This window comes from Kitasatospora sp. Root107, from assembly GCF_001424875.1.
Lineage (GTDB): Bacteria > Actinomycetota > Actinomycetes > Streptomycetales > Streptomycetaceae > Kitasatospora.
The window spans coordinates 115,344-227,928 of the sequence record NZ_LMCT01000011.1; the positions used below are offsets into that span (position 1 = coordinate 115,344).

At 71.8% G+C, this 112,585-nt stretch carries 99 protein-coding genes and 4 pseudogenes (1 of these 103 running past the window's edge); 54 read left to right on the forward strand and 49 right to left on the reverse strand.

The genetic code is table 11. The features are described from left to right. Nucleotides 1–273, forward strand: partial view of a transketolase family protein gene (locus tag ASC99_RS10600; RefSeq protein WP_057230585.1) — the 3' end only. Its footprint begins 624 nt before the window's first position; 273 of the gene's 897 nt are visible here — the last part of the coding sequence; its start codon lies beyond the left edge, outside the window; its stop codon occupies nucleotides 271–273. Between the two features lie 11 nt (nucleotides 274–284). Here ASC99_RS10600 and ASC99_RS10605 read toward each other — a convergent pair whose 3' ends face one another. The 5 genes and pseudogenes from ASC99_RS10605 to glgX form a co-directional block, all read right to left on the reverse strand. Next, nucleotides 285–653, reverse strand: a complete 369-nt coding sequence (locus ASC99_RS10605; RefSeq protein ID WP_157531471.1) for a hypothetical protein — start codon at nucleotides 651–653, stop codon at nucleotides 285–287. 187 nt (nucleotides 654–840) lie between these two features. After that, nucleotides 841–1,353: a WXG100 family type VII secretion target gene (locus ASC99_RS10610; protein WP_157531472.1), complete on the reverse strand. Its 513-nt coding sequence runs from the start codon at nucleotides 1,351–1,353 to the stop codon at nucleotides 841–843. A 111-nt stretch (nucleotides 1,354–1,464) separates the two neighbouring features. Further along, nucleotides 1,465–3,067, reverse strand: a pseudogene (gene treZ / locus ASC99_RS10615) (malto-oligosyltrehalose trehalohydrolase). Nucleotides 3,068–3,158: 91 nt separating this feature from the next. Next, nucleotides 3,159–5,579 (reverse strand): malto-oligosyltrehalose synthase, encoded by a 2,421-nt coding sequence (gene treY, locus ASC99_RS10620; RefSeq protein WP_057230589.1) that lies wholly within the window; start codon nucleotides 5,577–5,579, stop codon nucleotides 3,159–3,161. A 93-nt stretch (nucleotides 5,580–5,672) separates the two neighbouring features. Continuing rightward, nucleotides 5,673–7,790, reverse strand: a complete 2,118-nt coding sequence (gene glgX, locus ASC99_RS10625) for a glycogen debranching protein GlgX (protein ID WP_057230591.1) — start codon at nucleotides 7,788–7,790, stop codon at nucleotides 5,673–5,675. A gap of 388 nt (nucleotides 7,791–8,178) precedes the next feature. On the opposite strand from glgX, the gene ASC99_RS10630 reads away from it, so the two are divergent. The 3 genes from ASC99_RS10630 to ASC99_RS10640 all read left to right on the forward strand — a co-directional run bounded on the left by ASC99_RS10630 (nucleotide 8,179) and on the right by ASC99_RS10640 (nucleotide 11,729). Continuing rightward, nucleotides 8,179–9,426, forward strand: a complete 1,248-nt coding sequence (locus ASC99_RS10630) for an SAV2148 family HEPN domain-containing protein (protein ID WP_057230593.1) — start codon at nucleotides 8,179–8,181, stop codon at nucleotides 9,424–9,426. 204 nt (nucleotides 9,427–9,630) lie between these two features. Beyond that, complete coding sequence (locus tag ASC99_RS10635) at nucleotides 9,631–10,869, forward strand: Dyp-type peroxidase (protein WP_057230595.1); 1,239 nt, start codon at nucleotides 9,631–9,633, stop codon at nucleotides 10,867–10,869. Between the two features lie 158 nt (nucleotides 10,870–11,027). Beyond that, nucleotides 11,028–11,729 (forward strand): exonuclease domain-containing protein, encoded by a 702-nt coding sequence (locus ASC99_RS10640; protein WP_057230597.1) that lies wholly within the window; start codon nucleotides 11,028–11,030, stop codon nucleotides 11,727–11,729. A gap of 25 nt (nucleotides 11,730–11,754) precedes the next feature. Here the strand turns inward: ASC99_RS10640 and ASC99_RS40325 are convergent, their stop codons facing one another. Together ASC99_RS40325 and ASC99_RS10650 are read right to left on the reverse strand one after the other, a co-directional pair. Further along, nucleotides 11,755–12,678 carry a polysaccharide deacetylase family protein gene (locus ASC99_RS40325; RefSeq protein WP_235502454.1) on the reverse strand — a complete coding sequence of 308 codons (924 nt, stop codon included), beginning with the start codon at nucleotides 12,676–12,678 and terminating at the stop codon, nucleotides 11,755–11,757. A 105-nt stretch (nucleotides 12,679–12,783) separates the two neighbouring features. Next, nucleotides 12,784–13,668 (reverse strand): aminoglycoside phosphotransferase family protein, encoded by an 885-nt coding sequence (locus ASC99_RS10650; RefSeq protein ID WP_057230599.1) that lies wholly within the window; start codon nucleotides 13,666–13,668, stop codon nucleotides 12,784–12,786. Between the two features lie 330 nt (nucleotides 13,669–13,998). On the opposite strand from ASC99_RS10650, the gene ASC99_RS10655 reads away from it, so the two are divergent. The 6 genes from ASC99_RS10655 (at nucleotide 13,999) to ASC99_RS10680 (ending at nucleotide 20,546) form a co-directional block, all read left to right on the forward strand. After that, nucleotides 13,999–16,158 carry an MMPL family transporter gene (locus tag ASC99_RS10655; RefSeq protein ID WP_057230601.1) on the forward strand — a complete coding sequence of 720 codons (2,160 nt, stop codon included), beginning with the start codon at nucleotides 13,999–14,001 and terminating at the stop codon, nucleotides 16,156–16,158. Nucleotides 16,159–16,458: 300 nt separating this feature from the next. Next, entirely contained in the window at nucleotides 16,459–16,662 is a 204-nt protein-coding gene (locus ASC99_RS10660) for a cold-shock protein (protein WP_057230602.1), read from the forward strand. Between the two features lie 186 nt (nucleotides 16,663–16,848). Then, nucleotides 16,849–18,525 carry a DEAD/DEAH box helicase gene (locus ASC99_RS10665; RefSeq protein ID WP_057230603.1) on the forward strand — a complete coding sequence of 559 codons (1,677 nt, stop codon included), beginning with the start codon at nucleotides 16,849–16,851 and terminating at the stop codon, nucleotides 18,523–18,525. Nucleotides 18,526–18,703: 178 nt separating this feature from the next. After that, nucleotides 18,704–19,030 (forward strand): hypothetical protein, encoded by a 327-nt coding sequence (locus ASC99_RS10670; RefSeq protein ID WP_057230605.1) that lies wholly within the window; start codon nucleotides 18,704–18,706, stop codon nucleotides 19,028–19,030. Then, a complete protein-coding gene (locus ASC99_RS10675) occupies nucleotides 19,027–19,920 on the forward strand; it encodes a WXG100 family type VII secretion target (RefSeq protein WP_057230607.1) in 894 nt (297 codons plus the stop codon). The genes ASC99_RS10670 and ASC99_RS10675 overlap by 4 nt, the downstream gene beginning before the upstream one ends. Nucleotides 19,921–19,946: 26 nt before the next feature. After that, on the forward strand, nucleotides 19,947–20,546 hold the full coding sequence (locus ASC99_RS10680; protein WP_057230610.1) for a hypothetical protein: 600 nt from the start codon (nucleotides 19,947–19,949) through the stop codon (nucleotides 20,544–20,546). Here ASC99_RS10680 and ASC99_RS10685 read toward each other — a convergent pair. After that, nucleotides 20,536–21,339, reverse strand: coding sequence for a helix-turn-helix transcriptional regulator (locus ASC99_RS10685; RefSeq protein WP_057230612.1), 804 nt, complete (start codon nucleotides 21,337–21,339; stop codon nucleotides 20,536–20,538). The genes ASC99_RS10680 and ASC99_RS10685 overlap by 11 nt on opposite strands. Before the next feature lie 113 nt (nucleotides 21,340–21,452). On the opposite strand from ASC99_RS10685, the gene ASC99_RS10690 reads away from it, so the two are divergent. Both ASC99_RS10690 and ASC99_RS38420 read left to right on the forward strand, forming a co-directional pair. Continuing rightward, the gene (locus ASC99_RS10690) at nucleotides 21,453–22,445 is read left to right on the forward strand and encodes a hypothetical protein (protein ID WP_057230614.1); all 993 of its coding nucleotides are present in this window, start codon (nucleotides 21,453–21,455) and stop codon (nucleotides 22,443–22,445) included. Between the two features lie 3 nt (nucleotides 22,446–22,448). Beyond that, the gene (locus ASC99_RS38420) at nucleotides 22,449–22,823 is read left to right on the forward strand and encodes a hypothetical protein (RefSeq protein WP_057230616.1); all 375 of its coding nucleotides are present in this window, start codon (nucleotides 22,449–22,451) and stop codon (nucleotides 22,821–22,823) included. A gap of 1 nt (nucleotide 22,824) precedes the next feature. On the opposite strand, the gene ASC99_RS10700 is transcribed toward ASC99_RS38420, so the two are convergent. From ASC99_RS10700 to ASC99_RS42090, 11 genes are all read right to left on the reverse strand, one after another. Beyond that, nucleotides 22,825–23,586: a sirohydrochlorin chelatase gene (locus ASC99_RS10700; protein WP_057230618.1), complete on the reverse strand. Its 762-nt coding sequence runs from the start codon at nucleotides 23,584–23,586 to the stop codon at nucleotides 22,825–22,827. 9 nt (nucleotides 23,587–23,595) lie between these two features. Then, nucleotides 23,596–24,495, reverse strand: a complete 900-nt coding sequence (locus ASC99_RS10705) for an ABC transporter permease (protein WP_057230620.1) — start codon at nucleotides 24,493–24,495, stop codon at nucleotides 23,596–23,598. After that, nucleotides 24,482–25,285 (reverse strand): ABC transporter ATP-binding protein, encoded by an 804-nt coding sequence (locus ASC99_RS10710; RefSeq protein WP_057230621.1) that lies wholly within the window; start codon nucleotides 25,283–25,285, stop codon nucleotides 24,482–24,484. Before ASC99_RS10710 ends, ASC99_RS10705 begins: the two co-directional genes overlap by 14 nt. 127 nt (nucleotides 25,286–25,412) lie before the next feature. Further along, nucleotides 25,413–26,540, reverse strand: a complete 1,128-nt coding sequence (locus ASC99_RS10715; RefSeq protein WP_057230622.1) for an aliphatic sulfonate ABC transporter substrate-binding protein — start codon at nucleotides 26,538–26,540, stop codon at nucleotides 25,413–25,415. Nucleotides 26,541–26,768: 228 nt separating this feature from the next. Then, the gene (locus ASC99_RS10720) at nucleotides 26,769–28,082 is read right to left on the reverse strand and encodes a sulfate adenylyltransferase subunit 1 (RefSeq protein ID WP_057230624.1); all 1,314 of its coding nucleotides are present in this window, start codon (nucleotides 28,080–28,082) and stop codon (nucleotides 26,769–26,771) included. Nucleotides 28,083–28,084: 2 nt separating this feature from the next. Beyond that, nucleotides 28,085–29,020, reverse strand: a complete 936-nt coding sequence (gene cysD / locus ASC99_RS10725) for a sulfate adenylyltransferase subunit CysD (protein ID WP_057230626.1) — start codon at nucleotides 29,018–29,020, stop codon at nucleotides 28,085–28,087. Beyond that, nucleotides 29,017–29,616, reverse strand: a complete 600-nt coding sequence (gene cysC / locus ASC99_RS10730) for an adenylyl-sulfate kinase (protein ID WP_082598235.1) — start codon at nucleotides 29,614–29,616, stop codon at nucleotides 29,017–29,019. Before cysC ends, cysD begins: the two co-directional genes overlap by 4 nt. A 50-nt stretch (nucleotides 29,617–29,666) precedes the next feature. Further along, entirely contained in the window at nucleotides 29,667–30,365 is a 699-nt protein-coding gene (locus ASC99_RS10735; RefSeq protein ID WP_057230628.1) for a phosphoadenylyl-sulfate reductase, read from the reverse strand. Next, nucleotides 30,349–30,525 (reverse strand): IS1 family transposase, encoded by a 177-nt coding sequence (locus ASC99_RS39365; protein WP_162257867.1) that lies wholly within the window; start codon nucleotides 30,523–30,525, stop codon nucleotides 30,349–30,351. Before ASC99_RS39365 ends, ASC99_RS10735 begins: the two co-directional genes overlap by 17 nt. After that, nucleotides 30,522–32,246 carry a nitrite/sulfite reductase gene (locus ASC99_RS10740; RefSeq protein ID WP_057230630.1) on the reverse strand — a complete coding sequence of 575 codons (1,725 nt, stop codon included), beginning with the start codon at nucleotides 32,244–32,246 and terminating at the stop codon, nucleotides 30,522–30,524. The genes ASC99_RS39365 and ASC99_RS10740 overlap by 4 nt, the downstream gene beginning before the upstream one ends. Nucleotides 32,247–32,432: 186 nt before the next feature. Further along, entirely contained in the window at nucleotides 32,433–32,516 is an 84-nt protein-coding gene (locus ASC99_RS42090; RefSeq protein ID WP_310593185.1) for a putative leader peptide, read from the reverse strand. A gap of 168 nt (nucleotides 32,517–32,684) precedes the next feature. Between ASC99_RS42090 and ASC99_RS10745 the strand changes: the two genes are divergently transcribed. Next, nucleotides 32,685–33,932, forward strand: a complete 1,248-nt coding sequence (locus ASC99_RS10745; RefSeq protein ID WP_082598236.1) for a YihY/virulence factor BrkB family protein — start codon at nucleotides 32,685–32,687, stop codon at nucleotides 33,930–33,932. Between the two features lie 334 nt (nucleotides 33,933–34,266). After that, a complete protein-coding gene (gene rsgA, locus ASC99_RS10750; protein WP_235502453.1) occupies nucleotides 34,267–35,364 on the forward strand; it encodes a ribosome small subunit-dependent GTPase A in 1,098 nt (365 codons plus the stop codon). A 63-nt stretch (nucleotides 35,365–35,427) separates the two neighbouring features. Here the strand turns inward: rsgA and ASC99_RS10755 are convergent, their stop codons facing one another. The 4 genes from ASC99_RS10755 to ASC99_RS10770 form a co-directional block, all read right to left on the reverse strand. Then, nucleotides 35,428–36,852: a GH1 family beta-glucosidase gene (locus tag ASC99_RS10755; RefSeq protein ID WP_057230632.1), complete on the reverse strand. Its 1,425-nt coding sequence runs from the start codon at nucleotides 36,850–36,852 to the stop codon at nucleotides 35,428–35,430. Between the two features lie 30 nt (nucleotides 36,853–36,882). Next, nucleotides 36,883–37,713, reverse strand: coding sequence for a carbohydrate ABC transporter permease (locus tag ASC99_RS10760; protein WP_157531474.1), 831 nt, complete (start codon nucleotides 37,711–37,713; stop codon nucleotides 36,883–36,885). A gap of 20 nt (nucleotides 37,714–37,733) precedes the next feature. Beyond that, a complete protein-coding gene (locus ASC99_RS10765) occupies nucleotides 37,734–38,672 on the reverse strand; it encodes a carbohydrate ABC transporter permease (protein ID WP_057230635.1) in 939 nt (312 codons plus the stop codon). Between the two features lie 65 nt (nucleotides 38,673–38,737). Further along, entirely contained in the window at nucleotides 38,738–40,036 is a 1,299-nt protein-coding gene (locus tag ASC99_RS10770) for an extracellular solute-binding protein (RefSeq protein WP_057230638.1), read from the reverse strand. Nucleotides 40,037–40,293: 257 nt separating this feature from the next. Here ASC99_RS10770 and ASC99_RS10775 point away from each other — a divergent pair, with 257 nt between their 5' ends. The 3 genes from ASC99_RS10775 (at nucleotide 40,294) to ASC99_RS10785 (ending at nucleotide 44,634) form a co-directional block, all read left to right on the forward strand. Continuing rightward, nucleotides 40,294–43,173 carry a glycosyl hydrolase gene (locus tag ASC99_RS10775; RefSeq protein ID WP_057230640.1) on the forward strand — a complete coding sequence of 960 codons (2,880 nt, stop codon included), beginning with the start codon at nucleotides 40,294–40,296 and terminating at the stop codon, nucleotides 43,171–43,173. 167 nt (nucleotides 43,174–43,340) lie between these two features. Then, a complete protein-coding gene (locus ASC99_RS10780) occupies nucleotides 43,341–43,910 on the forward strand; it encodes an NADPH-dependent FMN reductase (protein ID WP_057230642.1) in 570 nt (189 codons plus the stop codon). 25 nt (nucleotides 43,911–43,935) lie between these two features. Then, nucleotides 43,936–44,634 (forward strand): RraA family protein, encoded by a 699-nt coding sequence (locus tag ASC99_RS10785; RefSeq protein WP_057230645.1) that lies wholly within the window; start codon nucleotides 43,936–43,938, stop codon nucleotides 44,632–44,634. Between the two features lie 36 nt (nucleotides 44,635–44,670). On the opposite strand, the gene ASC99_RS10790 is transcribed toward ASC99_RS10785, so the two are convergent. Continuing rightward, nucleotides 44,671–45,729, reverse strand: a complete 1,059-nt coding sequence (locus tag ASC99_RS10790) for a LacI family DNA-binding transcriptional regulator (protein WP_057230647.1) — start codon at nucleotides 45,727–45,729, stop codon at nucleotides 44,671–44,673. Between the two features lie 203 nt (nucleotides 45,730–45,932). Between ASC99_RS10790 and ASC99_RS10795 the strand changes: the two genes are divergently transcribed. Continuing rightward, nucleotides 45,933–47,477 carry a DNA-3-methyladenine glycosylase 2 family protein gene (locus ASC99_RS10795; protein WP_304440486.1) on the forward strand — a complete coding sequence of 515 codons (1,545 nt, stop codon included), beginning with the start codon at nucleotides 45,933–45,935 and terminating at the stop codon, nucleotides 47,475–47,477. After that, nucleotides 47,474–47,977: a methylated-DNA--[protein]-cysteine S-methyltransferase gene (locus ASC99_RS10800; RefSeq protein ID WP_057230649.1), complete on the forward strand. Its 504-nt coding sequence runs from the start codon at nucleotides 47,474–47,476 to the stop codon at nucleotides 47,975–47,977. The genes ASC99_RS10795 and ASC99_RS10800 overlap by 4 nt, the downstream gene beginning before the upstream one ends. 33 nt (nucleotides 47,978–48,010) lie before the next feature. Here the strand turns inward: ASC99_RS10800 and ASC99_RS10805 are convergent, their stop codons facing one another. Next, nucleotides 48,011–48,976 (reverse strand): YafY family protein, encoded by a 966-nt coding sequence (locus ASC99_RS10805; protein WP_057230651.1) that lies wholly within the window; start codon nucleotides 48,974–48,976, stop codon nucleotides 48,011–48,013. 134 nt (nucleotides 48,977–49,110) lie between these two features. Between ASC99_RS10805 and ASC99_RS10810 the strand changes: the two genes are divergently transcribed. Then, entirely contained in the window at nucleotides 49,111–49,947 is an 837-nt protein-coding gene (locus ASC99_RS10810) for an NAD(P)H-binding protein (protein WP_057230654.1), read from the forward strand. 7 nt (nucleotides 49,948–49,954) lie between these two features. Here ASC99_RS10810 and ASC99_RS10815 read toward each other — a convergent pair whose 3' ends face one another. Next, a complete protein-coding gene (locus ASC99_RS10815; protein WP_057230655.1) occupies nucleotides 49,955–50,536 on the reverse strand; it encodes a MarR family winged helix-turn-helix transcriptional regulator in 582 nt (193 codons plus the stop codon). Between the two features lie 138 nt (nucleotides 50,537–50,674). Here ASC99_RS10815 and ASC99_RS10820 point away from each other — a divergent pair, with 138 nt between their 5' ends. After that, nucleotides 50,675–52,108, forward strand: a complete 1,434-nt coding sequence (locus ASC99_RS10820; RefSeq protein ID WP_235502452.1) for an MFS transporter — start codon at nucleotides 50,675–50,677, stop codon at nucleotides 52,106–52,108. Nucleotides 52,109–52,166: 58 nt separating this feature from the next. Here ASC99_RS10820 and ASC99_RS10825 read toward each other — a convergent pair whose 3' ends face one another. Both ASC99_RS10825 and ASC99_RS10830 read right to left on the reverse strand, forming a co-directional pair. Further along, nucleotides 52,167–52,847 carry a DUF305 domain-containing protein gene (locus tag ASC99_RS10825; RefSeq protein WP_057230657.1) on the reverse strand — a complete coding sequence of 227 codons (681 nt, stop codon included), beginning with the start codon at nucleotides 52,845–52,847 and terminating at the stop codon, nucleotides 52,167–52,169. A 17-nt stretch (nucleotides 52,848–52,864) separates the two neighbouring features. Beyond that, the gene (locus ASC99_RS10830) at nucleotides 52,865–53,548 is read right to left on the reverse strand and encodes a DUF3105 domain-containing protein (protein ID WP_057230659.1); all 684 of its coding nucleotides are present in this window, start codon (nucleotides 53,546–53,548) and stop codon (nucleotides 52,865–52,867) included. Nucleotides 53,549–54,426: 878 nt separating this feature from the next. On the opposite strand from ASC99_RS10830, the gene ASC99_RS10840 reads away from it, so the two are divergent. Next, a complete protein-coding gene (locus ASC99_RS10840) occupies nucleotides 54,427–55,863 on the forward strand; it encodes a protein phosphatase 2C domain-containing protein (protein WP_057230664.1) in 1,437 nt (478 codons plus the stop codon). 74 nt (nucleotides 55,864–55,937) lie between these two features. Here ASC99_RS10840 and ASC99_RS10845 read toward each other — a convergent pair whose 3' ends face one another. After that, nucleotides 55,938–56,537, reverse strand: coding sequence for a TetR/AcrR family transcriptional regulator (locus tag ASC99_RS10845; protein WP_057230666.1), 600 nt, complete (start codon nucleotides 56,535–56,537; stop codon nucleotides 55,938–55,940). A 137-nt stretch (nucleotides 56,538–56,674) separates the two neighbouring features. Between ASC99_RS10845 and ASC99_RS10850 the strand changes: the two genes are divergently transcribed. Further along, on the forward strand, nucleotides 56,675–57,121 hold the full coding sequence (locus ASC99_RS10850) for a hypothetical protein (RefSeq protein WP_057230951.1): 447 nt from the start codon (nucleotides 56,675–56,677) through the stop codon (nucleotides 57,119–57,121). Here the strand turns inward: ASC99_RS10850 and ASC99_RS10855 are convergent. Then, nucleotides 57,106–57,459 carry an HGxxPAAW family protein gene (locus ASC99_RS10855; protein ID WP_235502450.1) on the reverse strand — a complete coding sequence of 118 codons (354 nt, stop codon included), beginning with the start codon at nucleotides 57,457–57,459 and terminating at the stop codon, nucleotides 57,106–57,108. The two genes, ASC99_RS10850 and ASC99_RS10855, sit on opposite strands and share 16 nt — an antisense overlap. A 90-nt stretch (nucleotides 57,460–57,549) precedes the next feature. Here ASC99_RS10855 and ASC99_RS10860 point away from each other — a divergent pair, with 90 nt between their 5' ends. From ASC99_RS10860 to ASC99_RS10880, 5 genes are all read left to right on the forward strand, one after another. Then, nucleotides 57,550–58,032 carry a MarR family transcriptional regulator gene (locus ASC99_RS10860; protein WP_057230668.1) on the forward strand — a complete coding sequence of 161 codons (483 nt, stop codon included), beginning with the start codon at nucleotides 57,550–57,552 and terminating at the stop codon, nucleotides 58,030–58,032. Between the two features lie 20 nt (nucleotides 58,033–58,052). Then, complete coding sequence (locus ASC99_RS10865; RefSeq protein ID WP_162257868.1) at nucleotides 58,053–58,388, forward strand: DUF11 domain-containing protein; 336 nt, start codon at nucleotides 58,053–58,055, stop codon at nucleotides 58,386–58,388. A gap of 182 nt (nucleotides 58,389–58,570) precedes the next feature. Beyond that, on the forward strand, nucleotides 58,571–59,620 hold the full coding sequence (locus ASC99_RS10870; protein ID WP_057230672.1) for a DUF11 domain-containing protein: 1,050 nt from the start codon (nucleotides 58,571–58,573) through the stop codon (nucleotides 59,618–59,620). A gap of 294 nt (nucleotides 59,621–59,914) precedes the next feature. Then, the gene (locus tag ASC99_RS10875; protein ID WP_057230675.1) at nucleotides 59,915–60,463 is read left to right on the forward strand and encodes a DUF11 domain-containing protein; all 549 of its coding nucleotides are present in this window, start codon (nucleotides 59,915–59,917) and stop codon (nucleotides 60,461–60,463) included. Between the two features lie 141 nt (nucleotides 60,464–60,604). Next, entirely contained in the window at nucleotides 60,605–61,489 is an 885-nt protein-coding gene (locus ASC99_RS10880; protein WP_057230955.1) for a spherulation-specific family 4 protein, read from the forward strand. Nucleotides 61,490–61,543: 54 nt separating this feature from the next. Here the strand turns inward: ASC99_RS10880 and ASC99_RS10885 are convergent, their stop codons facing one another. After that, nucleotides 61,544–61,717 carry a hypothetical protein gene (locus ASC99_RS10885; protein WP_157531476.1) on the reverse strand — a complete coding sequence of 58 codons (174 nt, stop codon included), beginning with the start codon at nucleotides 61,715–61,717 and terminating at the stop codon, nucleotides 61,544–61,546. Between the two features lie 10 nt (nucleotides 61,718–61,727). Here ASC99_RS10885 and ASC99_RS10890 point away from each other — a divergent pair, with 10 nt between their 5' ends. Beyond that, on the forward strand, nucleotides 61,728–62,114 hold the full coding sequence (locus ASC99_RS10890) for a hypothetical protein (protein ID WP_157531477.1): 387 nt from the start codon (nucleotides 61,728–61,730) through the stop codon (nucleotides 62,112–62,114). Between the two features lie 622 nt (nucleotides 62,115–62,736). Here ASC99_RS10890 and ASC99_RS10895 read toward each other — a convergent pair. From ASC99_RS10895 to ASC99_RS10920, 6 genes and pseudogenes are all read right to left on the reverse strand, one after another. Beyond that, the gene (locus ASC99_RS10895) at nucleotides 62,737–63,777 is read right to left on the reverse strand and encodes an agmatine/peptidylarginine deiminase (RefSeq protein WP_057230681.1); all 1,041 of its coding nucleotides are present in this window, start codon (nucleotides 63,775–63,777) and stop codon (nucleotides 62,737–62,739) included. Between the two features lie 20 nt (nucleotides 63,778–63,797). Further along, a pseudogene (locus tag ASC99_RS10900) lies at nucleotides 63,798–65,637 on the reverse strand (urease subunit alpha). Next, nucleotides 65,634–66,335, reverse strand: coding sequence for an urease subunit gamma (gene ureA, locus ASC99_RS10905; protein ID WP_057230683.1), 702 nt, complete (start codon nucleotides 66,333–66,335; stop codon nucleotides 65,634–65,636). The pseudogene ASC99_RS10900 and the gene ureA overlap by 4 nt, the downstream one beginning before the upstream one ends. Before the next feature lie 10 nt (nucleotides 66,336–66,345). After that, nucleotides 66,346–67,527 (reverse strand): agmatine/peptidylarginine deiminase, encoded by a 1,182-nt coding sequence (locus ASC99_RS10910; RefSeq protein ID WP_057230957.1) that lies wholly within the window; start codon nucleotides 67,525–67,527, stop codon nucleotides 66,346–66,348. Nucleotides 67,528–67,591: 64 nt separating this feature from the next. Continuing rightward, on the reverse strand, nucleotides 67,592–68,662 hold the full coding sequence (locus ASC99_RS10915) for an agmatine/peptidylarginine deiminase (RefSeq protein WP_057230958.1): 1,071 nt from the start codon (nucleotides 68,660–68,662) through the stop codon (nucleotides 67,592–67,594). A gap of 143 nt (nucleotides 68,663–68,805) precedes the next feature. After that, nucleotides 68,806–69,360, reverse strand: a complete 555-nt coding sequence (locus tag ASC99_RS10920) for a TetR/AcrR family transcriptional regulator (protein WP_057230684.1) — start codon at nucleotides 69,358–69,360, stop codon at nucleotides 68,806–68,808. A gap of 136 nt (nucleotides 69,361–69,496) precedes the next feature. Here ASC99_RS10920 and ASC99_RS10925 point away from each other — a divergent pair, with 136 nt between their 5' ends. Together ASC99_RS10925 and ASC99_RS10930 are read left to right on the forward strand one after the other, a co-directional pair. Further along, nucleotides 69,497–71,065: a serine/threonine-protein kinase gene (locus ASC99_RS10925; RefSeq protein ID WP_057230686.1), complete on the forward strand. Its 1,569-nt coding sequence runs from the start codon at nucleotides 69,497–69,499 to the stop codon at nucleotides 71,063–71,065. 157 nt (nucleotides 71,066–71,222) lie between these two features. Then, complete coding sequence (locus ASC99_RS10930) at nucleotides 71,223–72,638, forward strand: polysaccharide lyase 6 family protein (RefSeq protein WP_057230687.1); 1,416 nt, start codon at nucleotides 71,223–71,225, stop codon at nucleotides 72,636–72,638. A gap of 61 nt (nucleotides 72,639–72,699) precedes the next feature. Here the strand turns inward: ASC99_RS10930 and ASC99_RS10935 are convergent, their stop codons facing one another. Together ASC99_RS10935 and ASC99_RS10940 are read right to left on the reverse strand one after the other, a co-directional pair. Continuing rightward, entirely contained in the window at nucleotides 72,700–73,059 is a 360-nt protein-coding gene (locus tag ASC99_RS10935; protein ID WP_057230690.1) for a zinc ribbon domain-containing protein YjdM, read from the reverse strand. Nucleotides 73,060–73,081: 22 nt separating this feature from the next. Beyond that, a complete protein-coding gene (locus ASC99_RS10940) occupies nucleotides 73,082–75,301 on the reverse strand; it encodes an MMPL family transporter (RefSeq protein ID WP_063857055.1) in 2,220 nt (739 codons plus the stop codon). A 112-nt stretch (nucleotides 75,302–75,413) separates the two neighbouring features. On the opposite strand from ASC99_RS10940, the gene ASC99_RS10945 reads away from it, so the two are divergent. From ASC99_RS10945 to ASC99_RS10975, 6 genes and pseudogenes are all read left to right on the forward strand, one after another. Continuing rightward, nucleotides 75,414–75,977, forward strand: coding sequence for a TetR/AcrR family transcriptional regulator (locus ASC99_RS10945; protein ID WP_057230691.1), 564 nt, complete (start codon nucleotides 75,414–75,416; stop codon nucleotides 75,975–75,977). Nucleotides 75,978–76,217: 240 nt separating this feature from the next. After that, a complete protein-coding gene (locus ASC99_RS10950; RefSeq protein ID WP_235502398.1) occupies nucleotides 76,218–77,180 on the forward strand; it encodes a hypothetical protein in 963 nt (320 codons plus the stop codon). A 55-nt stretch (nucleotides 77,181–77,235) separates the two neighbouring features. Continuing rightward, nucleotides 77,236–79,095 carry an HSP90 family protein gene (locus ASC99_RS10955; protein ID WP_057230694.1) on the forward strand — a complete coding sequence of 620 codons (1,860 nt, stop codon included), beginning with the start codon at nucleotides 77,236–77,238 and terminating at the stop codon, nucleotides 79,093–79,095. Then, nucleotides 79,095–80,792, forward strand: a pseudogene (locus ASC99_RS10960) (hypothetical protein); the annotation flags it as partial. The gene ASC99_RS10955 and the pseudogene ASC99_RS10960, both read left to right, overlap by 1 nt. Nucleotides 80,793–82,232: 1,440 nt before the next feature. Continuing rightward, on the forward strand, nucleotides 82,233–82,817 hold the full coding sequence (locus tag ASC99_RS10970; protein ID WP_057230701.1) for a hypothetical protein: 585 nt from the start codon (nucleotides 82,233–82,235) through the stop codon (nucleotides 82,815–82,817). Then, nucleotides 82,814–83,389, forward strand: a complete 576-nt coding sequence (locus ASC99_RS10975) for a copper resistance protein CopC (protein WP_057230703.1) — start codon at nucleotides 82,814–82,816, stop codon at nucleotides 83,387–83,389. The genes ASC99_RS10970 and ASC99_RS10975 overlap by 4 nt, the downstream gene beginning before the upstream one ends. 8 nt (nucleotides 83,390–83,397) lie before the next feature. On the opposite strand, the gene ASC99_RS10980 is transcribed toward ASC99_RS10975, so the two are convergent. Together ASC99_RS10980 and ASC99_RS10985 are read right to left on the reverse strand one after the other, a co-directional pair. After that, the gene (locus tag ASC99_RS10980; protein ID WP_057230704.1) at nucleotides 83,398–85,704 is read right to left on the reverse strand and encodes an FtsX-like permease family protein; all 2,307 of its coding nucleotides are present in this window, start codon (nucleotides 85,702–85,704) and stop codon (nucleotides 83,398–83,400) included. Beyond that, the gene (locus ASC99_RS10985) at nucleotides 85,701–86,411 is read right to left on the reverse strand and encodes an ABC transporter ATP-binding protein (protein ID WP_057230706.1); all 711 of its coding nucleotides are present in this window, start codon (nucleotides 86,409–86,411) and stop codon (nucleotides 85,701–85,703) included. The genes ASC99_RS10980 and ASC99_RS10985 overlap by 4 nt, the downstream gene beginning before the upstream one ends. A 306-nt stretch (nucleotides 86,412–86,717) precedes the next feature. On the opposite strand from ASC99_RS10985, the pseudogene ASC99_RS42095 reads away from it, so the two are divergent. From ASC99_RS42095 to ASC99_RS10995, 3 genes and pseudogenes are all read left to right on the forward strand, one after another. Then, nucleotides 86,718–87,356: pseudogene (locus ASC99_RS42095) on the forward strand (sensor histidine kinase); the annotation flags it as partial. Then, nucleotides 87,357–88,052 (forward strand): response regulator transcription factor, encoded by a 696-nt coding sequence (locus ASC99_RS39690; RefSeq protein ID WP_200948316.1) that lies wholly within the window; start codon nucleotides 87,357–87,359, stop codon nucleotides 88,050–88,052. It begins immediately after the preceding pseudogene. A 374-nt stretch (nucleotides 88,053–88,426) separates the two neighbouring features. Further along, complete coding sequence (locus tag ASC99_RS10995) at nucleotides 88,427–89,965, forward strand: phosphatidylinositol-specific phospholipase C domain-containing protein (protein ID WP_057230708.1); 1,539 nt, start codon at nucleotides 88,427–88,429, stop codon at nucleotides 89,963–89,965. 141 nt (nucleotides 89,966–90,106) lie between these two features. Here the strand turns inward: ASC99_RS10995 and ASC99_RS11000 are convergent, their stop codons facing one another. Next, on the reverse strand, nucleotides 90,107–90,778 hold the full coding sequence (locus ASC99_RS11000) for a hypothetical protein (RefSeq protein WP_057230710.1): 672 nt from the start codon (nucleotides 90,776–90,778) through the stop codon (nucleotides 90,107–90,109). 323 nt (nucleotides 90,779–91,101) lie between these two features. Between ASC99_RS11000 and ASC99_RS11005 the strand changes: the two genes are divergently transcribed. Beyond that, nucleotides 91,102–91,986, forward strand: coding sequence for a S1 family peptidase (locus tag ASC99_RS11005; protein WP_057230712.1), 885 nt, complete (start codon nucleotides 91,102–91,104; stop codon nucleotides 91,984–91,986). A 189-nt stretch (nucleotides 91,987–92,175) separates the two neighbouring features. Continuing rightward, on the forward strand, nucleotides 92,176–92,916 hold the full coding sequence (locus ASC99_RS11010) for a trypsin-like serine protease (protein ID WP_235583026.1): 741 nt from the start codon (nucleotides 92,176–92,178) through the stop codon (nucleotides 92,914–92,916). A gap of 73 nt (nucleotides 92,917–92,989) precedes the next feature. Here ASC99_RS11010 and ASC99_RS11015 read toward each other — a convergent pair whose 3' ends face one another. Next, complete coding sequence (locus ASC99_RS11015) at nucleotides 92,990–93,442, reverse strand: hypothetical protein (protein ID WP_057230717.1); 453 nt, start codon at nucleotides 93,440–93,442, stop codon at nucleotides 92,990–92,992. A 384-nt stretch (nucleotides 93,443–93,826) separates the two neighbouring features. Continuing rightward, complete coding sequence (locus ASC99_RS11020) at nucleotides 93,827–94,207, reverse strand: helix-turn-helix domain-containing protein (RefSeq protein WP_200948310.1); 381 nt, start codon at nucleotides 94,205–94,207, stop codon at nucleotides 93,827–93,829. 131 nt (nucleotides 94,208–94,338) lie between these two features. Between ASC99_RS11020 and ASC99_RS11025 the strand changes: the two genes are divergently transcribed. Then, nucleotides 94,339–94,968 carry an NAD(P)-dependent oxidoreductase gene (locus tag ASC99_RS11025; RefSeq protein WP_057230721.1) on the forward strand — a complete coding sequence of 210 codons (630 nt, stop codon included), beginning with the start codon at nucleotides 94,339–94,341 and terminating at the stop codon, nucleotides 94,966–94,968. An 86-nt stretch (nucleotides 94,969–95,054) separates the two neighbouring features. Beyond that, nucleotides 95,055–95,888 (forward strand): sulfurtransferase, encoded by an 834-nt coding sequence (locus ASC99_RS11030; protein ID WP_057230723.1) that lies wholly within the window; start codon nucleotides 95,055–95,057, stop codon nucleotides 95,886–95,888. Here ASC99_RS11030 and ASC99_RS11035 read toward each other — a convergent pair. Beyond that, nucleotides 95,825–96,274, reverse strand: a complete 450-nt coding sequence (locus ASC99_RS11035) for a hypothetical protein (protein WP_057230725.1) — start codon at nucleotides 96,272–96,274, stop codon at nucleotides 95,825–95,827. The two genes, ASC99_RS11030 and ASC99_RS11035, sit on opposite strands and share 64 nt — an antisense overlap. Before the next feature lie 72 nt (nucleotides 96,275–96,346). After that, complete coding sequence (locus tag ASC99_RS11040) at nucleotides 96,347–97,513, reverse strand: DUF6183 family protein (protein ID WP_057230727.1); 1,167 nt, start codon at nucleotides 97,511–97,513, stop codon at nucleotides 96,347–96,349. 243 nt (nucleotides 97,514–97,756) lie between these two features. Between ASC99_RS11040 and ASC99_RS11045 the strand changes: the two genes are divergently transcribed. The 6 genes from ASC99_RS11045 (at nucleotide 97,757) to ASC99_RS11065 (ending at nucleotide 105,357) form a co-directional block, all read left to right on the forward strand. Beyond that, on the forward strand, nucleotides 97,757–99,775 hold the full coding sequence (locus tag ASC99_RS11045) for a glycosyl hydrolase family 28-related protein (RefSeq protein ID WP_057230729.1): 2,019 nt from the start codon (nucleotides 97,757–97,759) through the stop codon (nucleotides 99,773–99,775). A gap of 59 nt (nucleotides 99,776–99,834) precedes the next feature. Then, nucleotides 99,835–100,845 carry a LacI family DNA-binding transcriptional regulator gene (locus ASC99_RS11050; RefSeq protein WP_235502399.1) on the forward strand — a complete coding sequence of 337 codons (1,011 nt, stop codon included), beginning with the start codon at nucleotides 99,835–99,837 and terminating at the stop codon, nucleotides 100,843–100,845. Between the two features lie 164 nt (nucleotides 100,846–101,009). Next, complete coding sequence (locus tag ASC99_RS11055; protein ID WP_063857056.1) at nucleotides 101,010–103,928, forward strand: polysaccharide lyase family 8 super-sandwich domain-containing protein; 2,919 nt, start codon at nucleotides 101,010–101,012, stop codon at nucleotides 103,926–103,928. Nucleotides 103,929–104,012: 84 nt separating this feature from the next. Continuing rightward, the gene (locus tag ASC99_RS11060) at nucleotides 104,013–104,417 is read left to right on the forward strand and encodes a Uma2 family endonuclease (RefSeq protein WP_057230732.1); all 405 of its coding nucleotides are present in this window, start codon (nucleotides 104,013–104,015) and stop codon (nucleotides 104,415–104,417) included. Continuing rightward, the gene (locus tag ASC99_RS42100; RefSeq protein ID WP_157531478.1) at nucleotides 104,378–104,572 is read left to right on the forward strand and encodes a hypothetical protein; all 195 of its coding nucleotides are present in this window, start codon (nucleotides 104,378–104,380) and stop codon (nucleotides 104,570–104,572) included. The genes ASC99_RS11060 and ASC99_RS42100 overlap by 40 nt, the downstream gene beginning before the upstream one ends. A gap of 56 nt (nucleotides 104,573–104,628) precedes the next feature. Beyond that, nucleotides 104,629–105,357, forward strand: coding sequence for a leucine-rich repeat domain-containing protein (locus tag ASC99_RS11065; RefSeq protein WP_235502400.1), 729 nt, complete (start codon nucleotides 104,629–104,631; stop codon nucleotides 105,355–105,357). 114 nt (nucleotides 105,358–105,471) lie between these two features. Here ASC99_RS11065 and ASC99_RS11070 read toward each other — a convergent pair whose 3' ends face one another. Then, nucleotides 105,472–106,047 carry an isochorismatase family protein gene (locus ASC99_RS11070; protein ID WP_057230733.1) on the reverse strand — a complete coding sequence of 192 codons (576 nt, stop codon included), beginning with the start codon at nucleotides 106,045–106,047 and terminating at the stop codon, nucleotides 105,472–105,474. A gap of 70 nt (nucleotides 106,048–106,117) precedes the next feature. Between ASC99_RS11070 and ASC99_RS11075 the strand changes: the two genes are divergently transcribed. Continuing rightward, nucleotides 106,118–106,573 (forward strand): MarR family winged helix-turn-helix transcriptional regulator, encoded by a 456-nt coding sequence (locus ASC99_RS11075; protein ID WP_235502401.1) that lies wholly within the window; start codon nucleotides 106,118–106,120, stop codon nucleotides 106,571–106,573. A 192-nt stretch (nucleotides 106,574–106,765) separates the two neighbouring features. Continuing rightward, nucleotides 106,766–108,679, forward strand: a complete 1,914-nt coding sequence (locus tag ASC99_RS11080; protein WP_057230737.1) for a ricin-type beta-trefoil lectin domain protein — start codon at nucleotides 106,766–106,768, stop codon at nucleotides 108,677–108,679. A gap of 95 nt (nucleotides 108,680–108,774) precedes the next feature. Here ASC99_RS11080 and ASC99_RS11085 read toward each other — a convergent pair whose 3' ends face one another. Both ASC99_RS11085 and ASC99_RS11090 read right to left on the reverse strand, forming a co-directional pair. Next, nucleotides 108,775–109,836, reverse strand: coding sequence for an S-adenosylmethionine:tRNA ribosyltransferase-isomerase (locus ASC99_RS11085; protein ID WP_057230738.1), 1,062 nt, complete (start codon nucleotides 109,834–109,836; stop codon nucleotides 108,775–108,777). A gap of 1 nt (nucleotide 109,837) precedes the next feature. Beyond that, nucleotides 109,838–110,578 (reverse strand): SDR family oxidoreductase, encoded by a 741-nt coding sequence (locus tag ASC99_RS11090; RefSeq protein WP_057230741.1) that lies wholly within the window; start codon nucleotides 110,576–110,578, stop codon nucleotides 109,838–109,840. Nucleotides 110,579–110,754: 176 nt separating this feature from the next. On the opposite strand from ASC99_RS11090, the gene ASC99_RS11095 reads away from it, so the two are divergent. Both ASC99_RS11095 and ASC99_RS11100 read left to right on the forward strand, forming a co-directional pair. Beyond that, on the forward strand, nucleotides 110,755–111,486 hold the full coding sequence (locus ASC99_RS11095; RefSeq protein ID WP_057230743.1) for a hypothetical protein: 732 nt from the start codon (nucleotides 110,755–110,757) through the stop codon (nucleotides 111,484–111,486). Nucleotides 111,487–112,086: 600 nt separating this feature from the next. Beyond that, entirely contained in the window at nucleotides 112,087–112,530 is a 444-nt protein-coding gene (locus tag ASC99_RS11100; protein WP_057230745.1) for a DoxX family protein, read from the forward strand. Nucleotides 112,531–112,585: the final 55 nt, after the last annotated feature.

Below are 112,585 nucleotides of genomic sequence, written 5' to 3' on the forward strand. Positions count from 1 at the left end.
CAGTACGCGGCCACGGTGCGCCCGTTCGACCGGGACGGTCTCCGGGCCGCGATCGGGGACGGCCCGGCGAGCGTGGTGCTGGTCGAGCCCTACCTGGCGGGCACCTCGGTCGGCGAGGTCAACGAGGCACTGAACGACCTCCCGCACCGGGTGCTCGGCCTGGGCGTCCCGAAGGAGGAGCACCGTCAGTACGGCTCGATCCCCGAGCACCTGGCCGCCTACGGCCTGGACGCGGCCGGCCTGCGCGAGCGGATCGCCTCCTACCTCTGGTGAGGCTGGAGCCGTCAGGCGAGTTTCCGGAAGTCGGCGAGTGAGAGCAGGAGATCGGCTCGTGCGGGATCGGACTCCGGCAGCTTGTCGAGCTCCCGGTCGGCGAAGTCGTCTGTGGCGGCCAGCAGAGCCGTGATGAAGTCCTGGACCGGCAGCTTCTCGATCTCCCGACCGCTTTCGGCGGCCGTGATCTCACCCTTCCTCACCGTGAAGCGCACCTGGAACGACGAGTCGACACCGCAGTACGCCACGGAGCCGCGGCCGGCCGAGAGCAGTTGCCGGATCTGGTCGAGGAGGAGGGCAACCGAAAGGAAGATCATCATTCCCTGGTCGGGTTGCCGGCCGGCCGAGCTCGCGCTGCCGCCTGCGCCGGAGATCTCCATGTCCCCGAGGTCGAACCCGCTGGGCGTCCCCTGGTCGGCTCTCCTGGAGAAGCTGAATCCGATCGCCACCTATGTTGCTCAGATCTCGTTCTCCCGCCAGCGGTGGAACGGTGGCAACTCAGCCACCTGCGGAGCTGCCACCGTCAGGCCGGATGCGAAGGTGGTGCAGAAGTCCCTGATCATCGCCTCAAGGCTCGATCGCGGCCTCGATGACCTGGGCGATGATGTACTGCTCCAGCTGCTGCTCAAGGAAGTTGATCAGTCGCTTCGCGGTCTCCTCGATCAGGATCACCGCCGCCTCGGCGGCCCCGAGGGTCGCCACCGCCGCCGCCTGGTCCGCGATGAACGCGGCTGCCAGCACGACCAGTTCGGCGATCGTCTCGATCTTCATCGCCACGATCACTTCCGCCGCCACGTCCAACGCGGTCGCCACCACGTGACAGGCCTGCACCAGGTCGTTCAGGTGACTGTCCGACAGTGCGGCCCACTTGGCCAGCAGTGCCTCGTACGAGGCGCCCTGGTACGCCTCGCCGAGACCGTGGATCGTCGCGGTGGAGTCCCGGTGGGACGCCTCCACGTTCTCCGCGAACTCCCGCACATGTGACGCGAATTCGCGGACCTTGTCCTCGTTCACGGTGGGCCAGTTGATCCCGATGAACGACAGGAACGTGACTACCTCGTCGGGCAGTTCGATAGCCATGCGGCACCTCCCCCGTAGCAGCATGCGTCGGCGAATGTAGCCGGTGACTGCCGTGGAGGGGCGGGATATTGCGCATCCTTGACCGAACTCGACCAAGCGGTGGACGGTCGGTCAGATCCGGAGCAGCGCGGTCGAGTCGGGGCCGAGCAGGAGCCCCTGCTCGGAGGGTTCGACCCGGCCGAAGGTGGCCAGCGGCTTGGCGCAGCTGAGCGGCAGGAGTTGCTCGGCGGGGCCGAGGTTGACCGCGAGGCGGTAGGGGCCGCGGTGGACCACCAGCCAGCGGGCGGCTTCGTCGTAGTCGACCAGGACCCGGGCCAGGTCGGGGTCGGTGAGCTCCGGGTGTTCGCGCCGCAGCCGGATCAACCGGCGGTACCAGGAGAGCAGTTCGGCGTGTGGGGCGGCGGTGGGCTCGGTCCAGTCCAGGGTCGAGGTGAGCACGGTGGCCGGGGCCTGCGGGTCGGGGATGGCCTCGGCGGGCCAGCCGTGGGCGGTGAACTCCCGGCGGCGGCCCTGCCGGACGGCCTCGGCCAGCGCGGGGTCGGGGTGGCTGGTGAAGTACTGCCAGGGTGTCCCGGCGCCCCACTCCTCGCCCATGAAGAGCATCGGGGTGAACGGCGAGGTGAGCACCAGGGCGGCCCCGGCGGCGAGCCGGCCGGGGGAGAGGATGGCGGAGAGCCGGTCGCCGGTGGCGCGGTTGCCGATCTGGTCGTGGGTCTGGGCGTAGCCGAGCAGCCGGTGGCCGAAGTCGGTGGGGAACGGGCGGCCGTGACTGCGGTCCCGGAACGAGGACCAGCTGCCGTCGTGGAAGAAGCCCTGGGTGAGGGTCTTGGCCAGCCCGGCCAGCGGCTGCCGGGCGAAGTCGGCGTAGTAGCCCTGGGATTCGCCGGTCAGTGCGGCGTGCAGGGCGTGGTGGAAGTCGTCGCTCCACTGCGCGGTCAGCCCGAGACCGCCGGTCTGGCGCGGGTTGGTGGTGCGCGGGTCGTTCAGGTCGGACTCGCCGATCAGGAACAGCGGCCGCCCGGTGGCGGCGGCCAAGTGGTCGACGGAGGTGGAGAGTTCCTCCAGGAAGTGCACGGCGCGGTCGTCCGCCAGGGTGTGCACGGCGTCCAGCCGGAGTCCGTCGATCCGGTAGTCGCGCAGCCAGCCGAGCGCACTGCCGATCAGATAGGCCCTGACCTGGTCGGAGCCGGGGGCGTCCAGGTTGACCGCCGAGCCCCAGGGGGTCTGGTGCCGGTCGGTGAAGTACGGGCCGTACGCGGGCAGGTAGTTGCCGGACGGGCCGAGGTGGTTGTGCACCACGTCCAGGATCACGCCGAGACCCTTGCGGTGCGCGGCGTCGACGAAGCGCTTGAGACCGTCGGGACCGCCGTACGGCTCGTGCACGGCCCAGAGCGAGACGCCGTCGTAGCCCCAGCCGTGCCGACCGGGGAACGGGCAGACGGGCAGCAACTCCACGAAGTCCACGCCCAGTTCGACCAGGTGGTCGAGGCGGGAGATCGCCGCTTTGAAGGTGCCGCCGGGGGTGAAGGTGCCGATGTGCAGCTCGTACACCACGGCGCCGGGCAGCGGCCGGCCCTGCCACGGGGTGTCGGACCAGCGGAAGGCGGCGTGGTCGACGGGGCGGCTCAGCCCGTCCGGGCCGTACGGCTGGCGGGGGGAGCGCGGGTCGGGCAGCGGCGGGCCGCCGTCCAGCCGGAAGGGGCAGCGGCGCCATCGGGTGCGCCGAGCCGTCCACCTCGACCTCGACCCGGGACGCCTCGGGGGCCCAGACCTGGTACTCCGTCACGCTGCTGCCTCCATACTCGTCAGACTTCGGAGTCTCGCACCAGCAGAGCCACCGGATGGTGCGTCAGCAGCTCGGCCACCGACACTTCGCCACCTTCGACCGGATGCCCGGTCAGCTGGTCCGTCCAGCGCCCGGCGGGAAGGCCGAGCACGGTGTCGCGCCAGCCGCCGTGGTGCGCCAGACCGTACGGGAGCCGGGTGACCGCGCTGACCGTCCGCTCGCCGCGGGCGAAGGCGAGCAGGTGACCGGCGGCCGGGCCGGTCGCCGACAGCGGCCGGTAGGGGCCCAGCTCGCCCGCCCGGCGCAGCCGCAGGGCGGTCGCGGTCAGGTGCAGCTTCTCCCGGGCCAGGTCGCCGGGGCGGTCGGTGGGGGAGTCGGTCAGCCGGACGGCGAGCGAGCCGAGGTCGACCGGGGCCCGGTTGTCCGGGTCGACCAGGGTGTAGAGCGGCTCCTCGCTGCCCTGGAACAGGTCGGGCACGCCCGGCATGGTCAGGTGCAGCAGGGCGGCCGCGAGCGAGTTGCTCCGGGCGTGCGGGGCGATCGAGTGCACGAAGCCGTCGATCCGGGGGGACAGGCCCGGGTTGGCGAGTGCCGCGCGGGCGTACTCGACCAGGCGGCGTTCGTACTGCTCGTCCGGGGTGGTCCAGGAGGTCGCGCGCTTGGCCTCGCGGACCGACTTGAGCAGTATCCCGACCAGCCGGTCGGGCTCGACCGGCCAGGCGGCGATCAGGGTCTGCCAGAGCAGCCAGGCGGTCGGGCGGTCCGGGCAGCGCCCGGCGGCGGTGGTCCAGGCGGCGCACTCGGCGGCCCAGCGCTCCGGGAGTTCGGCCAGCACGGTCAGCCGGGCCCGGGCGTCGGCGCTGCGCTTGGTGTCGTGGGTGGAGAGCGCCGTCATGGTGTGCGGCCAGTGTTCGGCGAGGTAGCCGCACCAGTCGTGGAACTCGGCCGGGCGCAGGCCGGGGTGAGCGGGGAACCCACCCACCTCGTTCAGGCTGAGCAGGGCGTTGAACCGGTAGAACGCGGTGTCCTCGACCCCCTTGGCCGCCACCGCCGAGGCGGTCTGGCCGAGCCGGGCGCAGAACTCGTCCTTGGCCGGGCTGCGGCCGAGCTGACCGAGGGTCAGGCCGCGGACCAGCGTGGCGGTGGCGACGAGCTCCGGCGGCACCGCGGCCAGTGCGGCGGTGACGTCGGTGACCGCCTCGGGCGGGGCGGGCTCGCCCGGCACCACGTACGGGCGGTAGACCGGATACGCCGTCAGCAGCTGGGCCAGCACCGCCCGGACGGCCGGGGCCGGGTGGTCGGCGAGGGCGGGCTCGGCGGCGCAGATCCGCTCCACCAGCCGGACCAGCCGGGCCACTTCGGCGGCCAGCTCGCCGCCCGGAGCGGTCAGCTCGGCCCGGCCCCGGCGGGCCTCCTCGGCGGGGGCGGCGAGGGTGCCGCAGTCCAGCCGGTAGGCGTGCACCAGCCGCTCGGCACCGGCATGGTCGGTGAGCACGCCGTCGATCCGGCGCAGCGCGTCGTACCCGGTGGTGCCCGCGCAGGCCCAGTCGGCGGGCAGCCGCTCCGGGCCGGTGAGGATCTTCTCCACCACGGTGTACGCCCCGCCGGTGGCCTCGGCCAGCCTGCGCAGGTAGCCGCGCGGGTCGGCCAGGCCGTCGGGGTGGTCGATCCGGAAGCCGTCCAGCACGCCGTCGGCGTGCAGGCGCAGCAGGGTGCGGTGGGTCGCCTCGAAGACCTCGGGCACCTCGACCCGGACCGCGATCAGTTGGTTCACGGTGAAGAACCGACGGTAGTTCAGCTCGCCGTCGGCCAGCCGCCACCAGGCCGGCCGGTACCACTGACGGCTGAGCAGCTCGGCGATCGGCAGCCCGGCGGTGCCGGGGCGGAGCGGGAAGGCGTGCTCGAAGTACCGCAGGGTGTCGCCGTCCACGGTGAACCGGTCGAGCTCGGCGCCGAGCCGGTCACCGAGCAGCGGCAGCAGCAGCCGGCCCCGCCCGGGCGCGTCCGCCGGGCCCGGCTGGGCCGTCCAGTCGATGTCGAACCAGTGCGCGTACCGGGAGTCGGGCCCGTCCCTGAGCACCTCCCAGAGTGGCTGGTTGAGCTGCTCGGGCACGGGCACGGCCATGTGGTTGGGGACCACGTCGGCGATCAGCCGCAGCTGGTGGCGGTGGGCCTCGGCGGCGAGCTCGCGCAGTGCGGGCTCGCCGCCGAGCTGCTCGCTGATCCGGCCGTGGTCGACGGTGTCGTAGCCGTGGGTGGAGCCGGGGGTGGCTTCGAGGAGCGGGGAGAGGTGCAGGTGCGAGACGCCCAGGGCCGCCAGGTAGGGGACGGCGTGCCGGGCGTCGTGCAGGGTGAAGGCGGGCTGGAGCTGGAGCCGGTAGCTGGAGGTGGGCGGACCGACGGCACCCGCCGCCGCCGGCCGTGGCTGCTCGGAGGTCATGGCTGATGACTACCCGGACGCTTGGTGCGCCAACGCGGTGTTGGTGCGAACGGCCTAATCACGGCGGTCGATGGGGCGGAGTGGGCGGGTGGGTCAGGCCGGGCGCTGAAGGACCATCAGCGAGCGGTCGGTCAGCCAGAGCGTGTCACCCGCCTTCACCCTTGTCCCGGTGCCCGGGGCGGGCAGCACCGGCTGGGTGGTGTCCACCACGGTCTGCCACTCCTGGCCGTGGTCGGCCGGGACGGTGAACTCCAGCGGCTCGGAGTGGGCGTTGAAGAGCAGCAGGAAGGAGTCGTCGACGATCTTGCCGCCGCGCCGGTCGGGCTCGGAGATCGCGTTGCCGTTCAGGAAGACGGTGAGCGACTTGGCGTAGCTGGTGGACCAGTCCCGCTTGGTCATCTCCTCGCCGGCCGGGGTGAACCAGTTGATGTCGGTCAGGTCGTCGTGGGTGCCGGAGACCGGGCGGCCGTGGAAGAACCGGCGGCGGCGGAAGACCGGGTGGTCCCGGCGGAGCCAGATCATGCCCTGGGTGAACTCCAGCAGCTCCGACTCCGGGGTGCCGGTCTTCGGCCAGTGCACCCAGGAGAGCTCGTTGTCCTGGCAGTAGGCGTTGTTGTTGCCGTGCTGGGTGCGGCCCAGCTCGTCGCCGTGGGAGAGCATCGGCACGCCCTGGGAGAGCAGCAGGGTGGCGATGAAGTTCCGCTGCTGACGGGCTCTCAGCTCCAGCACGCCGGGGTCGTCGGTGTCGCCCTCGGCGCCGCAGTTCCACGAGCGGTTGAACGATTCGCCGTCCCGGCTGTCCTCGGCGTTGGCCTCGTTGTGCTTCTCGTTGTAGGAGACCAGGTCGCGCAGGGTGAAGCCGTCGTGGCAGGTGACGAAGTTGATCGAGGCGATCGGGCGGCGGCCGTCGTCCTGGTAGAGGTCGGAGGAGCCGGTCAGCCGGGAGCCGAACTCGGCCAGCGTGGCGGCCTCGCCGCGCCAGAGGTCGCGGACGGTGTCCCGGTACATGCCGTTCCACTCCGTCCAGAGCGGGGGGAAGTTGCCGACCTGGTAGCCGCCCTCGCCCAAGTCCCAGGGCTCGGCGATCAGCTTGGCCTGGGAGACCACCGGGTCCTGCTGGCAGAGGTCGAAGAACGAGGAGAGCCGGTCCACCTCGTGGAACTGCCGGGCCAGGGTGGCGGCCAGGTCGAAGCGGAAGCCGTCCACGTGCATCTCGGTGACCCAGTAGCGCAGCGAATCCATGATCATCTGGAGCACGTGCGGACTGCGCATCAGCAGGCTGTTGCCGGTGCCCGTGGTGTCCTCGTAGAACCGCTGGTCCTTGGCCAGGCGGTAGTAGGAGACGTTGTCCAGGCCGCGGAAGGAGAGCGTCGGACCGAGGTGGTTACCCTCCGCGGTGTGGTTGTAGACCACGTCGAGGATCACCTCGATGCCCGCCGCGTGCAGCGCCTTGACCATCGACTTGAACTCCTGCACCTGCTGCCCGCGGTCCCCGCCGGAGGAGTAGGAGGAGTGCGGGGCGAAGAAGCCGATGGTGTTGTAGCCCCAGTAGTTGGACAGCCCGAGGTCGCGCAGCCGGTGGTCCCGGACGAACTGGTGCACCGGCATCAGCTCGATCGCGGTCACCCCGAGCTTGGCCAGATGCTCGATCACGGCCGGGTGGCCCAGCCCCGCGTAGGTGCCCCGGATCTCGTCGGGGATGCCGGGGTGCAGCTGGGTCAGGCCCTTCACGTGGGCCTCGTAGAGCACCGTGCGGTGGTAGTCGGTGCGCGGGGGCCGGTCGTTGCCCCAGTCGAAGTACGGGTTGATCACCACCGAGTGCATGGTGTGCGGCGCCGAATCCAGGTCGTTGCGCCGCTCGGGTGCGCCGAAGTGGTAGCCGTACACCGACTCGTCCCAGTCGATGTGGCCGCTCATCGCCTTGGCGTACGGGTCGAGCAGCAGCTTGGCGCTGTTGTGCCGCTGGCCCAGCCCGGGATTGTGCGGGCCGTGCACGCGGAAGCCGTAGCGCTGCCCGGGCTGGATGCCGGGCAGGTAGGCGTGCCGGACGAAGGCGTCCGTCTCCCGGAGCTCGACCGAGGTCTCGGAGTCGTCCTCGCCCAGCAGGCAGAGCTCGATCCGATCGGCGCTCTCGGAGAACACCGCAAAGTTGGTGCCGGCCCCGTCGTAGGTGGCGCCGAGGGGGTACGGCTGCCCTGGCCAGACCTGCATATCGCCTCAACTTCCCTGGTGCCAACCGAAATTGGCGCTGTACAGGATCTGCCCGGCTGGCTGCCGAACCATGTACGGACCATGCGTACCGTGATGCACGGCATACCGGAATCCTCCCCAACCCGAGGCCGTCAGGGCGAGCAATCGGCTGCGACTTCGCCCGAACGAGTGTCCGCCCACTGGCTAATCCACCTTCTCCGAACGGATGGTTGTGCGGACAAGGGGCTGCGCCCCCGCCGACCCGGGCAGTACCCTTGATCGTCCGGCACGCGCTCCGGGCACCGTGCGGACTCAGGCCAGGCCCTCTCCGCCATGGTTGAGACAGGGTCAGCGGACGGTCCGTCATCTCGCCGGTCCGCCGGGGGTGGGCCGAGAGGTGAGGTAGCGCATGGTGGTCCCCGCCGACGGCCGGGACGGCCCGGAGAACCCCGGCCGGAGCGAGGCGCCGACGGTGGTGATGCGAGGCCGGCCGCCGAAGCGCGCCACCGTCCCGGCCCAGGGCGGTCCGGCCGAGCCCGCGCCACTGGCCTGGTCCGCCGACCAGTGGGGGCTGGCCGACCACCGGGTCCGGCTGGCCGGCCGGGCGTACGTCTGGCTCAACCTGGTCGAACAGCGGCTGCGCGCCCTGGTGGACGAGGTGCTCCGGCCGGTCTACGCGCCCGCGCACGGCGAGGACTGGGTGACCGCCGCCGCCGGCCCAGCCGGCGAGGAGTGGGTGCACCGGGCCGGTGCGGTCCGCGAGGTCAGCCGCCGCAAGGGCTACCTGCTCGACCCGGCCGACGACGACCCGCTGGTCTTCCTCACCCTGCCGCAGCTGCGCGAGCTGATGGTGCAGCACTGGCCGTGCTTCGAGCCCTATCTGATCGACCGTCGGGAGATCGAGCTCGCGCTGGACGAGCTGGAGGTCGCCCGGCACGTGGTCTCCCGCAACCGCAGCCTCTCCGGGACGGTGCTGGCGCAGACCGAGCGGGCCGCCGCCCGGCTGCTCACCCTGCTGGACGGCGGCTCCGGCGGGGTGCCCGCCGACGTGGTCGAGGAGCTGGTCGGCGGCCGGTTCGCGGACGTGGTCTCGGTGCACGCCGACCGGGTCAGGCTGCAGCGCGAGCTGCCGGTGGAGGACCTGCTGGAGGGCGCCAGGCGGCTGGACGCGGTCGGCATCGCGCTCGGCATGCTCTGCCAGAACTACACCGGCAAGCGGCTGGTGCGGCTGGCCTCCGAGGGCTGCCGGGTCCGGCTGCTCTTCCTCAACCCGGCCAGCAGCGCGGTCCGCCGCCGGGAGCGGGAGCTCGGGCTCGGGCGGGGCGAGCTGGCCCGCTCGATCGAGATGAACATCATGCACGTCCGCCGGGTCCGGGCCCGGCTACGCGACCAGGGCGGCTTCGAGATTCGGGTGTTCGACGAGATGCCGCGCTTCACGGCGTACCTGGTGGAGGGCGCCCGGCCGCCCGGCCGACGGCGCTCGGGCGATCTCGGCGTGGTGCAGCCGTACCTGCGGCGGGCACGCGGGATCGAGTCTCCCGCGCTGGTGCTGCGCGGCGGTGCCGGGCAGGAGCCGGGCGGGCAGGAACCCGGGCTGCTGGAGGTCTACCGCGAGGAGTTCGAGGGGGTCTGGGTGGACTCCAGGGCGGTGTCCTGAGGGGGCCTGACCTGCGGGCCGACAGTCGTACCGGAACGGGGGGCGGCTGACCGAGTGTCGGCGGGCCTCGCCGGACGAGCCGGGGGACGGGCCCGGTGTCAGGATGTTGATCATCGGCGGCGGGCAGCGGGGTCACAGTGCGCCCGGGAACCCTCCAGGTGCCGATGACCGACACTCGCTCCCGAGCCCCAGGAAGTCCGCCTGATGACCGATCAGACCTGCCCGGCCGGATTCGGCCGCCGCAGCTTCGTCAAGGCCACCGCCCTCGCCTCCGGTGCCCTCGCCATCGGGGCCGGGGTGGGGGCCGCGCCCGCCGCCGCCAGGACCGGGCGGCCCCGCGCGGTGATCCCGTTCCACGGCCCGCACCAGGCCGGGATCGTCACCCCCGCTCAGGGTTACGCGACGTTCGCCTCGTTCGCGGTCACCGTGCCCGACCGGGCCGGACTGGCGGAGCTGCTGCGCGACCTGACGGGCCGGATCCGCTTTCTCACCGCGGGCGGCACCCCGCCGGCCGACGCCCCGGGTGCCCCGACCGGCGACAGCGGCACACTCGGCCCGGTGGTCCCCGCCGACGGCCTCACCGTCACGGTCGGCGTCGGCGCCACGCTGTTCGACCGCCGCTACGGCCTGGCCGGGGTGCAACCGGCCCGGATCCGTCAGATGCCGGCGTTCCGCGGCGACCGGCTGCGCGCCGGCGAGCTGCACGGCGACCTCTCGCTCCAGCTCTGCGCCGACAGCCGGGACGTGGTCAGCCACGCGCTGCGCGACCTCGGCCGCCGCACCCGGGGCAGGCTGCAGCCGCTCTGGCGGATCGACGGCCAGCTCAACCCGGCCCGGCCGGACGGTGCCCAGCGCAACGTGATGGGTTTCAAGGACGGCATCGCCAACCCGGACCCGAGCTCGGCCCGGGAGCTGGACCGGCTGGTCTGGGTGCAGCCGGGCAGCGGCGAACCGGCCTGGGCCGAGGGCGGCAGCTACCAGGTGCTGCGCACCGTCCGGGTGCTCTGCGAGGCCTGGGAGGAGCTGCCGTTGGAGCGTCAGGAACGGCTGATCGGCCGCCGCCGCGACACCGGCGCCCCGCTCGACGGGACCACCGAGACCGATCTGCCGGACTACACCAAGGACCCGACCGGCGCCGTCATCCCGCTCGACTCGCACATCCGGCTGGCCAACCCGCGTACCCCCGAGACCGACGACTCGCGAGTGCTGCGGCGGGGCTACACCTACGACCGGGGCCTGGCCGGGGACGGGCGGCTCGACACCGGGCTGGCGTTCTGCTGCTACCAGCAGGACCTGGTCCGGCAGTTCGAGGCGGTCCAGCGGCGGCTGGAGGGCGAGCCGCTGGGCGACTTCCTGGTCTGCACCGGCGGCGGCTACTTCTTCGCGCTGCCCGGGGTCAGGGACGGGAACGACTGGCTCGGCCGGGGAATGCTGGCGGAGTGAGCCGCCGTGCCGGCCGCGCGGGCCGACCCGTCGGCCGACTGAGCCGACGACTGAGCCGGCCCGTCCGAAGGCTGTTATCCGGTACCCGGCGGTTCCTGCTGTCACTGGTGCGCGCGATGATGGGCACCTCGCGACGGACCGACGGAAGGACATCTCGGATGAGCTGGTGGAAGGAGCCTCTGGTCGGCTTCGACCTGGAGACCACGGGCACCGACCCGGCGACCTCCCGGATCGTCACCGCGGCACTGGTGGACACCTTCGGGCCACGGCCCGAGCGGGTGCTGAACTGGCTGCTCGACCCCGGCGTGCCGGTGCCCGCCGAGGCGACGGCGATCCACGGCATCAGCGACGAGCAGGCCCGCCGGGACGGCCGCCCCGCCGCGATGGCGGTGGAGGAGATAGCCGGCGCGCTGTGCGAGCGGCTGCTGGCGGGCCGCCCGGTGGTGGCCTTCAACGCGCCGTTCGACCTCTCCCTGCTGGACGCCGAGCTCGCCAGGTACGGCCTGCGCTCGCTGGCCGACCGGCTCGGCGGCAGCGTCGGCCCGGTGGTCGACGCCCTGGTGATCGACCGTGCCGTCGACAAGTACCGGCGCGGCTCGCGCACCCTGCAGCACGTCTGCGCCGTCTACGGCGTCGAGCTGATAGACGCTCACGAGGCGGGCAGCGACGCGCTGGCCGCGGTCCGGGTCGCCGTCGCCCTCGGTGAGCGCTACCCCGCCGAGGTCGGCGGCCTGACACCGGAGCAGCTGCACACCCGTCAGATCGGCTGGTACCGGGGCTGGGCCGAGGAGCTGCAGTCCTGGCTGCGCCGGGAGAAGGACCCGGCCGCCGAGGTCGACAGCACCTGGCCGCTCCGGTAGCCGACCTCCGTAGCCGACCCCCCGGTCAGACCGCCGGGAAGTCGAAGGTGTACCCCTGGGCGGCCAGCCAGGGCAGCAACTGCCGTAGGGCGGTGACGGTCTGGGAGCGGTCGCCGCCCGCGTCGTGCAGCAGCACCACCCCGCCCGGGCGCAGGTCGCGCTGGACGGTGCCGACGATGGCGGCGACGCCGGGGCGGCTCCAGTCGCGCGGGTCGACCGACCAGCCGAGCGGGCGCAGGCCGTTGGCCGCGGCGACCATCTGGTTGTCGGGGGTGAACGCGCCGCCCGGCGCCCGGAACCAGGGGACCTTGGTGCCCGCGCCACCTGCTTTGACGATCATGTCCTTGGCGGCGACGATCTCGTACGCCTGTTGGTGGTGCGAGAGCGCCGCGAAGGGCTGTGGGTGGCTCACGCTGTGGTCGCAGAGCCGGTGCCCCTCGGCCCGGATCCGCTGGACGACGGCCGGGTAGGCCGTGGCGTTCAGGCCGGTCACGCAGAAGGTGGCCCGGGCGCCGTACCGGGAGAGCAGGTCGAGCACCTGGCCGGTGGCGGCGCCGGGACCGTCGTCGAAGGTGAGTGCCACGGTCCGCCCGCCGGAGGCGGTGCTGCGCACCACCGAGCTCGAAGTCCCGGGCGGTGGCGGGGGTTTGGGGGTTGTTGAGGGCTTGGGCGTAGTGGGCCTGCTGGTCGGCGGCGCCGGGGGCGGCGGCTCGGTGCTCGCCGACGGGCTGGTGGCGGGCCGGGGCGGCAGGGACGGCGAAGCGGACGGGGACGGGCTGGGAGTCGGCGTGGCGGAGGCCGGAGTGGAGGACGGGGTGGAGGACGGGGTGGAGGTCGTGGCAGCCGAACTCGGTTCGGGCTTGGGCGAGTTGGTGCAGGAGACCAGCAGTGCGGCGGCGAGCAGGCCGGTGAGGCCGTACCGGGTCTGCTGGGCGAAGGGGGTCCGCATGGCGACGACTCCTGACGTCGTACCGGCCGCCCGTCCAGGGCGCCTGCCCGATGAGACGTCAGGAGCGTACGCGCCGGTTCCGAAGGTGCGTACGAACGGACGGCCTCAGAACGAGTGCCAGCGCACCGCCGTGGCCCCGTCCCGCAGCGAACCGACCCGGCGGGTGAACTCGGCCAGTGCGGCCGGGTTTTCGGGTGCCTGCTGGGCGACCCAGGAGGCGCTCGCGGTCTCCCTGGCCCCACGCAGCACCGCGAAGCCGGGCCAGTCCCGGACGTCCCAGCCGTACGCCCCGGTGAAGGCCAGGTAGTCCTCGGCGGGGACGCCGTACCGGTCGTGGCTGAGCGCGAGCACCACCAGGTCGTGTTCGCGCAGGTCGTCGGAGAGGGTCTCCAGGTCGAGCAGGACGGGGCCGTCCGGGCCGACCCGGACGTTGCGCGGCAGGGCGTCGCCGTGGATCACCCCGGGGGTCAACTCCGGGACCAGCTCGGCGATCGCGGCCTGGTGGTCGGCCCGGCGGGCCCGCAGGAAGGCGACGTCCGCCGGGTCCACGTGCCCGTCCGCGCTCGCCAGCCAGCGGTCCACCGGGGCGAGCAGCTCGCGCCGGGGGAGCGCGAACGGCGGGGCCGGCAACGCGTGCAGCGCGCGCAGCAGTGGCGCCAGGTCGGCGGGCCCGGCCGGGCGGACGGCGGGGGCCAGGCGGTGCCAGAAGGTGACGGGGTGTCCGTCCACCAGAACCGGCTCCGGCAGGTATGGACGGACCACCGGGATGCCCTGCCCGGCGAGCCAGCCGGAGACGGCCAGTTCGCGGCGGGCCCGCTCGGCCACCGCAGGGCCGCGGCCGACCTTGGCCACCACCGCCGGATCGCCGAGATCGAAGGCGGCGTTCTCGCCGAACGCCAGCAGTTCCGCCGCCGCCGGGTCCGGGATACCGGCGGTCGCGCAGGCGCGGGTCAGCAGGGCCAGGGCGGTGGCGGCGTCGAAAGTGCTCATCCGGGCATCATCGCGCAGGCCGGCCCGGTGGCACCGGTCTCCTCCTCCAGGGCAGCGCCACTCCACCCTGAGGGGGAGGGGCCTCCGTCTGGAGCAGGAGGTGAGCGGGGTCCGGCCCGGGTCAGGATGGGGGCAGGGCCGGTTCCATGGCCCGGGGGGTGCACCGACCGGAGCCCGCCTGCCCGGTCGCGGGGCGGCTCACGTACGATGCTCACACTTACTTACCTGCCGACCGGCTAGGAGCCTCCGGGCCCGGCCGCTCACAGCCGTCGCCCCAGTGTCCCGTCCCCCAAGGGCTGCGGTGAACCATGCCCAGGAGGCACAACGAGCATGTTCCACCGGATCGGACAATTCGTCGTCAAGCGCGCCTGGTGGGTGATCCTCGCCTGGATCATCGCCGCAGTCGCCATCGTCTCGACCGCGCCCAAGCTGACCGCCCAGAGCGACGCGAGCGACTTCCTGCCGCGGCACTACGAGTCCATCCGGGCCTCGGTCGTGCAGCAGCAGGCGTTCCCCGCCAACTTCACCCCGTCGGCCATGGTGCTCTTCGAGCGCACCGACGGCGCGCCGCTGGACGAGGCGGACAAGGCGACCATGACCAAGGTCGTCCAGGGCCTGACCGACAAGAAGATCAAGTTTGTCGAGCAGGTCACCCCGGTCACCGCGCAGAGCACCTCGAAGGACGGCAAGTACGCCCTCTCGATGGTCGGGATGGAGAAGGACGCGGCCTACAAGCCCGAGGCCGCCGACTCCGCCAAGGAACTGCGCGAGGACGCCAAGAAGCTGGCCGAAGGCAGTGCCCTCAAGGTCCAGCTCGGTGGCCAGGCGGCGCAGAACCTGGACCAGAAGGACTCGGGCGAGCTGGCCAACCTGCTGATCGGCGTCGGCACGATCGTGATCATCATGCTCACGCTCGGCATCATCTTCCGTAGCCCGATCATCGCGCTGCTGCCGGTCATCTCGGTCTTCGTCTACTCGATGGTGGCCAACGGCCTGATCGGGTACGCGGTGAAGGCCTTCGGCCTGAAGGCCGACAACTCGGTCTCGGCAATCCTGATCATCGTGTTGTTCGGCGTGGGCACCGACTACTTCCTGTTCCTGATGTTCCGTTACCGCGAGCGGTTGCGGGCCGGGGACAGCCGTAAGGACGCCGTGGCCAACGCGGTCGGCCGGGTCGGCGAGGCGATCACCTCCGCCGCCGGCGCCGTGATCGTGGCGTTCAGCGTGCTGCTGCTCTCCAGCCTCGGCATGTTCAAGGCGATGGGCCCCTCGCTGGCCATCGCGGTCGGCGTCACCGCGCTCGCCTCGGTCACCCTGGTGCCCGCGATCCTGTCGCTGATCCCGGAGAGGGTGCTGTTCTGGCCCTCGAAGGCGTGGCAGAACGAGCCGAAGAACGCCCGCTTCGCCGTCTTCGGCGAGACCGTCAAGCGTCGTCCGCTGATGGTCGCGCTGGTCTCCGGCGGGCTGCTGCTGGCCTTCTCGGCGGCCGCGTTCGGCTACAAGGGCACCTTCGACCTGGCGGCCGGCTCGATGCCGAAGACCAAGGAGTCGATGGTCGTCCAGGACACCCTGATGACGGCGTTCTCGGCCGGTGCCGCCGACCCGAGCCACGTCTACCTGACCGGTAAGGACGGCGCCAAGCTCGACCCGGCCTCGTTCGCGGGCTATGCGGCCGCGCTCGGCAAGGTCGACGGGGTGGCCCAGGCCTTCGACAAGCCCAGCATCAGCAAGGACGGCGGCACCGCCGACTTCACCGTCATGCTGAAGGACGGCCCGGCCACCAACGAGGCGATCGACACCGTCACCGACCTGCGCAAGGTGGCCCACGCCTCCGCCCCGGCCGGGACCGAGGCCTACGTCGGCGGTCTGACCTCCGTCTACAAGGACATCAACTCCGCGATGTCCCGCGACTACTCGCTGGTCTTCCCGATCGCGGCCGTGCTGATCATGCTGATCCTCGGCCTGCTGCTGCGCAGCGCGGTCGCCCCCTGGTACCTGATGGTGGCCGTCGGCCTCGGCTTCACCGCCACCATCGGTGCCACCAGCCTGATGTTCCAGCACGTCCAGGGCGAGAGCGGCCTGATGTTCATGCTGCCGATGCTGATCTACCTGTTCGTGGTGGCGATCGGCACCGACTACAACATCCTGATGATCGCCCGGCTCCGCGAGGAGGCGGCCGAGGGCCACAGCCCGCGCGAGGCCGCCGCACTGGCGGTCAAGCACGGCGGCCCGACCGTCGCGGCGGCCGGCTTCATCCTGGCCGGCACCTTCGGCACGATGCTGCTCGCGGGCAACATCTTCTTCAGTGAGATCGGCTTCTCGGTGGCCTTCGGCATCATCGTGTCGGCCTTCGTGATGGCGCTGTTCTTCACCCCGGCGCTCACCGCGCTGCTCGGCAAGGCCGCCTGGTGGCCCGGCCACGCGGCGCTGCCCGGGCACGAGGCGGAGCTCTCGCTCGGCAAGGAGCCGGAGCCGGCCGGACGGCACTGACCCGGTGTCCGGAGCGGTGGACGGTGATCATGCCGTCCGCCGCTCCGGCGCAGGTGAGCGGGCTTGATGAACGGCGTGTGTCAGGGGGGCCGATCGGGGGAAATTCTCCGATCATCTCGGGTGCCACCGTGCTACAGTCGAGGCAGTTGCAGTTTTGGTTCCCATGAACGTACGTGTGCGCCTGCTGGTACCAACCAACAGGCGCATTTGTTTTGTCCGGTGTTCAACCTCCGGATGGGGATCGCGGCTACTTGGGTCCTACGAGGTGTGGGTCCCTTGCCCCAGTAGAAGGAGACGGTTATGGCTACCGGCACCGTGAAGTGGTTCAACAGCGAAAAGGGCTTCGGCTTCATCGAGCAGGAGGGTGGCGGCCCGGACGTGTTCGCCCACTACTCCAACATCCAGGCCAATGGCTTCCGTGAGCTCGTTGAGGGCCAGCACGTGGAGTTCGACGTCACGCAGGGCCAGAAGGGCCCGCAGGCCGAGAACATCCGCCTCGTCTGAACCTGAACAAAGCGTAGCGAGGGCCCGCACCGCACGGTGCGGGCCCTCGTTCATGCCGCCGAACGGCCGGGGCGGTGCAACGACTCCTGACGGCCGACCTCCCCCAGCTCCATGCCGGGGGTGCCACTTTCTGGTCCTTCGCCACGCGTACAACCGTGGCCATCGGCCGCCCAGGACGGAGAACACATGACCACCCCTGCCCGCCCGCCGCGCAACCGTCGCAGCCCGCAGCAGTCCACCGGCCGCCCGCAGCAGCAGCGCACCGGCACCAGCAGTGGCGGCCTCAGCCGCAGCGGTGGCGGCAACCGCCGCCCGCAGCGTGCTGCCGCCCAGCAGCAGCCGCCCGCCGACTTCACCGTGGTCGAGGGCACCCCGGCCCGGCCGCCGGCCGCCACCTTCGCCGAGCTGGAGATGCCCAAGGGCCTGCTCTCCGCCCTCGGCAAGGAGGGTGTCGTCGAGCCCTTCCCGATCCAGTCCGCCACCCTGCCGGACGCGCTGGCCGGCCGTGACGTGCTCGGCCGTGGCCGGACCGGCTCCGGCAAGACCCTCGCCTTCGGCCTCTCGCTGCTCGCCCGCACCGCCGGGAAGCGGGCCGACGCCCGCTGCCCGCTGGCCCTGGTGCTGGTGCCGACCCGCGAGCTGGCCCAGCAGGTCACCGACGCGCTCACCCCGTACGCCACCGCGGTCAACCTGCGGATCGCCACCGTGGTCGGCGGTATGTCGATCACCCGGCAGGCGAACGCCGTCCGCCGTGGCGCCGAGGTCCTGGTCGCCACCCCCGGCCGCCTGGACGACCTGATCAACCGTCAGGACGTCCGGCTGGACGACGTGCAGATCACCGTCCTGGACGAGGCCGACCAGATGGCCGACATGGGCTTCCTGCCCCAGGTCACCAAGCTGCTGGAGCAGGTCGCCGTGGGCGGCCAGACGATGCTCTTCTCGGCCACCCTGGACCGGAACGTGGACCGCCTGGTGCGCCGCTTCCTGACCGACCCGGTGACCCACTCGGTCGACCCGTCGGCCGGCGCGGTCACCACCATGGACCACCACGTGCTGCAGCTGGATGCCGCCGACAAGGTCTCGGCCACCGCGCACATCGCCTCCCGCGAGGGCCGGCTGATCATGTTCGTGCACACCAAGCACGGTGCCGACCGACTGGCCAAGCAGCTGCTCGCCGCCGGGGTCAAGGCGGCCGCGCTGCACGGCGGCAAGTCGCAGCCGCAGCGCAACCGGGTGCTGGACCAGTTCCGGGACGGTCAGATCACCGCGCTGATCGCCACCAACGTGGCGGCTCGCGGTATCCACATCGACGGTCTCGACATGGTGGTCAACGTGGACCCGCCGGTCGACCACAAGGACTACCTGCACCGTGGCGGCCGGACCGCCCGGGCCGGCGAGTCCGGCACCGTGGTGACCCTGGTGCTGCCCGAGCAGCGCCGCGAGGTGAGCCGCCTGATGACCACCGCGGGCATCCGGCCGACCACCACCAAGATCCGCCCCGGCGACGCCGAGCTGGCCCGGATCACCGGCGCCCGGACGCCCACCGGCGTGGCGGTCACGCTGACCCCGGTGGTCGCCCCCGGTGCGGACCCGGCAGCCCCGGCCCAGCCGCGTCGGCGCGCCGCCCCCAAGCGCTCCGGACTGCCCGCGGACGTGGACATGAACGGCAACGCCCGTCGTCCGCGGACCAAGCAGCGGATGGGCGCGGGTGCCTCCGCGGGTGGCGGCTCCGGCCGGGCCAACGGCGGCAACGGTCGGACGGCTGCCGGGTTCATCGGCAAGTCGGCCGGGAGCAAGCCGGGTTCGGGCTCGAAGACCGGCTCCAACTACGGCACCGGCCGGCAGCGGCGCAAGTCGGACTGACCTCGCAGGTCGGACTGACCTCGCGAATCGGCACTGGGGCAACGGACGTGACAAGTCTGTTGCCCCAGTGGCGTTTTCGGGACCGGACTGGCACAGAGTCGGTGGTGGGGCGTGTGCTAGCTTTTTTTCGGCCTCATGATGTCGGAGTGAGGGCGGTCACGGGGGAGGAGTACCTGCCATGGCGGGTGAGTATCAGGTCGATCCGGAGGCGATACGGCGGTTCGGCCGTACCTCGGAGGAGCGTTCGACCCGAGTGCGGGAGATCCGGAGCCAGTTGGGCGAGCACCGGCTGCCGTCCGGGGCCTTCGGCAAGCTGCCGGAGGCGGACGAGATCGAGCGGGACTACCAGGAGCGGCACGAGGCCGCCGTGGTCAACCTGATCTCCGTCGCGGACACCATGGAGCGGATCTCCGGGCACTCGGAGGACCTGGCCCGATCCTATGAGGCCGCCGAGCGCGGACTCGCCGAGAACATGCAGGTGATGGCCAGGGGGCTCGGGGCATGAGCAGTCCGGCGTCCGAGGCGGTCAACGCCTATGTGAAGATCGACAATTGGCTCAGTCCGTTGGGCAGCGTGGTGGACGCCATCCTGCGCCCGATCGTCGAGCCGTTCGCCGAGATGCTGGAGTTCGTCACCGGTGACCCGGAGGGGCTGCTGGACGCGGCCAAGCTCTGGAAGGCACAGGCCGAGGCACTCCGTGAGGTGATCGCCGACCAGCGGCGGGACCGGGCCGCGCTGACCAACGACTGGCAGGGCGAGGCCGCCGACAAGCTCCAGCAGGAACTCGCCGAGTACGAGACGGCGCTGGAGGAGGAGGCGGACGACATGGAGAACACCGCCTACCGCCTGGAGGAGGCCGCCGAGGAGTGCCGGGTCGCCCAGGAGCTGGTGGAGACGGTGATCCGTGAGCTGATCGAGTGGGCGATCATCACCTTCGCCGCCTCGCTCGCCTTCAGCGTGATCACGGCCGGTGTGTCGCTGGCCGCGGAGGCCGCCGCCGCAGCTGCCGAGGGCACCATCGCCAGCGCCCGGATCGCCATGCTGGTACGGAAGTTGGCCTCGGCGCTGACGAAGGTCGCGGACGCCATGAAGGCGATCAAGGCGGCCTCCGCCCGGCCGCACCTGAGCCCGAAGAAGCCGTGGACCTGGACCAAGCAGTTCGACCCCGAGGCGCTCGCCGCCAGCATGATCAAGAAGGGCGTCGGCAAGGCCGCCCTGGGTGCCATCGGCCTGACCGGTGACCCGGTGGGCGAGACCGCCAAGACCGCGATCCAGCAGGGTCTGATCTTCGGCGCCGACGAGGCGGACAAGAAGATCAACCCGCAGAACCTGCCGCCGACCGTAGAGTTGAGCCCGGAGGAGCGCAAGCAGCGCTTCGACCAGGCCTTCGGCTGAGACCGACGAGGAAGGGCGGGCACGCGATGCTCAACGCCGACCGCGAGATCGTCCAGCCGTTGCTGGAGCCGGGCGAGCGCCTGATCGAGGCGGCCAAGGTGAGCCTGGCTCCGGGTATCGCGCGCCCGCCCGAGGAGCTGCTCACGCCCCGTCAGCCCAGCCAGCTCGAACAGAAGTTGGCCAGGCCGTTCAACGTGCTGCGCCGGGCCTACGCCGTGGTGAACCCGGTCTCGGCGGCGGTCGGCGCGGTCGAGGACCGGGTGGCGTCGGCCGCGCCCGAACGGGCGCTGCACGGCACCGGGATGGGCGGGGACTGGGCCAGTGCCGCCGGGCGCTTCGTGATCCGGATGTACGAGGACGGCGCGTACGCCTCGGGCCTGCTCACCGTCACCGACCGGCGGGTGCTGATGGTGGTGGACCGCTCCGCGATCTGGCAGCTGCTCAGCGAGCAGCACGCCGTGCAGTGGGCGGTGCAGCGTGGCGAGTTGGCCGAGTTCCGGCGCAACGCCAAGGGTGTGCTGCAGCGCGGCCGAATCGACCTGGTCTTCCGGGACGGCTCCTGGGCGGGTGTGTCGGCAGACCTGCCGCGTAACGCCGATCCGTTGGTGGCCGCGTTCAGCGGGTGAGCCGGCGTAGGCGATCGGTGGTCTCGGGATCGCGTGGGGAGAACACGACCAGCTGGAACCCGTCGGACGCCTGGAGTACCAGCTGGTCGATCCGCAGCAGGCCGACCGCCTCGTGTGACAAGTCCTTGGCGGTGCCGGCCCGTTCGAGCACCTGATGCTCGTCCAGCCAGCGGTCCGCCTCCGGGAAGTGGGTGCGCAGCCGGGTGATCACCTCGGCCAGTGCGGGGCGCTCCCCGGCGGCGGTGCGGAGTTGGGCCAGCAGCCGGCGGGCGTGCCGCTCCCAGTCCACGGTGCGGCGCCGGTTGGCCTGGTTGGCGAAGGCCAGCCAGGCCAGGTTGCGGTCGGCCGGGTCGCAGGCGGTGTAGTCGAACAGCGCGTCGGCCTCCGGGTTCCACGCCCGGACCTCCCAGTCGGCGTCCATCAGAAAGGCCGGGGCCGGGGACTGGCCGGACATCAACCGCAGTAGTGGGGCCGGGAGTTCGGCCGGCGCAGGTTCGGTGGTGGTACCGCCGCCGGCCAGTTGGAAGAGATAGGCGGTCTCGGTCCGGTCCAGCCGCAGGGTACGGGCCAGGCTGCCCAGCACCTCGGGGGAGGGGTTGATCCGGCGCCCCTGCTCCAGCCAGGTGTACCAGGTCACTCCGACCCCGGCGAGCAGCGCCAGCTCCTCCCGGCGCAGCCCCGGCGTCCGGCGGCGGACGCCCGGGGCCAGGCCGACCTGCTCCGGGGACAGCCGGGCCCGGCGAGTGCGCAGGAAGTCGGACAGCTCGGTGCGCTGCAGTTCGGTGGTGGTCATCGCTCCCCCTGTGGTGCTGGTACTCCCACTACCAGTATCGCTGGGCACTGCCGGGGCCCGGCGCCGGGCGGGAGGGTGGAGGCACGTACCACCGCTCCTGAAGGAGAACCGAGATGACGATCCGTCCGTTCCGCACCGCCGCCGTGGCGGCGCTGGCCGCCGTCCTGCTGGGCGCGGGGGCGCTGCCCGCAGCCGCCGCCCGTCCGTACCCGCCGTCGGTGCTGGCCGGGCACGCCGACAGCCTGCACCCGGAGGACGCGGTCTGGGACGCCGCGCACGGCCGTTTCCTGGTCGGCTCGCTGCGGCACGGCACCGTGTCGGTGGTCCGCCCCGACGGCTCGGTGCGCACGTTGGTGGACGACCCGGAGCACCTGGTGTCGGTGGTCGGCATCCAGATCGACCGGGCCCGGGGCCGGGTGCTGGTGGCCAACGCCGACCCCGGGGTGGGCCTGCGGCACGACCCGGCCCGGGTGGTGGCGGGCATCGGGGCGTACGACCTGGAGAGCGGGCGGCGGATCTTCTACACCGACCTGGCGGCCGTCGCGGCGGACGGTGGGCGGCACTTCGCCAACGATCTGGTGCTGGGGCCGGACGGCGAAGCGTACGTGACGGACTCGTTCGCGCCGGTGATGTACCGGGTGCGGCCGGACGGATCCGCCACGGTGCTGGTGCGGGACGCCCGGCTGGCGGCGCCGGTGGGCGGGTTCGGGCTGAACGGGATCGTCCGGGTCGGGCGCACGCTGCTGGTCGGCAAGTACGACGACGGCACGCTGTGGCGGGTGTCGATCGACCGGCCGGGGGAGCTGCGGCAGGTGGCGGTCACGGGCGGGGACCGTCCGGTCGGCCTGGACGGGCTGCTGCGGACCCGGGACGGTGTGCTGCACGGCGTCACCAACCGGCTGGGTGGCGGGGGTTCGGACACGGTGGTCGAACTGCGCTCGGCGGACGGCTGGCGGAGTGCGGTGCTGACGGCCCGTCCGGCTCCCGATCCGGCACTGACGGCGGTGGTGGCCGGTCCTGGCGAGGCGGCGTACACGCTGTCGGGGCGGATGGACCTGCTGTTCGCGGGCGTGCTGGACGACAGGTTCACGCTGCGTAGGCTGTGAGGCATGGAACGACTCGACGCGCGGGATCTCGCGGAGCAGGAGCGGTGTCTGGACGAGCTGCTCGAGGTGCTCGAGCTGGTCTTCGACGAGCCGGTGGACCCGCGTGTCGAGGCGTTGGCGGCGCGGCAGCCGCTGTATCCGCAGTACCACCGGGTCGGCCACAAGCGGCAGTTGGTGCGCCTGGCGCTGGAGGATGAGCGGCGGTTGGTACGGGAGCACTACGACGCGGTGCTGCGAGCGGTGCTGGCCGACCCGGACGTGAACTCGCCGCGCTGGCTGATCGCCGTCCTGGTGGGCGCGGTGGGGCGGCGCAGGGTGGAGCAGGATCTGCTGACGGCGGGCGCCTCGGCGGACGTACTGCGCTGGGCGGGCCGGTAGGTCAGGCGGCGACGGCGGTGCTCTGCCGGGCCCGGTCGTAGCGCTGGAGCAGCAGTTCGGCGATCTCCGGGGCGGCGCCGAGGACCGGTGCGACCAGATCGACCCCGGCGGTTTGGGCGGCCGCGGTGATCCGGTCCGGCAGCAGGCCCGGTGCCAGCAGGTAGGGGGCGACGGCGAGTTGGCGCAGCCCTCGGGCCCGCAGCGCGGCGACCGCGTCTGCGAGCTGCGGCGGTGCGGCGGAGGCGTGCGCGACCTCGACGGCGGCGAAGCCGCGGGTGCGGCGGTACTCCGCGGCGACCGCGCGGGTGGCGGCGTTGGCGGCTCGGTCGGAGGAGCCGGCGGCGGCCAGTACCAGCCCGGTGCGGTGGGCTTCGGCCGGGTCGAACCCGGCCTCGGCCAGACGGCGGTCCAGGGCGGCCAGCAGCAGCGGGGACGGGCCGAGCACGTCGGCGAGCGGCACGTCAGCCCCGGCCTCGCGGAGCGCGGCCGGGATGTCGGTGCGCGCGTGGAAGGCCCGGTTGAGCAGCAGTGGGACGGCGACGGCGGTGCTGAACCGGTCGGCCACCTGGGTCAGCCGGGGCGCGCAGTGGTCCAGGTAGGCGGTGCCGACCTGGAGCCCGGGGCGCACCGAACGGACCTGCCGGACCAGCTCGTTGACGGTGGCGGCGTGCCGGGGGTCGCGGCTGCCGTGGGCGATCAGCAGGAGTGCGGGGCTGCCCGCACCAGGAGTGTGGGGCAGTGCGGGCAGCTGGCCGAGGTACATGGTGCGGTCCTATCGGTTGCTGACCAGCAGGCCGCGGTTGCGCAGCACGCGGCGCTCCAGCGGGCTGAAGAACAGCAGGTCGATGGCGACGCCGACGATCAGGATCAGGATGATGCCGAGCAGTACGCCGGACATGTCGTTGAACTCGCGCTGGTTCTCCAGGAACCGGCCGAGGCCGACGCCGAGGTCGGGGGAGGCGGCGATGAGTTCGGCGGCCATCAGGGAGCGCCAGGAGAAGGCCCAGCCCTGCTTGAGCCCGGCCAGGTAGCCGGGCAGCGCGCCGGGGAGCAGTACGTGCCGGGCGCGGGCGAGGCCGGTGGCACCCATGGTGCGGCCGGAGCGCAGCAGCAGCGGCGGGACCTGGTCGATGCCGGCGACGAGGCCGTTGGCGACCGAGGGGACGGCGCCGAGCAGGATGACCGCGTACATGGTCGAGCTGTTGACGCCGAGCCAGATCACCGCGGCGGGGACCCAGGCGACCGAGGGCAGCGACTGGAGGCCGGAGAGGATCGGGCCGATGGCGGCGCGGACCGGCTTGACCTGGGCGACCAGCAGGCCGATCGGGGTGCCGATGATCACGGCGGCGACGAAGCCGGACAGGCCGCGCCAGAGGCTGGTCCAGATGATGCTGAACAGGGTGCCCTGGGCCCACAGGTCGGCCAGCGCGGCCCAGACCATGCCGGGGCTGGGCAGCTTGTACTCGTCGGTCAGCTCCAGGCTGAAGGCGAGCTGCCAGACGCCGAGCACCAGCGCGACCGCGACCAGCGGCGGCAGGGCCTTCTGCCGGAGCACGGTGGTCAACGGGGTCCGCTGGGTGACCACGGCGTCCAGGGCGTCCAGGCCGGCGCCGACGTCGGCAGCGGTGGTCTTCTCCAGGACGGGGGAGGGGGTGGTGTCAGTGCTGGCCATGGCGGCGGATCTCCCCACGCAGTTCGTCAGTGATCTCGATGGACAGGTCGGCCACGCCGGCGGATTCGATCCGGCGGGGCTGCGGCAGGTCGATCCGCCACTCCTTGGCGACCCGGCCGGGGCGCGAGGAGAGCAGGACGACCCGCTGGGCGAGGCGGACGGCCTCGCGGACGTTGTGGGTGACGAACAGCACGGTGAGCTTCTGCTCGGCCCAGATCCGGGTGAGCTCGTCGTGCAGCACGTCCCGGGTGATCGCGTCCAGGGCGGCGAACGGCTCGTCCATCAGCAGCACGTCGCTGCCCTGGGCGAGCGCGCGGGCCAGCGCGACGCGCTGGCGCATGCCACCGGAGAGTTCGTGGACGCGCTTGCCGTGGGCGCCGTTCAGGCGGACCAGGTCGAGCAGACGCTCCGCCTCGGCGCGCCGCTCGGCCTTCGGGGTGCCGCCGAGCCGCAGCGCCAGCTCGATGTTCTTGCCGGCCGTCAGCCAGGGGAAGAGCGCGTGCTCCTGGAACATCAACGCCGGGCGGTGGCCGGGGAGTTCGATGCTTCCGGCCGAGGGCTTGTCGAGGCCGGCGACCAGGTTGAGCAGGGTCGACTTGCCGCAGCCGGAGGCACCGAGCAGGGTGACGAACTCGCCGGGTGCGACGTCGAGGGTGATGTCGTCCAGCACGTGGGTGGCGGCGCCGGGGCGGCCGAAGGACTTGTGGACGTGCGAGATCCGGACGGCGGGGGCGCGGTCGAGGACCCCGACGCTCGCGGCGCTCTCCGAGGTGGTCAGTGCCGTGGTCATCCGGACACCTCCTGGGTGCGTGGTCTGGCGAGGGAAAGTTCGGAGCCGGGGTCCGGCCCCGCCCGGCCCGGCGACGGGCATCGACTGGGCTGGGCGGGGGCACGGACCACGGAGCTTGGGAGGACTGCTACTTGGTGCCGAGCCCGGCATCCGCCACGGCGGCCTGGCTCTTCGCCTTGAGCACCTTGTTGAGCAGGGTGAGGTCGTAGATCCCGTTCAGGCTGGGCTTCTTGAGCAGACCTGCGGTCACCGCGTTGTCAGCCTCCTTCTGGAGGGTGACGGCCAGCGGGTCGTCGATGAACTCGATGTCGGCCCAGGCCGGGTCGAGGACGGCCGGCTCCAGGGCGTTGCCCGCAGCCTCCTTGATCGCGGCGTTGGCGGCTTCCTTGGCCTTGGCCGGGTTGGCCTTGATGTAGGCGTTGGTGTTCACCGAGCCGCGCAGCACGGCCTCCACCACGTCCGGGTGCTCCTTGAGGAACTTCTGCGAGACGATGATGTTGGTGATCACGAACTTGTTGTCCGGCCAGAGCGACTTCTCGTTCAGCAGTTCCTTGGCGCCCAGCGTGACCAGCTTGGAGGCGGTCGGCTCGGGCACCCAGGCGCCGTCGATCGAGCCGGACTTGTAGGCGTCCGGGGTGACCTTGTTGTCCGAGCGGACCACCGAGACGTCACCGGCGCCGGAGTTGGCGTCGACCTTCCAGCCCTTGCCGGCCAGGAAGCTGAGCAGCGCCACGTCCTGGGTGTTGCCGATCTGCGGGGTGGCGATCTTCTTGCCCTTGAGGTCGTCCACCGACTTGATCTTGTCGGGGTTGACGACCAGTCGGACGCCGCCCGAGGCCGAGCCGCCGATGATCTTCAGCGCCTCGCCGTTGGACTTGGTGTAGCCGTTGATCGCGGGGGAGGGGCCGATCCAGCCGATGTCGATCGAGCCGGCGTTCAGCGCCTCGATCTCCGCCGGACCCGCGTTGAATATCTGGGTCTTGACCTGGGTGGCGCCCAGCTCCTTCTGGATCAGGCCCTCCTTGAGGCCGACCAGCGGGGTGCCATGGGTCAGGTTGGCGAAGTAGCCGATCTTCACCGTGTCGGCGGAGAGCTTGGCCCCGCCGGCCGAGGAGGCGGCGGCCGGAGCGGCCTTGTCCTCGCTCTTGGAGGAGCCGTAGCCGCAGGCGGTCAGCAGGCCGAGGGCGGTCAGGGTGGCCACCGCGGCGACAGCGGTCCGTCTGGTGCGACCGGGCAGGAACTGGTGCGAAGTCATCGAAGTCGTCCTCTTCGTGCAGGAAAGAAAGTAAGTCGGACAGCGGCACGGATGGTGCCGGACAAGCCGGGGGCGGCGTCTGCTGTGGGAAGCGGCCACCCCCGGTGACAGGGGGTCAGTGCCCCTGTCCGCCCGCACATCGCGTCAGTCCGCCCTGGCCACTGCCGAGGACGCCGCTGCCGATGCGGCCGCCTTCCTTGTCCATCCCCGAGAACGCTTCGCTGGGCATCAGACCCAGTCCTCCCCATCAGCGTCGGTACGTACGGTGTCGAACGCCTCGCCCACCATACCGGCGGTGAGGGTGGTGCCGTCGGCCGGGTCGATCAGCAGGAACGAGCCGGTCCGGCGGTTGTCGGAGTAGCTGTCCAGGGCGAGCGGCTCGGCGGTGCGCAGCACCACGTGGCCGATCTCGTTGACCGCCAACCCCTCGGCGCCGGAGCGCTGTTCGAGAGTGTCGATGTCGATCCGGTAGGAGATCTCCTTGACCAGTGCGCGCACCGTCCGGGTGGTGTGCTTGAGCAGCACCTTCGCCCCGACGTGCAGCGGACGGTCGCTCAGGTGGCAGACGGTGGCCTCGACGTCCTTGGTGGGAACGGGAGTTGCGCCGGCCGCGATCAGGTCGCCACGCGAGATGTCGATGTCCTCGGCCAGACGGACCGTCACCGACTGGGGGGCCCAGGCGATGTCGGTCTCCACGCCGAGCGCGTCGATACCCGCGACGGTCGTGGTGTGACCGCTCGGCAGCACCGTCACCGGGTCGCCGACCCGGAGCACGCCGGAGGCCAACTGGCCTGCGTAGCCACGGTAGTCGCGGTGCTCTCCGCTCTGCGGGCGGATCACGTACTGGACCGGGAAGCGGGCGGGCTGCTCGCTCGGGTCGGTGGTCACCGACACCGTCTCCAGGTGCTCCAGCAGGGTCGGGCCGCCGTACCAGTCCATGTGCGCGGACGGCTCGACCACGTTGTCCCCGGCCAGCGCCGAGATCGGCACGGCCACCACGTCGGTGACGCCCAGCGAGGCGGCGTAGGCGGTGAACTCCTTGGCGATGGCCGCGAAGACGGGCTCGGCGTACTCGACCAGGTCCATCTTGTTGACCGCCAGCACCACGTGCGGCACCCGCAGCAGCGCGGCGACGGCCGCGTGCCGGCGGGTCTGCTCGACCACGCCGTTGCGGGCGTCCACCAGCACCACGGCCAGCTCGGCGGTGGAGGCGCCGGTCACCATGTTCCGGGTGTACTGCACGTGCCCGGGGGTGTCGGCCAGGATGAACCGCCGCCGGGCGGTGGCGAAGTAGCGGTAGGCCACGTCGATGGTGATGCCCTGCTCGCGCTCGGCCCGCAGGCCGTCGGTGAGCAGTGCCAGGTCGGGGGTCTCCTGACCGCGCTTGCGGGAGGCGTGCTCGACGGCCTCCAGCTGGTCGGTCAGCACCGACTTGGAGTCGTGCAGCAGCCGGCCGACCAGGGTCGACTTGCCGTCGTCCACGGACCCGGCGGTGGCGAAGCGGAGCAGCGAGGTGGCGCTGGTCTCGATGGTGGTGCTCATGTTTAGAAGTACCCCTCGCGCTTGCGGTCTTCCATGGCGGCCTCGGACATCTTGTCGTCCGCTCGGGTGGCGCCACGTTCGGTGAGGCGGCTGGCGGCGATCTCGGTGATCACGTCGGCGATGGTCGCCGCGTCCGAGTCGACCGCACCGGTGCAGGACATGTCGCCCACGGTGCGGTAGCGGATCAGCCGGTTCTCGACCGTCTCGGTCTCCTTCGGGCCGCCCCACTCGCCGGCGGTCAGCCACATGCCGTCCCGCTTGAACACGTCGCGGTGGTGGGCGTAGTAGATCTCCGGGAGCTCGATGCCCTCGCGCTCGATGTACTGCCAGACGTCCAGCTCGGTCCAGTTGGAGAGCGGGAAGACCCGGACGTGCTCGCCGACCGCGTGCTTGCCGTTGTACAGGCTCCACAGCTCGGGGCGCTGGCGGCGCGGGTCCCAGGCGCCGAACTCGTCGCGGAGCGAGAACACCCGCTCCTTGGCCCGGGCCTTCTCCTCGTCCCGGCGGCCGCCGCCGAAGACCGCGTCGAACTTGTGCGACTCGATCGCGTCCAGCAGCGGGACGGTCTGCAGCGGGTTGCGGGTGCCGTCCGGGCGCTCGCGCAGCCGGCCGTCGTCGATGAAGTCCTGGACGTGCGCGACGTGCAGGCGCAGGTTGTGCTGCGCGACCGTGCGGTCCCGGTACTCGATGACCTCGGGGAAGTTGTGGCCGGTGTCCACGTGCAGCAGGGTGAACGGCACCGGCGCGGGCCAGAACGCCTTGAGCGCCAGGTGCAGCATGACGATCGAGTCCTTGCCGCCGGAGAACAGGATCACCGGCCGCTCGAACTCACCCGCCACCTCACGGAAGATGTGCACCGACTCCGCTTCGAGGGCGTCCAGGTGGGACAGCGTGAAGGGACTGTCGGTGGCCGGCAGGCTGTCCGTAGCGGTGGTCATGCGAGGCCCCTCTCGGTCAGGAAGGCGTACAGCTCGGCGGCCGACTCGGCCACCTCGCGGCCCTGGGTCTGCAGGCGCAACTCCGGCAGCGTAGGCGCCTCGTACGGGTCGTCGACCCCGGTGAGACCGGAGATCTCACCGGCGGCCTGCTTGGCGTACAGGCCCTTGACGTCGCGCTCCGAGCAGAGCTCCACCGGGGTGGCGACGTGGATCTCCAGGAACTCGGTGCCGAGCGCCGCGTGCCGCTCGCGGACCGCGGCCCGGGAGTCGGCGTAGGGCGCGATCACCGGGGCGAGCACCTTCACACCGTTGGCGGCCAGCTTCTCGGCGACGAAGCCGATCCGGGCCACGTTGGTGTGCCGGTCCTCCTTGCTGAACCCCAGTCCCTTGGAAAGGAATTCGCGGATCTCGTCACCGTCCAGGACCTCGACCTTGTGGCCCTCGGCGCGCAGCCGCTCGGCCAGCGCGAAGGCCAGGGTGGTCTTGCCCGCACTGGGCAGCCCGGTCAGCCACACAGTGGCGCCGAGCTCGCAGGCGGCGGCCTGCGGGGCCGCCTCTGCGGCTCCGTCGGCAACCGGGGTGGTGGCTGTGCTCACGGTGAGATCTCCAGAAGGTAGTTGACGGTGGATCAGGTGGATCAGGTGGATCAGAGGTGGATGCCGCACTCGGTCTTGCCCGAGCCGGCCCAGCGCCCGGCCCGGCCCTGCTCGCCTTCGCCCGGCTTGGCGGTGCAGGACAGCGGCGAGCAGCCGATCGAGGTGTAGCCCTCCCACAGCAGCGGGTTGAGCAGCACCCCGTTGGCGGCCACGTACGCGTCCACGTCCGCCTGCGTCCAGCGGGCGATCGGGGCGAGCTTGACCTTGCGGCGCTTGGCGTCCCAGGCCACCACGGGGGTGTTGGCCCGCGACGGGGACTCGTCCCGGCGCAGCCCGGTGGCCCAGGCGTCGTAGCCGCCGAGCCCCCGGTTGAGCGGCTCGACCTTGCGCAGCGAGCAGCACAGGTCCGGGTCGCGGTCGTGCAGGTTGGCGCCGTACTCGGCGTCCTGCTCGGCCACGGTCCGCAGCGGCTTGAGGGTGATGACGTTGACCGGCATCACCGCGGCCACCGCGTCCCGGGTGCCGATGGTCTCGGCGAAGTGGTAGCCGGTGTCCAGGAACACCACGTCCACGCCCGGGAAGACGGAGGAGGCCAGGTGGGCCACCACCGCGTCCTCCATCGAGGAGGTGACGCAGAACCGCTTTCCGAAGTTGTCGGCGGCCCAGCGCAGGATCTCCTGCGCCGGTGCCTCCTCCAGCTCGACGGCGGCCTTGGCGGCCAGCTCCTCGTAGTCAGTCGCGAGACTCATGTGCCGTACCCCCGTTGGTGGTTGACAGCAGGCCGAGGAACTTCAGCTGGAACGCCCGGCGGCAGCTGTGGCACTCCCAGGAGCCGTGGCCGGCCTCGGAGGGACGCAGGTCCTCGTCGCCGCAGTAGGGGCAGTGGAAGGGGGCGGCGCGTTCGCTCACGACAGCTGCTCCTCACTGGCCCGGGCGGTCCACTGGGCGAACCGCTCGCCTTCGTTCTTGTTCTCCTGGTACCGGGTCAGCACGCGCTCGACGTACTCCGGCAGCCCGTCCTTGGTGACCTTGAGGCCGCGGACCTTGCGGCCGAAGCCGGCCTCCAGGCCCAACGCGCCGCCCAGGTGCACCTGGTAGCCCTCGACCTGCTCGCCGTTCTCGTCGGTCACCAGCTGGCCCTTGAGACCGATGTCCGCGACCTGGATCCGGGCGCAGGCGTTCGGGCAGCCGTTGATGTTGATGGTGAGCGGCTCGGCGAAGTCCGGCAGGCGGGTCTCCAGCTCGTCGATGAGCGTGCGGCCGCGCTCCTTGGTCTCGACGATGGCGAGCTTGCAGTACTCGATGCCGGTGCAGGCCATCGTGCCGCGCCGGAACGGCGAGGGGTTGACCCGCAGGTCCAGCGCCTCCAGGCCGGCCACCAGCGACTCGACCCGGTCGGCGGGGACGTCCAGCACGATCATCTTCTGCTCGGCGGTGGTGCGCAGCCGGTCCGAGCCGTGCTCGGCGACCAGGTCGGCGATCTCACCGAGCAGCTTGCCGTTGACCCGGCCGACCCGAGGGGCGAAGCCGACGTAGAACCGGCCGTCCTTCTGCCGGTGCACGCCGACGTGGTCGCGCCAGGTGCCGCTGGGCTCCTTCGGCGCGGGGCCGTCGATCAGCTGGTACTTGAGGTAGTCGTCCTCCAGCACCTGGCGGAACTTCGCCACGCCCCAGTCGGCGACCAGGAACTTCAACCGGGCGCGGTTGCGCAGGCGGCGGTAGCCGAAGTCACGGAAGATCCCGATCACGCCGCCGTACACGTCGGCGACCTCGTCCAGCGGCACCCAGGCGCCGAGCCGGACACCCAGCTTGGGGTTGGTGGAGAGCCCGCCGCCGACCCAGAGGTCGAAGCCCGGGCCGTGCTCGGGGTGCTCGACGCCGACGAAGGCGATGTCGTTGATCTCGTGCGCCACGTCCAGCAGCGGCGATCCGGAGATCGCCGACTTGAACTTGCGCGGCAGGTTGGAGAACTCCGGGTTGCCGATGAACCGGCGCATGATCTCGTCGATGGCGGGCGTGCCGTCGATGATCTCGTCCTCGGCGATCCCGGCGACCGGGGAGCCCAGGATGACGCGCGGGGTGTCACCGCAGGCCTCGGTGGTGGAGAGGCCGACCGCTTCCAGCTTCTGCCAGATCGCGGGCATGTCCTCGATCCGGATCCAGTGGTACTGGACGTTCTGGCGGTCGGTCAGGTCGGCGGTGCCCCGGCCGTACTGCTCGGAGACCTCGGCGATCGCCTTCAGCTGGGCCACCGTCAGGCGGCCGCCGTCGATCCGGACCCGGAGCATGAAGAACTCGGCGTCCAGCTCGTGCGGCTCCAGGATCGCGGTCTTGCCGCCGTCGATCCCCTCCTTGCGCTGGGTGTACAGACCCCACCAGCGCATCCGGCCGCGCAGGTCGGCCGGGTCGATCGAGGCGAAGCCCTGCCGGGCGTAGACCGTCTCAATGCGTGTCCGCACGTTGAGACCGTCGTCGTCCTTCTTGAACTGCTCGTTGGGGTTGAGCGGCGTGCGGTGCCCCATGCCCCACTGGCCCTCGCCACGGTGGCGGGTCACCTTGCGGGCGGCGGCGGGCCGGCGCGCCGGGGCGGCGTCGACCGGGGGCTCGACCGGTTCGGGGGTGGGGGCCATGGTGAAAGTCCTTACGGCAGTGGCTCTGGTGGCGGCTGTGAGCATCCAGGCGTAGCCCTGCTGTGACCTGCGGTGTTCCGCGAGGACTTGGGAAGCAGTGACCTTGCCTGGGGCTCGCACATCCGCTGCGGCGGGGACGGCGAGGTGGTACGCGCCGGGGGTGCGGTGGTGGCAGCGGGGTAGGGCTCAGGTCACCGGACAGATGGCGCTGGACACGCGAAGGAGATCGACGTGAAGTCGACCTACTAGGGTGGTTCCGGCGCTCGGCATGGCAAGAGATTCGCACGGCGCACTGTCCCCGGTCCACTATCGTCCGCATAGTGGACGGAATGGTTTCACAGAGTGAGATTCTGGCGCTGCGTGGCACGCCGGAGCCCCTGTTGAGGGTGTGTCAGGCGCCTCGTCGGCTCACCGTCCGCCGACCGATACCGTAGGGGCGTGCAGCCAGCAGGGGAAACCACCAGGACGACAGCCGAGCGGCCCTCGCGACGACGAGGCAAGGGCGGGCGGCGGGCCCGCCGGTCGACGTGGCGTCAGACGCTGTGGAGCCTGCTCAAGGACACCACCAACACCTGTGTCGAGTACCGGGTGACCGGGCTCGCGGCCGAGGCGGCGTTCTTCACCCTGCTCTCCATCCCCCCGCTGCTGCTCTGCCTGGCGGGCACCCTGGGCTATCTCGACGACATCCTCGGGGCCGGCACCATCGAGCGGCTGGAGGAGGACATCATCACCGCCACCGGGACGGTGCTGTCGCCCAGCTCGGTGAACCAGACCGTCCGGCCGCTGATGGACAGTGTCTTCAACGACAAACGCCCCGACCTGATCTCGATCGGCTTCCTGCTCTCGCTCTGGTCCGGCTCCCGGGCGCTGTACATCTTCATCGACACCATCACCGTGATGTACGGCCTGGACGGCAAGCGCGGCCTGGTCAAGACCCGGATGATGTCGCTCGGCCTCTACCTCGGCGCGCTGGTGATCGGCTCGCTGGTGCTGCCACTGCTGCTGACCGGCCCAGGGCTGGTGCTGAACGCGCTGCCGGAGTGGTCGGGGCTGATCGACGCGCTGTACTGGCCGGTGGCGATCACCCTGCTGATCGTCTTCCTGACCACGCTCTACCACGTGGCCGTCCCGGTCTCCACGCCCTGGCGGGAGGACATCCCCGGCGCGCTGGTCGCCCTGGTGGTGCTGGTGTTCTGCTCCGTCCTGCTGCGGGTCTACCTGGTCAGCTCGGTCGAGGGCCGCTCGGTGTACGGCTCGCTGGCGGCGCCGGTCGCGGTGCTGCTGTGGATCGGCGTGGTCGCGCTCGCGGTGCTGATCGGCGCCGCGATGAACGCCGCCATAGACCGCCGCTGGCCGACCGTGCAGACCGCCGACGCCCGGGCCGAGAACGAGCGGGCCAGCGAGGAGGCGGCCGCCGCGGTGGTCCGCGAGGTCACCGCCCGGCGTGCGGTGGAGCGGGCCCGGCTGGCCCGCGAGCTCGGCCTGGCCGAGGGCGTGGAGGAGGACGAGGACGAGGACGACGACAGCCACCCGCCGTCCGAGTACCCCGAGCGCTGGGCCGACTTCCTGGCGCCGGGCAACGTGCGCGGCCGGCTCGCCTCCGGGGGTCCTCATCACCGCCGCCGCCCGCCGCCGCCCCCGGACACCGACCGGCCGGCCCCGCGTGGCCCGTGGGACGGGATCTGACGGCCCAGCCGTCCCAGCATCCGAGACGGCGGTCTTACCGTCTGCGATGGCCGTCCGGGGTGGCCGTCGGCGCTGAGGGAAAACCGCAGGTCATAAATGGGATGCGGGCCGCCGCGCCGACCCACTAGCGTGTTCGTCTGTTGGCGCCCGTGGAAGAAGCGGGCCGAGTACGGAAACAGGAGGTGAGCCTCGTGGCTGTCACCCAGGTCACGGCTGCCCAGGGCAGCTCGCGCACACCCCTCCCCGTCCCGGCCGTCGGCTGACGCAGTAACAGAACTCCACGCAGCAGCCGCCGCCCGCCGGGAAAGCATTCCTCCCGAAGGGCCCCATCGCGTTGCTTCACGCATCCGTTTCTCTGCACACCCCTGTCTTCGCCGACTACGGCTGGACTTCCGAGCTCGACGAGCTCTTCGCCCCCCTCGCCGAGGGCGGGCTCACCCCTGCGCGGATCACCCGGGTCGACCGGGGGATGTGCGACGTGCTGTTCGCCGACCCCGAGTCGGGGGAACTGCACACCGTCCGCGCCGACATCCGGCCGGTCCGTGACCCCGACCCGATCAACTGGGCCTGCACCGGCGACTGGGTGGGCGTCGACCTGACGGCCGCTCCGATGCCGACCGTCTCGGCCCTGCTGCCGCGCTCCACCGCGATCATCCGCAAGGGCGCGGGCAACCGCTCCGAGGGTCAGGTGCTGGCGGCCAACGTCGACACCGTGCTGATCGCGGCCTCGCTCGCCGCCGACCCCGACCTCGGCCGGATCGAACGCTTCCTGGCACTCGCCTGGGAGTCCGGCGCCGACCCGGTGGTCGTGCTCACCAAGGGCGACCTGGTGGACGACGCCGAGTTCGTCAAGGCCGACGTCGAGCAGATCGCCCCCGGCGTGGCCGTGGTGGTGGTCAGCGCCGAGACCGGCGACGGCCTCGACGTGCTGCGCGCCTGCATGGGCGCCACCAGCGCGCTGATCGGCCAGTCCGGCGCCGGCAAGTCCACGCTCACCAACGCACTCAGCAACACCGACTCGATGGTGGTGCAGCAGACCCGCGTGGTGGACGAGAAGGGTCGGCACACCACCACCACCCGCGAGATGATCCCGCTGCCCGGCGGTGGCGTGGTGATCGACACCCCCGGTCTGCGAGGCGCGGGTCTGTTCGGCGGCGAGGGCCTCGCGCAGGCCTTCTCCGAGATCGAGGACCTGGCGGGGGAGTGCCGGTTCCACGACTGCGGGCACAACTCCGAGCCTGGCTGCGCCGTGCGGGCCGCGATCGAGGACGGTGTCATCTCGGAGCGGCGTTGGGAGAGTTACCAGAAGCTCCAGCGTGAGAACGAGTGGATCGCCTCGCGTTCGGACGCGCGGCTCGCGGCCGAGCGGCTGAAGAAGTGGAAGACCATCACCCGGACGCACCGCGCCATGGGCGGGTCGCCGAAGAAGTGAGCACGGCGGTGGGCCGCTGTTCCGGAGTCAGGTTCCGGAGCAGCGGCCCACGTCGGTGTCCGCTCAGCGCGGCAGCCGCCCGGTGCGGATCACCTCGGCGTACCAGCGGGCGCTGTCCTTCGGCGTCCGGCGCTGGCTGGCGAAGTCGACGTGCACCATGCCGAACCGCTTGCCGTAGCCGTACGCCCACTCGAAGTTGTCCAGCAGCGACCAGAGGAAGTAGCCGCACACCGGCACACCGTCCGCCGCCGCCCGGCGGACCGCGTCCAGGTGCCCGTGCAGGTACGCCACCCGCTCCGGATCGTGCACCGCGCCGGTGGGGTCGCTGTAGTCGTCGTACGCGGCGCCGTTCTCGGTGACCAGCAGCGGCAGCCCCGGCAGGTCGTCGCGCAGCCGGGTGAGCAGCTCGTACAGGCCGTCCGCGTCCACCGGCCAGCCCATCGCCGTCCGGCTGCCCTCGGCGGGCAGGAAGCGGACGCCGGTGTCGGCGGGCCAGGGGGAGAGCTCGCCGGCGTGGCCGTCCTGGCGCGGCGCGGGGTGCTCCGGGTCGTCGGCGGCCACCACGGTCGGCGTGTAGTAGTTGATGCCGAGCGAGTCGATCGGGCGGGAGATCTCGGCGAGGTCGCCGTCGTGGACGAAGGACCAGTCGGTCACCTCCGCCGTGTCGGCCAGCACGTCGGCGGGGTAGCTGCCGTGGAACACCGGGTCGAGGAAGATCCGGTTGGCCAGCCCGTCGATCCGGCGGGCCGCGTCCAGGTCGGCCGGGTCCTCGGTGAGCGGGCGGACCGCGGCCAGGTTGAGGGTGAGCGAGACCTGTGCGGTGGCCGGCAGTTCGGCCCGCAGGGACGCAACTCCCAACCCGTGGGCGAGCAGTAGGTGGTGATGAGCCGTCAGCGCCTCGGCCGGGCTGGTCCGGCCGGGGGCGTGGACGCCGGAGCCGTAGCCCAGGAAGGCACTGCACCAGGGCTCGTTGAGGGTGGTCCAGGTGCCGATCCGGTCGCCCAGCCGACGGGCCGTCAGGCTCGCGTACTCGGCGAACCGGTAGGCGGTGTCGCGGTTCAGCCAGCCGCCAGCGTCCTCGAGGGTCTGCGGCAGGTCCCAGTGGTAGAGGGTGGCGACCGGGGTGATGCCGTTGGCCAGCAGCTCGTCGACCAGCCGGTCGTAGAAGTCCAGCCCGGCCTCGTTGGCCGGACCGCTCCCGGCGGGCTGGATGCGCGGCCAGGCCAGCGAGAACCGGTAGGCGCCCAGGCCGAGTTCGGCCATCAGCGCGACGTCCTCGCGGTAGCGGTGGTAGTGGTCCGCGGCGATGTCGCCGGTGTCGCCGTTGCGGACCTTGCCGGGGGTGCGGCTGAAGGTGTCCCAGATGGACGGGGTGCGGCCGCCCTCGGTGGCCGCTCCCTCGATCTGGTACGCGGCGGTGGCCGCGCCCCAGACGAATCCGGCGGGGAAGTCGGTGCGGACGGGGGCCGGTAGGGCTTCTACGGACATGTCGCCTTCCATGAAGTGAGAGTAGAGGGGTCAGCCCTTGACGGCGCCCTGCATGATGCCGCCGACGATCTGACGGCCCAGCAGTGCGAAGACCACCAGCACGGGGAGGGTGCCGACCAGCGTGCCGGCCATGACGATCGACTGGTCCGGGACGTAGCCTTGGCCGAGCGACTTGAGGGCGACCTGGACGGTCGGGTTCTGCGAACTCAGGGCCACGATCGGCCAGAAGAAGTCGTTCCAGGTGGCCATGAAGGTGAGCATGCCGAGCACGGCCATCCCGGGACGGGCCACCGGCAGCACGATCGACCAGAAGATCCGCAGGCTCGACGCGCCGTCCATCCGGCCCGCCTCGATCAGCTCGTCCGGCAGCGCCTGGACCAGGAACTGCCGCATGAAGAAGACCCCGAAGGCGGAGACCAGCGCGGGCAGGATGACCGAGGGCAGCTTGTTCTGCAGGTCCAGCTTCACGATCACCATGAACAGCGGGATCACCCCGAGCTGCGGCGGGATCATCATCGTGCCGACCGTGATCGCCAGCAGCAACCCCCGCCCCCGGAACCGGAGTTTGGCGAAGGCGAAGCCGGCCAGCGTGGAGGAGAGCACCACCCCGGCGGTGACCGCAGCCGCCACGACCAGCGAGTTGACCAACGCCGTCCCGATGGCAGCCTGTTGCAGCGCCTCGCCGATGTTGTGGAACAGGTTCGGACCCGGGGTGAGCGCCGGAGTGGCCGCGCTGAGCTCGGAGTTGGAGCGGCTCGCGGCCACCAGCGTCCAGTAGAACGGGAAGACGAAGACCAGGGTGGCGGCGATCAGCACGCCGTAGGCGAGCGGGCCGCCCTGGAGAGGGGAACGTCTCTTCACGGAGCTTCTCTTCACGGGGGTCACCGGTCCGTACGGTTGCGCCGGGCCGCGATGGCCGCGTTGACCAGGGCCAGCACGACGATCAGCAGGAACATCACCCAGGCCACGGCGGCGGCCCGGCCCAGGTGGAAGAAGGTCCAGCCCTGCTCGTACATGTAGAGCCCGAGGGTCTGGTACTGGTGCGAGATGCCGCCGCCCGAGTTGCCCTCGTACAGCAGCGGTTCGCCGAACAGCTGGGTGGCGCCGATGGTGGAGACCACCACGGTGAAGACGATGGTCGGCCGTAGTCCGGGCACCGTGATGTGCCGGAACTGCTGCCAGCGGGAGGCGCCGTCGACGGCTGCCGACTCGTACAGCTCCTGCGGGATGGACTGCATGCCGGCCAGATAGATCAGCGCGTTGTAGCCGGTCCACCGCCAGGTGACGATCAGGGAGACGCCGAACTGCGAGGCCCAGGTGTTCGCCTGCCAGTCGACCGGGCTCAACCCCACCGTGGAGAGTGCCCAGTTGATCAGCCCGTAGTCCCGGCCGAACAGCTGGGCGAAGACCAGGGTGGCCGCCGCGACCGAGGTGGCGTACGGCATCAGCATCGCGACCCGGAAGAAAGTCCGGCCGCGCAGGCGGTAGTTGAGCAGATGGGCCAGACCGAGCGCGAGCAGCAGCTGCGGGACGGTGGAGAGCAGCCCGATGGTGAAGGTGTTGCCCAGCGCGTTCCAGAAGAACGGGTCCTCGAACAGCCGGGTGTAGTTCTGGAACCCCAGCCAGTCCATCCGCTCGGAGGTCTGCAACTCGACCCGGTGCAGCGACACATAGGCGGTGTACAGCAGCGGGAACAGGCCGAAGGCCGCGAACAGGACGAAGAACGGGGCGAGAAAGCCGTACGGGGCGAGCCGGGCACCCCGGCGCGGCCGCGCGACTGCGGGCTGCGAGCTGCGCAGCGGGGCGGAGAGAGTGGCCATGGTGGTCCTTCGGTGGTCACTCCGGCCCGGGGCGGGCGGCGCCCCGGACCGGAGTTGATCGGACGTCAGTTACCGCTGGCCTTCTTGACGTTGTCCAGAGCGTGCTGCCAGGCGGTGGCCGGCGCGGTGTTGGTCCGCTCCACCTCGCCGAGCGCGTCGGTGAACGCCTTGCCGACCACGCCGTCCTCGGTGCCGAGCACCTGGGCGGGCATGTTGCCGGCCGCCTCGCTGAAGATCTCGCCGATCGGGGCGTTGTTGAAGTAGGCGTCCTTGACCGTCTTGATCTCGCCCTGCGCACCCGTGCTGGACGGGAAGGAGCCCTGCTTGGTGAAGAGCTTGACCTGCTGCTCCTTGGCGTTCAGCCACTTGATCAGCTCGGCGGCCTGCTTCGGGTGCTTGGCGGTCTTCGGGACGGCCAGGTAGGCGCCGCCCCAGTTGCCGGTCTTGCCCGGGCCCGCCGCGATGTCCCACTTGCCCGCGAAGGCGTCGCCCGCCTGGCCCTTGATGTACCCGATCATCCAGGCCGGGCAGCTCAGGGTGGCGAACTTGCCGGTGCTGAACGCCTTGTTCCACTCCGGGGTCCACTGCGGCAGCTTGGCGGAGAGACCGTCGGCGACCAGCTTGGTGGCGTCCGCCCAGGCGGTCTGCACCACCGGGCTGCTGTCGTGCACGGCCTTGCCGCTCTCGTCCGCGTAGCGCACCTTCTGCTGGCCGACCTCGGCGGTGAACATGCCCGCCGCGCTGTCGGTCCAGGCGTTGCCGGGCTTGGCCTTGGCGACGTACTCCTTGCCGAGCGCCAGGTAGCCCTCCCAGGTCGCCCACTTGGCGGCCAGCTCGGTGCGGTCGGTCGGCAGCCCGGCCTCCTTGAAGAGGTCGGTGCGGAAGCAGACCGCCTCCGGGCCGATGTCGGTGCCCGCGCCCAGCACCTTGCCGTCGGCGGTCTTCACCGCGGCGGCCTTCCACGGCACCAGGCCGTCGTTGACGTCACCGGCGCCGAGCGTCCTGAGGTCGGTGAACTTGTCCGCCTGCTTCTGCATCACGCTGGCGATCCGGCCGACCTCCAGGCCCTGGACGTCGGCCAGACCGCCGCCACCGGCCAGCTTGGTCTGCAGCGCCTGCCAGTACTGGCCCTCGTCCTGGGTGTCGCTCTGCTTGACGGTGATGTTCGGGTGCAGCTTCATGTACTCGTCGTAGAGGCCGGCCTCCTTGAACCCGAAAGTGCCGAACAGGTCGACGGTCAGCGTCACCTTCTCGTTCGCATCCTGCGCGCCGGTGGTGCTGCTGCCGGAACTGCATGCGGTCAGCAGCAGGGTGGCGGCGAGGGCGGCGCTGCCGGTGGTCACGGCGGCTCTGAACGGGCGCATGGGGGGTGCCTCCTGATCGGATTCTGAGAGCGCTCTCAAGCGCTGGAAGGAGAGTGCCGGTTGAGTTCATCGCCCGTCAAGTGCTCGAAACCCGAACGTAATCTTGGGAGTTGTTCCGCTCCTGGTTTCAGGTCATGAAGTCAGGAAGGTTTCGTCGAGCCCGTTGACAGTGCTCCTCGGGCGCCCCTACGGTCCGGGATCGAGACCGCTGTGAGAGCGCTCTCACATCCCCCACTCCCACCCCGAGGTGTTCAGACATGAAGCCGCCACGCGCTCGGTCCCCGAGGCGTCTGGTCCGCCCGGCTGCGGCCATCTCCGCGATCGCGCTCACCGCCGCCGCCCTCACCGCCACGGTCGGTGCCTCCACCGCCTCCGCCGCCACGATCAAGGTCGGGCTCGGCGGGTACACCGACACCCGCCCGGCCGGCACGATCGGCCCGAGCAACTCCGACGGTGCCCCGCTCGCGCCCAAGGTGACCGCGAAGATGGCGGGCCAGGCCGTCCCCACCAACGACTGGTGGTCCTCGCTGGTCTTCCAGCGGTACGCGGGCAACCCCTACTCGGAGAACCTGTACGCCCACCCCTTCACGTTCAAGGCCGCCTCGGGCGGGCTCGAGGTCGGCTACCCCACCAACCCGACCATCACCCCCGACGGGCGCCAGTACGACTTCACCCACACCAAGGACCTCACCGTCGGCGTGGCCGGGCTGAACGCCCCCGACACCAAGGTCGACGGCTGGACCGACTGGACCGTCACCCCGCAGTGGACGGACGGCGCGCACACCCTCGCCACGACCATCGGCCACGGCCTGCCCTACGTCTACGCACACGCCACCGGCGGCGCCGCGCAGATCACCGCGGCCGGCACCCCGACGGTCTTCGCCAACCAGGGCAACGTGCTCGGCATCACCGTCGGCGGCCACCACTACGGCCTGTTCGCGCCGACCGGCACCAGCTGGAACGTGAACGGCACCGTGCTGAGCGCCGCGCTCGGCGCCAAGGACTACTACTCCGTCGCCGTGCTGCCCTCGCCGAACGACCTGGCGCTGTTCCGCACCTACGCGTACAGCTTCGTCACCGACACCAAGGTCGCCTGGAACTACAGCGCGGGCTCGGTGACGACGAGTTACACCGCCACCACGACCGCCCAGGAGGGCAGCCAGACCGGCACCCTGCTGGCGCTCTACCCGCACCAGTGGAAGGCCAGTACGGACCCGCTGACCGCGCTCACCTACACCTCGCCGCGCGGCCAGATGAAGGTCCGTCAGGGCTCCGGCTTCAGCACCACCATGAAGGCCGACGCCATCCTGCCCTCGCTGCCGGACGTCGGGGCCCAGGACCGGGCCGCGCTCGGCGCGATGGTCCGCGAGGTGGCCAACTCTGCCGACCCGTTCATGGGTGCCAGTGACACCTACTGGACCGGCAAGGCGCTCGCCCGGCTCGGGCAACTGGTGCCGATCGCCGACCAGTTGGGTGACACCGCGACCAGGGACAAGCTGCTCGGCCTGATGAAGGGCCGGCTGCAGACCTGGTTCGCCGGCACCGGATCGACGGTCTTCGCGTACGACAACGTCTGGAAGACCCTGATCGGCTACCCCGCCTCGTACGGCAGCGACGGGGAGCTGAACGACCACCACTTCCACTACGGCTACTACATCCAGGCCGCCGCCACGGTGGCCCGCTACGACGCCGCCTGGGCCGCCGACTCCGCCTGGGGCGGGATGGTCAAGCTGCTCGCCAAGGACGCCGCCAACGCCGACCGGGCCGACACCCGCTTCCCCTGGCTGCGCAGCTTCGACCCGTACGCGGGCCACGGCTGGGCCGCCGGCCATGCCGCCTTCGCCGCCGGGAACAACGAGGAGTCCTCCTCCGAGTCGCTCAACTTCAGTGCGGGGCTGATCCTCTACGGCTCGGCGACCGGGGACACCGCGCTGCGGGACCTCGGCATCTACCTGTACACCACCGAGTCCCGGGCGGTCGAGCAGTACTGGTTCAACGCCGACCAGTCCGCCTTCCCGGCCGGGTTCGGGCACCAGACGGCGGGCATGGTCTGGGGCAGCGGCGCCGCGTACTCCACCTGGTGGACGGCCAGTCCGGGCATGATCCACGGCATCAACTACCTGCCGATCACCGGTGGTTCGCTGTACCTGGCGCGCCGGCAGGACGACATCAAGGCCAACCTGGCTGAGCTCAAGGCCAACAACGGCGGGGTGTTCACCGACTGGCGGGACCTGGCCTGGGAGTTCCAGGCGCTGGCCGACCCGGCCGCCGCCAAGGCCAACTGGGATGCGGGCAAGGACGGTTACACCCCCGAGGAGGGCGAGTCCAAGGCACACACCTACCACTGGATCTACAACCTCGCCGCCCTCGGCACGCTCGACCCGGCGACCACCTCGGACCAGCCGACCTCGGCGGTCTTCGTCAACGGCGCCACCCGTACGCACGTCGCGCACAACTACTCGACGGCGGCGCGGGCGGTGCACTTCTCGGACGGCTACACGCTCACCGTGCCGGCCCGGTCCACCGCGAGCGAGCGGGGCAGCTTCCAGGACGGCGGGTCGGGCGGGGTTCCGTCGCCCTCGCCGTCGCCTTCGCCCTCCTCTTCCCCCTCGCCGTCCCCGTCCCCGTCGGTGCCTCCCGCCAGTGGCAGCACCTTCTACCTCCAGCCTGGTGGCGGCCTGACCACCGCCTACGGCACCGGCGCCACCACCAGCACCATCGCCTCGGCCGGTGGCACCAACCACGACGGCACCCCGTACCAGCCCACCGTGTACGAGCTGCGCAACGTCAACGGGACCCTGCGGGCGGGCGCCGCAACGGAGTTCGACCTCTACCTGGACGCGGGTACGGCCGTCGGCCTCGGCCAGCAGGTCCGGATCTCCTACGACCTGACGGGCAACGGCAGCTTCGACCGGGTCGAGACCTACCGCTACTTCGCCACCGACCCGGTGGTGGGCTGGGAGCGCTATGCGGCCACCGCCGGGCTCGCCTCGGCCACCGGCAGCCTCGGCAACCTGGCCAACGGCACGGTCAGGGTGGAGGTCTGGTCCGCGATCGGCAACGCCCCGGCCCAGCTCCGCACCGGCGCGTCCCAGGCCCAGGGCAATGCCTCGGTGCTGCGGATTCCGTTCAACTGACACATGATCAACTAACCGGCGCGGTCGACTGACCCAGCCCGTTTCGCGACCGGCTCCCGGCAGCTCCTGCCGGGGGCCGGCCCGTTGCGCCGGGTGGGTGAGCCGGGTCGCCTGGACGGTGGGTGCTGGGGCACGATGCTCCGGGGGCCTTCCAGAAGGGGACTCGTGTGACCACGTATCAGGTCGGCTATTTCGTCGGCAGCCTGTCCGAGAAGTCGATCAACCGGGTGCTGTCCCGGGCGCTGATCCGGCTGGCGCCGGCGGAGTTGGAGTTCCGGGAGATCCCGATCAAGGATCTGCCGCTCTACAACCACGACTTCGACGCCGACTACCCGCCGGAGGGCCGGGCGCTCAAGGAGGCGATCGCCGCTTCGCAGGCGCTGCTGTTCATCACGCCCGAGTACAACCGGGGTATCCCCGGTGCGCTGAAGAACGCGATCGACTGGGCCAGCCGCCCGTGGGGCACCAACTCCTTCACCCACAAGCCCTCGGCGGTGATCGGCACCTCGCCCGGCAAGATCGGCACCGCCGTGGCGCAGCAGAGTCTGCGGTCCGCGCTGAGCTTCTGCAACTCCCCGCAGATGTCCGCCCCGGAGGCGTACATCCAGTTCACCCCGGGCCTGTTCGGTGACGACGGCGAGGTGACCGAGCCGACCACGCTGCAGTTCCTCAGTGACTTCATGGCCGACTACAAGGCTTTCGTCGAACGGGTGTTGACGGTACTGCCGCCCCGCTAGCCAGGTGGCGTGGCAGAGTTCGGGTATGACGCACCGTGAGCTGTTCACCTCACTGTCCACGCCCCTGGTCGCCGACGCCTGTGTCCGGCTCGGGGTGCCGCTGCGGGTGGCTCCGCCGGGCATCGGGGTGGTGGTGCCGGGCCAGCGGGTGGCGGGGCGGGTGCTGCCGGTCCGGCACTACGGCAGTGTGGACGTCTTCCTGGAGGCGTTCGGCGAGGCCGGTCCGGGCGACGTGCTGGTGATCGACAACGGCGGGCGGACGGACGAGGCCTGCGTCGGCGACCTGGCGGTGCTGGAGGCCGGGGTGGCCGGGCTGTCCGGCGTGGTGATCTGGGGACAGCACCGGGACACCCCCGAACTGATCGAGATCGGCCTGCCGGTGTTCAGCTACGGTGCCTGCCCGCTCGGTCCGCTCCGGGCGGCCGAGCGGGAGCCCGAGGCACTGGCCAGCGCGCGGATCGGCGCGCACACCGTCACCGCCGGGGACGTGGTCTTCGGCGACCAGGACGGCGTGCTGTTCGTGCCCGCCGACCGCGCCACCGAGGTGCTGACCACGGCCGCCGGCATCCACACCACCGAACGCGCCCAGGCCGACCGGATCAGGGCGGGGGAGACGCTGCGCCGGCAGACCGCCTTCGACGACTACCTGACCCGCCGGGCCGCCGACCCGACGTACACCTTCCGTCGCCACCTGCGGCAGCTCGGCGGCGAGATCGAGGTGTGAGACAGGCCCTGGCCGAGGCCCCGGGCGGGACCGCCGTCAGGCGGACTCGCGGCGGACCAGCTGGGTCGGGGTGATCACCGAGGTGGGGGCGAGCGGCTGGGCCGGGCTGGCCAGGCGGCGGAGCAGCAGGCGGGCCATCAGGCGGCCCATCTCCTCGATGTCCTGGCGGATGGTGGTGAGCGGGGGCTCGGTCCAGGCGGCGATGGACTCGACGTCGTCGAAGCCGACCAGTGCGACGTCCTCGGGGACCCGGCGGCCGTGTGCGCGCAGGACCCGCAGGGCGCCGGAGGCCATCGCGTCGGAGGCGGCGAAGACGGCGTCCAGGTCGGGCCGCCGGGCCAGCAGTTCGGTCATCGCGCGGCCGCCGCCGTCGGGCGTGAAGTCGCCCTCGGCGATCAGGGCGGGGTCGCCGTCGGGGATCAGGTCGCGGTAGCCGTCGAGCCGGTCGGTGGAAGAGGTCTGGTCGAGCGGGCCCGTGATGGTGGCGATCCGGGTACGGCCGAGTGAGCGCAGGTGCTGGACGGCCATCCGGGCGCCGCCCCGGTTGTCGCTGTCGACGTAGACCAGCTCGCGGTCGGACTCGGCGCCGGGCCAGCCGGGGCGGCCGCCGATCACGGTGGGCAGGCCGACTCTGCGGGCCATCTCGGGCAGCGGGTCGCTCCGGTGCAGCGAGAACAGCAGCGCACCGTCCACGTGGCCGCCGGCCAGGTAGCGGCCGACCCGTTCGTAGTCCTGCTGGGCCTCGATCAGCAGCAGCACCATCTGGTTGTCGGCGGCGGAGAGTTCACGGCTGATGCCGCGCAGGTGCTGGGCGAAGAACGGGTCCGAGAAGAGCCGGCTCTCGGGCTCGGCGACCACCACGGCGATGGCCTGGTTCCGCCGGGTGACCAGGGTGCGGGCGGCGAGGTTCGGTGCGTACCCGAGCTCGTCGACCGCCTGCCGCACCTTCTCCCGCAGCGCCTCCCGGACGCCGGTGCCGCCGTTCACCACCCGGGACGCGGTGGCGCGGGAGACGCCGGCCCGTTCGGCGACGGACTCCAGGGTCGGGCGGGGGAGGGCGCCGGCCTGCTGGGCCTTGGGCTGCGGCTGGGCCACTGCGGACTCCTCGGGCTACGGGGTGAGTTGGTCGGCTCGGACTTGTCTGTGCAGAGCCTATCGGGTGAGCGCGAGAGGTGAGAGCGCTCCCAGATATCATCCCCCGCGAGGTTCGGCGGAATCGGGGGCCGAGATCGTCAGGTCCGACCTGGGTGTCGCATTTCCGCCAGTCGCCAGGTCGGGAGTGCCGCAGACTGGAGGACGTGACCGAGACTCTGACCGACGACGACACCCGGTACCGGGCAGTGGACAGCCGGGATTCCCGTTTCGACGGGGTGTTCTTCACGGCCGTCAGCAGCACCGGTATCTACTGCCGACCGAGCTGCCCCGCCGTGACCCCCAAGCGCGTCAACTGCACCTTCTACCCGACCGCCGCCGCCGCCCAGGGCGCGGGCTACCGGGCCTGCCGCCGGTGCCGCCCCGACTCGGTGCCGGGGTCGCCGGAGTGGAACCACCGGGCCGACCTGGTCGGCCGGGCGATGCGGCTGATCGGGGACGGCGTGGTGGACCGGGAGGGTGTGGCGGGCCTGGCCGAGCGGCTCGGGTACAGCTCGCGGCAGGTGCAGCGGCAGCTGACCGCAGAGCTCGGCGCCGGGCCGATCGCGCTGGCCAGGGCACAGCGCGCGCAGACCGCCCGGCTGCTGCTGCAGACCACCGAACTCCCGGTCACCGAGATCGCGTTCGCGGCCGGGTTCTCCTCGGTGCGGCAGTTCAACGACACCGTCCGGGAGGTCTACGACCGCACGCCGAGCGGCCTGCGGGCCGAGACCAACGGCCACCGCAAGGGCACCGCGACACCCGGGTCGATCGGCCTCCGGCTGGCCTACCGGGGCGCGCTCGACAGCGACCACCTGCTGGACTTCCTGGCGCTGCGTGCGGTCCCGGGCGTGGAGGAGGTGGTGCCGGGCGCCGTGCCCGGCGTCCGCACCTACCGGCGGACCCTGGCGCTCCCGTACGGCCACGCCATCGCCGAGGTGGACGGCCTGGGGGCCGGTGACCCGGCGAACCGGGGCTGGCTGGACTGCCGGCTCCAGCTCACCGACCTGCGCGACCTGACCACCGCCGTGCACCGGCTCCGGGCGCTCTTCGACCTGGACGCCGACCCCGACGCGGTGGACGGCCAGCTCGGCGTCGACCCGGTGCTCGGCGAGCTGGTCCGGGCCCGCCCGGGCGTACGTTCCCCGGGGCATGTCGATCCGCACGAGCTGGCGGTCCGCGCCGTCCTCGGCCAGCAGATCACCGTCGTGGCGGCCCGGACCCTGGCCGCCCGGCTGAGCGCGCGCTACGGCGTCGCGCTGCCCGAGGCCAGCGGTGGCCTGCGGCTGCTCTTCCCGACCGCCGGTGCCCTGGCGGTGGCCGACTCCGCCGACCTGGCGATGCCGGACGCCCGCCGTCGCGCCCTGCGCGGACTCTGCGCGGCGCTGGCCGACGGGACGGTCCGTCTGGACGGTGGCGTGGACCGGGAGGCGGCCGCAGCCTCGCTGCTCGCCCTGCCGGGCATCGGGCCGTGGACGGTGGGCTACCTGCGGATGCGCGCACTGGCCGATCCGGACGTCTTCCTGCCGAGCGACGTCGGCGTCAAGCACGGCCTGCAACGGCTCGGCCACCCGGGCGACCCCAAGGCGGCGGCGCTGGCCGGCACGGCCTGGGCGCCGTGGCGCTCGTACGCCGTGCACCGGCTGTGGGCCTCGCTGACTCCGGTGGCGGGCCCGAAGGTTGACGAAGCATCAGAAGGAGTCCGGGCATGACCACGGTGTTCGCGACGATGGAGAGCCCGCTGGGCCGCCTGCTGCTCAGCGGCACCCTGCAGCCGGACGGTTCGCTCGCCCTGCAGACGGTCACCGCACCCGGGCAGAAGGGCGCCCTGGACGAGCCCGCCGACGGCTGGTTGCACGACCCGGAGGCGTTCGAGGCCGTGGTCCGGCAGCTCGACGCCTACTTCGCCGGGGAGTCGACCGGCTTCGACCTTCCACTGGCGCCGGTGGGCACCGAGTTCCGGCGACGGATCTGGGCCGCCCTCGCCGAGATCCCGTACGGCGAGACCGTCACCTACGGCGAACTGGGCACGCTGGCGGGCCAACCCCCGACGGCCGTACGCGCGGTGGGCGGCGCGGTCGGCGCCAACCCGCTGCTGGTGATCCTGCCCTGCCACCGGGTGGTCGGCGCGAACGGTGCGCTGACCGGCTTCGCGGCGGGTATCGACCGCAAGCGGCACCTGCTGGCGCTGGAGCGGGGCTCGCTCTTCTAGTGCCGCGCCCGGCAAGGTTGGCCCCGCGCGGCACTAGTGCCCGCCGTCCCGCGGGATTGCTGCTCCCGCGCGGGAGGCGATCTTGTGGAGTTCCGCGAGGAGTTCGGGGGGCCCGTCGACCTCGAACTCGGTGTCCAACATGAGGATGTGCAGGGCGAGTCGGTGCACCGTGTCGGCTCCCGCGTGCACGATGCAGGTCGTGTCGTCGACCGGTTCGACCAGGATCGCGGCGGGCATCCTGGCCCTGATGGCGGCCGCCGGGGCGTGGACCGTCACGCGCGCGCGATGGTGCGACAGCGCGGTGTCGACGCCGCGTGGCACGAGGTCGGCGGGCGGTTCCTCGCGGGCGGCGAAGCGGGCGCCGTGCGGCAGGCGCGGGCTGAGCCGGTCGACGCGGAAGGTCCGCCAGTCCTCGCGCGCGACGTCCCACGCCACCAGGTACCAGCGGTGGCCGGTGTGCACGAGGCGGTACGGCTCGACCTCGCGCACCGCCTCGTCGCCGTCGTGCCGACGGTAGTCGAACCGCAGGCGGCGCTGGTCGCGGCAGGCGGCCGCGAGGGTCGCGAGGACGTCGGCGGACACGGCCGGCCCGGTGCCTCCCACCGGCGGCAGGGTGACGGTGAACCCGTGCAGGGCGGCGACGCGGCGGCTCAGGTGGTGGGGCAGGACCTGTTCGAGCTTGGCGAGCGCGCGGACCGAGGTCTCCTCGATGCCGGCGACCGAGCCGCCGGCCGCGGTGCGCAGGCTGGCGGCGACGGCAACGGCCTCCTCGTCGTCGAGCAGCAGCGGCGGCAGCGCGGCGCCGGCACCGAGGCGGTAGCCGCCCGCGACGCCGGAGGTCGCGTGGACCGGGTAGCCGAGGCCGCGGAGCTTGTCGACGTCGTACCGGATCGTGCGCGGGCTGACGCCGAGGCGCTCGGCGAGCTCGGCGCCGGTCCAGTCGGTCCGGCTTTGCAACAGGGAGAGCAGACGCAGCAGACGTGCCGAAGTAGCCAACATGCCGTCAATGGTGGTGCATATTGCGGCAAGTAGCTTGCCGCAATATCTGAGATCGTCTTCTCAGTGCTCAGGGGGCGGCGAGATCGGGCCCCGTGAGTGGCGAGAACACAGCCCGTACCACCCGAGGAGAGCTCATGATCCTGGTCACCGGTGCCACCGGAAACGTCGGCCGCCACATCGTCCGTCTGCTCGCCGAGCAGGGCATAGCCGCCCGGGTGCTGGCCCGCGACCCGGAGAAGGCGGCGGGGCTCGGTGCGGCCGAGGTGGTCCGCGGCGACCTGGCGGAGCCGAGCACGCTCGGTCCGGCGCTGGAGGGCGTCGATGCGGTCTTTCTGTTCCCGGCGCCGGGCAGCGGGCCTGCGTTCGTCGCGGCAGCCGAGGCCGCGGGCGTCGCGCGCGTGGTGATGCTGTCCTCGGACGCGGTGGCTGACGACGTTGCCGAGCAGGCCAACCCGATCGCGGGGTACCACGCGGAGATCGAGACCGCGGTCCGCGGATCCGCGCTGGAGTGGACGCTGCTGCGCTCGGGGCACATGGCGACCAACGCGCTGCCGTGGGCGGGGCAGACCAAGGCGGGCGACGTGGTGCGCGGACCGTACGCGGAGGCGACCAGCGCGCCGGTGCACGAGGCCGACGTCGCGGACGTCGCGGTGGCGGCGCTGACCGCGGAGGGCCACGCGGGGCGGGTCTACTGGCTGACCGGGCCCGAGTCGCTGACCGCCGCCGAGCAGGTCGCGCTGATCGGCAAGGCGGTGGACCGGCCGCTGGTGTACGAGGAACTGCCGGCGGACGTCGCGCGCGAGCAGATGAGCCGGTTCATCCCGCCGTTCATCATCGGCACGCTGTTCGAGGGCTGGGCCAAGTCGGTCGGCGTGCCGGCGCTGGTCTCGTCGGACGTCGAGACGGTCACGGGCCGCCCGGCGCGGACGTTCGACGAGTGGGCCCGCGACCGTGTGGCGGACTTCGCCTGACGTGGCGTCAGCGGCCCTCGGGCGGCGTGCCGGTGGTGCTGCCACCGGCACTGCTGGTGCTGCTGCTGCCGGTGGTGCCGGACAGGGCTTTGGCGAGGAGTTCGAGCGCGGGGAGGGCGTGCATGACGGCCTCGCGCTCGGCGATTGGGAGGCTTTCGAGGGCGGCGGCCAGGCGGCGTTCGTGGGCGTGCTGCCAGTCGCGGAGCTGCTGGTGGCCGGCCTCGGTGAGCGCGATCCGGGCGGTGCGCCGGTCGCCGGGGTCGGGCTGGCGGTCGACGAAGCCCGCCTCGAGGAGCTTGCCGATCAGTCCGCTGACGGTGTTGGGCGCGAGGCGCTGACGGGCCGCCAGTTCGCCGACCCGGAGCGGGGCGGCGGCCAGCGTCTGGAGCAGCTCGACCTGGGCCATCGGCAGTGACTCCCAGGGGTAGTCGGTGCGGATGCTGCTGCGCAGGGCGCGGCGGAGCCGGGTGATCACGTCGGTCAGCCGCTGGGCCCGCGCGACGGCTGCGGCCTCCTCCAGGACGGACTCGTGGTCCGCCGAATCGGGGGAGTGGCCGAGGGCCGGATCGGGGTTGGGCTGCGGCGACATGGGCGACAGCGTAGCGCGCGGGGCTCGTACACCTGTCGGTAGGTGACCAGGTCTGCTCACGAGCACATCCCGTAACGATCCGATCGCCGTCCGAGCAGTTCGTCAGCAGAACAGCTCTGTAACCGATATATTGCTGGGGTGGCCACCGTGAACCCCAGCTTTGCCCAGCGCCTGCTGGCCGAGCGCCCCCGCCCCCGAGCGGTGGCCGGCTGGCGGCACGCGCACTGGCTGGCCGTCGGCACGGTCTGCCTGGGGGCGTTCCTCGGGCAGCTCACCGCGAGCATCACCGCCCTGGTCTTCCCGGAGCTGGAGCGGGCCTTCGGCGCCAACTTCGCCGCGGTGGAGTGGGTCGCCCTCGCGTACCTGCTGGTCCTGGTCGCGTTGCTGGCCCCGATCGGGCGGCTCTCCGACCTGGTCGGCCGGAAGACGGTCTACCTGGGCGGCTTCGCGGTCTTCGCGCTGGCCTCGCTCGGCGCCGGGCTGGCCGACAGCCTCGGCACGCTGGTCGCCTGCCGGGCCGTCCAGGCGGTCGGCGGCGCGATGATGCAGGCGAACAGCGTCGCCCTGGTGGCCCGCGGCGTCCCCGAGTGCGCGATGCGCACCGCGCTCGGCGTCCAGGCCGCCGCCCAGGCCCTCGGTCTGGCGCTCGGGCCGACGCTCGGCGGGCTGCTGGTGCAGCACGTCTCCTGGCGTTGGGTGTTCTGGATCAACGTCCCGATCGGCCTGCTCGGCATCCTGGCGGGCTGGTTCCTGCTGCCCCGCACCTACCCGCACGGGCGGCCGCGGCAGCCCCGCCGCGACGGCCGGTTCGACCTGGCCGGGCTGGTGCTGCTGGCCGGCTGTTCGACCACCTTCCTGCTTGCCCTCTCCACCGCCTCCGGACTCCCGCTGCCCGCCTGGGCGGTGGCCGTCCTGCTGCTCGCGGCCGTCGTCCTGGCCCTGGCGCTGGCCCGGCAGGAGCAGCGCGCCGACCGCCCGCTGATCCCGCCGGGGTTGATCAACACCCCCGGCATCCGGACCGGGCTGCTGATCGCCCTGGTCGGCTACCTGCTGCTGTTCTGCCCGCTGGTGCTCGGCCCGGTGATGCTGGTGGGCACGGGAGTGCCGGTGGCCACCGCCGGACTGGTGATCACCGCGCTCCCCGCCGCCTTCGCGGTGGCGGCCACCGTCGGGGCCGGCCTGCTGCCCGACTCCTGGTCGGACGCCGTCCGTTGCCGCTGCGGCGCACTGGTGGCGGCGCTCGGCCTCGGGCTGCTCGCGGTGGTCCCCGCCACTCCGGCGGCCACCGTCCTGCCGCTGGTGGTGGCGGGCTACGGCCTCGGGCTGCTGCTGCCGGCGAACAACGCGCTGGTGATGCGCGCGATCCCGCCAGCCAGCTCGGCCGTCGGCGGTGGGCTGGTCAACATGGTGCGCGGTCTCGGCACCGCCCTGGGCACCGCTCTGCCGGTGCTCGCGGTCCACCTGGCGGGCCATCAGACCGGCGGCCGGTCGGTGCTCGTCCTGCTCACCCTGGTCGCGGGCGCGGCCGCCACCTTGGCGGCCCGGGTCCGGACCAGCGCGCCGCGCTCCTGAGGAAACGCCGAAGGGTGCGGCGGACGGTGACGTCCGGCCGCACCCTTCAACGGTGGTGCTAGGAGAGTGGCTTGGCGCCGCGCTTGGCCAGCAGCTCGGTGATCAGGTCGATCTCCCCGCGCTGGCCGTTCACCATGGTCTGGGCGAGGCGCTTCTCGACCGCGTTCGTGGCGAGGTCGACGTAGCCCTGGGCCATCTCGACGCCGCCCTTGTGGTGCTCGACCATCAGCTGCAGGTAGTAGACCTCGGCCTCCTGGCCGCTGAGCGAACGCAGCTTGGCCAGCTCGGTGTTGGTCGCCATCCCGGGCATCAGCGAGCCGTCGTGCGGCTCGTACTGATGGTTCATCTTCATCCAGGCCATCGGCTTGGTGCCCGAGTGCTGGGTCAGACCCCACTGGTCGAGCCAGCCCATCATCATGCCCCGCTGGTTGGCCTGGGTGTTGATGATGTCGAAGGCCAGATTGCGGACCTCGGTGTCCTGGGTCCGGTCCCGGACGATGAACGAGAGGTCGATGGCCTGCTGGTGATGGGTCGCCATGTCCCGGGCGAACCCGGCCTCCGCCGACTCCTGTGCGGGCGTCGACGCCACCGAGCCGCTGGCGTCCGAGCCGCCGSCCACCAGCGCGGGCACGCCGAGACCGAGCGCCACGGCGGCCGCCAGCGCGGCGGGCCACCAGAGCCGGTGCCGGCCGGCCTCGGCCGGGGTCACCTCGGCCGGGGCGACCTCGGCCGGGGCCATCTCGTCGGCGGCTACTGCTACTGGGCGGTGCTGCACGACGCCCCCGGCTCCTGGGTCTGCGGGCCCTGCACGTACTTGGTGAAGAAGCTCGCCACCCGGGGGTCGGCCGCGCTGTCGACCTTCAGCTGGGTGCCCCACGCGGTCAGCGTGATGGCGCCCTCCTCCTCCGGGTAGGGGCTCATGAAGGAGTACGGGGTGGTCTTCACCCGGGTGGAGAGCGTGGTGATGTCGTCGGCCGACGCCTTGGTGTTGTAGGTCACCCAGACCGCGCCGTGCTCGAGCGCGTGCACGGCGTTCTCGTTCTCGACCGGCTTGTCGTAGACGGTGCCCATGCAGTTCAGCCAGACCTGGCTGTGGTCGCCGCCGACCGGCGGGGTCTGCGGGTACGTCACCTTGGTCGGGACGTGGTTGCGGGCGAGGTTGTCGAAGGTCTGGACACCGTCGATCGGCGCCTTGGCGGCGGCGGCCTCCTTGTCCTTCTTCTCCTTCGCGTCGAGCGCGATCCACGCGCCGCCGCCCACCATGCCGGCGAGCAGCACGGCGGCTGCGCCGATCGCGATGAACTTGTTGCGGCGGTCGCGGCGCTGCTCCTCGGCGCGCAGCTCGGCTATCCGGGCGCGGCGGTCGGCGGTGGTCGGCCGGACGTTCGACTTGCCCTTGCCGGGCTGCTTGGTCGGCTGCTGCTTGGCGGCGGAACCCATGAAAGTTGTCCTTGTCCCCGTCGAGCGGTGCCCGCTCGGCGGTCTACGGATTGGCAGGGGAAGCGGAGCCGTCCGGGGCTCGGTCGGTCGTGGCCGGCTGGCCTCGGCCGGTCCTCGGACGGTGGGTTCCGCTCAGCTCAGCTGGACCTGGAGCGCGTGTAGGTCGGGCGCCAGGTCCGGGCCNGGGCCGCTCAGCGGTGCGAGCACCGGCGGAGCGGGCAGTGCCTGAGGGGGGATCAGCCGGGCGGGTACCGCGGGTACGGGCTGCGGTGGCGCGTTCGGCAGCTGGGACTCCTGGCCGCAGTACGGATGGCTGGAGCAGCCGCTGCCTGGGCCTGGCTGTCCGCCGTCCACCGTGCACCAGATCAGCGGCAGCCGTTCGGCGCCCTGCCCCTGTTGCGAACGGTGGTGCACGAGCCCGTGTGCGGCGGCCGCGACGGCGACGGGCTGGGCCGTCACCGTGGTCAGCGGCGGCGGGGCGGCCGTCCTGGCGACCGCGTGCGCGCGGCCCGCACACGGCAGGGCCGTGAGCAGGCCCACCAGCAGCAGTACCCACAGCGCAGCGGCGGGGCGGCCGGTGATCGTGGCCCTCCCCGGCTGCGGTGTGTTAGCCCCGGGCGCGGTCATGCGCACATATTAATCAGCCGAACGGGTGAGGGTGGAGCCCCTCGGGGGGTCTCGTTCCCTGCCGCTCACGTCGAGTACGTGCAGTTCGGCACGGTTTCGGCCGGTCCCGACCGGCCGTCGTGGCACTGCGCCCACGGGGTGACCGGTTGTCTCCGATTCCCGGACACCGTCGTTCTCCTTGGGGACAATGACGTCGAGCCCGGGGCCCAGGCCCGCTCGGCAGTCGGCAGACACGGACGAGGAGCAGCCGGATGAGCAACCAGGGCGCACCACCGCAACGCGGCGACGGCTGGTGGCACGAGGTCTACAAGGGCCCGGCCGCCACCCTGCCGGACGCACCGGACACCCCGGACGACGACGCGACGGTGGACGACTGGTTCGACTCGGCGGCCGGGATGATCGGGACTCAGCGCACGGCGGAGGCGGTGCCGGAGGCCGAGGCGGTATCGGGCAGCGACGCTCTGTCGGTGGACGACTGGTTCGACTCGGCGCTCGGGATGATCGGGACGCAGCGCAGCGCCGAAGCGGACGTGGTCACGGGGCCGGACGAGAGCGGTCCGGACTTGGCCGACCAACCTGAGGTCGACCGGTCGGTGGCTGACGAACCGGTAGCTGACGATCTGTCCGCCGACACTTCGGCCGCTGCGCCCGGGCAGCCCCCGCTCCCGGACGAACCGGCCCCTGCGGAAGTACCCGTCGAGGTGCCGGCGGCCGAACCCCTGACCTCCGTCGAGCCGCTGCCGCCTGCCGCCCGCCGAGCGTACGACCAGCAGCCCGTCCCGCACGTCGGCGACCGGCCGCCGACCTACGGCCCCGAGCCGACCGCCGTCGCTCTGGCGGACCCGGACGGGCTCGCCGTCCTGACACCCGACACCGTCCTGGAGGGCGCCCAGTACGGCCCCGCCACGCTGCGGGCGGTCTCGGTCCGGGGCGACTCCGCGCGCTACCGGGGTGAACTGCGCCGGGACGCGCTGCTGATCACCCGGTTCGGCGAGGGGGAGGAGGGCCTGCTGCTCGCCGTAGTGGCCACCACCTCCGCCACGGCCGCACCCTCACCGCTCGCCGCCGAGGCCTGCCGCCAACTGGCCGCCGCGATCGGCCGCAGCCGTACGGAGCTCGCCGCCGACCTGCGCGACGGCGCGCGGGACCGGCTGCGCTACGGGCTCCAGCGCCTCACCACCAGCGCGTTCGCACCGCTGCGCGCCCCGGGAGTGCTGCTGGACGCCGCCTCGGACTCCCAGCTTGACGGCGCGTCCGACACCGCGTCCGAAGGGTCGTCCGCCGGGGCCCTGCACTGTCTGCTGCTCTCGCTCGATCCGGCGGCCACCCACCGCGCCGCCTTCGGGCTCGGCCCGAGCGGGCTGTACCTGCTCCGCTCCGGACACTGGATCGACGCGTACGCGGCCCGGCTGCTGCACCACCCGGACGGTCAACTGCCGTCCCCCGCCGGTCCGTCACCCAAGCCGTTCCGGTTCCGCCTGGTGCCGGCCACCCCCGGCGACATCCTGCTGCTCTGCACCCCCGGCCTGGCCGACCCGCTCGCCGACGAACCGGCCGTCGCCCACTTCCTGGCCAACCACTGGGCCCACCCGCACCCGCCAGGCACGGTCGACTTCCTCCGCCAGATCCAGGTCCGCGCCAAGGGCTACTCCGCCGACCGCACGGCCGCCGCGCTCTGGACGGAGTAACCAGAAAATCCGTTCGCCCGTGTGCTGGTCCGGCCCGAACTAGCCTGACGGCCGGTCAGCGGTGCACGTCGATCTCAGCCGCCCAGGAGTGCCTGGGCCACGGAGGCGACCTGGCCGGCTGCCTCCGCCCGGCTCGCGCCGGGTAGGCCGATCGCGACCGGTACCGCGAGGCCGTCCAGCAGCGCGCGGAGCTGGACGGCCCGGTCGGCCGCACCGTCGGCGGTGAACTCGCCGCCTGCCACGCCCTCCTCGATCAGCGCGACCAGGTCGGCCTGCCAAGGTGCCTCGATCTCCAGCTGCCCCTGCCGGATCTCCGCGCTGGCGGGGGAGCGGCCCCAGACCTCGAGCCAGAGGATCCAGCGCGGATCGCCGGGGCCTTCGGGCAGGTACAACTCCGCGTACGCAGCCAGTCGCTGACGAGCCGTCAGCGCGTGATCGGTCAGGGCGGCGCGGCGCCGTTCGCCGAGCTGCTCCTCGCTCCAGCGCAGGGTCTCCAGCAGCAGCTGGTCCTTGCTGCCGAAGTAGTAGAGCAGGTGCCCGGCGCTCATCTGCAGCTGCTTGCCCAGCCCAGCCATCGTCAGCTTGGCCAGCCCGTGCTCGGCGATCGACGCCCGGGCCGTGGCGAAGACCTCCTCGCGCGGGCGCGCGGGGCGTCGCGTCCGTGGCTCCGCCATCTGCCGTTCCTCCTGCTCAGGGATGGGTCCGGCCAGCTTCTCACGGTCCGGTGGCGGGGTGGCTGCGGTAGGAGTTTGAACAGATTGTTTGCAATAAACCGTTGTCAACGAATGCCATGGTCGCCTACCGTGAGGCCATGACCGAGGACAGCAAGGTGCAGCTCTCCGCCCCGTTCGACGTGCCGGACGTGGCCGAGGCGCACGAGAAGCGGCAGTACCCGGCCCTGGTCCGGATCACCGAGCGCCACGCCCACGGCGAAGCCCGTGACCGCTGGGAGGAGCGGCGGATGCCGCTCGGCCCGGTGGACGCCTGGCGGCGGGTGGTGATGCTCGCCGGCGGCAGCGAGGTCCCCGAGGAGGGTGAGGCGCCGGTCGACGCGGACGACCTGGCGGCCGCGCTGGCACTGGTGCAGTGGGCCCGGGCGGAGGTGGACGAGTGGGAGCTCGGCCTGCTGGAGATGGCGCGCGGCCGGGGGCTGACCTGGCAGCAGATCGCCGTCAACCTCGGCCTCGGCTCGGCCCAGGCGGCCCGGCAGCGGCACCTGCGGCTGACCGAGCGATCGCTGGGTCAGTCGGCGGGCTGAGCGGCCGTCAGTTCGCGGCGCCGGCCGTGCAGGTCGAGGGGCTGCGGGCGCGCCGCGAGGCGGCAGCCCAGGCAGTCGGGGTGGTGGGAGGTGTCCCTGACGCGCCAGTCCCACTGCTCGGCCGGCCGCGGGCCGCTCGGCTTGCCCCAGCCCGCGAGGTGCAGCAGCCAGCTGGCCAGCGCACCCGCGCAGACCAGCCCGGCGCCGAGCCAGACGCCCGGCAGCCAGGCCGCGCACATCGCGACGCCGGCCGTGCCGAATCCCGCGAACACCAGGGCGGAGCCGGTCCACCCCGCAACGGTGTGGCCCATGTCGTGGTGGCCGTGCATCCCGCTCATCTGCGCACTCCTTCGTCATGCTGGGGGTCCGGGGCGAGCCCGTCGATTTATCTCACGTGCTAAGTATCTTAGACTCTAAGGAGATTTCAGGTGGAGGGCAAGCCCCGTCCGGCCGCATCCCCGGCGCAGGCCCTGGCGGCCATGGACCAGCTGATCGCGCTCAGCCTGGTCAGCCAGCAGGACATCGCGCAGCGCCTCGGCCTCGGGGTCACCGACCTCACCTGCCTCGGCCACATCCTCGGGGCGAGCGAGCAGCCCATCACCGCCGGAGAACTGGCCGACCGCGCCAACCTGACCACCGGCGCCGTCACCGGCGTGCTCAACCGCCTCGAACGCGCGGGGTACGCCCGCCGGGCCGCCGACCCGGCCGATCGACGACGCGTCAGAATCGTCGCCGACGAGACCGCCGCCGCCCGGCTGTACGCGGTCTACGAGCCGTTCTACCTCCGCATGAACGAACTCTTCGCCGACTACACGCCCGACGAAGTCGCCGTCCTGTCCGACTGGTTCACCCGCGCCACCGCCCTGATGGGCACCCGCCTCGACGAGATCCGCACGGCCAACCAAGCCTGAACGGGCCCAAATTGCTGGTGTTGCGGCCGAGCTCGCGGTGGAAGACGTACACGATCAAGGTGCAGCTCGACCCGGCGTATGCGGGTGACGGCAGTGATGTGAGGAACCAGGCCAAGGTCGCCACGGACAGCGCCGACCCGGACCAGAGCAACAACGCCTCCGACGCCTCGACCGGCACCCTGCCCGGCCCGGGCCCCGGCCCGAACCCCCCGGCTCTGGCCAAGGCGGACGTCGCGATCACCAAGAAGCCGGTCGGGACCAAGCGGGTCGCGCCGGGTGACGTGTTCGACTACACGATCACCGTGACCAACAATGGTCCTACGTCCGACAGTTACAACGTGGTCCTCACCGACTAGCTGCCGAGGCCACTGACCTACGCCTCATCCCGGCCGGCCGGGTGCGCCGTGGATGCCGCGAATCTGGCGGTCACCTGCCCGGCCAAGGGCCGTCTGAAGGTGGGTGAGAGTTCGCCTACGTCCTCACCGCCCGCCTGGATCCCTCCTACCTGGGCGACGGCACCGACATCATCAACCGTGCCGTGGTCCACGCCGACAACACCGACCCAAACCCCGCCAACGACGAGGACACCGCCCTCCTGCCGGACGGGGGCCGGCCCGCCCCGCACACGAGGGACATGGCGGCCCAGGCGATGCTGCCCAAGGACACCGTCCTGCCCGGCGAAACGGTCGCTCTGACCGGCCGGATCAGGAACCACGGGCCGTCCACCCACATCGGTGAGGCCACCTTCGCGGTCACCCTGCCCGCACAGCTCTCCTGCGGCCAGGACCTGCCCGGCCACTGCACCGCGGACACCCCACAGCGGGCGACCTGCAAGTTCCCCGCGGGCATCCTTCCGCAGCCCCGCACCGGAAACCGCGCCGCGCAGGACGGTTACGTGGACACCGAGTTCGCCCTGCGGGTGTCCCCGGACGTCGCCGGCGGCCAGACCCTCACCGGAAAGGTCCGCGTCAGCGACCCGATCGACCGCAACCCCGACAACGACGAGGACACCTACACCCTCCGCATTGGCGAGCCTGCCGCCGACCTCGCGCTGACCAAGTCCGCCGGCTACCCGGCCGGCAAGACCCAGGCCGACCCCGGCGACACGTTCAGCTACACCCTCACCACCACCAACCACGGCCCGTCCACCGCGGTGAACGCCAAGGTCGTCGACCCGCTGCCGGCCGCGCTCTCCTTCGTCTCCTCCCCGGACGGCTGCACCGCGAGCGGCAGGACCGTCACCTGCGGATCGACCGCGCGGCTCGCGCCGGGTGACAAGGCGGTCCATCGCATCGTTGTCAAGCTCGACCCCGCCTACGCGGGCAACGGCAAGGACGTCGACAACATCGCCACCGCCTCCTCCGACACCCTCGACCCCGACCAGAGCAACAACAGCAACAAGCCCGGCATCAACGGCCCCGACGGCGGCCCGCTCCACACCGGCAAGGCCAAGCCGAAGCCGCTTCCGCACACCGGCGTCGCCGTGACCGTCGTTGCCGCGACCGGAACGCTCCTGGTGGTGGTCGGACTCGGCTGCCTCGCATTCGCCGGACGGCGCGGACGGCGCGGACGGCGCGGCCCGGCGTAGCGGTCACGCAGCGGGCCCGGAACGGCACAGCCGTTCCGGGCCCGCAGCCGTATCCGCGCCCAAGCCCCGCGCAGCGGCCGCAGCCGCCAAGCGGCCGCACGACGATGCCCCGATCGGATGATCGGCCCGGGGCGCGGCCGCCGGGTTGCGCACAACCCGCCCCAGTCCCGGCACAGTTGCGGCAAGCGCATCGGCACGACCCGTGCGGCGCGCGCTCTGGGAGGTCGAGGCTTTGGCCAGTTCGAACGCGCGGTGGCAGAACGCGCTCGTGATCGCCGCACTACCGGTGGCCGCATGGTGCTGCCCGCCGTCGCCACGGCCGCCGTGCCCGCCGAAGCCCCGGCACCGCCACCGGCCGTGGTAGCGGTGTCGATCGACGCAGGCGACGCGCAGGCCCGCGCAGGTGGCACCCTCAGTTACACCGTCCGGGTACGCAACGACAGTGATCAACCCATCGCCGCGGCGGAGGTCTCCCAGATGCTCCGGCCCTCCCTCGAACCCCGCACCGCCGGACAGGGCGGGCAGGTCGGCGCCACCCAGGTCACCTGGACCGCCGACCTGCCGCCCCGCCGCGACGTCACGCTCACCCTGACCGCCGGGGTGACCAAGAACACCGCCCACGCTGACAAGCTGGTGACCACGGCCTGCGTGCGCACCGAACCGGGACGACCGCTGGCCGGTTGCGCCTCCAGCCGCCTCGCCTGGGCGCAGAACGACGATACGGTCCGGCCGATGGCCACCCTCGCGGCGGCTGGTACCGCCGTGGTCCTGCTGGCAGGTGGCGGGTACGCCGTACGCGCGCGTCGGCGCAGGGCGGTCGGAGCGGCGACCGAGACCGACTGACGGCCCTGGCCGTGTGGTCGGCCGCTTCACCTACCGTGCACCGGTTCTGTCGGATGGCCAGCTGTTTCCGTTCCGGTCGGGAAGTGCGGATATCATCCGGCGCGAGCGGTGATGATCACCGCTGACCACTGGGGGGATTTCATGCGTACGCACACCAAGGGCCTGCTCGCCCTGGCGTTCAGCCCGGTGCTCGCCCTGACGTCCGGGGCCTCGGGCGCCGCGGCCGACAGCCGGGGGCTGGAGATCGCCGTGCCGGCCTATGTGTGGCCGGGGGACCCAATGCTGACGGGACTTCAGACCACGTCGTCCGCCGCGTCCGTGGTGGTGCTCAACCCGGGGAACGGGGACACCCCGTTCAACGCCGCCTGGCAGGCGCAGGCCGAAACCCTGCGCAGTGGGAGCACAGCGACGGGCTCGAAGACCAAGGTGCTCGGTTACGTCCACACCGACAATGCCGCCCGTCCGCTCGCCGACGTGAAGGCGTCCGTAGACAACTACCTGAAGACCGCCGACGGCAAGCTGCACGTCGACGGCATCTTCTTCGACGTGGTCAGCCGCGACTGCGGCCCGGGGAACAGCTCCCGCGACTACTACCTGGCGCTCCGTCAGTACGTGCAGAGCACCGTCGACGCGCTCGACCCGGCCGTCCAGGAACTGGTGGTGGACAACCCGGGCACCGCGATCGCCGACTGCTACCTGGAGTCCGGCCACCGCACCGCCGACACCTTCGTGACGTACGAGGGTACCTATGCCGACTACACCAGCGCGGGCTGGCTCGGCGGGAACGTCTTCAACCTGACGGCCGGCTACTGCTCGGGCGCCGCCTTCGACTCGAGCGGTACCGCCTTCTGGCACCTGGTCTACGGCGTGCCGGGCGCGCCCAAGATGCGGACCACGCTCGACACCGCCTTCGCCCGCGGCGCGGGCTACGCCTACGCCACCGACGACGTACTCGCCAACCCTTGGGATGCTGCACCGAGTTGGGGTTTCAGTGCGCAGACCTCGTACGCCGCCACCATCGGCTGATACCAGCGGTGCACCGAAGGGGTGGGGCACTCGAGGTGCCCCACCCCGCGACCGTCAGGCCTTCGGCTGCTGCTGGGTGATGCGGTGGATGCGGCCGGTGGGCCGCCCATCCCACCGAGCGAGCCGCATCTCGCCCAATGCCCCGCCGAACTTCGCGCCGCTTGATTTATCACCCAACTGGGTGGCAACCAGGTGTGGTTCCCGCCCAACGGTGTCCTGAATACGCATAGTTCGAAGCATGACCACAGCTGCAGTAGCCGCCGCAGAGCAAATTTCCTGCCCCACGTGGTGCGAAGAGTCCCACGACCCACAGCCAATGCATCCGGGCGACGTGCTGCACATGGCATCCGTCGATGGCGGCGTTGCAGTGCCCCGCTTTTCCGGGAAGGGTTGGCTGGAGCTCTACTTCTCGTTGGTCAGTGAACGCCGAGGTGACGGGTCGTTCACGCCTCCATTTATCGAGGCAAGCATGGAAGCGCCAGAGACGATCGGCCGAATGTATACCCAGGACGCGGCGGAGAAGGTCATTGCCGGTCTTGAGGCGGCTGCCGATGGACTTCGGACCTATCTCGGCTCGTTGCCGGCAACGGCGGACTGGGTCGACGAGCACCTCAAGAGGTCTTGACGGATCGTCATGTCGGGTCGCGTACGCAACCCGACATGGCCGTTTCCAGTACCTATCCGTCGAGTGCCAGGCCGGTGCCCATCATGGCTGCCCCGGCGGGCTCCGGGAGGTGGGCGGTACCCGGCGTTGATCTGCCGGTGTCCAGTGCCCGACTGCGAGTGTGACCCGTGGCCCCGCTTTCGACTCGTTCACTCCGAAGGGCCGGTCTCATGAAGAGTCGATATATGCCGAAGCTACTGCCGCCGGTCGGCGCGGCGAAGCCAATGTGGGGCGCCTGGGACCTCAAGAACGGCGACTGGGTCCGGGTCCCGTCGCCGGACCGCAGGCCGGAGTGGTTCACTTCTGAGGACCGAGTCGACGCCTGGGCCATTCAACAGGCAACCACCAACACCTCCAAGAATCGATCGCCTACAGCGACTCGGCAGGGTCATCAGTCTGGGCCACGCCCTTGACCGTGGTCATGGCCGTGGCCCAGTGTGCAGTCGGGGTCGGGCCGTACATGGTGCCCCCAAGCGTCAGGCGGTCCGACCCCGGCACCCATCAAGATCATCTGGGAGGCCTCAGGAGATGATCTCGTAGAGGGCTTCCATAGATCCGGGAGGCTCTCTGACCAGCAGAAACCTCAGGCCTTCGGCTGCTGTTGCGTAATGCAGTGGATGCCGCCGCCGTTGGCGAAGATCTCGCGGGCGTCGACCAGTTCGACCTTGCGGCCGGGGTACGCCTCGGCGAGCAGGTCGGCGGCGGTCTGGTCGCGCGGGTCGTCGAAGGCGCAGAGGATGACGGCGCCGTTGGCGACGTAGTGGTTGATGTAGGAGTAGTCGACCGGCTCGCCGTCCTCGTCCGTGAGGACGGTGGGGGCGGGGAGTTCGATGACCTCCAGCGGACGGCCCTGGGCGTCGGTGGCGGCGCGCAGGATGGCGACCAGCTCCTGGCAGACCTCGTGGTCCGGGTGCGCGGGGTCGGGCTGGACGTGGGCGACCACGACGCCGGGGCGGACGAAGGAGGCGACGATGTCGATGTGCCCTCGGGTGCCGAACTCGTCGTAGTCGCGGGTGAGTCCGCGCGGCAGCCAGATCGCCTTGGTGGTGCCGAGCTGGGCGTGCAGCTCCGCCTCGACGGCCTCCTTGGTCCAGTCGAAGTTGCGCCCCTCGCCGAGCTGGACGGTCTCGGTGACCAGGACGGTGCCCTCACCGTCGACGTGGATGCCGCCGCCCTCGTTGATCAGCCGGGAGGCGAAGCGCTGGACACCGGTCAGGCCGGTGATCTCCTCGGCGATGTGCTGGTCGTGCTCCCAGCGGGCCCAGGACTGGGCGCCCCAGCCGTTGAACACCCAGTCGGTGGCCGCGAGTTCGCCGGAGTCGTTGATCAGGAAGGTCGGTCCGATGTCCCGCATCCAGGCGTCGTCCAGCGGCCGCTCGACCAGCTCGACCTCGGCGGAGACGTAGCGCCGGGCCGCGTCCAGTTCGCCGGTGTTGACGATCAGGGTGACCGGCTCGTACCGGACGATGGTGTTGGCCACCCGGGCCCAGGCCTCCCGCGCGGCGTGCAGGTGCTCGGGGCTGTCGAAGGTCGGGTTGTCGGTGGGGAACGCCATCCAGGTGCGCTCGTGCGGGTGCCATTCGGCGGGCATCCGGAAGCCGAGCGCGGCGGGGGTGTTGGTCATTTGGGTCAAATCCTATGTGGTCAGAGGAAGTACAGGCGGCTGAGGGAGACCGAGTCGGCCGGTTCGGAGCGGAGCGGCGAGCCGTCCAGCGAGACCAGCCCGGTGTCGGACTCGACCTGGACGTTGCCGATCCGGGCGTTGCGCACCATGTCGCGCGGCCCGATGCCCCGGGTGTTGCGGACTCCCACCCGGCGCCTGCGGGTGGGGAGTTGGTCGGCCATCCGGTCCAGGTACGCGCCGTCGGCGGCTGCCTGGGCGACGAAGGCGACGGAGATGTCGGCGGCGGTGGCCCCGTGGGAGCCGAACTGGGGGCCGAGGACGAGGGGTTCGCAGCGGTCGGTGGAGGCGTTGGGGTCGCCGGTGACGCCGTAGGCGGGGAATCCGGCCTTGAGGATCAACTGCGGTTTGGCGCCGAAGTGGTCGGGGCGCCAGAGGACGATGTCGGCGAGTTTGCCGATTTCGATGGAGCCGACTTCGTGGGCGAGGCCGTGGGCGATGGACGATGTCGGCGAGTTTGCCGATTTCGATGGAGCCGACTTCGTGGGCGAGGCCGTGGGCGATGGCGGGGTTGATGGTGAGTTTGGCGATGTAGCGCAGGACGCGTTCGTTGTCGTCGCCGCTCTCGGCGGTGCCGAATCCGCCGTCGAGAGGGCCGAGTTCGTGCTTCATCTTGCCRGCCATGGCGAAGGTGCGGCGGACGGTTTCGCCGGCCCGGCCCATGCCCTGGGCGTCGGAGGAGGTGATGCCGATGACGCCGAGGTCGTGCAGGACGTCTTCGGCGCCCATGGTGCCGGCGCGGATGCGGTCGCGGGCCATGGCGGCGTCGCCGGGGAGGTCGACCTTGAGGTCGTGGGCGGAGACGATCATGCCGAAGTGCTCGCCRAGGGCGTCSCGGCCGAAGGGGAGGGTGGGGTTGGTGGAGGACCCGATGACGTTCTCCACGCCCGCCATCTTGAGGACGTTGGGGACGTGTCCGCCGCCGCAGCCCTCGATGTGGAAGGCATGGATGGTGCGGCCGTCCAGGACGCGCAGGGTGTCCTCGACGGAGAGGCACTCGTTGAGGCCGTCGGTGTGCAGGGCCACCTGCACGTCGTACTCCTCGGCCACCCGCAGCGCGGTGTCCAGCGCCCGGGTGTGGGCGCCCATGTCCTCGTGCACCTTGAACCCCGACGCCCCACCCTCAGCCAGCGCCTCGATCAGCGGCGCCGGATCCGAGGACGAACCCCGACCCAGGAACCCGATGTTGACCGGCCACGCGTCGAAGGAGTTGAACGCGTGCCGCAACGCCCACGGCGAGTTCACCCCTACCCCCCACGCCGGGCCGAACTCCTGCCCGATGATCGTGGTGACGCCGGAGGCCAGCGACGCCTCCATGATCCGCGGGGAGAGCAGGTGCACGTGCGTGTCGATGGCACCCGCTGTCGCGATCAGCCCCTCCCCCGAGACGATCGCCGTCCCCGTCCCGACCACCACATCCACACCGTGCAGGGTGTCTGGGTTGCCGGCCCGTCCGATCGAGGCGATCCGGCCGTCGATCAGGCCGATCGAGGTCTTCCGGATGCCCAGCACCGCGTCGATCACCAGCACGTTGCTGATCACCACGTCACAGGTGTCCCGCACGGCGGCCGCCTTCAGCAGCATCCCGTCCCGCGCGGTCTTGCCGAACCCCGCCAGGAACTCGTCCCCCGGCGCCTGCGAGTCGGACTCGACCCGGATGATCAGACCGCTGTCCCCGAGCCTGATCCGGTCACCGGCCCGGGGACCGTGCACCGCGATGTAGTCCTCCGCGTCGATGCCGCCCCCGGCCACCCCGCCCGGGCGGCCGTGACAACCTGCGGAGTCGAAGACGCTGCCACTCATGCCTGCTCCTGAAAGTGCGTCAAATAGCCGGTCGCACGTGCCTTTGCCAGCGCGGATTCCTTCGCCCCGGGCGCATCCAGCGGGCCGTCCACCAGACCAGCGAAACCGATCGCCACCCGCGCCCCGCCGATCGGCAGCAGGCCCACCTCCACCACGGCGCCGGGGTCGAACCGCACCGAGGAGCCCGCCGGGGCGGCGAGCCGGTAGCCGTAGGCGGCGGCCCGGTCGAAAGCCAGCCGGGGGTTGACCTCGAAGAAGTGGAAGTGCGAGGTGACCGAGACCGGCACCGCCGCGGTGTTGAGCACCGGGAGTCGCACCTCCGCCTCGGCCGGCCGGTAGCCCGCTCCGTCCCCCGGCAGGGCCGCGCCGGGTGCGCCGTTCCCCAGCGAACCCCGGGCCCGGAACGGGTCGTCGATGACGCAGAGCCGCGTCCCGTCGTCGAAGACCGCCTCCACCTGAAGGGTCGTCACCACGTCCGGCACGCCGGGCAGCACGTCCTCGGCGGTGAGCACGGAGCGCCCGGCCTCGATCGCCTCGGCCAGCCGCCAGCCGTCCCGGGCCGCCTCGCAGACGGTGTCCGCGATCAGCGCGTGCACCTCGGGGATGTTCAGTTTCAGGCCCCGGGCCCGGCGGGCCCTGGCCAGCTCGGCCGCCGTGAAGATCAGCAGCCGGTCCCGCTCGGTCGGTGTCAGTCGCATCGCGCGTCTCCTAGGCTGCCGGCGTGCCGGGCTGGTCGTGGGTGGAGCAGTGGATCCCACCGCCACCGGAGGCGATGTTGTCGATGACGACCGGCACGATCTCCCGGCCGGGGAAGTGGTCCCGCAGGAGCTGCTGGGCCCGGTCGTCGGCCTTGGCGTCACCGAACCGGGGCAGGAACAGCGCCTTGTTGGCGACGTAGAAGTTGATGTACGAGGAGACGAACGCGTCGCCGCGCCCGGTGATCCGGTCCGGATCGGGCTGCGGCAGGTCGATCACCCGCAGCTGCCTGCCGTGCGCGTCCGTGGCGCTCTTCAGCACCTCCCGCGCCTGGGCGGCCGAGCGCGACCAGACATCGGCGGGTGCGCCCGGGAACGGCTGGTCCAGCAGGACGACGCCCGGCGCCGCGAACCGCACCAGGCAGTCCACGTGCGCGTCGGTGATGTCCTGGTCCCGCACCCCGGCGAACCAGAGCACCTTGGTGACGCCCAGCGCCTTCTTGAGCTCGGCCTCGATCTCGTCCCGGCTCTTCCCTGGGTTGCGGCGCTCATTGACCACCGAGCTCTCGGTGACCAGCAGCGTCCCCTCGCCGTCGGTCTCGAACGAGCCGCCCTCGGCGACCAGCGGCGTCCGGACCCGCTCGACCCCGTACTTCCCGAGCACGGCGGCCGCCAGCGCCGTGTCGTTGCCGTGCTCCTTCTGCTTCTCGCCCCAGCCGTTGAAGTTGAAGTCGACGCCCTTGAGCGTGCCGGAGTCCTCGACGAAGACCGGCACGGTGTCCCGGGCCCACAGGTCGTCGACCGGCAGCGGGACCACCTCGACGCCGTTGCCGCACGCGTTCTGCGCCGCGTCCAGCTGCCCGGGACGGGCGAACATCACCACCGCCTCGTAGCCCGCGACGGCCCGGGCCAACCGCGCGATGTCCCCGCGCACGTCAGACAGTTGGTCACCCCAGATACCGGTGGAGGCGGGCCAGGACATGAAGGTCCGGGTGTGGCTCTCCCACTCCGCGCCGAACCGGCGGCCGGGCGTCGGCCCTGGCTGGCCACTACCCGGTGCGGCCGGCTCGGAGGCCCTCGGCGGCAGCGCCTGGTCGCCTTCCTCCGGCGCGGCACAGGCGGCGGCCCCAAGGGTGAGCAGTCCGGCGCCGGCTGCGGCGCGCAGCACCGTCCGGCGGGAGGCGGAAAAGGGCATGATCGGGTCTGACACGGAGTCACTCCGGTGAATGAGGGTGGGTGTGAGGAAGGCAGGCGCGTCGCTACGACAGCGGTTCCTGCATCGTGGAGCAGTGGATGCCGCCGCCCCCGGCCATCAGGCGGTCGACGTCGAGCTGGACCACCTCACGTCCGGGGAACGCCTCCGCGAGGGTGCACCGGGCGGCCTCGTCCTTGGCCCGGTCGCCGAACTGGGCAGTGATCACGGCCCCGTTGACGACGTGGAAGTTGAGGTAGGAGTCGACGAACTTCGAGTCTCGCGAGCGGACGGTGTCGGGGCCGTCCACCCGGATCACCCGGAGCCGCCGACCCCTGGCGTCGGTGGCCCGGGAGAGGATGTCGAACTGCTCGCGGGCGTCCCGGGCCCAGACGTCATGGCGGTCCGTCGGGGGCAGCTGCACCATCACCGTGCCGGGGCCGATGAACCGTGAGGTGACGTCGACATGGTTGTCGGTGATGTCCCTGCCCTTGATCCCGGGGACCCAGATCATCTTCTCCGCGCCGTACACGTCGAGGACGGCGTCCTCGATCTCGTCCCGGCTCATGCCCCGGTTGCGGTTCTTGTTCACCAGGCTGCTCTCGGTGGCGAGCAGGGTGCCGTCCCCGTCCGTCTCGACCGAGCCGCCCTCACCGACGAAGTCGGCGTACGAGAAAGGGAGTTCGAGCAGCTCGGCGATGCCCCGGGCCACCTCCGCGTCGTCCTGGTGCGTCTGCTTCCCGCCCCAACCGTTGAAGTTGAGACCGACGGCGTCCCGCCGTCCACGGTCGTCCCGCCGGAACACCGGTGCCGTGTCCCGCATCCACAGGTCGTCGGTGGGGACATCGGCGGTCACGGTGACGGTGGGGCCGCAGTGGGACCGGGCCTCGCGGACGCTGTAGTCGTCCGGGGCGCACACGGTCACCGGCTCGAACCGGGCGATCGTCCGGGCGATCAGCGCGATGTCCTCCTGGACGCCGGCCAGCTGTCGGCCCCAGACGCTCTTGCGGGACGGCCAGGACATCCAGGTACGGGCATGCGGGACGTCGTCGGGCTCCACCCGCCACTCGCGCGGGCCGGACACCCGAGCGGGTTCGGCTCCGAAGAGGCGACTGAGGAAGGAGCGGTCGTCGTTCATGCGGATCTCCAGGTTCAAGAATTGCACCTGCGGCCGGAACCGCATCCCCACTCTCGCACTGACTGAAATTTCAGTCAAGATTCCACAGATGGGCATGCGCATGCCCCGGACCCCATGCGGTCCGGGGCATTCACGCTCGGCACTCAGCCGCGCAGCCGCTCCAGTTCACTGTCGATCGCGCCGGCCATCAGCTCGCGCGCGTGCTCCATCGGCAGGCTGCCGCTGAGCCAACGGACGCTCAGACCCTCCAGCAGCGCGGTCAGCCGCTCGGCGGAGGCGGCCAGAGCGGCGGCGCCGTTCATCGGCCGCACCCGGCCCAGCAGTTCCGCCACGTCCTGCACCCAGACCAGGGTGGCCCGGGCCACGTCCTCCCGGAGGTCGGGGTCGAACACGGCACTCGCCCGAAGCTCGCCCCACGCGGTGCTGTTCTCCCGCACCTCGGGGATGTCCTGGAACTCCAACAGCAGGGTCTGCTCCAGCTCACCCCGGGCGTCCAGCGGCGGCGCGTCCGCCGCGCGCTCCGCGGTGTAGCGATCGGCCCGGTCGTTGATGAACTCCAACGTCGACCGGAGGATCCCCGCCCGGTCCTTGAAGTGGTAGTAGATCAGCGCCGTGGACACGCTCGCCTCCGCGGCGAGCTCCTCCACGCGCAGCCCTCGGACACCGCGCCGGGCGATCACCCGCGCGGCCGCTTCCATGATCAAGGTTCGACGGTCAGCCACAAGGGATCACCCTACCCGGGGGGCACCGCCCGATCGACAGGGTGGGCTGACTGAAATTTGGGTCAGGATATGCTCCGCACACCCTCACCCGCTCCACCCGCTGGGAGTCCGCATGATCACAGAGCCCTTCGGCACCCCGTCACCCACGGCGTTCCAGGCGCTGTCCCCGGACGACCCCCGCGAGGTGGGCGGCTACCGCCTCTGTGCCCGGCTCGGCGCGGGCGGCATGGGCCGGGTCTACCTCGCCTACACACCGGGCGGGCGGCCCGTCGCCCTCAAGGTGGTCCGGCCCGAGCTCGCCGAGGACCTGGAGTTCCGCAGCCGGTTCGCCCAGGAGGTCGCCAGCGCCCGGCGCATCCACGGCCTGTACACCGCCCAGGTGGTCGACTCCGGCACCGACGCCGTCACCCCCTGGCTGGCCACCACGTACGTACCGGGGCCCTCCCTGCACCAGGTGATCCACCGTCACGGTCCGCTCCCCGAACGGACCGTCCTGCTGCTGCTCGCCGGTATCGCCGAGGCCTTGCAAGTCATCCACCTCGCCGGTGTGGTGCACCGTGACCTCAAGCCCGGCAATGTCCTGGTCGCCGCCGACGGTCCCCGGGTCATCGACTTCGGCATCGCCCGCGCCGCCGACGCCCACCCGCTGACCGCCACCGGCCTGCGGATCGGGTCGCCCGGCTTCATGGCCCCGGAGCAGGCCCTCGGCCTGCCTGCCACTCCGGCCACTGATGTCTTCGCCCTGGGCGCCCTGATCTGCTGGGTCGGCTCCGGCACGTCACCGTTCGGCGACGGGCCGGGGGCGACCGCCCTCTACCGGGCGGTCCACGAGGAACCCGACCTCACCGGTCTGCCGGCCGGCCTGCACGACCTGGTCCGGAGCTGCCTGGCCAAGGCCCCCGGACACCGCCCCGGCACCGCCCAGCTGATCGAGTGGGTCCGCGACCATCCGGCCACCGGCGGCGAGCTCCGCTTCGCCGAGGGCTGGCTGCCCCAGCAGGTCAGCACCACCGTCCTCGGCCACACCGACCTGCCGACCACACCGTCCGTCCCCGATGCCGACCTGACCCCGACCGCGCGTGTCCTCCTCCCGGAACCCACGCGCCTCATGGAGCCGGCCCCCGGCAGACGCGCGGCTCGCCGGCGCCGACCGGTCCGGACCCCGCTCCTGGTGACCGCCGCCCTGCTCGTCGGCGCGGGCGGCACGTTCGTCCTGCTCGACCTGGACGAGCCCGCTGCTCCGGACTCCGCCGCGCAGGCAGCCGCCCCGTCGCCCACGCCCTCGCCGTCCCTGTCCCCGTCCACGTCCGCCCAGCCCGGTTACGTGGCGGTCCACAGCGACCTCGAACTCACCTCGCCCGACTCTTCCTTCGAGTTCGACCTCAGCGCCGGAAAGGTGGCCCCGCAGGACGCCTCGACCTGGTATCTGGGCCGCCACGCAGGTGAGTTCTACCTGCCCGACAGCAGCGTCGCCTACGTCGCCCCGGCCGACCGGCTCACCCTTGACGAGTGCGTCAAGGGCATCGAGACCCGGCCGGTCTCCACCGTGCCGTTCGGCTCCGGCTTCTGTCTCCGCAGCCCGGCCGGGACCGACATCGCCCTCGTACGGGCCGTCAGCCCGGCAGCATCGGACGACAGCCCGGTCAGGATCATCGTCACCACCTACCGCCGCACGGCCTGAGCCACTGTCAGGTGCCCGATCGGGCAGTGGACGGTGCCCTGCCGCAGGCTTCCCGGCAGTCCGACGGCTCTGCTGGAATGTTCGGCGGATGGATGGCGGGCGCTGCTGCCACTCAGCGCTCGGCGTCGATCCGGCCCGTATCCACTCAGGAGGCGCGATGCGACGACGCACGCTCATCACCGGCACGCTGCTCGGCGCGGCGGCCGCCGCGGTACCGCTCTCGGCCCGCGCCGCGACCACGGTGACGGTCGGTTCCCTGAACGACCTTCAGAAGGCCATCGACCGGGCGGTCCCCGGCGACCGGATCACGCTGGCCGACGGCACGTACACCGTCCCGTCAGGAGGCTCCATCCGGGTCTCCGGCCGGAACGGCACCGTCGACGCGCCGATCACCATCCTCTCGCAGTCCCGCGGCGGTGCGGTGCTGCAGGGCGAACGCGGCTTCGTCTTCAGCGACTCCGGCAACATCACGGTCAGCGGGTTCGCCTTCCGGCAGCGCACCACCCTGGAGATCCCGGCGAGTTGCCCGCGGATCCGGCTGACCCGCAACGACTTCCGGTTCGCCGACATCAGCGGGCTCGACTGGGTGGTGGTGCGGGGCGACGACGCCAAGATCGACCGGAACCGCTTCCACGACCGGACGACCGAGGGCATCTTCCTCGTGGTCGACGGTCCCGGCTCGACCGCCATGGCGCAGCGCCCGCAGATCCTCCGGAACCACTTCCGCGACCACAGCTACTCCGGTGCCAACGGCGGCGAGTCGATCCGGCTCGGGGTCAGCAGCCGGGCGCTCGCCGACGCCGACGCGCTGGTGGAGTACAACCTGTTCGAGCGCTGCGACGGGGATCCCGAGGCCGTCTCGGTGAAGTCCTCGGGCAACACCGTCCGGTACAACACCATCCGCGACAGCCGTGGCGGGATCGTGCTGCGGCACGGCAACGGCACGACGGTGGAAGGCAATTACCTGCTCGGCGGCACCGACGGCCTGCGGCTCTACGGGAACGACCACCTGGTGGTGAACAATCTGCTGGCCGGTCTGTCCGGCCGCGCCCTGGTCATCGGCAGCGGCACCACCCGCGACCACCACGACGGCGAGAGCACCGAGGAGCGCCAGGGCAACGACGCCTGCGACCGCGCGGTGATCGCGTACAACACCCTGGTGGGCAACGCCCGGACGCTCTCGGGCGAGACCCGGGACTACCCGCCGCGGGACGTGGTGGTCGCCGACAACATCCTGTCCGCCGGCACCGGCAGTCTGGTCGCGATGGCGGCGACCTCCGGCTTCACCTGGCGGAGCAACATCCTGTGGGGCGCAGCGGCCAACGGCACCATCCCGTCCACCGGCTACCGCCGGGTCGACCCGCTCCTGCGCAAGGAGTCCGACGGGGTGTACCGGCTGTCGGCCGGCAGTCCCGCGATCAACGCGGCGACGCTGGCCGCTCCGGCCGTGACCCAGGACCTCGACGGCCACCCGCGCGGCAGCAGCCGCGACATCGGCGCCGACGAGTACACCACCCTCGCCCCGCTCCGCCGACCCCTCACCCCGGCCGACGTGGGCCCCGACGCCAACTGACCGGCGTCACCGGCCGACCCGCTGTGGGGCGGTTCGGCCGGTGCGCGCCACTGACGGTCCGTCAGGCCTTCTTCACCACGCTCGACTTCAGCTGCATCGGGCCGAACCCGTCGACCTTGCAGTCGATGTCGTGGCCGTCCACCCCGTCGACCAGCCGGATGTTGCGGACCTTGGTGCCCGCCTTGATCCCCGACGGGCTGCCCTTGACCTTGAGCGCCTTGACCACGGTCACGGTGTCACCGTCGGCGAGCACGTTGCCGACCGCGTCCTTGATCACGCGCTCGCCGGAGGCCGGGGCGGCGGCACTCTCGGCCGCGTTCGGGGCCCACTCGTGGCCGCACTCCGGACAGACCATCAGGGCGTCCATCTCGTAGGTGTACTCACCGGAGCACTTCGGGCACGCAGGCAGGTTCTCGCTCATGTGGCCAGAATATCCGACCTGGTCAGCCCACCTGCGCGGTGTCCCGGGCCCGCTCCCCCGCCGAGGTCGGCGTCGGCGTCGGCACCACCGGCGCGGGAAGGTGCGCGCCCTCGATGTCGACGTCGGGCACCAGCCGGTCGAGACCCCGGGGCAGCCACCAGGCGCGGCGGCCGAGCAGTGCCATCGCGGCGGGCACCAGGGCCATCCGGACCACGAAGGCGTCGATCAGCACGCCGACGGCGAGCGCGAAACCGATCGACTTGATGATCGGGTCGTGGTTGAAGACGAAGCCACCGAAGACCGCGACCATGATCAGTGCGGCGGCGGAGACCACCCGCCCGCTCCGGGCCACGCCGTGGATGATCGCGGCGGCCGCGTCCTCGGTCTGCTCGTGGTGCTCGCGCATCCGGCTGACCAGGAAGACCTCGTAGTCCATCGCCAGCCCGAACAGCACGCCGATCAGGAGCACCGGCAGGAAGGCGGTCACCGGCCCGGCCGAGGGGATGTCGAGCAGGCCGTTGAGGTGACCGTTCTGGAACACCCAGACGGTGACGCCCAGCGAGGCGGCGATCGACAGCAGGAAGCCGAGCGCGGCCTTGACCGGGATCAGCAGCGACCGGAATGCGATGGTCAGCAGGATCAGCGCCAGGATCACGATGATGGCGACGAACAGCGGCAGGGCGTCGGAGAGCTTGTGGGAGACGTCGATGCCGGCGGCGGTGGCACCGGCGATGTAGAGGGTGCCACCGGTCCGGTCGACCGCGGGGGCGTTCTCCCGCAGGCGGTGCACCAGGTCGGTGGTGGCCTGGGCGTCGGGGCCGGTCCTGGGCACCACCGCGATCACGGCGAGGCTGCCGCCGGGGTTGGTGACCGGCGGGGCGACCGCGGCCACCCCCGGGTCGGCGGCCAGCGTCCGGCTCAACTCCCTTACCGTGGCGTCCCGTTGGCCGTCCGCAATGCCGCTGGTGTCGACCACGGCGGCCAGCGTGGCGTTGAAACCGGGGCCGAAGCCGTCGGTCAGCAGGTCGTAGCTGCGGTGCTGGGTGCTGTCGGCCGGCTGGGAGGCGTAGCTCGGCAGCCCGAGGCGCAGGTCGCGGGCGGGCAGGGCGAGGGCGATCAGGCCGACCACCCCGACCAGCAGGACCACCAGCGGCCGCCGGGTGACGGTACGGGCCCAGGCCAGGCTCCAGGTACCGGGGCGCGCAGGCGTACGGCCGGGGCGCGGCTGCCGGACCCGGGGGCGCAGCCGCTCACCCAGCAGGCTCAGCACGGCGGGCACCAGGCTGACGGCGATCAGCACCGCGAGCAGCACGGTACCGGCGGCGGCCAGCCCCATCACGGTCAGGAACGGGATACCGGTGACCGCGAGCGCCGCCAACGCGATGATCACGGTCGCTCCGGCGAAGACCACCGAGCTGCCGGCGGTGGCGACCGCCCGCGCGATCGAGTCGTCGAGGTCGGCCTCGGGGTCGGCGAGCTGTTCCCGGTGGCGGGAGATGATGAACAACGCGTAGTCGATGCCCACCGCCAGACCGATCATCAGGGCGAGCACGGTGGCGGTGTTGGTCATCTCCAGGAAGCGCGAGACGAACTGGACGCCCAGGACGCCGATCAGCACGCCGACGGCGGCGGTCAGCAGCGGCAGTCCGGCCGCCACCAGCGAGCCGAGGGCGAGTGCCAGCACGACGAAGGCCAGCACCACGCCGACCACCTCGGCCGGGCCGCCGACCTCGGTCTTGGGCTGCATGGCCGATCCGCCGAACTCGACCTGCAGTCCGGCGTCCCGGGCCGGGGCCATCGCCTCCGCGAGAGCGTCCTTGGCGGTCTGCGGCACCTCGTCGGCGGCCACCCCGAACCGGACGTCGGCGTAGCCGATCCGGCCGTCCGCCGATATCGCCCCGCCGTGGGCCGGATCGGAGACGGCCACCACGCCCGGCAGCTGGGCGGCGGTCCGCAGGCCGGTGGCGATCGCCGTCCCGGCTGCGGGCCCGGTCAGCGTGCCGCCCTCGGGGGCCGCGAACACCACCCGGGCCACCCCGCCCGCCGCGGCCGGGAACTGAGCCTCCAACAGTTCCTGGGCCTGCTGGGACTCGATCCCCGGCACCGAGAATGCGGTGCTCGGCTTGCCGTGCAGGGTGATCCCGAGGCCGCCGACCACGGCGAGCAGCAGCAGCCAGACCCCGATCACCCGGCCCCGTCGGCGGATCGCCCAGCGCCCCCATGCGTACAGGCGTGACGCCATGTCGATGCCCTTCTCTCGTCCCGGCAGGCGCCCCCACGGGCCACCGTCTCACTACAGCCTAAAGCATTTTTACAGTTGGCTGTAATTTAGCGCTCGCTGGTAAGCTTCGGCCATGACGACTGAGGGGCTACGGGAGCGCAGCAAGGCGCGACGCCGCGAGGCGATCGTCCGGGCCGCGTACGAGCTGTTCGCCGAGCGGGGCTTCGAGGCGACCACGATCGCCGAGATCGCCGAGGCCGCCGAGGTCTCACCGCGGACGGTCACGCTGTACTTCCCGTCCAAGCTCGAACTGGCACTGGCACAGTTCGAGTCCTTCGCCGACCGGCTGGCCGGCGCACTGCGCGAGCGGCCGGAGGGCTGGACGATCCTGGACGCGCTGGAGCACTGGCTGCGCCACGAGTTCACCGACCGCAGCGACCTCGACGACCTCACCGACCGGATGTTCGATGCCAACCCCCAGCTCGCGGCGGCCGGCAATCTCCGGCTGGCCGAGGTGATCCAGGAGGGCGCCCGGATGTTCGCCGAGGAGCGCGGCAGCGCGCCCGACGCCTTCGGCCCCCGGATGGCCGCCGCCGCAGCCGCGGCGATGATCAGCGAGCTGTGCCACCACCCGCAGGAGGCGAACATCGACACCGCGATGGCCTTCCTGCACGCGGGTGCCGCCACCCTGCCCTGACGCCCGGTCAGACCCTGAGGTACGCCCTCACCCTCGACGGTGCCGGTACGTCCGATCCGGGACGAACCGGCACCAATCGTTCCGCTTGCCCCGGCGCAGCTCGGCTCCCGAACGACGGGCCGTCAGTTCGACCAGTGATAATCCGTTGAACACACAGCGCTCGGGGCGATAGGCACTCCTTTCAGGACGGTCCTCGGGCTGCCCGGCGGAGTCTGCGAACACAGGTGAGAGGGCCGTACCATGACGTTTTTCCGGTGGAGGTCGCGCGACCGGAGCGTGCCGCCCGCGGTCGATCCCGCCTGCGGCAACGAGACCCTGGCCCTGATGCTCCGCCAGGCCGAGGCGGGCGACTGGCTCGCCCTGCGCGCGAGCCTCGCCGCGATCGAGGACCCCTCCGAGCTGACCTGGATGCTGGCCGGGGTGTCGAACGTCGGCGGCATCGAGGAGTGGGTCTCCGAGGCGGCCACCGGCGAGCCCGACTCGGCGCTGCCGCTGCTTCTCTCCGGTGCCCGGCAGGTGGCCTGGGCCTGGGAGGCCAGGACCGGCGCGCGGGCGCAGCACGTCTCCGAGGAGCAGTGGAAGGTGTTCGGGCAGCGCCTGGAGCTCGCCGAGCAGCAACTGTTCGAGGTGGCCGAGCGGGAGCCGGAGTGGCTCGCCCCCTGGTACTTCCTGCAGATCAGCGGCCGGGGCGCGTCGGTGGACAAGGAGGCCGGCCGGATCCGCTTCGAGGCGGCGGTCCGCCGCTGCCCCGGGCACCTGGGCTCGCACAAGCAGCGGCTCCAGCAGCTGTGCGCCAAGTGGGGCGGCTCGCACCAGCAGATGCACGAGTTCGCCCGCAGCTCGATGCTGGCCGCGGCACCCGGCAGCCCGCTCGGCGAGCTGGTCGCACTCGGTCACCTGGAGCGCTGGCTCGACCTGCCGTCCGAGGCCGACCACGCCTACCTGACCAGCCCCGACGTGCTGGCGGAGCTGCACGAGGCGCTCGGCCGCTCGATCCTGCACCCCGACTACGTCCGACCGGCCGACTGGAAGTCCGCGTACAACACCTTCGCCATGGTGTTCGCCCTGGTGGGCGAGAAGTGGACCGCCCGGCAGCTGTTCGAGGCCATCGACGGCACGGTCACCAGCTCGCCCTGGCAGTACCTGAACGGCGACGACCCCGCCAAGGCGTTCACCGCCCTCCGGGACCGCTGCGCGAAGTAGGCCCTGAGGCCGCCCTGTTCCCCGCTCACACAGCCGACCGAAAGAGCCAGCACCGGTGTCCTCTTCCGAAAGCCCCACGGCCGCCCACACCTTCCAGGTGGACCTGCGCGGCCTGGTGGACCTGCTCTCGCACCACCTCTACTCCAGCCCCAAGGTCTATCTGCGCGAGCTGCTGCAGAACGCGGTGGACGCGATCTCCGCCCGCCAGGCGCTCGACCCGGCCTCGCCCGCCACCATCACCGTGCTGGCCGACGGCAAGCTCTCGGTCACCGACACCGGGGTCGGCCTGACCGAGGCCGACGTGCACACCTTCCTGGCCACCATCGGCCGCAGCTCCAAGCGGGACGCCGACGGGCGGCTGGACGGGGCCGGGCTGGCCTCCGCGCGCGGGGACTTCATCGGTCAGTTCGGCATCGGCCTGCTGGCCTGCTTCGTGGTGGCCGACGAGATCACCGTGGTCACCCGCTCCGCCGCCACTCCGGACGCCCCGGTGATCGAGTGGCGCGGCAGCTCCGACGGCCGCTACACCATCACCACCCTGCCGTCCTCCGCGAAGCCGGAGCCCGGCACCACCGTCACCCTGATCCCGCGCGCGGACGCCGCCGAGTGGACCAGGGCCGACAAGGTGGTCGAACTCGCCCGCCACTACGGCAGCCTGCTGCGCCGTCAGGTCACCGTGGTCGACGGCCGGGGCACCGCCACCACGGTCAACGTCACCGCGCCCTGGGCCGCCAACCACGGCTCCCCGCTGGCCCGCCGGGACGCGCTGACCGCGTACTGCCGCTCCACCTTCGACTTCACGCCGCTGGACACCATCGAGCTCGACCTCCCGCTGGTCGGTCTGCGCGGCGCGGCGTACGTGCTGCCCGACGCCGTGCCGCCGTCCCGCCGGGCCGGGCACCGGGTGCACCTCAAGGGCATGCTGGTCTCCGACCAGGCGGACGAACTGCTGCCGGACTGGGCCTTCTTCGTCCGCTGCGTGGTGGACGCCGACAGCCTGCGGCCGACCGCCTCCCGCGAGGGGCTGTACGCGGACGAGACGCTGGCGGCCGTCCGGGACGCGCTCGGCGCCCGGATCAGGGACTGGCTGACCGGTCTGTCCGCGAGCGACCCGGCGCTGCTGCACCGCTTCATCAGCGTGCACCACCTGGCCGTCAAGTCGCTGGCCAGGCACGATGACGAGCTGCTGAAGATGCTGCTGCCGTGGCTCCCGTTCGAGACCACCGACGGCAACGTCACACTCGACGAGTTCGCCCGCGCCCACCCGGTGATCCTGGTGGCCCGCACCGTCGAGGAGTTCCGCCAGGTCGCCCCGATCGCGGGTGCGGCCGGGCTCGGTGTGGTCAACGGCGGTTACACCTACGACCGCGACCTGGTGCACCGGCTGCCGGAGATCCGGCCCGGCAGCTCGGTGGCCGACCTGGACCCGGGCACGGTGACCGCGCACCTGGACACCGTCGCCCCGGAGGCCGAGCTCGCCGCGGCCGCCTTCCTGGCGATCGCCCGCGAGGTGGTCGGCCGGTTCGACTGCGACGTCGCGCTGCGCAGCTTCCACCCGGCCAGCGCGCCGGCCCTGCTGCTGGACAACCGGGAGGCCAGGCACGAGCGCACCCGGGCCCAACTGGCGGACGACGCAGACGGGTTGTGGGCCGACATCCTCGGCTCGCTGCGGGCCGAGGTGCCGCGCGCCCAGCTGGTGCTGAACCACCTCAACCCGCTGGTCCGGCGGGCCGCCTCGATCGGCCACCGGGACCTGGTGGTGACGGCCGTCGAGGCGCTGTACGGGCAGGCCGTGCTGCTCACCCGCCGCCCGCTGCGCGCCAGCGAGAGCGCGCTGCTCAACCGGTCGTTCATCAGCCTGCTCGACCACGCCATGCTCGGTCACGAGTCGGCCGAGCCGCAGAAGGAGTCGTAATGCTGGACACCCAGGACGCCGTACTGGAGGCCCTGCGGGCCAACGACGGCCAGCCCTACGGGCGGCCCCGCACCGTCACCGCCGAGGAACTCGTCGCGGCGGCCGAGCAGTTCGACGACCCCGCGCTGCTGATCGCCACCCTGCTCGACCTGATGGAGGCGTACGAGTACGACGGCGAGCAGCGCAAGTCGCCGGTGGTCTTCGCCCGGGTCCTGCAGCTCTGGGACAAGAACCCGGACGACTTCGACGAGTGGGCCAGGCGGCAGGTGTTCTGGCGCTTCAAGTGGGTGGCCGCCGCCCTGCTGAGCGTTCCTGACGTACCGTTGGCCGCCGTGCGGCGCTGGCACACCGAGATGCGCGACCGCTACCGGGCCGCCGGGCACGGCCTCCAGCCGTACTACGCCCAGCGGTTCCACCTGGCGGCGCACCTCGGGGAGGACCGCCCCGAGGACTTCGAGCTGTGGGCCGGGCGGGGCCGGACGGACTACAGCGACTGCCTGGCCTGCGAGATCCGGGCCCAGGCGATCCACCATGTACGTGGCGGGGACGACGCCCGGGCGCTGACGGTCTGGCAGCCGGTCTTCGACGGCCACCGCACCTGCGCGGAGGAGCCGTACACCAGCCACGCGCACGCGCTGCTGCCGCTGCTGCGGCAGGGCCGCACCGAGGAGGCGGTCTCCAGCCACCTGGTGGGCTACCGGTTCGCCCGGGGCAAGTCCAGCACCGCCCAACAGATCGGCCTGCACCTGGAGTTCTGCGCGCTCTCCGGCAACGAGGCACGCGGTCTGGAGATCCTGGCGGAGAACCGCGACCTGTTCGGCGGGCACGGCGACCCGCTGGCCCGGCTGGAGTTCCTGATCGGCGTCGAGCTGCTGACGGCTGGGCTGGCCGCGCGTGGGCACCGGGACCTGACGGTCAGTGGCCCGCCCGGGACGAACTCGACGGTCGCCACCCTGCTGGCCCAGGTCAGTGCCGAGGCCACCGAGTTGGCGGACCGCTTCGACGCCCGCAACGGCACCGGCGCGGTCGGCGCCCGGCGACGGCAGCGGCTGGCCCAACGGCCGCTGCTGACCGAACCGCTCGCACTGGGCGTGCGGGCCGCGGCTGTCACCCCGGTCGTCGTGCCGCCGGCCGAGGCGGCCACCGAGCCGGTGCCCGCGGACTTCCGCACCCTGCTGCTCCGGGCCCGCGAGCTGCGGCGCACCGGGCACCCGGACTCGGACCTGCTCTGGCGGGTGATCGGCGAACGGATCGCGGCCGAGGACTACCGGCATGCCGAGGACCCCGAGGTCGGCAGCCTGGCCCAGGTGCGGGGCGAGTTCGCCCTGCAACGGGCCTTCGACGCCACCGACGAGTCGGATCTGTCCCTGGCGCAGGACGAACTCCGCACGGCGGAGGACCTGTTCGAGCAGGCCGGGCTGCCCGGGCGGGCGCTCGCCTGCCGGGCCCGGCGCATCGCCCGTTCCCTGGACGAGCCGAACGGCGCCGACTGGTCCGAGCTGGACACCCTGCTGGCCCGCAGTGCGGAGCTGCTCGCCGCCGGGGAGGCCCGGGCGGAGGACCACCTGGCGATCCTCCAGTGCCGTGCCTTCGCCACTCATCACGACCTGGTCGCGGCCCTGCCGGAGCCGGACCCGGAGGTCACCGCGAGGTTCGAGGCGGCGGTCGAGGAGTACCGGCGGACGGCCACCGAGCACNGAGCACGGCTCGGTCGGCCGGATCGCGACCGCGCTCCAGTACCGCGCCGAGGCGCTCGGCCGGCAGGGCCGGCTGGCGGAGGCCGAGGCGGAGCTGCAGCAGGGCCTGGAGCTGCTGACCGAGGCCGGACTGTCCTGGCACGAACCGCGGTTGCTCGCGATGCTGAGCCAGGTGAAACTCGGTCTCGAGCAGGCGGAGGAGGCCGTCCCGCTGCTGCACCGGGCGATCGCCGGCGCGCTCCGCTGGCGGGAGAACGACTTCCCGTTCGGACCGACGTACGCCCTGCTCGGGCACGCCTGCAAGCATCTCGGGGACTCGGCCGGCGCCGCCCGGGCACTCTCCGAGGCGGCCGCCCGGTTCGACNCCTGCAAGCATCTCGGGGACTCGGCCGGCGCCGCCCGGGCACTCTCCGAGGCGGCCGCCCGGTTCGACCGGGACGACGCGGCCGAGGAGGCCGCGCAGATCCGGCTGCAGCTCGCCGACGTGTTGAAGGAGACCGGCCGGGCGGCCGACGCGGTCGCCGTCCTGGAGTCGGTGCTGCTCGACCCGGGCGCGGGTGAGCTGGACGAGCGGCTGCTGGCGCAGATCCGGCTCGACCTGGCCCGCGGGCTGTACACCCTGCACGAACACCGCGACGCGGCCGAGGAGTACCTGCGGCTGGCCGACACGGTGGCCGGCTGGGAGGACCAGGACACCCACACCATGGTCGCCGCCGAGGGCACCATCGCGCTGGCCGAGGCCGGGCTGTGGGAGGCGGCGGACAGCGCGCTCGACCGCACCCTCGCCTCGCACCGCAGGGCACCCCGGACCGAGCATGTCCTCGCCGTGCTGCGGGAGTTCGCCCGGCTCTCGGTGTCGGCACAGGGCCAGGACGGTCTGCCGGCCGCCCTGGAGCGGCTCGCCGAGGCCGAGCARGTGATCGAACGGGCCGGGCCGGACCCGGAGTTCGCCCGCTGGTACCAGGACGCCGCCGTCCACTACGAGCGGGCCCGGCTGCACGCCATGGTCGACCAGGGCGAACAGGCGCTCGCCTCGGGCGAGTTGGCGATCATCGGGTACGAGGCGGGCGGCGCCGACGGTGAGTCGCCCCGGGCCGAGGCGGTCCGGCTGACCTCACTGGTCGAGGGGCGCACACTCGGGCGTACGGACGCGGCCCGAGCCCGCCTGGCGGCCGGCATCCAGCGCTGCGAGCAGGCCGGACTGGCCGAGCAGGCCCACGAGTTGACGGCCCTTCGGGACCGGCTGGCCCAAAACGCCTGACGCTCCGTCAGCACGACTGCCGACGGTCCGTGCCCAACCGGGTACGGACCGTCGGCCTGTCAAGACCGGGCCGGGTGGAGGTTTGCGCACTCTGGAAGAAGTTCCGGGTGGGCCGACCTGGGCACTCTGGTGCCCCCGAAGCGGGTGCAACCCTCGCATCGCTCCACCGGAGAGGCCCCATGACCGAGCTGCTCAAGCCCGCCGCCCCCGCACACCCCAGAGGACTTCTGGACCGGTTGAACGGGCCACACCACAGGGCCTCGCTCAATGTCTTCCTGTTCATCGTCATCGCCCACTGGGCCGAGCACCTCACCCAGGCGTACCAGATCTGGGTGCTGGACTGGCCGGTGCCCAAGTCCAAGGGCATGCTCGGGCTCGCCTACCCGTGGCTGGTCACCTCCGAGTGGATGCACTACGGGTACGCCCTGATCATGCTGATCGGCCTGTTCACGCTGCGCCGGGGGTTCGTCGGCCGGGGCCGGGCCTGGTGGACGGCCGCGTTGGTGATCCAGTTCTGGCACCACATCGAGCACCTGCTGCTGTTCGCCCAGGCGCAGAGCGGGCACATCCTGTTCGGCAAGCCGGTGGCCACCAGCCTGCTCCAACTGGTGGTGCCCCGAGTCGAGTTGCACCTCTTCTACAACACCGTGGTGTTCCTGCCGATGGTGATCGCGATGTACCTGCACCTGCGGCCGAACGCCACCGAGCTGGCCGAGTCCAGCTGCAGCTGCCACCCCGCCGAGCGTCAACTGGTCGACGCGTGACGGTCGTTCCGGACAGCCCGCACCGGTCCGGCGGGCCGGTGCGGGCCTTCCAGTTCCGGATGGCGGCCGGCCTCGGCCTGCTCGTCCTGGTGCTGCTCTCGCTGGCCTGGGTGAGCTCGGCGGAGCCCGTCCGGCTCTCGGTCGCCGCCCCCGCCGACGGCACCGCGGTCCGGACGGCGCCAGGCGAGGTCACGCTGACCTTCGGCGGCGAGCAGGGCATCGAGACGGTCTTCCTCCGGGTGGCCGCCGAGGGCGGCGCGGAGGTCAACCGGGGCCCGGCCCGGGTGGAAGGCCGCCGGGTGGTGGCGCCGGTCCGGATCACCGACCCCGGCACCTACCTGACCACCTACCGCCTCACCCTGACCGGCGGCGGCGAGGTGTCCGGCGTGACCGCCTTCAGCGTCGGGCCGCCGGGCAGCGCCCCGGCCGCCCAGAGCGAGTCGTCACCGGCCCACGACCACGGCCTCGAAGGCCCGTTGAACGTGGCGCTGCTCGCCCTGGACGCCGTGCTGGTGGTCGGCTCCCTGCTGCTGGTGCTCCGCCGGCCCCGCCGTCGGACTCCCGGACACTGACCGCACCGCTACTCGGTGTGCAGCACCTTGGCGATGGTCAACCGCGCCGCCGACCGGGCCGGCACGTACGCGCCGAGCACGGCGATCACCACGCCCGCCAGGGCCAGCAGCGAGAGCTCCGGCAGGTGCCAGACGTCCTTCATCACGGCCGGGAAGTCCACCGACCCGACGTTGTCCACCAGCACCCGGTGCGCGACCATCCCCAGCGGGATGCCGACCAGTCCGGCCAGCAGGCCGAGCACCGCCATCGAGGTCACGAACATCACCGTGACCTGGCGCGGCGTCATCCCGATCGACTTGAGCATGCCCAGGTCCCGGCGGCGCTCCCGGGTGTTCAGCAGCACGGTGTTGAACACCCCCAGCGCGGCCACCACGGTGAGCAGCACGGTGAAGACCGAGGCGAAGCTCACCACGGTGTCGGCGGCCAGGTTCCCGTCGTCCACCACCCCGGGGTAGAGGCCGGGTTCGGCCGCCCGGACCGCGTCGACGTACGCCTGCACATCCGCACCGGGCTTCAGCCGGACGTCGTAGTACGCCGCGCCGGCCGACGGTTCGAGCTCCAGCAGGGTGGCCCAGGTCGAGAAGAAGAAGCGGGCGTCGCCGTCGATGCTCTTCCCGACCACGGTCGCGGTCGTCCGCCGGCCCTCCAGCTCCAGGGTGACCCGGTCGCCGACCGCGAGACCGTGCTGGCTCAGGAAGGTCGGCGAGGCGACCAACTCCCCCGCCCCGGTGGCCGGTCGGCCTTCGACGATCTGCCGGATGTCGCCCGGGTCCTGGTCGCCGCGCAGGAAGAAGCCGGCGCTGGACTGCTGGTACCCGGCCAGCTTGACCTGGCTGATGGCCTGCGCGCTCACCCGCTCCACCCCGGGCAACGAGCGCAGCAGCGCCTCCATCTGACGGTCAGTCAGCTTCGGCTCGGTCTGCTCGAACGCGGCCCGCCCGACCCGGATGTCCAGGCTCGCCCCGCCGTCGCGCTTGCCGGAGTCCGCGTACTGCACCATGGTGCTGGTCAGACCGGTGGTCAGGGTCACCGTGGTGACGCCGAGCAGGATCGCCGCCACCGTGAGCGCGGTCCTGGCGGGCCGGGCGAACGGCTGGCCGAGCCCCAGGCTGACCGCTCGCGGCAGCCGGGTGCCGCCGAGCGCACGCTGGACCCGCAGACCCCGGCCGGAGCGCGGGGCACTGCCCGCGCTGATCGCCTGCGCCGCCGAGAGCCGGTGCGCCCGCAGCGCCGGGAGCAGCGCGGCCACCGCCACCAGGGCGGGCAGGCCGAGCAGGCAGACCAGGTACACCCAGGGGCTGACCTCGACCACCGCCGTCCCGCGCATCACCCCCTGGAACGCCACCCGCAGCACCGGCTGCGCCAGCGCCGCACCGAGCACCGTGCCCAGCACCGCGCCGATCACGGCGGGCAGCGAGACCATCGTCAGGTACACCCCCACCACCTGGTTCGGCGTGAAGCCGAGCGCCTTGAGCACCCCGATGTGCCGGAAGCCCGAGACCACCGCGCCACTGACCACATTGGCCACGATCAGCACCGAGACCAGCAGGGCGAGCACCCCGAACACCGTCATGAACGGCAGGTACGCCTTGGCCGTACCCGAGAACGCCTCCTCCAGCGAGGCCGAGGACCGCGCCGCCGTCCTGGCCTCGGCGGGCAGTCCGGCGGTGGCACTCGCCAGGCCGCTCTCCAGCTGCTCCGCCGAGCCGGCCGCGTCGAAGCGGTAGAGCATCTGACGGGCCGTCGGGTGCAGCGCGGCCATCTGTTCGGGGGTCACCCAGGCGTCGGCGGAGCTGCTCATGCTGGAGTAGACACCGACCACGGTCAGTTCCGGGCCGTCCACCAACTGGACCTTCGACCCGAGGAGCTCGGGGCGGACCAGGTCACCGTCCTCGTTCAGCACGATCTCGCCCGTCGCGGTGGCCCAGCGGCCGTCCCGCAGCTCGGGCCGGTCCACCGGACCGGCCGGGTCGGCCCGGCCCACCACCCGGAACGCGCCGCTGCCCACGCCGGGCGGGCTCTTCTCGAGCCGGGCCGTGGCCTGGTCGAACGGGCCCGCCGCGGCCGCCACCCCGGGCCGCCCTGCGGTCTCGGCGAGCTGACCGGCCGACACCTTGGCGGCGTCGAAGAGCACCACCTGATGGGCACCACGCTGCTTCTCGAACGCCCGGTCGAAGGGGTTGGAGACCGCGTCGAGCAGTCCGAGGGCCAGCAGCACGGTCGCGGTGGAGCAGAACACCACCAGGCCGATCACCACCGTCTGCAGCCTGCGCCGCTTCACCGCCGCGCGCGAGGCACGCCACACCGCGCTCACAGCTGCCGCTCCAGTGCGCTCTCCCGGGCCACCCGGCCGTCCGCGAACTCCACCAGCCGGCTCGCACAGCGGTGCGCCAACTTCGGGTCGTGGGTGACGATCAGCAGGGTCTGGCCGATCTGGTTGAGGTCGATCAGCAGGTCCATCACCTGCTCGCCGGAGCGGCTGTCCAGCGCACCGGTCGGCTCGTCGGCCAGCAGCAGCGCCGGACGGTTCATCAGCGCCCGGGCCACCGCGACCCGCTGGCGTTCGCCGCCGCTGAGCGCGGCCGGGTAGGTGTTGCGGCGATCGGCAATGCCGAGTTCCTCGAACAGTTCCAGGGCCCGGTGCCTGGCCTGCTTGGCCGGGGTGCCGGTGAGCTGGGCGGCCAGCGCGACGTTGTCCAGCGCCGGGAGGTCGTCCAGCAGGTTGAAGAACTGGAAGATCATGCCGACCTGCCGCCGCCGGAACAGCGCCAGGCCGGTCTCGTTCAGCCCGCCCAGGTCGTGGCCGTTCACCCGCACCGTGCCCGCGCTCGGCCGGTCCAGGCCGGCCACCATGTTGAGCAGGGTGGACTTGCCGCAGCCCGAGGGCCCCATCACCGCGACCGCCTCGCCCGCCCGGATCTCCAGCGACACCCCGTCCAGGGCCTTCAGGTCGCCGTACTCCTTGTGCACGCCGTCCAGTTGTACGACGACCTGCCGGTCGCTGTCGTGATCAGTAGTCATGACAGGAAATCTAGAAGCCGCGCCGGGACCGGAACGTCCCTCCACGGGTGTAATCCCGACGGCCCGTCATCCCGTGGATGTACGGCGCTGCATCGACGGGTTGATGCCGATCATGACCCGACCTGCGAGGATGCTCGGGTGTGGGGATCTGGAGTTGGATGGTTGACGGCCGCGCTGGTGGCCACGGGGAGCGCCGCCGGATGGCTCGGCCTGGCCCTGCTGCGGGCCCGGCGGCAGTACCGGACGGCGCTGGAGCAGCGCGGCTGGCTGCTGGAGCGTGAGCGGGCGAGCGCGGCGGACGCGGCGGTGGACGCCGAGCGGGCCCGGATCGCCGGGGAGCTGCACGACATCGTCAGCCACAACGTGAGCCTGATGGTGGTTCAGGCCGGGGCCGCCCGTGAGGTGCTGGCCACCCTGCCGGAGCAGGCGGCCACCGCGATGGCCGCCGTGGAGGCCGCCGGGCGGGACACCATGACCGAACTGCGCCACCTGCTGGGCGTGCTGGCCCCAGCCGCTGACGGTTCGGACGACGTCTCCGCCGATTCGCTCACCCCGCAGCCCGGTCTGGCCCGGCTCGGGCCACTGGTCGACCGGATCGCCTTCGCGGGCCTGCCGGTGGAGGTCCGGATCTCCGGCGAACCCCGGCCGCTGCCCGGCGGGATCGACGTGACGGCCTACCGGATCGTCCAGGAGGCCCTGACCAACGCGCTCAAACACGGGGACGGGAGAGGGGCCGAGGTGACGGTGCGCTATGCCGACCACTCCCTGCGGGTCGAGGTGCTGACCGCCGGGCCGAGCGTGCTCACCGGCGGTGCCGCCCGGCCGCACACCCCGGCCGACGGTGCCGGACGCGGGCTGCTCGGCCTACGCGAACGGGTCGCCGTCTACGGCGGGGACCTGGACGCCCGCCGCCGCCTCGGCGGCGGCTTCCGGGTCCGCGCCCGGATACCGCCCACGCCCCGGGAGGTCCCCGGGCCCCGGGTGGTGATCGCGGACGACCAGGAGCTGGTCCGCACCGGCTTCCGGATGATCCTGACGGCCCGCGGCATCGACGTGGTGGGCGAGGCCGCCGACGGTGCCGAGGCGGTGGACGTGGCGCGCCGACTGCGGCCGGACGTGGTCCTGCTGGACATCCGGATGCCGGTCATGGACGGTCTGGAGGCGGCCCGCCGGATCCTCGCCGACGCCCCGGACTGCCGGGTCGTCATGCTGACCACCTTCGACCTGGACCACTACGTCTACACCGCGCTGGCGCTGGGAGCGAGCGGCTTCCTGCTCAAGGACGTCACCTCCGAGCACCTGGCCAACTCCGTCCGCCTGGTCAGCGCCGGGGACGCTCTGCTCGCCCCCTCCATCACCCGCCGCCTGGTGGAACGCTTCGCCACCACCGCCCCCGCCCCGGCCACCCCCGCCGTCCACCGCGACCTGGCCCAACTGACGGCCCGTGAACTGGAGGTACTCACCCTGATGGGCGGCGGCCTCTCCAACGCCGAACTCGCCCGCACCCTGACCCTGAGCGAAGCCACCGTCAAAACCCACGTGGCCCGGATCTTCGCCAAACTCTCCCTCCGCGACCGCGCCCAGGCCGTGGTCGTCGCCTACGAGACCGGCCTGGTCGCCCCGGGCGCCAACGACGGCTAGGACCTGTCCGGGCGATCACGTGCGGAGCGGTTGATCGCCCGTTCGACGGTGTTGCTCTTCTTGTAGCAGTCCTCGTTGAAGCCGGGCGTCCGTCCGCCTCGTGAGCCTTTGCCCAGGCGGGCGGCCCGGCTGTCGGTCAGTCGGCCCGCTGACCTGGAGTGACGATCAGTGAGAGCGGGCGGCAGTGGCGTTCGGACCGAACCTCGGCGTACTGATCGTGAACGAGACCACGACGGATTCTGCCCTTCCGGCGCCACCGCCGTGCCCCATCGGCTCTACCTTCGAAGCAGTCACCCGGGGCAGCATCAGGGGGTTCACAGCCGCGCGCCCGGCCTCGACCGCGCCTGCGGCCTTCCCCTCCCCGAAAGGTGGCCATGCCCCACACCCCCGCCACGTCCGCCCGCCCGGCCCGCGCCGCCCTGCGGCGCCTGCGCCGCCTGACCCGGACGGCGACGGTGACCGCCGTCGCCACCCTTGCCCTGGTTGTGGCCCAGCTGGCCGCACCGCACGCCGCCCTAGCCGAGGGGAAGGACAACCGTGACGCCTTCCAGAACCTCGGTTCGGCCGACCAGCAGGACTGGATGAGCAAGGTGGGGGCGACCACACCGCTGACGGCGATGTCCATTCCCGGCACGCACGAGACGCTGGCCGTGCACGGGGGTTCCAGCGCCCAGACGCAGCAGGACTTCGGCGACAGTGCGGCGACGTTGTCCGCGCAGTTGGACCGCGGGATCCGCGCGGTCGACATCCGGGTCCGCGTCATCAACGACAAGTTCGTGATCCACCACGGCACCTTCTATCAGAACGCCAACTTCGACGACGTCCTGACCAAGGCGAAGGCCTTCCTCTCGGCCCACCGGGGCGAGACCATCCTGATGCGGCTGCGGGCCGAGTGCGACGGCTCCCTCGGCAGTTGCACGGACGATCACCCGACGGCGAGTCACACGGCCCTCTTCGACGCCTACGCGAGGCAGTACGCGGGACTGTTCTACAACAACGGCAAGCGCAGCGACCCGCCGACGCTGGGCCAGGCCCGCGGCAAGATCGTGCTGTCCGTCTTCAACGCCGACAACGGCGGCTCCTACGGCCTCAACGGCTTCTCGGACCACACCGAGGACACCTGGAACGCCACCGACGCCCCGGCCAAGTGGAGCCTGGTCAGCAAGAACCTCGCCGCGGCCGGCTCGGCCCCCGCCAACCAGACCTTCGTGACCTACACCTCCGCGTCCCGGGCACCGTTCAACCTCGTCCCCTCCGAGTACGCGGGGGGCTACAGCGTCCTGCGCGGCAAGGACCTGGTCTGGGTCGACGGCGTCAACGTGCGGCTGATGAACTACCTCAACAACGACACCGCCAACCGCCGGCTGGGCATCGTCATGATGGACTACCCCGGCTGGGCGCTGGTGCACAACATCATCGCCCGCAACAGGTACTACGAGGCCAGGAGCAGCAGCCCGGCGATCTGGCTGGTCAAGCCTGACAAGACCTACGTGGACAGCAAGTACGGCCGGTGCATGACCCGCGGGCCCCAGTTCGACAGCTCCGGGCAGGGCGGTGTGGTGCAGCAGCGGGCCTGCCAGAGCAGCCCGCCCAGCAGCCACCAGTGGCAGGCCGCCTATCCGTCCACCTTCGACAGCATGGGCTACTACTGGATCAAGGCCAACAACGGCCAGTGCCTGACCGTCCCGTGGAACAACGGGACTCCGCCGTCGGCCGGGATGGAACTGTTCTGGTGGCCCTGTGAGACCCGCTGGATCTCCGACAACCAGATGTGGAACATCATGCCCACCAATCTCGCCAACCAGTCGGCCCTCCGGTTCATCAACAAGTGGACGAACCTGTGCCTGATGGTGGATCCGGCGACCGCCTCGCAGGCGGGCGGCAAGGTCGTCCTGGGCAACTGCCCGGCCTGACCGGACCACCCCGCCACCTGGCCCGACGCTGCACCGCGTCGGGCCAGGCCCGGCCGTTCGAGCCGTACACGGGCAAGACCTTCGATAACGAGATTCACGGGTGCTGGGCGCCGCTGCCCGCAGAGATCGTCCGGACAAGTCCTAGGTCGGACCACGGTCCTTCAGGTGGCGCAGCCCCTGCCGGAGGTAGCCGCGCGGGTTGGTGTCCAGGTGGCGTGCCCAGACCGGGTCGGGGTCGCCGCGGAGGATGGTCCAGCAGGCGAGGGCGTAGCCGTACACCTCTTCGGAAAGGTAGCCGAGACTGCTGGTGTGCACCCGGCCGTCGTAGACGGAGCGGGTGAAGACGGAGTTGGCGCTGAAGACACCGAAGCCGAAGTACACCGTGAGCAGGTCGGTGAGCTCCTCACCGTCCGAGGCGTCCTTGGTCAGGCGCTCGGAGCCGAGCAACAGGACGTGCCCGAGTTCATGGGCAATGGTGGCCACCAGGGAGACCGGGTGCCTGCCCTGGGCCTGGTTGATGCTCACCACGGGCCGGCCGTCCTCGTCCCAACGGAAGTGCCCGGCCGCGCCGGTGCTCGCGTAGGCAGCCCCGATCGCCGCCGCCAACTCCTGTTCACCGTCCTGCTGTTCACTGCTCTCGACCTCGATGACGAGCCGGTCCGGATTGAGGCCGTAGGGTCCGCAGAGTCGGCGGACCAGCCCGCGGATCTCCGCCGGGGAGCCCTCGAACGTCCCAGGGAAGTCCTGTGCCGTGGGCAGCACCGGCGCCCGCTCCAACGGCGCCCGCCCGAACTCCTCCCCGAACCACGCCAACGACCGCTCCACCCAGGCCTGTTCTTCCGGCCTGACCGGACACTTCGACGTCCTGAACACGTGCGTCCCCCGTCCCGTGGCCCTGCCCTTCATCGTGACCGGGCGCCGCAGGGGGAGCCGTCCTGACCCGTCCTGAAACGACTGAACATCGGTGAACGAGCGGGTGGTTGCCGTCATCGTGTCGGCAGTCTTGTGCTGCCCCACCGGGTTACCCAATACTCCCTGACAGCGCGCCTGTCAGGGGCAGATCACCCTATGCTGCCGCCTTCCTGACTGCGCCTCACGGCCCCACCCTCGACACGGGCACTCCCAGGAGGAGATCAGTGAGGATCAAGCGCACCACCCCCACCAGAAACATCGCGAGGCACACCCGAGTCCTCGCGGCCACCATCGGCCTGCTGTCCGCCACCGCGGTCGCCGCGCCGAGCGCCATCGCCGCCCCGGCCCAGTCCTTCAGCCCGCCCCAGCTCTCCGCAGTGAGCGAGGCCGTGCTGGGCGCGGACGTCGGCGGCACCGCGTGGTACGTGGACCCGCACTCCGGTCGCGTCGTCGTGACCGCCGACAGCACCGTCTCCGCCGCCGCGCTCGCCAAGATCAAGAAGGCGGCCGGCGCGGATGCCGGCGCGCTCAGGATCCAGCGGGCCCCCGGTACGTTCACCCCGCTGCTGGCCGCCGGCGACGCCATCTACGGTGGCGGCTACCGCTGCTCGCTCGGCTTCAACGTGGTCAGCGGAAGCACCTACTACTTCGTCACCGCCGGGCACTGCGGCAACGTGGCCAACACCTGGTACACGTCGTCCGGCCAGAGCACGGTGATCGGTTCGACCGTCAACTCCAGCTTCCCGGGCAACGACTTCGCGCTGGTCCGGTACGACAACGCCTCGCTGAGCCACTCCGGTGGCTTCTCCTCCGCGCCCAACGCGTACGTGGGCGAGTCGGTCAAGCGCACCGGCTCGACCACCGGCACCCACGGCGGCACCGTGACGGCCCTCAACGCCACCGTCCACTACTCCGGCGGCGGCACCGTCAAGGGCATGATCCAGACCAACGTCTGCGCCGAGCCCGGCGACTCCGGCGGCCCGCTCTACGACGGCACCAAGGCGCTCGGCATCACCTCGGGCGGCAGCGGCGACTGCCGTACGGGTGGCACGACCTTCTTCCAGCCCGTCAACGAGGCGCTCGCCAAGTACAACGTGAGCGTCTTCTGACCGACCCGGGGCCCGGCCGCACCCGCGCACACGACGGGTACGGCCGGGCCACGGCGCTCGCCGGCGGACCACAACCGGTCGGCCCGGAAGACCGAATGGCACCAGCTCGCCGCGCTGGCGGGGCCCGCCGCCGCGATCAACTCGTACAACGCCGCGCCCGCACCCGAACGCACCGAGGTCGGGGCGCTGGTGGTGCAGTGGGACGCCGATAAGAACCCCGCCACTCCGGACCGGGTGGACTGGATGTGCTCGGGCACCATGGTGGACCGCGACACGTTCCTCACCGCCGCGCACTGCACCAGCGACTGGCCGGCCGGCGCCCGCTTCTACGTCTCCCTGGGGCAGGACGTGCAGTCCGACCTCGAGGCCGCCGCGGCCGCGCACCCCGGTGACCCGGCCGCCGTCGCCTCGGCGGTCGCGGTGGAGGGCGTCGCGCACCAGGACCCCGCCTACCCGGGCCCGTCCTCCGACCCGCACGACATCGCCGTGATCCAGCTGCCCGAGCTGGCGGTCGCCGCGCGCTGGGCGTTCACCCCTGCCACCCTGCCCACGGCGGGCCAGCTCGACGGGCTTGGCCCGCAGGGCCTGAACAAGACGCCCTTCCAGGTGGTCGGCTACGGCACCCAGGAGGCGCAGCGCGGCCCCGGAGGCCAGACCCACCCGGGCGGCGGCGTCCGGCTGAAGGCCCCCGTGGCCTTCGACGCGCTGAACGCGCCGTGGGTGCGGCTGGCGATGACCGCGCCGCAGGGCAACGGCGGCGCCTGCTACGGGGACTCCGGCGGGCCGAACTTCGCCGAGATCGGCGGGCGGCTCCTGCTGGTCGCGACGACCATCACCGGGGACGGGCCCTGCTACGCGACCAATGTGTCGTACCGGCTCGACGCTCCGGCCGCGCGGACATTCCTCGCGCCGTTCGTCGCACTTCCCTGACCTGACAGCTCCGGCCGCCGGAGGGGGGTGCCGGCGGCCGGAGTGATGTCGGGTCAGCGCCCGGGGGCGGTACTTACGGCGCGGTGATCTCGCGCGTCAGCTTCGACTGCCACGGGCACCAGGTCGAGCCGGGCAGCAGCGCGCCGCCGACCTCGCTCAGGTGGCTGTTGACGTACGAGATGCTCGCGTCGCACACCTCCATCGCCATACCGAAGAACGACACCGAGCTCGGCGCGAGCTGGTACTTCCACGGCTTGTTGTAGGTGGCCGGGGTCTTGACGACGGTGCCCATGACGCCGACGTTCTCCGTCTCCACGCCGCTCAGGATGTTCCGCGCCTGCTGGATCTTGGCGGAGTCGGTGAGCTTGAAGACGAAGTTGTCCGTGCCGTCGGTGAACTCGAAGTAGGCCGAGGACGCCGCGGTCCCGGTGCCCGCACTCTGCACCGCCTGGGCGGGCTGCGCCAACGCCAGGGCGAACATCGAAACCGCCGCGAGGCTACCGAGCTTGATGGTGGTACGTCGCATTGCTGAGACCTCCGGTATCGGTCGGGCCGCGTCCACGGCCCGTCTGCAACGAACCGTAAGCAGCAGACGCACGAAAATGGGCGGCCGTTGCCCAGGACTGCCCCGAAGGACACTTCGTGACCGCCCTATCGGGAAAATCCCCATGCTTCCGACGGTCCGTCAGGTGAGCCGCTGACCTGGCCAAACTGACATCACAGCCGCCGAGTTGGCGGACAGCAGGATTGCCCGGACGGGCACGCGAGACCCCTCGCAGCCTGCCCGATCGGGCCGATTTCCACCGGGCAGTGCCGCATCCGACGGGTGGCCAGGAAGAGGTTTCAGGAGGTCAGCACAGCGAACACTCCGCCGACGAACTTCAAACGTGTTGTTCGCAACCCGAGGAGCTCAGCCCGCCTCGGAGAACCGCCCGGCTGCTGCCTCGCGGGCGTCGAGCAGCTCGTCCCAGTGCGCCCGGGTCCATTCGCAGGCGACGTCCATCGGTCCCAGCAGGCTGCGCCCGACGGGCGTCAACTCGTACTCGACCCAGCGCAACTGGCCGGGCCGCTCGGTCCGGACGATCAGCCCGTCCCGCTCCAGCACGCGCAGCGAACTGGTCAGCACCTTGGCGGTGATCCCCCGCAGCGGCACCCGCAGCTCGGAGAACCGTCGCGGACCGTCCTCCAGACAACGGATGATCATGCCGCCCCACTTGTCGCCGAACCGGATCGGCGACAGGTCGGACGGACAGACCGGGTCGAACATCTCGGGGTCCAGGGGTTCTCGCACGGGCCGAGTTTAGACCGGCAGCATTCGGGCCGGGAGCGCTCCTTCCGCTGGTATCCCGGAGGTAACCAGGCCCAGGGCTACCTTTCCTGACGGGTCGCCAACCGGGTGGCCACCGACGGAAGGACACCCCCATGAGCAGCATCATCGTCTTCGGCGCAGCCGGCCGGGCGGGGCGCGCGATCACCGCCGAGGCCCGCCTGCGCGGCCACCGGGTCACCGCCGTGGTCCGCGACCCCGGCGCCCACCCGGAGGCGGCCGCCGAGGGTGCCCTGACCGCCGGTGACGTGACCGACCCGGCGGTGGTGGCCCGGCTGGCCGCCGGTCACGACGCGGCGGTGGTCGCGGCATACGCTCCGCTGCCCGACTTCTTCGCCACCGCCTCGGCCGCCCTGGTCGAGGGGCTGACCACGGCTCAGGTCCCCCGGCTGCTCTCGGTCGGCCTGGCCTCCGTACTCCCCACCGCCTCGGGCGTCCTGCTGATGGACACCCCGGGCTACCCGCAGGACTACCGCGCGTTCTACCTCTCGCACGCCGCCGGCACCGAGATCCTGCGCGCCACCGCCCCGGACACGCTCGACTGGCTGGTGGTCAGCCCCTCCGGCGACTTCGACCACCAGGGCGCCCGCACCGGCAGCTACGCCCTCGCCCCGGCCGACGCGGCGGACCGGATCTCCTACCCCGACCTGGCCGTGGCGGTGCTGGACGACATCGACCGGCCGGCCCACCACCGGACCCACCTCGGCGTGCGGAGCACGGGCTGACTGCGGTCTGCCGTCCGGTGTGATCCACAATCGGGAGAGCAGGGCGTCCACCGGCCGACGTCCCGCCGACACCGAAGGAGTACGAGATGAGCGCCCTGGCCCTGCCCGGCCCCCTGGTCGACGTCCATTGGCTCGCCGAACGGCTGGACCACCCGGACCTGGTGGTGCTGGACGCCGGTGTGGGCGCCCACCGCGGCGAGCCGCTGCCGATCCGCGGAGCCCGGGTCTTCGATCTGGACGGTGCGCTCTCCGACCATGCCGACCCGCGCCCACACACCATGCCGGACGCCGCGCAGTTCACCGCCGAGGTGCGCGCGCTCGGCATCAACGACCGCAGCACGGTGGTGGTCTACGACGGGGCGGGTGTCTACTCCAGCGCCCGGGCCTGGTGGATGTTCCGGGCGATGGGCTTCGACTCGGTCGCGGTGCTGGACGGTGGACTCCCCGCCTGGACCGCCGCCGGGCTGCCCCGGGCGGCCGCCGGCCCGGCTCCGGCCGCGCCGGGCAACTTCACCGCCACATCCCGCCCTGGGCTGATCGTGGACAGCGCCACCGTGCTGGCCGCGCTCGCCGACGAGTCCTCGGCCGTACTCGACGCCCGGACCAGGGAGCGGTTCGCGGGCACCGCCCCGGAGCCTCGCGCGGGGCTGCGCGGCGGGCACATGCCCGGAGCCTTCAGCCTGCCGTTCGGCGAGCTCCAGACCGCCGGGCACATGCTGCCGCCCACCGAACTACAGGCCCGCCTCGTCGAGTTGGTCGGCGACCGCGAGCGGCTGCTGTTCAGCTGCGGCTCCGGCGTCACCGCCTGCATCCTGACCCTCGGCGCCGAACTGGCGGGCTACCACGACCTCGCGGTCTACGACGGCTCCTGGAGCGAGTGGGGCATGCCGTCCGACCTGCCGGTGGCCACCGGGGCCTGAGAGTCCTCCCGCAGTAGCCATTCTCTGACCGAAGGAGCGCGGTCAAGGAGCTGGCTGACCTGCATCCCTTCCTCGCGTGAGGTCACTCTCGGCAGCGGGGCGAAGTCGTCGGGAAGCACGTCCAGCAGGCTGACCACCCGGTCTCCCGAACGCAGCGTGAGCAACAGCTCGCACCGCAACTGACGTGGAACCTCCGGGCGGTGGGACAGGCTCTGCCACACGGCAGGCCACAGATAGTGGGTTCCGTCGGGCGCCGCATTCGCCTGCACCCACGCCGGGTCCAACCGCTGACTCAGGCCGAGCTCACACGCCAGTTCCTCCAGCCTGAACAGCGAGGCCGAATCGATGACTTTCACCTCGCGAGGCAGCGGCTGATCGAAGTGCATCGCTCCATGCTGCCCGAGAACACCCCACGACGAGGAGCCGACCCCAGTTCCAAGCCCAGTCGCGATCGTCCGTCAGTCAGTGTCGGTGGCGGCCAGCACGGCGATCCCCTGACCACCGGGGCGCAGCACCGCGACGGCCAGGTCCCAGGCGACCTCGCAGAACCAGGCGGAGTCGGGTTCTGGACGAAACCAGTGCGACTGCCGCACCAGTTCGGCGATCCGCTCAACCGGAGCGCCCGCCGGGGCCTCGGTCAGCCCGGCGAGCGAGCGCCAGGTGGCCAGCCTCCCGTAGGAGCCGAACTGGCTGGGGCCGTAGGCCGACGTCCGCCTGGCTGCGGTGAACAGGATCCGGAACACCTCGTCGGAGGTGGACGGGTGGAGTCGCGCCCTGCCCTCCTCCCAGGGGGCGAGCGGCAGTCGTGCGAACACGGCGGGGAAGTCCTCCGGCCGTACCGGGTCGGGCGACCAGAAGTCCTGAGCGGCAATCAGGCCGTTCGAGTCCGTGCACCAGTGCCGGACGGCCGAGCCCATCACCTCGGCCGTCGCGGGGACGCTGATCTCGGTCATCTCGATGCTCGCCGTACGGTCCCGCATCAATGGCGTGACGTGGAGCTCAGCGGCGCTGTGGACCGCCCCGTCCAGGGGCGACACGGTCCAGGTCCAGCCGGGTGCCGTACCGTCCGGGCGGATCAGCCCCTGCTCCTCCGGCAGTAGATGCAGGGGAAGTTCGGCAAGCGGATGCCCCTCGGAGACCAGCTCCCGGGCGAAGGCGAGAAGGGCCGGGGAGTCCTCGACCTGAGCCCCGGTCAGCACCAGCTCGTGCAGCAGGCAGGCCCGGAACTCGCGGGGGTGCACCGCGTGCGCCTGCTCCCCGTACACCACTTGCTCGATGTCCTCGGCGCGTTGGCCCCGAGCGATCAGCTCCGCCAGCGCGCGCTCCGCCAGCAGCCTCTGGGGACCCTCCAAGGAGAGCGACATGGGGGTCCGGAGGAGCGCACGCAGGCTCTCCGGTCCGGAACAGCCGGCCAGACTCCGGCGGATGTGCCCCAGCACCGCATCGTGGTTGACGGAGGGCCCGCCCTCCGCTGCGGCCTGCCCGGCAATGTCCGCGCCGAGGCCGACGACCCAGTCGAAGTCGCCGGCCGAGACCCGCAGGCCGATCTCGTGGTGCAACGCGACGACTTCCACGTGGGCGGCCGTGGACAGCACGGCCACGGTGCAGGCCTGATCCTTGTTCATCTGGGGCTGCGCTCTCGTCTCGGGCTCGCACGGGAGGACGGTGTCGGCCGAGTCTAGCCAAGCGGGACCAGCGCAGTCCGATCGGTCTGCAATTTCCTAACTCAACAGTGAATATTTCCGTCACCATGTTGCAAGAACCTTGTGACAGGCGGTCCGGGGGCTCTACTGTCGCCTCACCCTCCTGGCGTCCGCGCCGCCCGGAGCGCTCCCGGCGCGCAACCTCCCACCAGAGACAGGCACCTGATGTCACGGAACATCACCAGAGCAGTCGCCTCGCTGACCGCCGCCGTCATCGGCCTGAGCCCCGTACTCGGCGGTGCCGCGTTCGCCGCATCCGGCCCCGCCCCTGCGCCCGTGCTGACCCGGGCCGGTCTCGACCCAGCCCTGGTCGCGGGGCGGGGTGCCCGGGTCGACTTCGCCGAGCAGGAGGCGGAACACGCCCGCACCGACGGCACCGTGCTGGGCCCGGACCGAGCCGCGTACACCCTCCCTGCCGAGGCGTCCGGCCGGCAGGCGGTCAGGCTGACACCCGGTCAGTACGTGGAGTTCACCCTGCCGAGCGCGGCGAACGCGATCACCGTCCGCTACAGCATCCCGGACGCACCGAACGGCGCCGGCATCACCGCCCCGCTGGACGTCACGGTGAACGGCCGTGACCACCGCACGATGACGCTGACCTCGCAGTACTCCTGGCTCTACAACCAGTACCCGTTCTCCAACGACCCCGACGCCGGCCTGCTGCACCCGGACTGGTGGATCACCGAGTGCTCCTGCGTCCCTGCCGCCACCACCCCGCCCCCAGCCGTCACCACGCCCTTCCGTCCGAACCACTTCTACGACGAGCAGCGCCTGCTGCTCGGGAAGAAGTACCGCGCGGGCGACCGGGTCCGGCTGACCGTACCGGCCGGGAGCAGCGCCGCCTGGACGGTGATCGACCTGCTCGACTCCCAGCTGGTCGCCGCACCGAAGGTCGAACTCGCCGCCGCCAACGTGCTGTTGTTCGGCGCCGACCCGACCGGCCACCGGGACTCCGCCGACGCGATCGACCGGGCCATCGCCTTCGCCCGCCGGGCCGGCCTCAAGGTCTATCTCCCGCCGGGCAGTTACCAGGTGAACCGGCACATCCTGGTCGACGACGTGACGATCGTCGGCGCGGGCAGCTGGTACACCGTGGTGAAGGGCCGTCAGGTGGACCTGACCACGCCCGCGCCGGACGGCTCGATCCACACCGGCGTCGGCTTCTACGGCAGGGACGCCTCGGCCGGCGGCAGCCACAACGTGCACCTCGCCGACTTCGCGATCGAGGGCGACGTCCGCGAGCGGATCGACACCGACCAGGTGAACGGCGTCGGCGGCGCGCTCAGTGACTCGACCGTCTCCGGGCTGTACCTGCACCACACCAAGGTCGGCCTCTGGTTCGACGGGCCGATGAGCAACCTGCGGATCACCGGCAACGTGATCGCCGACCAGATCGCCGACGGCCTCAACTTCCATACCGGCGTGACCGATTCACTGGTCGCCGACAACCTCGTCCGGAACACCGGAGACGACGGTCTGGCGATGTGGTCGGAGCGGATCGGAAACACCCGGAACACCTTCGACCACAACACCGTGCAGTCCCCCGTGCTCGCCAACGGCATCGCACTGTACGGCGGCACCGACAGCACGGTCTCGAACAACCTGATCGCCGACCCGGTCCGGGAGGGCAGCGCGATCCAGATCGGCTCCCGGTTCGGCGCCGAGCCCTTCACCGGACAGCTCCGGATCAGCGACAACACCACGGTCCGGTCCGGGACTTACGAGCTGAACTGGAAGATCGGCCTCGGCGCGCTCTGGTTCTACGCGCTGGAGCGGGACATCGCCGCCGACACGCAGGTCACCGGCAACGCCTTCCTCGACAACACCTACAACGCCGTCATGCTGGTCGCCGACTGGCCGGTGAAGGACCGGTACTCGATCTCCAACCTGCACTTCAAGGACCTCAGGATCGACGGCACCGGCACCTCCGTGCTCAGCGCCCGGGCGGCCGGCTCGGCGACCTTCGAGAACGTGAACGCCCGCAACGTCGGCGCGGTCGGGGTCAACAACTGCGGCACCTTCCACTTCACCCCGGCCGGCTCCGAGTTCACCCTCACCGACCTGGGCGGCAACGACGGCGGCGGCACCACCGGCGCCTGGCTGGCACCCTGGGAGCTGCCCAACACCCTCACCTGCGACGACCGGCCGCCGGTGGTCGCACCCCCTGCACCGTCCGCCTGGTGAACGGGTAGCCTGGCGGCCCGGATCGAGGGAGATCCAGCCGCTGCTGAACGGGGTCGGACGTGGGCGTGACGCTGGGCGACGTGGCCCGGGAGGCCGGGGTGTCGCTGGCCACTGCCTCCCGGGCACTCAACGGTTCGGCCCGGACGGTCCGTCCGGAGCTGGCGGAGCGGGTCAGAGCCTGCGCGGACGCGCTCGGCTACCTACCGAACGCCCCCGCGCAGGCCCTCGCGCGCTCCGCCACCGCCACCGTCGGCGTGCTCCTGCACGACGTGGCGGACCCCTACTTCGCCGCGCTGGCCCGGGGCGCCTGCGACGCGGCCGTGGCCGCCGGGCTGCTCCCGCTGGTGGTCAACACCGACGGCGATCCGGCCACCGAACTGCGCGGCGTCCGCCTGCTGCACGCCCAGCGGGTCCGCGCCGTCATCCTGGCCGGATCGGGCTACACCGACCCGGCGGCGGCCGCCCGGCTGGACGCGGCGCTGGCCGAGTACCAGGCCACCGGCGGCTCGGTGGCGGCCGTCACCGACCACGGCCCGGGCTACCACACGGTCCGCCCGGCGAACCGGTCCGGGGCGGCCGAGCTGACCCGGGCGCTGCTCGCGCTCGGGCACCGGGAGTTCGCCGTGATCACCGGCCCGGCCCGGCTGCGGGTGCCCGGCGAACGGCTCGCCGGGGTGCGGGACGCGCTGACCGAGGCCGGGCTGACGCTGGCCGAACCGGCCGTGGTGAGCGCCGAGTTCAGCCGGGAGGGCGGCCGCCGGGCGATGGCCGCCCTACTGGACGGGCCCCGGCCGACCGCCGTGCTCGCCCTCTCGGACGTCTGCGCGGTGGGCGCGCTGGCCGAGCTCCGGGCCCGTGGGCTCCAGGTGCCGGACGAGCTCTCGGTGGCCGGGTTCGACGACATCCCGCTCGCGGAGGATCTGAGCCGTCCGCTGAGCACCGTCCGGCTCCCGCTGGCCCGGATGGGCGCCGAGGCCGTACGGCTGGCGCTCGGGCCCGCCGAGCTGCGGACCGTCGAACTGCCGGTCGAGGTCGTCCTGCGCGGGACCACCGGCGCGCCCCGACGCTGACTTCCCGGTTCCTGCTGTCCAGACCGTTGACTCCTCGTCGGGAAAGCGCTTACCGTCGTGCCGCCCGGAGCGGAGCGGCTCCGACCGGGCGCCGCCGCGCCCACCCCCACGGCGCCCAGCGGCCAGCTCGCCGTGCCCGGACCCCGCTCCGGCCAGGAGGCCCCATGAACGCCGTGCCGCCCAGCCCGCTGATCTCCCGCCGTCGCGTCCTCCAACTCGCCATCGGATCAGCGGCCTTGGGGACCGTCCTGCTCACCGCCGGCCCGGCCGGAGCCGCCGCCGACGCGTACGACACGCTCCGGCTGCGCTGGCGCGACCTGCTCACCGGCACCGGCTTCGACCCCGCGACCGAGCCGTACGCGACCACCCTGCGCGGCCTCGGCGACCGGGCCCGGACGCAGTACGGCGCGATGGCCCCCGCCACCGGTTCGCTCTGGCCCGATCTGCCGCTCGGCACCGCCTCCGCCAACATCACCGGCAGCTACGTCCGACTGCGCACCATGGCCCTGGCCTGGGCCCAGCCGGGCACCGGCCTGACCGGCGACCCGGCCCTGGCCACCGCGATCGCCACCGGCCTGGACCACCTGCACGCGAACGCCTACACCCCGACCGCCACCGCCTACGGCAACTGGTGGGACTGGCAGATCGGCGCACCCCAGGCCCTGCTGGACGTCTGCGTCCTGGTGCACGACCGGCTGACGGCCACTCAGCTCACCGGTTACCTGGCCGCCGTCGACCACGCCGTCCCCGGCTCCCGGCTGACCTCCTACACCGGCACCAGCACCGGCGCCAACCGGGTCGACCTGTGCCGGGTGATCGCCCTGTGCGGCGTGCTCGGCCGCAGCTCCGCCAAGCTCGCCGCCGCCTCCACCGCACTCTCGCCGGTCTTCCCGTACGTGCTGAGCGGCGACGGCCTGTACACCGACGGCTCGTTCGTCCAGCACACCTGGGTGCCGTACACGGGATCGTACGGCGAGGTGCTGCTCGGCGGCCTCAGCAAACTGTTCGCCCTGCTGGCGGGCTCGGCCTGGCAGATAGCCGACCCGCAGCGGCAGAACGTCTTCGACGCGGTCGGCGACGCCTGGGCGCCGTTCCTCTACAACGGCCTGGTGATGGACTCGGTCGGCGGACGCTCCGTCAGCCGGGGCCGCCAGGCCACCGACCTGCTCCAGCTCCAGCAGGACGACCACACCCGCGGCCACACCATCCTCGGCCACATCCTGCGGCTGGCCGACTCGGGTGCCGCCCCCGCCGCCCAGTCCGCCGGCTGGCGAGCCGCCGTGAAGGGCTGGATCACCCGCGACTACTACCGCCCCTACCTCTCCAACGCCTACCTGGACGTCCCCGAACTCGCCCGGGCCCAGGCCCTGTTGGCCGACAGCTCGGTGACCGCGACGGCCGAACCGGCCGGCGCCCGGGTCTTCGCGATGGACCGTGCGGTGGTCCGCCGTACCGGCTGGGCCGCCTCGCTGAGCCTCTGCTCGGCCCGCACCACCTTCTACGAGACCGGCAACGGCGAACACCTGCGGGGCTGGCACACCAACAACGGCCTGCTCAGCTGGTGGGGCGCCGACTACGGCAACGGCCAGTACTCCGACGCCTTCTGGCCCACCGTCAACCCGTACCGCCTGCCGGGCACCACCGTCTCGACCAAGCCGTTGGCCGACGCGGCAGGCGGCGCCTGGGGCGCGGCGCGGCCGGACAACGTCTGGGCCGGCGGCGCCACGGACGGCACCTACGCGGCGGTCGGCCAGGACGTGCGCGGCCTCTCCTCCACCCTCAGCGGCCGCAAGTCCTGGTTCCTGCTGGACGATTCGGTGCTCTGTCTCGGCGCGGGCATCAGCTGTACGGACGGCGTCCCGGTCGAGACCGTGGCCGAGAACCGCAACCTCGGCGCCACCGGCGCGCACACCCTGACCGTGGACGGCACCGTCCAGCCCGCCACCCTCGGCTGGTCGCAGCAGTTCACCGGCGCCCGGTCCGCCGCGATCTCCGGCTTCGGCGGCTACGTCCTGCCGGCCGGCACCACGCTGCACGCCAAGCGGGAGGCGCGCAGCGGCAGTTGGCACGACATCAACACCAACGGGACCACCGAGCAGCTGACCCGCCGCTACCTGACCCTCTGGTTCGACCACGGCACCGACCCGTCCGGCGCCGGGTACGAGTACCTGCTGATGCCCGGCGCCACGGCTGCGACGGCGGCCGCCCGGGCCGCCGCACCGACTGCCACCGTCCTGGCCAACTCCCCTTCCGTCCAAGCCATTTCCGACTCGCTCTCCGGCCTCACCGCGGCCAACTTCTTCGCCGCCGGAACAGCAGGACCGATCACCGCCTCCGCACCCTGCTCGGTGCTGCTCCGGGAGTCCGGCGGAGTCCTGACCGTCACCGTCGCCGACCCGTCCCGGCTCGCGGCCACCGTCACCGTCACCCTCGCCCGCTCCGGCTGGACCTCGGCCGACCCCTCCCCCGGGGTCAACGTCCTCTCCCTCACCGGGAGCACGGTCACCCTGCTGGTCGAGACCGGCGGCACCCAGGGCGCGAGCCGCACCGTCACGCTCCGGAAGACCGGCGCCACGCCGGCCGCCACCGCGACCGTCCTCGCCCCGACCCAGGACGCCTACGTCCGCGACGGCTCCTACGCCGACACCGCTTACGGCACCGCCACCATCCTGACCGTCAAGAACACCAACTCCACTGCCAGTGGCTACAGTCGGCGCGCCCTGCTGTCCTTCGACACCTCCACCGTCCCGGGCACCGTCCGCCGCGCCGTCCTCTGGCTGCACGGCGCGGTCGCCGACTCCGGCGGCACCCAGACCAGCGTCCAGGCCTTCACCACCCCCGCCACCTCCTGGACCGAACCCACCCTCACCTGGAACAACGCCCCGGCCCTCGGCACCCCGCTCGGCACCGGCCGCCTCTCCACCACCCCGGACTGGGTCGCCCTCGACGTCGCCTCCGCCGTCACCGGCTCCACCACCACCGTCAGCATCTGGCAGCCGACCGGCGCCGTCGGCCTCGCCGTCAACCTCAACAGCCGCGAGAGCACGGCCCGCCAGCCCTTCCTGGAGGTCATCAGCTCTTGACGCCGCGCCACCCCACCGGCTCGGGGCTCACCTCACTAGACTGAGCCTCGAGCCGGGTACACCACCACACCTGGGAGGCGGCAGATGGGCTACGCCCGGATGCGTGCCGTTGCCGACGAAATCGCCGCCCGCGCGCCGGACGATGTCTGGGCCACCGAGATCAGCGGCAGCGAGATCATCGTGCTGACGGGTCGCGCCAACCTGCACGAGCTCATCGTCCACCGCCTCGCCAGGCGCCTCGACCGCCAACTGGAACAGTCGACACCCGGCCTGATCGCCCACGGCGGAGCCGACGTCGAGGACCCGGAGTCGGGCATCAAGCGGCACCCCGACGTGATGGTCTTCCCCGAGCGCGTCCTGGAGTCCGGCGAAGCCGTCCACCCCCGCGACGTCACAGCCGTGGTGGAGGTCGTCTCCAAGTCCAACCGGAGAACGACTACGAGGGCAAGATGCGCGACTACCCCACCATGGGCATCCCCCACTACCTGATCGTCGACCCCCGCACCGGCACCGGCCTCGTCCTCTCCGCCCCGCACCCCACCCCCGAGGGCCCGCGCTACAGCACGCGCCGCGAGTTCCACTTCGGCGAAACCGTCCAGCTCAGCACGTACGACATCGAGACCGCGGAGTTCCCGACCTACTGATCCGAACCGCCCGATATCGCTCGACCGTTCGAGGGTCGCCACATATCGTGTCGGCCATGGCAGATCAGGCAGAGCCGGTGGTCTTCACCAACCGCTGGGGCGACGTGTCCGTCCACGCCACCGCACCCCGTCGGGACCTCTGCGCCTGCTTCGATCAGGTCAGGGTGAGCAATCGACGGCGGGTGACCTTCCATCAGGAGCAGCAGGATGCCTCCTCGCCGGCCTGGCAGCACCTTCTCGCGCAGATCGAGGAGGCCGCCGCCGACGGGCGCGAGGAGTTCCGGCCGCTGGTGGAGATGAGTCCACAGGAGCGACGCCAGATCATCACCCTGCCGCCGACCATCGCCAAGCTGACATCGGTCCGACACTTCGTGCTCTACGGCAGCAACCTGGTCCGGATACCGCCGCAGATCGGGGCGATGACCAGCCTGGAGGAGTTCACTCCCTACACCTCGTACCGGCTGCACTGGTTCCCGTACGAGCTGACCAGGTGCCCGAACCTGAGGCGAAGCACCGTCAGCACGCGTGCGCTGTACGGCAACGAGAAGCTCCGCCCGCCGTTCCCCCCACTGTCCTCCGTCCCCGCCAGGCCCAGCGACTTCGGCGCGGCAGCAGGGGGCACCGACGCGGTCCGTACCTGCAGCGTGTGTGACGAACCGTTCGAGGCGGCCGGGGTCCGGCAGGCCTGGCTGTCCCTCCGGGTCGCCACCGACGTCCTGCCGCTCCTGGTCAACGCCTGCTCCAACACGTGCCTTCGTGCCCTCCCCGCAGGCGCCGCGGGATAGGTCCGTACGCCGCACCCGGGTGGACCCGGCATCGTCCAATCCCGCGCCGACGACGCCTGAGCCTCCGTCACCGGCCACCCTGTCACCCGGCCACGCCGTGGCCTGCGCCGGCGACTACCGTGCCGGTTCGGCCGCGGGCTGCCGGATCAGGCCGTGCAGCGCCGCGATGACCTCACGGCCCGTCGGGGTGGTGAAGTCGCGCACCAGGTCGGTGGCGAAGCTGGCGACGCTGGTGATCCGGCCGCCCGCTGCTTCGATCTGACGGAAGGCGGCCTGCTCGGTACGCGGCGAGAGCCCGCCGCACGCGTCGAGAAGTACGGAGACCTCGAAGCCTGCGGCGATGGCGTCAAGTGCCGTATGCAGTACGACGATCTCGCTTGTCACTCCACAGATGGCGAGGTTCCGCCGCGAGTGCGCGGTGACGGCCCGGCGGGTGGCCGCGTCGTCCCAGGCGCACGGTCCGCTGCGGACGAAGACAGGTGCTCCGGGGATGGACGCCTCCTCGATGACCGCCGGACCGCCGGGACGTGGAGCCACCGAGAGGGTGGCGGGGATGTCCAGCAGCTCGACCAGGCGCGCCAGGAAGCTGACGGATCGCCTGATCGTGGCCGGTGGCGTCGTACCGCTGAGCTCGACGATGCCTTCCTGCAGGTCGGCGAGGTGGAGCTGAACGGTGGCAGAGCTGAGCATGGCCGTCCCCTTAGGTCAGCATCAGAATCATTCGGACTCTGAATGATTTGACTAACGTAGCATGGCGACCATGGATCCCGACACGGTCAACTCCAGCGCCGTCTTCCGCCTCGGCGTACTCGGAGCGATGGCGACCGATCTCTTCGCAAACCGGATCGAGGCCCACGAACTCAAGCCCAAGCACGTCGGCCTGATGGTGGTCCTGGCCGCCGGAAGGGTCTCGTCGCAGCTCGAGCTCGCCGGCGTGATGGGCGTCGCGCCCAGCCTGGTCGTCGCCCTGGCCGACCACCTCGAGAAGCTCGAAGCCATCCAGCGGGTACGGGATCCGGCCGACCGGCGTCGTCAGGTACTGACCCTGACCGACCACGGCCGGGCGCTGCTCGCGACCTGCGGCGAGCTCGCCCACGCCGCCGACGCCGAGTTCGCCGCAGACCTGACCCCGGCCGAGAGCGCCGTGCTGACCGGCATGCTCGACCGGCTGGCGGCTCGTCAGGGTCTGCCACCAGCGGCCACCGACCACAGCTGATCGGCCCGCGCCCCGGCGCGACGACCGCTACCTCTCGGACGGGTTCAGCGACAGCCCAACATTCACGACAGAAGCGATCAAGCCAGGCATCTCGTTCGATTACCGTTTGACCAGCGGAGTTCCCCTGCGAGATCGTTCCTCGGTCTCCGAACAACCGCACGGGGACATACGTTCGTTTTTCTTGGGGGACCATTGCCGACCCTGCCCGCGCGAAAGCTCGCCACGACCGCCGCCCTGGCCGCCCTCTCCGGCAGCCTGCTCGCCCTCGCCCCGGTGGCCCGAGCCGAAACCGCCGCCCCGTCGGCGAGCCCGTCCGCCAGCCCGTCGGCGAGCCCGTCCGCGAGCCCGTCGGCCTCCGCCCCGGCGCCCGTACCGCTGCCCGTCAGCCCGAAGGCGACGCCCGAGCCGTGGGTCAAGTTCGGCGTGGAGAGCGATCAGGGCTGCGGTTCCGACCCGTACTCCTGGGGCTGGCTGCCCAACGGCACTCCGGCCGCGCTGACCGCCACCGTGCCGGCGTCGACGATCCCTCCGAGCATCGAGTTCCACGTCCGCGACACGGCCGCTCCGGACACCGACGTGCTGTCCGGCCCCGCCACGACCGTGTCGGACAAGGGCGTCGCCTCCTTCCCCCTGGACAACGCCCGGTTGCTGGACGGCCACAGCTACACCTGGCACGCCGTCGCCCGCGAGAGCGCCGACCGGGTGTCCGAGCCCACTGCCGACTGCCACTTCCGGATCGACCGCACCGCACCGCAGCAGCTGACGATCCCGGACTTCGCCTCCTGGTCCGCGGCTCAGCAGGGCGGCGGCTGGTCGATGCGCTACGACTTCACCGATACCGCTCCGGTGGACGGTTTCAACTCGTACTACTCCTGCTACGAGTACCGCCTGAACGACTCCGCGGTGTGGGCCGACCCGCAGTGCGACAACCGCTCCTCCGAGTCCGCACGCCTGTCGTTCACCACGCCCGGGCTGAACACCATTCACCTGCGGGGCATCGACCACGCGGGCAACCGCTCCGCCGAGGCCGTCCGGACGACCTTCGTCTACCCCGGCGCATCCCGTTCGGGCCGCCTCCAGGAGCCTTCCACGTACTGGCTGCTGGACCGGACGGTCCGTGGCGCCGAGACCCTCGGCAAGGCACCGCTCACGGCGTCCGGGACCGTGGGTTGGACGGACGACTCCGCCACGTTCAGCGGCACCGGGTCGCTCGGCAGCGCGCAGCCCGTGATCGACACCACCAAGAGCTTCTCGGTGAACCTGCTGGCCCGCGCCGCAGCCGGCGGCGGCATCGTGGCGAGCCAGGACGGCACCCGCTCCAGCGGCTTCATCCTCTGGGCCAACCCGGCCGACAACAACTGGCACTTCTCGCTCGGCACCGCCGACGACGACAACGCCAACTGGGACGACACCACCATCCGGTACACCGCCTTCACCCCTGCGGTGAAGTACGGCACCTGGCAGCGCCTCAACGCCTCGTACAACGCCACCACCGGCGCCGTCTCGCTGTACGTGGACGACCAGCTGGTGGCCAGCGGGAACCACGCCCCGAACAAGGCGTGGAAGGCCAACGGGCCACTGCGGATCGGCCAGTACCAGTTCCAGGGCCACCCTGACTTCCGCTTCAAGGGCGAGGTCGCCGACGTCGCGGTGTTCAACCGCACGACCGGCTACCCGGCCGAGACGAACCGGTACCGCAACAGCCTCTACGGCGTGGGCTACACCGGCGGCTGCATGGACATCGACCCGAACGACAAGTCCGCGTCCGGCAGCCGGGCCAGGTACCTCAACTGCGACTACCTGAACACCCCGGGCCTCACCGCGTTCGGCAAGGACGGCGCACTCAAGCAGAACGGCAAGTGCCTCGACCTGGCCTTCAACGGCACCGTCAACGGCACCGCGATCCAGCTGTGGGACTGCAACGGCGGCCCCAACCAGATCTGGCACAACAGGGCGGACGGCTCGCTCTACAACCCCGGGTCCGGCCGCTGTGTCGACCTGCCGTTCGGCGACCACACCTACGGCAAGCCGCTCGTACTGTGGGACTGCAACGGCGGCCCGAACCAGCTCTGGGATCCCCGCCACCCCTTGATGAGCCTGCTCTAGACCGTACGAAGCTCCGGCCCCGTCGCATCTGCGGCGGGGCCGTTGCCTTTTCCGGACCGGACCTCGAAACGATCACCCGCCCCTGCCGAACGGCTCTACGGCAGAAGGAGGTTGACGTCGCCGAACTCGTGCCACAGGTACCGCTGCCGGACCGCCTCCGCGTAGCACCGAGCCAGCAGCGCCCGCCCCGCCACCGCCTCCAGCAGGTGCAGATGGGAGGCGCGGGGTTCGTGCCAGCCGGTGAGCAGGCCGTCGACGGTGCGGACGCCCCGGGCCGGGGTGATCACCAGGTCGGTCCAGCCCTCGGCCGGGCGCAGCCGGCCGTCGGTGCCGGCGGCCGACTCGAGCGCGCGGACGGCCGTGGTGCCGACGGCGATCACCCGGCCCCCGCTACCGCGAACGTGGTTGACCAGGGCGGCCGTTGGGACCGGCACCCGGAACCACTCGGGGTAGGGCGCCTCGTACGCCTCGGGCGAGGCGACGCCGGTGTGCAGGGTGATCGGCGCCAGCAGGACTCCCCCGGCCACCAGCCGGGCCACCACCTCGGGGGTGAACGGCCGGGCGGCACTGGGCATTTCACTACTGCCCGGCTGGTCGGCGAAGACCGTCTGGTACGCGGCGATCGGCCACTCGCGGTCCACGTAGCCGTACCGGATCGGCTTGCCGTAGGAGGCCAGGTACTCCACCGTCGGAGCGGGCAGCGCCAGCCGGGCGTACCAGAGGCGTGGCGTGTGCGGGGCCGTCAACTCGGCCTTCCCGCCCGCCGGGAGAGCGATCGGCAGCCCGGACCGGGCGGGTGAGAGCTCGGGCGGGAAGTACTCGGCCGCGCCGGCCGTCGGACGGCGCAGCTCGACCAGGTGGTGGCCGCGCCGGTCCGGCCGGGCCGAGGAGAGGTGGAGGGTGACCGGGGTCCCGGCGGGGAGGCGGCCCGGCAGGGCGGCGGGCAGGGTGGCCGAGTTGTTGACCACCAGCAGGTCGCCCGGTTCGAGCACCGAGGGCAGGTCGGTGAAGAGCCGGTGTTCGGTGGCGAGCGTGCTCCGACTGCCGACCAGCATCCGGACGCCGTCGCGGACCAGGCCGCGCGCCTCCGCCGGTGCGCGGGCGGAGAGTTCGGCGGGGACGGTGAAGTCGAACCCGCTCTCCAGCGCCGTGGCCATCTCAGTGACTCCCCGTCAGGGCCTCGGCCAGGTAGCGCCCCGAGGCCGGGTGCCCGGCGAGCAGCGCCAGGATGCCGGGCACGGCGGTGTCGGCGGGCAGCGGACGGTCGGAGATGTCCTCGCCGGGAAACGCCTCCTGGTACATGTCGGTCCGCATGTCGCCGGGCTCCACCACCCAGACCCGCACCCCGGGTTCTTCCAGGGCCAGGACGGCGGAGGCGTGGTCGAGCGCGGCTTTGCTGGCGCCGTAGCCGCTCCAGCCGGCGTAGGCCTCGCGGGCCGCGTCCGAGCTGAGGTTGATGACCGAGCCGCTGTGGCGCCGCAGTTGGGGCAGCAGGAGCTGGGTGAGCGCGATCGGTCCGAGCACGTTCACCTCGAAGGTCTCCAGCAGACCGGGCAGTGGGAAGTCCGCCAGCGCGGGCATCGCCGCACCGGCCAGGTCGTACCCGGTCAGCGTGCCCGCGTTGTTGACCAGCAGTGCGGCGCCGCCGAGCTTCTCGGCCGCCGAGGCCAGCCGCTCCCGGTGGCCGTCGTCGACCACCGAGCCCGCCAGTGCGACGACCTCGGTGACGGCCGCCAGCTCGGCCTCGGCGGCGGCCAGACCGGCGGCGCTGCGAGCGGTGAGCACCAGCCGCCAGCCCTCCCGGGCCAGTGCCCTGGCCAGCTCGAGACCGAGCCCCCGGGAGGCTCCGGTGATCACGGCGACGGGTGCGGAGGCGGTTCCTGCGGTGGTGATGTCCATGCCTCCACCCTCCGCCTGCCCCCTCCCCGCCGGATCGGCCGACCGCCCGTCCCGCACCCGGCCGTTCGACCTAGTACGCCGGTCGTAGACCGAGCTCCCGTACCGCCCTGATCCGCCCGAGCGGCCGCGCGAATAATCGACAGAACATTCGTGCGATTACTGATAGCTTCCGTTTCGTGCCGAAGCTGAACCAGATCATCGCCGTCGAAAAAGGCGTCAAGTCCAAGTCCTTCCAGGAGCTGACCCAGGCTCACCAGGACCTCCAGAAGCCCGCGCTGCTGGCCGGCATCGCCCGGACCTACCAGCCGAAGGACGAGGAGGGCGAGCAACTGCCGCCCGAGTCCACCCGGGTGCAGGTCAAGGCCGAGGACATCCTGCGCAGCACTGCCGCGACGCTGACCCGGCTGTTCGACGTGACCGCCACCAAGGACTGGGCGAACCGGACGGCCGCCGCGGACGTGGTGGTGGACGGCAACGTCCTGCTGCCCCAGGTGCCGGTGCCGTACCTGCTCTTCCTGGAGAAGCAGCTCACCGACCTGCACACCTTCGTCCGCAAGCTCCCGGTACTGGACGCCGCCGAGTCCTGGAACCTGGACCCGTCGACGGACTCCTGGAAGACCGACGCGGTGCGCACCATCCGCACCAAGAAGGTGCCCCGCAACCACGTGAAGGCCGAGGCCACCGAGAAGCACCCGGCGCAGGTCGAGGTGTACTACGAGGACATCCCGGTCGGTTACTGGACGACCGTCAAGTTCTCCGGTGCGTTGCCGGCCCGGCGGGTCAACGAGCTGGCGGAGCGCCTGGAGAAGCTCCAGCAGGCCGTCAAGTTCGCCCGCGAGGAGGCCAACAACTCCGAGGTCACCGACCAGCGGGTCGGCGACGCGGTGTTCGGCTACCTGTTCCGGTAGCCCCATGATCGCCCCCCGTTCGAGCGGGGGGTGCGCTGAAGAGCGCAAGCTGAAACTGATGTTGAAGCTGACCACGGGATGACAGTGGGGGTTCGAATCCCTCCCCCGGCACCACACGGGCCGGGGTAGCCCAAGCGGCAGAGGCACATCCCATGAATCTCAGATTCTCGCTCCAGTCTCAGTATTCGCCGCCGATCACCGGATCGACCGGGCGCGGACGATCATCGACGGATGCGGGTTCAAGTCCCGCCTGTGCCTCTGACCGTGGCACGGTAGTTCAAAGGCAGAACACGTCGATCTCAGAATGATCTGCGCCCTTCAACGTGCCGGTGTGCGCAATTGGGTGGCATCTCAGGGGCCCGGGGGCTGGATACGCTCCCGGGTCCCGTCACGTTCGCCAGGTCGCACCAACTGCTCGGCGACGCCCCGGATGTTAGCGCTCACAACAGTGCGTGAAGGAACCATAAGCAAATGGTCACGGACTCGTGAAGGCTCCATGGAAACCCCTGCGACTTGACCTGTACAAGGCCAGCCTTGCCTTGCTCGCCGCCGTTGCGGCCACCGTCGCAGCGGTCCCCGCTTCCCCCATGGAGCCCGTCGATGTCCGTCATCCCCAGCAGCACTGTCGGCTCTGCCCGACCCTACCTGATCGGCCTGTCCCGGATCGCGATCGGCCTGCTCTTCTCCTGCCACGGCGCAGCCTCACTGTTCGGCGTCCTGGGCGGCGTCAAGGGCGGCACGGTGGAGGCACTCACCTGGCCCGGCTGGTACGCGGCCGTGATCCAGCTGGTCGGCGGCGTGCTGGTGCTGCTCGGCCTGGGCACCCGGACGGCCGCCGTGATCTGCTCCGGCTCGATGGCGTACGCGTACTTCAGCGTGCACCAGGAGAACGCCCTGTTCCCGATCCAGAACGGCGGCGTCGCCTCGGCACTGTACTGCTGGGCCTTCCTCCTGATCGCCGCCACCGGCCCGGGCGCACTCGCCCTCGACGGCCTGCTGGCCCGCCGCCCGGCCACCGTCGCCACCGCGTCGGCCACCGCCTGACCGCCTCACCACGTCGGCCACCGCGCCACCGATCCCGTTCGGCGGGGATCGGTGG

Excerpts from the sequence above, each read along its gene's own strand:
- ASC99_RS10610 (WP_157531472.1), bottom strand. The coding sequence starts at position 1,353 with ATGGCTATCGAACTGCCCGACGAGGTAGTCACGTTCCTGTCGTTCATC.
- ASC99_RS11065 (WP_235502400.1), top strand. The coding sequence starts at position 104,629 with ATGGCAGATCAGGCAGAGCCGGTGGTCTTCACCAACCGCTGGGGCGAC.
- ASC99_RS10875 (WP_057230675.1), top strand. The coding sequence starts at position 59,915 with ATGGTGCTGCCCGCCGTCGCCACGGCCGCCGTGCCCGCCGAAGCCCCG.
- ureA (WP_057230683.1), bottom strand. The coding sequence starts at position 66,335 with ATGCGACTGACACCGACCGAGCGGGACCGGCTGCTGATCTTCACGGCG.
- ASC99_RS10925 (WP_057230686.1), top strand. The coding sequence starts at position 69,497 with ATGATCACAGAGCCCTTCGGCACCCCGTCACCCACGGCGTTCCAGGCG.
- ASC99_RS10885 (WP_157531476.1), bottom strand. The coding sequence starts at position 61,717 with ATGCGTATTCAGGACACCGTTGGGCGGGAACCACACCTGGTTGCCACC.
- ASC99_RS10635 (WP_057230595.1), top strand. The coding sequence starts at position 9,631 with ATGACCGATCAGACCTGCCCGGCCGGATTCGGCCGCCGCAGCTTCGTC.
- ASC99_RS11030 (WP_057230723.1), top strand. The coding sequence starts at position 95,055 with ATGAGCGCCCTGGCCCTGCCCGGCCCCCTGGTCGACGTCCATTGGCTC.
- ASC99_RS10945 (WP_057230691.1), top strand. The coding sequence starts at position 75,414 with ATGACGACTGAGGGGCTACGGGAGCGCAGCAAGGCGCGACGCCGCGAG.
- ASC99_RS10830 (WP_057230659.1), bottom strand. The coding sequence starts at position 53,548 with ATGGGTTCCGCCGCCAAGCAGCAGCCGACCAAGCAGCCCGGCAAGGGC.
- ASC99_RS10680 (WP_057230610.1), top strand. The coding sequence starts at position 19,947 with ATGCTCAACGCCGACCGCGAGATCGTCCAGCCGTTGCTGGAGCCGGGC.
- ASC99_RS11075 (WP_235502401.1), top strand. The coding sequence starts at position 106,118 with ATGGATCCCGACACGGTCAACTCCAGCGCCGTCTTCCGCCTCGGCGTA.
- ASC99_RS10655 (WP_057230601.1), top strand. The coding sequence starts at position 13,999 with ATGTTCCACCGGATCGGACAATTCGTCGTCAAGCGCGCCTGGTGGGTG.
- ASC99_RS11090 (WP_057230741.1), bottom strand. The coding sequence starts at position 110,578 with ATGGACATCACCACCGCAGGAACCGCCTCCGCACCCGTCGCCGTGATC.
- ASC99_RS10935 (WP_057230690.1), bottom strand. The coding sequence starts at position 73,059 with ATGAGCGAGAACCTGCCTGCGTGCCCGAAGTGCTCCGGTGAGTACACC.
- ASC99_RS10715 (WP_057230622.1), bottom strand. The coding sequence starts at position 26,540 with ATGACTTCGCACCAGTTCCTGCCCGGTCGCACCAGACGGACCGCTGTC.
- ASC99_RS10920 (WP_057230684.1), bottom strand. The coding sequence starts at position 69,360 with ATGGAAGCGGCCGCGCGGGTGATCGCCCGGCGCGGTGTCCGAGGGCTG.
- ASC99_RS11015 (WP_057230717.1), bottom strand. The coding sequence starts at position 93,442 with ATGCGACGTACCACCATCAAGCTCGGTAGCCTCGCGGCGGTTTCGATG.
- ASC99_RS42090 (WP_310593185.1), bottom strand. The coding sequence starts at position 32,516 with ATGCCGAGCGCCGGAACCACCCTAGTAGGTCGACTTCACGTCGATCTC.
- ASC99_RS10995 (WP_057230708.1), top strand. The coding sequence starts at position 88,427 with ATGCCCCACACCCCCGCCACGTCCGCCCGCCCGGCCCGCGCCGCCCTG.
- ASC99_RS10895 (WP_057230681.1), bottom strand. The coding sequence starts at position 63,777 with ATGACCAACACCCCCGCCGCGCTCGGCTTCCGGATGCCCGCCGAATGG.
- ASC99_RS10800 (WP_057230649.1), top strand. The coding sequence starts at position 47,474 with ATGACCACGGTGTTCGCGACGATGGAGAGCCCGCTGGGCCGCCTGCTG.
- ASC99_RS11085 (WP_057230738.1), bottom strand. The coding sequence starts at position 109,836 with ATGGCCACGGCGCTGGAGAGCGGGTTCGACTTCACCGTCCCCGCCGAA.
- ASC99_RS10675 (WP_057230607.1), top strand. The coding sequence starts at position 19,027 with ATGAGCAGTCCGGCGTCCGAGGCGGTCAACGCCTATGTGAAGATCGAC.
- ASC99_RS10940 (WP_063857055.1), bottom strand. The coding sequence starts at position 75,301 with ATGGCGTCACGCCTGTACGCATGGGGGCGCTGGGCGATCCGCCGACGG.
- ASC99_RS10770 (WP_057230638.1), bottom strand. The coding sequence starts at position 40,036 with ATGCGCCCGTTCAGAGCCGCCGTGACCACCGGCAGCGCCGCCCTCGCC.
- ASC99_RS10605 (WP_157531471.1), bottom strand. The coding sequence starts at position 653 with ATGGAGATCTCCGGCGCAGGCGGCAGCGCGAGCTCGGCCGGCCGGCAA.
- ASC99_RS11060 (WP_057230732.1), top strand. The coding sequence starts at position 104,013 with ATGGGCTACGCCCGGATGCGTGCCGTTGCCGACGAAATCGCCGCCCGC.
- ASC99_RS10735 (WP_057230628.1), bottom strand. The coding sequence starts at position 30,365 with ATGAGTCTCGCGACTGACTACGAGGAGCTGGCCGCCAAGGCCGCCGTC.
- ASC99_RS10840 (WP_057230664.1), top strand. The coding sequence starts at position 54,427 with ATGAGCAACCAGGGCGCACCACCGCAACGCGGCGACGGCTGGTGGCAC.
- ASC99_RS10810 (WP_057230654.1), top strand. The coding sequence starts at position 49,111 with ATGATCCTGGTCACCGGTGCCACCGGAAACGTCGGCCGCCACATCGTC.
- ASC99_RS11025 (WP_057230721.1), top strand. The coding sequence starts at position 94,339 with ATGAGCAGCATCATCGTCTTCGGCGCAGCCGGCCGGGCGGGGCGCGCG.
- ASC99_RS10720 (WP_057230624.1), bottom strand. The coding sequence starts at position 28,082 with ATGAGCACCACCATCGAGACCAGCGCCACCTCGCTGCTCCGCTTCGCC.
- ASC99_RS10930 (WP_057230687.1), top strand. The coding sequence starts at position 71,223 with ATGCGACGACGCACGCTCATCACCGGCACGCTGCTCGGCGCGGCGGCC.
- ASC99_RS10650 (WP_057230599.1), bottom strand. The coding sequence starts at position 13,668 with ATGAGCACTTTCGACGCCGCCACCGCCCTGGCCCTGCTGACCCGCGCC.
- ASC99_RS10890 (WP_157531477.1), top strand. The coding sequence starts at position 61,728 with ATGACCACAGCTGCAGTAGCCGCCGCAGAGCAAATTTCCTGCCCCACG.
- ASC99_RS42100 (WP_157531478.1), top strand. The coding sequence starts at position 104,378 with ATGCGCGACTACCCCACCATGGGCATCCCCCACTACCTGATCGTCGAC.
- ASC99_RS10915 (WP_057230958.1), bottom strand. The coding sequence starts at position 68,662 with ATGAACGACGACCGCTCCTTCCTCAGTCGCCTCTTCGGAGCCGAACCC.
- ASC99_RS10665 (WP_057230603.1), top strand. The coding sequence starts at position 16,849 with ATGACCACCCCTGCCCGCCCGCCGCGCAACCGTCGCAGCCCGCAGCAG.
- ASC99_RS38420 (WP_057230616.1), top strand. The coding sequence starts at position 22,449 with ATGGAACGACTCGACGCGCGGGATCTCGCGGAGCAGGAGCGGTGTCTG.
- glgX (WP_057230591.1), bottom strand. The coding sequence starts at position 7,790 with ATGCAGGTCTGGCCAGGGCAGCCGTACCCCCTCGGCGCCACCTACGAC.
- ASC99_RS10705 (WP_057230620.1), bottom strand. The coding sequence starts at position 24,495 with ATGGCCAGCACTGACACCACCCCCTCCCCCGTCCTGGAGAAGACCACC.
- ASC99_RS10660 (WP_057230602.1), top strand. The coding sequence starts at position 16,459 with ATGGCTACCGGCACCGTGAAGTGGTTCAACAGCGAAAAGGGCTTCGGC.
- ASC99_RS10985 (WP_057230706.1), bottom strand. The coding sequence starts at position 86,411 with ATGACTACTGATCACGACAGCGACCGGCAGGTCGTCGTACAACTGGAC.
- ASC99_RS10775 (WP_057230640.1), top strand. The coding sequence starts at position 40,294 with ATGAAGCCGCCACGCGCTCGGTCCCCGAGGCGTCTGGTCCGCCCGGCT.
- ASC99_RS11045 (WP_057230729.1), top strand. The coding sequence starts at position 97,757 with ATGTCACGGAACATCACCAGAGCAGTCGCCTCGCTGACCGCCGCCGTC.
- ASC99_RS11055 (WP_063857056.1), top strand. The coding sequence starts at position 101,010 with ATGAACGCCGTGCCGCCCAGCCCGCTGATCTCCCGCCGTCGCGTCCTC.
- ASC99_RS10805 (WP_057230651.1), bottom strand. The coding sequence starts at position 48,976 with ATGTTGGCTACTTCGGCACGTCTGCTGCGTCTGCTCTCCCTGTTGCAA.
- ASC99_RS10685 (WP_057230612.1), bottom strand. The coding sequence starts at position 21,339 with ATGACCACCACCGAACTGCAGCGCACCGAGCTGTCCGACTTCCTGCGC.
- ASC99_RS11070 (WP_057230733.1), bottom strand. The coding sequence starts at position 106,047 with ATGCTCAGCTCTGCCACCGTTCAGCTCCACCTCGCCGACCTGCAGGAA.
- ASC99_RS10815 (WP_057230655.1), bottom strand. The coding sequence starts at position 50,536 with ATGTCGCCGCAGCCCAACCCCGATCCGGCCCTCGGCCACTCCCCCGAT.
- ASC99_RS10880 (WP_057230955.1), top strand. The coding sequence starts at position 60,605 with ATGCGTACGCACACCAAGGGCCTGCTCGCCCTGGCGTTCAGCCCGGTG.
- treY (WP_057230589.1), bottom strand. The coding sequence starts at position 5,579 with ATGACCTCCGAGCAGCCACGGCCGGCGGCGGCGGGTGCCGTCGGTCCG.
- ASC99_RS10670 (WP_057230605.1), top strand. The coding sequence starts at position 18,704 with ATGGCGGGTGAGTATCAGGTCGATCCGGAGGCGATACGGCGGTTCGGC.
- cysD (WP_057230626.1), bottom strand. The coding sequence starts at position 29,020 with ATGACCACCGCTACGGACAGCCTGCCGGCCACCGACAGTCCCTTCACG.
- ASC99_RS10640 (WP_057230597.1), top strand. The coding sequence starts at position 11,028 with ATGAGCTGGTGGAAGGAGCCTCTGGTCGGCTTCGACCTGGAGACCACG.
- ASC99_RS10700 (WP_057230618.1), bottom strand. The coding sequence starts at position 23,586 with ATGTACCTCGGCCAGCTGCCCGCACTGCCCCACACTCCTGGTGCGGGC.
- ASC99_RS10845 (WP_057230666.1), bottom strand. The coding sequence starts at position 56,537 with ATGGCGGAGCCACGGACGCGACGCCCCGCGCGCCCGCGCGAGGAGGTC.
- ASC99_RS10850 (WP_057230951.1), top strand. The coding sequence starts at position 56,675 with ATGACCGAGGACAGCAAGGTGCAGCTCTCCGCCCCGTTCGACGTGCCG.
- ASC99_RS10855 (WP_235502450.1), bottom strand. The coding sequence starts at position 57,459 with ATGAGCGGGATGCACGGCCACCACGACATGGGCCACACCGTTGCGGGG.
- ASC99_RS11035 (WP_057230725.1), bottom strand. The coding sequence starts at position 96,274 with ATGCACTTCGATCAGCCGCTGCCTCGCGAGGTGAAAGTCATCGATTCG.
- ASC99_RS10765 (WP_057230635.1), bottom strand. The coding sequence starts at position 38,672 with ATGGCCACTCTCTCCGCCCCGCTGCGCAGCTCGCAGCCCGCAGTCGCG.
- ASC99_RS10755 (WP_057230632.1), bottom strand. The coding sequence starts at position 36,852 with ATGTCCGTAGAAGCCCTACCGGCCCCCGTCCGCACCGACTTCCCCGCC.
- ASC99_RS10690 (WP_057230614.1), top strand. The coding sequence starts at position 21,453 with ATGACGATCCGTCCGTTCCGCACCGCCGCCGTGGCGGCGCTGGCCGCC.
- ASC99_RS10970 (WP_057230701.1), top strand. The coding sequence starts at position 82,233 with ATGACCGAGCTGCTCAAGCCCGCCGCCCCCGCACACCCCAGAGGACTT.
- ASC99_RS10910 (WP_057230957.1), bottom strand. The coding sequence starts at position 67,527 with ATGCCCTTTTCCGCCTCCCGCCGGACGGTGCTGCGCGCCGCAGCCGGC.
- ASC99_RS40325 (WP_235502454.1), bottom strand. The coding sequence starts at position 12,678 with ATGCGGACCCCCTTCGCCCAGCAGACCCGGTACGGCCTCACCGGCCTG.
- ASC99_RS10710 (WP_057230621.1), bottom strand. The coding sequence starts at position 25,285 with ATGACCACGGCACTGACCACCTCGGAGAGCGCCGCGAGCGTCGGGGTC.
- ASC99_RS10740 (WP_057230630.1), bottom strand. The coding sequence starts at position 32,246 with ATGGCCCCCACCCCCGAACCGGTCGAGCCCCCGGTCGACGCCGCCCCG.
- ASC99_RS10785 (WP_057230645.1), top strand. The coding sequence starts at position 43,936 with ATGACGCACCGTGAGCTGTTCACCTCACTGTCCACGCCCCTGGTCGCC.
- ASC99_RS11040 (WP_057230727.1), bottom strand. The coding sequence starts at position 97,513 with ATGAACAAGGATCAGGCCTGCACCGTGGCCGTGCTGTCCACGGCCGCC.
- ASC99_RS10950 (WP_235502398.1), top strand. The coding sequence starts at position 76,218 with ATGACGTTTTTCCGGTGGAGGTCGCGCGACCGGAGCGTGCCGCCCGCG.
- ASC99_RS11100 (WP_057230745.1), top strand. The coding sequence starts at position 112,087 with ATGTCCGTCATCCCCAGCAGCACTGTCGGCTCTGCCCGACCCTACCTG.
- ASC99_RS10630 (WP_057230593.1), top strand. The coding sequence starts at position 8,179 with ATGGTGGTCCCCGCCGACGGCCGGGACGGCCCGGAGAACCCCGGCCGG.